Annotated in this window: 111 protein-coding genes (2 of these 111 cut by a window edge); 47 read left to right on the forward strand and 64 right to left on the reverse strand. The window is 67.7% G+C overall.

Translation table 11 applies throughout. From position 1 onward, the window contains the following. The 4 genes from ACSQ86_RS27050 to ACSQ86_RS27065 form a co-directional block, all read right to left on the reverse strand. Window positions 1-2,912, reverse strand: the 5' portion of a protein-coding gene (locus tag ACSQ86_RS27050) for a VCBS domain-containing protein (RefSeq protein WP_436309973.1). The gene continues 3,094 nt to the left of window position 1, outside the view; only the first 2,912 of its 6,006 coding nucleotides appear in the window; the start codon lies at window positions 2,910-2,912; its stop codon lies off the left edge, out of view. A 218-nt stretch (window positions 2,913-3,130) separates the two neighbouring features. After that, a complete protein-coding gene (locus ACSQ86_RS27055; RefSeq protein WP_436309974.1) occupies window positions 3,131-3,532 on the reverse strand; it encodes a PIN domain-containing protein in 402 nt (133 codons plus the stop codon). 40 nt (window positions 3,533-3,572) lie between these two features. Beyond that, window positions 3,573-4,466, reverse strand: coding sequence for a C1 family peptidase (locus ACSQ86_RS27060; RefSeq protein WP_436305836.1), 894 nt, complete (start codon window positions 4,464-4,466; stop codon window positions 3,573-3,575). A gap of 11 nt (window positions 4,467-4,477) precedes the next feature. Next, entirely contained in the window at window positions 4,478-4,885 is a 408-nt protein-coding gene (locus tag ACSQ86_RS27065) for a hypothetical protein (protein WP_436309975.1), read from the reverse strand. 186 nt (window positions 4,886-5,071) lie between these two features. Between ACSQ86_RS27065 and ACSQ86_RS27070 the strand changes: the two genes are divergently transcribed. Both ACSQ86_RS27070 and ACSQ86_RS27075 read left to right on the forward strand, forming a co-directional pair. Next, complete coding sequence (locus tag ACSQ86_RS27070; RefSeq protein WP_093110007.1) at window positions 5,072-5,500, forward strand: CBS domain-containing protein; 429 nt, start codon at window positions 5,072-5,074, stop codon at window positions 5,498-5,500. A gap of 90 nt (window positions 5,501-5,590) precedes the next feature. Next, window positions 5,591-5,917, forward strand: a complete 327-nt coding sequence (locus ACSQ86_RS27075) for a hypothetical protein (protein WP_436309976.1) — start codon at window positions 5,591-5,593, stop codon at window positions 5,915-5,917. Here ACSQ86_RS27075 and ACSQ86_RS27080 read toward each other — a convergent pair. After that, window positions 5,914-6,174 (reverse strand): hypothetical protein, encoded by a 261-nt coding sequence (locus ACSQ86_RS27080; protein ID WP_436309977.1) that lies wholly within the window; start codon window positions 6,172-6,174, stop codon window positions 5,914-5,916. The two genes, ACSQ86_RS27075 and ACSQ86_RS27080, sit on opposite strands and share 4 nt — an antisense overlap. A 292-nt stretch (window positions 6,175-6,466) precedes the next feature. On the opposite strand from ACSQ86_RS27080, the gene ACSQ86_RS27085 reads away from it, so the two are divergent. Together ACSQ86_RS27085 and ACSQ86_RS27090 are read left to right on the forward strand one after the other, a co-directional pair. Continuing rightward, window positions 6,467-6,664 (forward strand): hypothetical protein, encoded by a 198-nt coding sequence (locus ACSQ86_RS27085; RefSeq protein WP_093110004.1) that lies wholly within the window; start codon window positions 6,467-6,469, stop codon window positions 6,662-6,664. Between the two features lie 11 nt (window positions 6,665-6,675). Next, window positions 6,676-7,626, forward strand: a complete 951-nt coding sequence (locus ACSQ86_RS27090; protein WP_436309978.1) for an alpha/beta fold hydrolase — start codon at window positions 6,676-6,678, stop codon at window positions 7,624-7,626. 13 nt (window positions 7,627-7,639) lie between these two features. Here ACSQ86_RS27090 and ACSQ86_RS27095 read toward each other — a convergent pair whose 3' ends face one another. After that, window positions 7,640-8,872, reverse strand: coding sequence for a THUMP domain-containing class I SAM-dependent RNA methyltransferase (locus ACSQ86_RS27095; RefSeq protein ID WP_436305841.1), 1,233 nt, complete (start codon window positions 8,870-8,872; stop codon window positions 7,640-7,642). A 105-nt stretch (window positions 8,873-8,977) separates the two neighbouring features. Here ACSQ86_RS27095 and ACSQ86_RS27100 point away from each other — a divergent pair, with 105 nt between their 5' ends. The 8 genes from ACSQ86_RS27100 to ACSQ86_RS27135 all read left to right on the forward strand — a co-directional run bounded on the left by ACSQ86_RS27100 (window position 8,978) and on the right by ACSQ86_RS27135 (window position 14,442). Further along, a complete protein-coding gene (locus tag ACSQ86_RS27100) occupies window positions 8,978-9,637 on the forward strand; it encodes a response regulator (protein WP_436309979.1) in 660 nt (219 codons plus the stop codon). Next, on the forward strand, window positions 9,637-11,496 hold the full coding sequence (locus tag ACSQ86_RS27105; RefSeq protein ID WP_436309980.1) for an ATP-binding protein: 1,860 nt from the start codon (window positions 9,637-9,639) through the stop codon (window positions 11,494-11,496). Before ACSQ86_RS27100 ends, ACSQ86_RS27105 begins: the two co-directional genes overlap by 1 nt. A 132-nt stretch (window positions 11,497-11,628) precedes the next feature. Then, window positions 11,629-11,922, forward strand: coding sequence for a hypothetical protein (locus ACSQ86_RS27110; protein ID WP_436292178.1), 294 nt, complete (start codon window positions 11,629-11,631; stop codon window positions 11,920-11,922). A gap of 2 nt (window positions 11,923-11,924) precedes the next feature. Beyond that, window positions 11,925-12,047 (forward strand): hypothetical protein, encoded by a 123-nt coding sequence (locus ACSQ86_RS27115; protein WP_280142663.1) that lies wholly within the window; start codon window positions 11,925-11,927, stop codon window positions 12,045-12,047. A gap of 28 nt (window positions 12,048-12,075) precedes the next feature. Further along, on the forward strand, window positions 12,076-12,684 hold the full coding sequence (locus ACSQ86_RS27120; RefSeq protein WP_436292177.1) for a cytochrome b: 609 nt from the start codon (window positions 12,076-12,078) through the stop codon (window positions 12,682-12,684). Then, a complete protein-coding gene (locus ACSQ86_RS27125) occupies window positions 12,681-13,268 on the forward strand; it encodes a YceI family protein (protein WP_436309981.1) in 588 nt (195 codons plus the stop codon). The genes ACSQ86_RS27120 and ACSQ86_RS27125 overlap by 4 nt, the downstream gene beginning before the upstream one ends. Window positions 13,269-13,316: 48 nt before the next feature. Continuing rightward, window positions 13,317-13,943: a YceI family protein gene (locus tag ACSQ86_RS27130; RefSeq protein WP_436306369.1), complete on the forward strand. Its 627-nt coding sequence runs from the start codon at window positions 13,317-13,319 to the stop codon at window positions 13,941-13,943. Window positions 13,944-14,085: 142 nt separating this feature from the next. Then, a complete protein-coding gene (locus ACSQ86_RS27135) occupies window positions 14,086-14,442 on the forward strand; it encodes a hypothetical protein (RefSeq protein WP_436309982.1) in 357 nt (118 codons plus the stop codon). A gap of 3 nt (window positions 14,443-14,445) precedes the next feature. Here ACSQ86_RS27135 and ACSQ86_RS27140 read toward each other — a convergent pair whose 3' ends face one another. The 7 genes from ACSQ86_RS27140 to argS all read right to left on the reverse strand — a co-directional run bounded on the left by ACSQ86_RS27140 (window position 14,446) and on the right by argS (window position 22,368). Beyond that, the gene (locus tag ACSQ86_RS27140; RefSeq protein WP_436305848.1) at window positions 14,446-16,050 is read right to left on the reverse strand and encodes a phospholipase D family protein; all 1,605 of its coding nucleotides are present in this window, start codon (window positions 16,048-16,050) and stop codon (window positions 14,446-14,448) included. Window positions 16,051-16,052: 2 nt separating this feature from the next. Continuing rightward, window positions 16,053-17,633, reverse strand: a complete 1,581-nt coding sequence (locus ACSQ86_RS27145; protein WP_436309983.1) for an RNA polymerase factor sigma-54 — start codon at window positions 17,631-17,633, stop codon at window positions 16,053-16,055. 14 nt (window positions 17,634-17,647) lie between these two features. Then, window positions 17,648-18,424: an LPS export ABC transporter ATP-binding protein gene (gene lptB, locus ACSQ86_RS27150; protein ID WP_436305850.1), complete on the reverse strand. Its 777-nt coding sequence runs from the start codon at window positions 18,422-18,424 to the stop codon at window positions 17,648-17,650. Beyond that, window positions 18,421-19,113: a lipopolysaccharide transport periplasmic protein LptA gene (lptA, locus tag ACSQ86_RS27155; RefSeq protein WP_093109991.1), complete on the reverse strand. Its 693-nt coding sequence runs from the start codon at window positions 19,111-19,113 to the stop codon at window positions 18,421-18,423. Before lptA ends, lptB begins: the two co-directional genes overlap by 4 nt. Before the next feature lie 126 nt (window positions 19,114-19,239). Next, on the reverse strand, window positions 19,240-19,884 hold the full coding sequence (locus ACSQ86_RS27160) for a thiol:disulfide interchange protein DsbA/DsbL (protein ID WP_436305851.1): 645 nt from the start codon (window positions 19,882-19,884) through the stop codon (window positions 19,240-19,242). 84 nt (window positions 19,885-19,968) lie between these two features. Continuing rightward, window positions 19,969-20,685 (reverse strand): SPOR domain-containing protein, encoded by a 717-nt coding sequence (locus tag ACSQ86_RS27165; protein ID WP_436292170.1) that lies wholly within the window; start codon window positions 20,683-20,685, stop codon window positions 19,969-19,971. Between the two features lie 9 nt (window positions 20,686-20,694). Continuing rightward, on the reverse strand, window positions 20,695-22,368 hold the full coding sequence (gene argS / locus ACSQ86_RS27170; protein WP_436309984.1) for an arginine--tRNA ligase: 1,674 nt from the start codon (window positions 22,366-22,368) through the stop codon (window positions 20,695-20,697). 128 nt (window positions 22,369-22,496) lie between these two features. On the opposite strand from argS, the gene ACSQ86_RS27175 reads away from it, so the two are divergent. Next, window positions 22,497-22,793 carry a PsiF family protein gene (locus tag ACSQ86_RS27175; protein ID WP_093109987.1) on the forward strand — a complete coding sequence of 99 codons (297 nt, stop codon included), beginning with the start codon at window positions 22,497-22,499 and terminating at the stop codon, window positions 22,791-22,793. A gap of 67 nt (window positions 22,794-22,860) precedes the next feature. Here the strand turns inward: ACSQ86_RS27175 and ACSQ86_RS27180 are convergent, their stop codons facing one another. The 7 genes from ACSQ86_RS27180 to ACSQ86_RS27210 form a co-directional block, all read right to left on the reverse strand. After that, window positions 22,861-23,682, reverse strand: a complete 822-nt coding sequence (locus ACSQ86_RS27180) for a hypothetical protein (RefSeq protein WP_436305853.1) — start codon at window positions 23,680-23,682, stop codon at window positions 22,861-22,863. A 12-nt stretch (window positions 23,683-23,694) separates the two neighbouring features. Next, a complete protein-coding gene (locus tag ACSQ86_RS27185; RefSeq protein WP_436309985.1) occupies window positions 23,695-26,247 on the reverse strand; it encodes a two-partner secretion domain-containing protein in 2,553 nt (850 codons plus the stop codon). Window positions 26,248-26,269: 22 nt separating this feature from the next. Then, window positions 26,270-27,886: a ShlB/FhaC/HecB family hemolysin secretion/activation protein gene (locus ACSQ86_RS27190; protein WP_436305855.1), complete on the reverse strand. Its 1,617-nt coding sequence runs from the start codon at window positions 27,884-27,886 to the stop codon at window positions 26,270-26,272. A gap of 145 nt (window positions 27,887-28,031) precedes the next feature. Beyond that, complete coding sequence (locus tag ACSQ86_RS27195) at window positions 28,032-30,101, reverse strand: spermidine synthase (protein ID WP_436309986.1); 2,070 nt, start codon at window positions 30,099-30,101, stop codon at window positions 28,032-28,034. Between the two features lie 23 nt (window positions 30,102-30,124). Further along, on the reverse strand, window positions 30,125-32,164 hold the full coding sequence (locus ACSQ86_RS27200; RefSeq protein ID WP_436309987.1) for a spermidine synthase: 2,040 nt from the start codon (window positions 32,162-32,164) through the stop codon (window positions 30,125-30,127). A gap of 5 nt (window positions 32,165-32,169) precedes the next feature. Beyond that, window positions 32,170-32,628 (reverse strand): DUF2214 family protein, encoded by a 459-nt coding sequence (locus tag ACSQ86_RS27205; protein WP_436305858.1) that lies wholly within the window; start codon window positions 32,626-32,628, stop codon window positions 32,170-32,172. Beyond that, window positions 32,625-33,584, reverse strand: coding sequence for a LysR family transcriptional regulator (locus tag ACSQ86_RS27210; RefSeq protein WP_436305859.1), 960 nt, complete (start codon window positions 33,582-33,584; stop codon window positions 32,625-32,627). The genes ACSQ86_RS27205 and ACSQ86_RS27210 overlap by 4 nt, the downstream gene beginning before the upstream one ends. 95 nt (window positions 33,585-33,679) lie before the next feature. On the opposite strand from ACSQ86_RS27210, the gene ACSQ86_RS27215 reads away from it, so the two are divergent. Genes ACSQ86_RS27215 through ACSQ86_RS27230 form a run of 4 tightly spaced genes read left to right on the forward strand, consistent with a single transcriptional unit; the run spans window position 33,680 to window position 37,083 of the window. Further along, complete coding sequence (locus ACSQ86_RS27215) at window positions 33,680-34,624, forward strand: chromate resistance protein ChrB domain-containing protein (protein WP_436309988.1); 945 nt, start codon at window positions 33,680-33,682, stop codon at window positions 34,622-34,624. Then, window positions 34,621-35,994 (forward strand): chromate efflux transporter, encoded by a 1,374-nt coding sequence (chrA, locus tag ACSQ86_RS27220; protein ID WP_436309989.1) that lies wholly within the window; start codon window positions 34,621-34,623, stop codon window positions 35,992-35,994. The genes ACSQ86_RS27215 and chrA overlap by 4 nt, the downstream gene beginning before the upstream one ends. Window positions 35,995-36,004: 10 nt before the next feature. Continuing rightward, entirely contained in the window at window positions 36,005-36,628 is a 624-nt protein-coding gene (locus tag ACSQ86_RS27225) for a rhodanese-like domain-containing protein (RefSeq protein ID WP_436309990.1), read from the forward strand. Then, window positions 36,625-37,083: a chromate resistance protein ChrB domain-containing protein gene (locus ACSQ86_RS27230; protein ID WP_436305863.1), complete on the forward strand. Its 459-nt coding sequence runs from the start codon at window positions 36,625-36,627 to the stop codon at window positions 37,081-37,083. The genes ACSQ86_RS27225 and ACSQ86_RS27230 overlap by 4 nt, the downstream gene beginning before the upstream one ends. A gap of 20 nt (window positions 37,084-37,103) precedes the next feature. Here ACSQ86_RS27230 and ACSQ86_RS27235 read toward each other — a convergent pair whose 3' ends face one another. Genes ACSQ86_RS27235 through ACSQ86_RS27250 form a run of 4 tightly spaced genes read right to left on the reverse strand, consistent with a single transcriptional unit; the run spans window position 37,104 to window position 41,129 of the window. Beyond that, a complete protein-coding gene (locus ACSQ86_RS27235; protein WP_436309991.1) occupies window positions 37,104-38,027 on the reverse strand; it encodes an SMP-30/gluconolactonase/LRE family protein in 924 nt (307 codons plus the stop codon). A gap of 7 nt (window positions 38,028-38,034) precedes the next feature. Then, window positions 38,035-39,006, reverse strand: a complete 972-nt coding sequence (locus tag ACSQ86_RS27240; protein ID WP_436309992.1) for a Bug family tripartite tricarboxylate transporter substrate binding protein — start codon at window positions 39,004-39,006, stop codon at window positions 38,035-38,037. Between the two features lie 4 nt (window positions 39,007-39,010). Further along, window positions 39,011-40,204 (reverse strand): CaiB/BaiF CoA transferase family protein, encoded by a 1,194-nt coding sequence (locus ACSQ86_RS27245; protein WP_436309993.1) that lies wholly within the window; start codon window positions 40,202-40,204, stop codon window positions 39,011-39,013. Beyond that, window positions 40,197-41,129, reverse strand: coding sequence for a hydroxymethylglutaryl-CoA lyase (locus tag ACSQ86_RS27250; protein ID WP_436309994.1), 933 nt, complete (start codon window positions 41,127-41,129; stop codon window positions 40,197-40,199). Before ACSQ86_RS27250 ends, ACSQ86_RS27245 begins: the two co-directional genes overlap by 8 nt. Window positions 41,130-41,233: 104 nt before the next feature. Between ACSQ86_RS27250 and ACSQ86_RS27255 the strand changes: the two genes are divergently transcribed. Further along, complete coding sequence (locus tag ACSQ86_RS27255; RefSeq protein WP_093109972.1) at window positions 41,234-41,974, forward strand: IclR family transcriptional regulator; 741 nt, start codon at window positions 41,234-41,236, stop codon at window positions 41,972-41,974. A gap of 24 nt (window positions 41,975-41,998) precedes the next feature. Here the strand turns inward: ACSQ86_RS27255 and hisC are convergent, their stop codons facing one another. Continuing rightward, window positions 41,999-42,994, reverse strand: a complete 996-nt coding sequence (gene hisC / locus ACSQ86_RS27260; protein ID WP_436309995.1) for a histidinol-phosphate transaminase — start codon at window positions 42,992-42,994, stop codon at window positions 41,999-42,001. Window positions 42,995-43,198: 204 nt separating this feature from the next. Between hisC and ACSQ86_RS27265 the strand changes: the two genes are divergently transcribed. After that, window positions 43,199-45,376, forward strand: coding sequence for a malate synthase G (locus tag ACSQ86_RS27265; protein ID WP_436309996.1), 2,178 nt, complete (start codon window positions 43,199-43,201; stop codon window positions 45,374-45,376). 10 nt (window positions 45,377-45,386) lie between these two features. Here ACSQ86_RS27265 and ACSQ86_RS27270 read toward each other — a convergent pair whose 3' ends face one another. From ACSQ86_RS27270 to ACSQ86_RS27280, 3 genes are all read right to left on the reverse strand, one after another. Further along, window positions 45,387-46,160 carry a hypothetical protein gene (locus ACSQ86_RS27270; protein ID WP_093109969.1) on the reverse strand — a complete coding sequence of 258 codons (774 nt, stop codon included), beginning with the start codon at window positions 46,158-46,160 and terminating at the stop codon, window positions 45,387-45,389. A gap of 1 nt (window position 46,161) precedes the next feature. Beyond that, window positions 46,162-46,380, reverse strand: a complete 219-nt coding sequence (locus tag ACSQ86_RS27275) for a hypothetical protein (RefSeq protein ID WP_436305870.1) — start codon at window positions 46,378-46,380, stop codon at window positions 46,162-46,164. A gap of 286 nt (window positions 46,381-46,666) precedes the next feature. Beyond that, window positions 46,667-47,371 carry a ProQ/FINO family protein gene (locus tag ACSQ86_RS27280; RefSeq protein ID WP_436309997.1) on the reverse strand — a complete coding sequence of 235 codons (705 nt, stop codon included), beginning with the start codon at window positions 47,369-47,371 and terminating at the stop codon, window positions 46,667-46,669. 184 nt (window positions 47,372-47,555) lie between these two features. Here ACSQ86_RS27280 and ACSQ86_RS27285 point away from each other — a divergent pair, with 184 nt between their 5' ends. Then, complete coding sequence (locus tag ACSQ86_RS27285; protein ID WP_436305872.1) at window positions 47,556-47,855, forward strand: proteophosphoglycan ppg4; 300 nt, start codon at window positions 47,556-47,558, stop codon at window positions 47,853-47,855. Window positions 47,856-47,930: 75 nt separating this feature from the next. Next, a complete protein-coding gene (locus tag ACSQ86_RS27290; protein WP_436309998.1) occupies window positions 47,931-48,536 on the forward strand; it encodes a L,D-transpeptidase in 606 nt (201 codons plus the stop codon). Between the two features lie 3 nt (window positions 48,537-48,539). Here ACSQ86_RS27290 and ACSQ86_RS27295 read toward each other — a convergent pair whose 3' ends face one another. Continuing rightward, window positions 48,540-49,472 (reverse strand): LysR substrate-binding domain-containing protein, encoded by a 933-nt coding sequence (locus ACSQ86_RS27295; protein ID WP_436305874.1) that lies wholly within the window; start codon window positions 49,470-49,472, stop codon window positions 48,540-48,542. Window positions 49,473-49,554: 82 nt separating this feature from the next. On the opposite strand from ACSQ86_RS27295, the gene ACSQ86_RS27300 reads away from it, so the two are divergent. From ACSQ86_RS27300 to ACSQ86_RS27335, 8 genes are all read left to right on the forward strand, one after another. After that, complete coding sequence (locus ACSQ86_RS27300) at window positions 49,555-49,872, forward strand: DUF2917 domain-containing protein (protein WP_436309999.1); 318 nt, start codon at window positions 49,555-49,557, stop codon at window positions 49,870-49,872. A 124-nt stretch (window positions 49,873-49,996) separates the two neighbouring features. Continuing rightward, entirely contained in the window at window positions 49,997-51,175 is a 1,179-nt protein-coding gene (locus tag ACSQ86_RS27305) for an acetyl-CoA C-acetyltransferase (protein ID WP_436310000.1), read from the forward strand. Further along, on the forward strand, window positions 51,175-51,975 hold the full coding sequence (locus ACSQ86_RS27310) for an enoyl-CoA hydratase-related protein (protein ID WP_436310001.1): 801 nt from the start codon (window positions 51,175-51,177) through the stop codon (window positions 51,973-51,975). Before ACSQ86_RS27305 ends, ACSQ86_RS27310 begins: the two co-directional genes overlap by 1 nt. Continuing rightward, window positions 51,972-53,135 carry an acyl-CoA dehydrogenase family protein gene (locus tag ACSQ86_RS27315; RefSeq protein ID WP_436310002.1) on the forward strand — a complete coding sequence of 388 codons (1,164 nt, stop codon included), beginning with the start codon at window positions 51,972-51,974 and terminating at the stop codon, window positions 53,133-53,135. The genes ACSQ86_RS27310 and ACSQ86_RS27315 overlap by 4 nt, the downstream gene beginning before the upstream one ends. Before the next feature lie 47 nt (window positions 53,136-53,182). Then, window positions 53,183-53,485, forward strand: coding sequence for a type II toxin-antitoxin system HigB family toxin (locus ACSQ86_RS27320; RefSeq protein WP_436310312.1), 303 nt, complete (start codon window positions 53,183-53,185; stop codon window positions 53,483-53,485). A 3-nt stretch (window positions 53,486-53,488) separates the two neighbouring features. Further along, the gene (locus ACSQ86_RS27325) at window positions 53,489-53,878 is read left to right on the forward strand and encodes a helix-turn-helix domain-containing protein (protein ID WP_436310003.1); all 390 of its coding nucleotides are present in this window, start codon (window positions 53,489-53,491) and stop codon (window positions 53,876-53,878) included. Between the two features lie 11 nt (window positions 53,879-53,889). Then, the gene (locus ACSQ86_RS27330; RefSeq protein ID WP_436310004.1) at window positions 53,890-55,146 is read left to right on the forward strand and encodes a 6-phosphofructokinase; all 1,257 of its coding nucleotides are present in this window, start codon (window positions 53,890-53,892) and stop codon (window positions 55,144-55,146) included. Then, window positions 55,143-55,406, forward strand: a complete 264-nt coding sequence (locus ACSQ86_RS27335; protein WP_093109957.1) for a cysteine-rich CWC family protein — start codon at window positions 55,143-55,145, stop codon at window positions 55,404-55,406. The genes ACSQ86_RS27330 and ACSQ86_RS27335 overlap by 4 nt, the downstream gene beginning before the upstream one ends. Here the strand turns inward: ACSQ86_RS27335 and ACSQ86_RS27340 are convergent. After that, the gene (locus ACSQ86_RS27340) at window positions 55,342-56,637 is read right to left on the reverse strand and encodes a zinc-binding metallopeptidase family protein (protein ID WP_436310005.1); all 1,296 of its coding nucleotides are present in this window, start codon (window positions 56,635-56,637) and stop codon (window positions 55,342-55,344) included. The genes ACSQ86_RS27335 and ACSQ86_RS27340 overlap by 65 nt on opposite strands. Before the next feature lie 124 nt (window positions 56,638-56,761). Between ACSQ86_RS27340 and ACSQ86_RS27345 the strand changes: the two genes are divergently transcribed. After that, window positions 56,762-58,213 (forward strand): MFS transporter, encoded by a 1,452-nt coding sequence (locus ACSQ86_RS27345; RefSeq protein WP_436305878.1) that lies wholly within the window; start codon window positions 56,762-56,764, stop codon window positions 58,211-58,213. A gap of 3 nt (window positions 58,214-58,216) precedes the next feature. Continuing rightward, on the forward strand, window positions 58,217-58,981 hold the full coding sequence (locus tag ACSQ86_RS27350) for a class II glutamine amidotransferase (protein ID WP_436305879.1): 765 nt from the start codon (window positions 58,217-58,219) through the stop codon (window positions 58,979-58,981). A 54-nt stretch (window positions 58,982-59,035) separates the two neighbouring features. Here the strand turns inward: ACSQ86_RS27350 and gshB are convergent, their stop codons facing one another. The 12 genes from gshB to ACSQ86_RS27410 all read right to left on the reverse strand — a co-directional run bounded on the left by gshB (window position 59,036) and on the right by ACSQ86_RS27410 (window position 71,906). Further along, window positions 59,036-59,977 carry a glutathione synthase gene (gshB, locus tag ACSQ86_RS27355; protein ID WP_436305880.1) on the reverse strand — a complete coding sequence of 314 codons (942 nt, stop codon included), beginning with the start codon at window positions 59,975-59,977 and terminating at the stop codon, window positions 59,036-59,038. Continuing rightward, window positions 59,977-60,141: a hypothetical protein gene (locus tag ACSQ86_RS27360; RefSeq protein ID WP_436310006.1), complete on the reverse strand. Its 165-nt coding sequence runs from the start codon at window positions 60,139-60,141 to the stop codon at window positions 59,977-59,979. Before ACSQ86_RS27360 ends, gshB begins: the two co-directional genes overlap by 1 nt. Window positions 60,142-60,157: 16 nt before the next feature. Next, window positions 60,158-62,026, reverse strand: coding sequence for a potassium transporter Kup (locus ACSQ86_RS27365; protein ID WP_436305882.1), 1,869 nt, complete (start codon window positions 62,024-62,026; stop codon window positions 60,158-60,160). A gap of 156 nt (window positions 62,027-62,182) precedes the next feature. Beyond that, window positions 62,183-63,481, reverse strand: coding sequence for a glutamate--cysteine ligase (gene gshA / locus ACSQ86_RS27370; RefSeq protein ID WP_436310007.1), 1,299 nt, complete (start codon window positions 63,479-63,481; stop codon window positions 62,183-62,185). A gap of 104 nt (window positions 63,482-63,585) precedes the next feature. Continuing rightward, window positions 63,586-64,878, reverse strand: coding sequence for a glutamate-5-semialdehyde dehydrogenase (locus ACSQ86_RS27375; protein ID WP_093109950.1), 1,293 nt, complete (start codon window positions 64,876-64,878; stop codon window positions 63,586-63,588). Window positions 64,879-64,960: 82 nt separating this feature from the next. Continuing rightward, the gene (gene holA / locus ACSQ86_RS27380) at window positions 64,961-66,022 is read right to left on the reverse strand and encodes a DNA polymerase III subunit delta (RefSeq protein ID WP_093109949.1); all 1,062 of its coding nucleotides are present in this window, start codon (window positions 66,020-66,022) and stop codon (window positions 64,961-64,963) included. Further along, window positions 66,022-66,546: an LPS assembly lipoprotein LptE gene (locus tag ACSQ86_RS27385; protein ID WP_436305885.1), complete on the reverse strand. Its 525-nt coding sequence runs from the start codon at window positions 66,544-66,546 to the stop codon at window positions 66,022-66,024. The genes holA and ACSQ86_RS27385 overlap by 1 nt, the downstream gene beginning before the upstream one ends. A gap of 8 nt (window positions 66,547-66,554) precedes the next feature. Continuing rightward, window positions 66,555-69,218: a leucine--tRNA ligase gene (gene leuS, locus ACSQ86_RS27390; protein WP_436305886.1), complete on the reverse strand. Its 2,664-nt coding sequence runs from the start codon at window positions 69,216-69,218 to the stop codon at window positions 66,555-66,557. Window positions 69,219-69,283: 65 nt separating this feature from the next. After that, on the reverse strand, window positions 69,284-69,745 hold the full coding sequence (locus tag ACSQ86_RS27395) for an ExbD/TolR family protein (protein WP_093109946.1): 462 nt from the start codon (window positions 69,743-69,745) through the stop codon (window positions 69,284-69,286). Window positions 69,746-69,761: 16 nt separating this feature from the next. Beyond that, window positions 69,762-70,460 carry a MotA/TolQ/ExbB proton channel family protein gene (locus ACSQ86_RS27400; protein WP_093109945.1) on the reverse strand — a complete coding sequence of 233 codons (699 nt, stop codon included), beginning with the start codon at window positions 70,458-70,460 and terminating at the stop codon, window positions 69,762-69,764. Next, window positions 70,457-71,266, reverse strand: coding sequence for a 4-hydroxy-tetrahydrodipicolinate reductase (gene dapB, locus ACSQ86_RS27405; protein ID WP_093110037.1), 810 nt, complete (start codon window positions 71,264-71,266; stop codon window positions 70,457-70,459). Before dapB ends, ACSQ86_RS27400 begins: the two co-directional genes overlap by 4 nt. An 85-nt stretch (window positions 71,267-71,351) precedes the next feature. Beyond that, window positions 71,352-71,906 carry an outer membrane protein assembly factor BamE gene (locus ACSQ86_RS27410; protein ID WP_436305887.1) on the reverse strand — a complete coding sequence of 185 codons (555 nt, stop codon included), beginning with the start codon at window positions 71,904-71,906 and terminating at the stop codon, window positions 71,352-71,354. A gap of 95 nt (window positions 71,907-72,001) precedes the next feature. Between ACSQ86_RS27410 and fur the strand changes: the two genes are divergently transcribed. After that, on the forward strand, window positions 72,002-72,421 hold the full coding sequence (fur, locus tag ACSQ86_RS27415) for a ferric iron uptake transcriptional regulator (protein WP_093109943.1): 420 nt from the start codon (window positions 72,002-72,004) through the stop codon (window positions 72,419-72,421). Window positions 72,422-72,522: 101 nt separating this feature from the next. Here fur and hprK read toward each other — a convergent pair whose 3' ends face one another. From hprK to ACSQ86_RS27435, 4 genes are all read right to left on the reverse strand, one after another. After that, window positions 72,523-73,482 carry an HPr(Ser) kinase/phosphatase gene (hprK, locus tag ACSQ86_RS27420; protein WP_093109942.1) on the reverse strand — a complete coding sequence of 320 codons (960 nt, stop codon included), beginning with the start codon at window positions 73,480-73,482 and terminating at the stop codon, window positions 72,523-72,525. Between the two features lie 28 nt (window positions 73,483-73,510). Then, window positions 73,511-73,978, reverse strand: coding sequence for a PTS sugar transporter subunit IIA (locus ACSQ86_RS27425; protein WP_093109941.1), 468 nt, complete (start codon window positions 73,976-73,978; stop codon window positions 73,511-73,513). 93 nt (window positions 73,979-74,071) lie between these two features. Further along, window positions 74,072-74,401, reverse strand: a complete 330-nt coding sequence (gene hpf, locus ACSQ86_RS27430; protein ID WP_093109940.1) for a ribosome hibernation-promoting factor, HPF/YfiA family — start codon at window positions 74,399-74,401, stop codon at window positions 74,072-74,074. A 247-nt stretch (window positions 74,402-74,648) separates the two neighbouring features. Beyond that, window positions 74,649-76,760, reverse strand: a complete 2,112-nt coding sequence (locus ACSQ86_RS27435) for an ATP-dependent helicase (protein WP_436310008.1) — start codon at window positions 76,758-76,760, stop codon at window positions 74,649-74,651. Between the two features lie 209 nt (window positions 76,761-76,969). On the opposite strand from ACSQ86_RS27435, the gene corA reads away from it, so the two are divergent. Continuing rightward, entirely contained in the window at window positions 76,970-77,956 is a 987-nt protein-coding gene (gene corA / locus ACSQ86_RS27440) for a magnesium/cobalt transporter CorA (RefSeq protein WP_093109938.1), read from the forward strand. An 84-nt stretch (window positions 77,957-78,040) separates the two neighbouring features. Here the strand turns inward: corA and ACSQ86_RS27445 are convergent, their stop codons facing one another. The 5 genes from ACSQ86_RS27445 to ACSQ86_RS27465 form a co-directional block, all read right to left on the reverse strand. Next, a complete protein-coding gene (locus tag ACSQ86_RS27445) occupies window positions 78,041-78,817 on the reverse strand; it encodes a 5'-methylthioadenosine/adenosylhomocysteine nucleosidase (protein ID WP_436310009.1) in 777 nt (258 codons plus the stop codon). Between the two features lie 11 nt (window positions 78,818-78,828). Next, entirely contained in the window at window positions 78,829-80,505 is a 1,677-nt protein-coding gene (locus ACSQ86_RS27450; RefSeq protein WP_436305889.1) for a long-chain-fatty-acid--CoA ligase, read from the reverse strand. Between the two features lie 91 nt (window positions 80,506-80,596). Then, window positions 80,597-82,021: an NAD(P)(+) transhydrogenase (Re/Si-specific) subunit beta gene (locus ACSQ86_RS27455; protein WP_436310010.1), complete on the reverse strand. Its 1,425-nt coding sequence runs from the start codon at window positions 82,019-82,021 to the stop codon at window positions 80,597-80,599. Next, entirely contained in the window at window positions 82,018-82,347 is a 330-nt protein-coding gene (locus ACSQ86_RS27460) for an NAD(P) transhydrogenase subunit alpha (protein WP_093109934.1), read from the reverse strand. Before ACSQ86_RS27460 ends, ACSQ86_RS27455 begins: the two co-directional genes overlap by 4 nt. A gap of 13 nt (window positions 82,348-82,360) precedes the next feature. Continuing rightward, window positions 82,361-83,476: a Re/Si-specific NAD(P)(+) transhydrogenase subunit alpha gene (locus ACSQ86_RS27465; protein ID WP_436310011.1), complete on the reverse strand. Its 1,116-nt coding sequence runs from the start codon at window positions 83,474-83,476 to the stop codon at window positions 82,361-82,363. Between ACSQ86_RS27465 and ACSQ86_RS27470 the strand changes: the two genes are divergently transcribed. Genes ACSQ86_RS27470 through ACSQ86_RS27480 form a run of 3 tightly spaced genes read left to right on the forward strand, consistent with a single transcriptional unit; the run spans window position 83,475 to window position 85,314 of the window. Continuing rightward, on the forward strand, window positions 83,475-83,699 hold the full coding sequence (locus ACSQ86_RS27470) for a hypothetical protein (RefSeq protein ID WP_436310012.1): 225 nt from the start codon (window positions 83,475-83,477) through the stop codon (window positions 83,697-83,699). The genes ACSQ86_RS27465 and ACSQ86_RS27470 overlap by 2 nt on opposite strands. Before the next feature lie 10 nt (window positions 83,700-83,709). Next, window positions 83,710-84,828: a DUF4019 domain-containing protein gene (locus ACSQ86_RS27475; RefSeq protein WP_436310013.1), complete on the forward strand. Its 1,119-nt coding sequence runs from the start codon at window positions 83,710-83,712 to the stop codon at window positions 84,826-84,828. Next, on the forward strand, window positions 84,829-85,314 hold the full coding sequence (locus tag ACSQ86_RS27480; protein WP_436310014.1) for an NUDIX hydrolase: 486 nt from the start codon (window positions 84,829-84,831) through the stop codon (window positions 85,312-85,314). Here the strand turns inward: ACSQ86_RS27480 and mnmA are convergent. Continuing rightward, a complete protein-coding gene (gene mnmA, locus ACSQ86_RS27485) occupies window positions 85,311-86,420 on the reverse strand; it encodes a tRNA 2-thiouridine(34) synthase MnmA (RefSeq protein ID WP_436305894.1) in 1,110 nt (369 codons plus the stop codon). The two genes, ACSQ86_RS27480 and mnmA, sit on opposite strands and share 4 nt — an antisense overlap. 120 nt (window positions 86,421-86,540) lie before the next feature. On the opposite strand from mnmA, the gene ACSQ86_RS27490 reads away from it, so the two are divergent. Both ACSQ86_RS27490 and ACSQ86_RS27495 read left to right on the forward strand, forming a co-directional pair. Continuing rightward, window positions 86,541-87,554: a Bug family tripartite tricarboxylate transporter substrate binding protein gene (locus ACSQ86_RS27490; RefSeq protein WP_436310015.1), complete on the forward strand. Its 1,014-nt coding sequence runs from the start codon at window positions 86,541-86,543 to the stop codon at window positions 87,552-87,554. A 14-nt stretch (window positions 87,555-87,568) separates the two neighbouring features. After that, window positions 87,569-89,152 carry a WS/DGAT/MGAT family O-acyltransferase gene (locus ACSQ86_RS27495; RefSeq protein ID WP_436310016.1) on the forward strand — a complete coding sequence of 528 codons (1,584 nt, stop codon included), beginning with the start codon at window positions 87,569-87,571 and terminating at the stop codon, window positions 89,150-89,152. A gap of 8 nt (window positions 89,153-89,160) precedes the next feature. Here the strand turns inward: ACSQ86_RS27495 and ACSQ86_RS27500 are convergent, their stop codons facing one another. From ACSQ86_RS27500 to ssb, 4 genes are all read right to left on the reverse strand, one after another. Further along, window positions 89,161-90,141 carry an LLM class flavin-dependent oxidoreductase gene (locus tag ACSQ86_RS27500; RefSeq protein ID WP_436310017.1) on the reverse strand — a complete coding sequence of 327 codons (981 nt, stop codon included), beginning with the start codon at window positions 90,139-90,141 and terminating at the stop codon, window positions 89,161-89,163. A 120-nt stretch (window positions 90,142-90,261) separates the two neighbouring features. After that, complete coding sequence (locus ACSQ86_RS27505; RefSeq protein ID WP_436310018.1) at window positions 90,262-90,582, reverse strand: isopeptide-forming domain-containing fimbrial protein; 321 nt, start codon at window positions 90,580-90,582, stop codon at window positions 90,262-90,264. Between the two features lie 597 nt (window positions 90,583-91,179). Next, window positions 91,180-92,916 (reverse strand): IS1634 family transposase, encoded by a 1,737-nt coding sequence (locus ACSQ86_RS27510; RefSeq protein ID WP_436308562.1) that lies wholly within the window; start codon window positions 92,914-92,916, stop codon window positions 91,180-91,182. 366 nt (window positions 92,917-93,282) lie between these two features. Next, complete coding sequence (gene ssb / locus ACSQ86_RS27515) at window positions 93,283-93,795, reverse strand: single-stranded DNA-binding protein (RefSeq protein WP_436305899.1); 513 nt, start codon at window positions 93,793-93,795, stop codon at window positions 93,283-93,285. Between the two features lie 160 nt (window positions 93,796-93,955). Between ssb and uvrA the strand changes: the two genes are divergently transcribed. The 8 genes from uvrA (at window position 93,956) to atpE (ending at window position 99,928) form a co-directional block, all read left to right on the forward strand. Beyond that, window positions 93,956-96,976, forward strand: coding sequence for an excinuclease ABC subunit UvrA (gene uvrA, locus ACSQ86_RS27520; RefSeq protein ID WP_436310019.1), 3,021 nt, complete (start codon window positions 93,956-93,958; stop codon window positions 96,974-96,976). 16 nt (window positions 96,977-96,992) lie between these two features. After that, complete coding sequence (locus ACSQ86_RS27525) at window positions 96,993-97,145, forward strand: hypothetical protein (protein WP_436305900.1); 153 nt, start codon at window positions 96,993-96,995, stop codon at window positions 97,143-97,145. Between the two features lie 159 nt (window positions 97,146-97,304). Next, on the forward strand, window positions 97,305-97,448 hold the full coding sequence (locus tag ACSQ86_RS27530) for a hypothetical protein (protein WP_436292128.1): 144 nt from the start codon (window positions 97,305-97,307) through the stop codon (window positions 97,446-97,448). Between the two features lie 55 nt (window positions 97,449-97,503). Then, window positions 97,504-98,223, forward strand: a complete 720-nt coding sequence (locus tag ACSQ86_RS27535; protein WP_093109926.1) for a Crp/Fnr family transcriptional regulator — start codon at window positions 97,504-97,506, stop codon at window positions 98,221-98,223. Window positions 98,224-98,301: 78 nt separating this feature from the next. Then, on the forward strand, window positions 98,302-98,997 hold the full coding sequence (locus ACSQ86_RS27540; protein WP_436310020.1) for a Crp/Fnr family transcriptional regulator: 696 nt from the start codon (window positions 98,302-98,304) through the stop codon (window positions 98,995-98,997). Window positions 98,998-99,046: 49 nt separating this feature from the next. Continuing rightward, on the forward strand, window positions 99,047-99,313 hold the full coding sequence (locus tag ACSQ86_RS27545) for a hypothetical protein (RefSeq protein ID WP_436310021.1): 267 nt from the start codon (window positions 99,047-99,049) through the stop codon (window positions 99,311-99,313). Further along, the gene (locus ACSQ86_RS27550) at window positions 99,288-99,554 is read left to right on the forward strand and encodes a DUF1488 family protein (RefSeq protein ID WP_436305905.1); all 267 of its coding nucleotides are present in this window, start codon (window positions 99,288-99,290) and stop codon (window positions 99,552-99,554) included. The genes ACSQ86_RS27545 and ACSQ86_RS27550 overlap by 26 nt, the downstream gene beginning before the upstream one ends. Window positions 99,555-99,685: 131 nt before the next feature. Continuing rightward, on the forward strand, window positions 99,686-99,928 hold the full coding sequence (gene atpE, locus ACSQ86_RS27555) for a F0F1 ATP synthase subunit C (RefSeq protein ID WP_093109922.1): 243 nt from the start codon (window positions 99,686-99,688) through the stop codon (window positions 99,926-99,928). Window positions 99,929-99,937: 9 nt separating this feature from the next. Here the strand turns inward: atpE and ACSQ86_RS27560 are convergent, their stop codons facing one another. Beyond that, window positions 99,938-100,390 carry a hypothetical protein gene (locus ACSQ86_RS27560; RefSeq protein WP_436310325.1) on the reverse strand — a complete coding sequence of 151 codons (453 nt, stop codon included), beginning with the start codon at window positions 100,388-100,390 and terminating at the stop codon, window positions 99,938-99,940. On the opposite strand from ACSQ86_RS27560, the gene ACSQ86_RS27565 reads away from it, so the two are divergent. Beyond that, window positions 100,310-100,702 carry a helix-turn-helix domain-containing protein gene (locus tag ACSQ86_RS27565; RefSeq protein WP_436310022.1) on the forward strand — a complete coding sequence of 131 codons (393 nt, stop codon included), beginning with the start codon at window positions 100,310-100,312 and terminating at the stop codon, window positions 100,700-100,702. The genes ACSQ86_RS27560 and ACSQ86_RS27565 overlap by 81 nt on opposite strands. A gap of 3 nt (window positions 100,703-100,705) precedes the next feature. Here ACSQ86_RS27565 and ACSQ86_RS27570 read toward each other — a convergent pair whose 3' ends face one another. The 7 genes from ACSQ86_RS27570 to gtdA all read right to left on the reverse strand — a co-directional run. Then, complete coding sequence (locus ACSQ86_RS27570; RefSeq protein WP_436310023.1) at window positions 100,706-101,623, reverse strand: acyl-CoA thioesterase; 918 nt, start codon at window positions 101,621-101,623, stop codon at window positions 100,706-100,708. 157 nt (window positions 101,624-101,780) lie between these two features. Next, the gene (locus ACSQ86_RS27575) at window positions 101,781-103,130 is read right to left on the reverse strand and encodes an FAD-dependent oxidoreductase (RefSeq protein ID WP_436310024.1); all 1,350 of its coding nucleotides are present in this window, start codon (window positions 103,128-103,130) and stop codon (window positions 101,781-101,783) included. Further along, complete coding sequence (locus ACSQ86_RS27580) at window positions 103,127-104,089, reverse strand: Bug family tripartite tricarboxylate transporter substrate binding protein (protein WP_436305910.1); 963 nt, start codon at window positions 104,087-104,089, stop codon at window positions 103,127-103,129. Before ACSQ86_RS27580 ends, ACSQ86_RS27575 begins: the two co-directional genes overlap by 4 nt. A 58-nt stretch (window positions 104,090-104,147) precedes the next feature. Then, entirely contained in the window at window positions 104,148-105,122 is a 975-nt protein-coding gene (locus ACSQ86_RS27585) for a Bug family tripartite tricarboxylate transporter substrate binding protein (protein ID WP_436305911.1), read from the reverse strand. Window positions 105,123-105,166: 44 nt separating this feature from the next. Continuing rightward, window positions 105,167-106,387: a 3-hydroxybenzoate 6-monooxygenase gene (locus tag ACSQ86_RS27590; protein ID WP_436305912.1), complete on the reverse strand. Its 1,221-nt coding sequence runs from the start codon at window positions 106,385-106,387 to the stop codon at window positions 105,167-105,169. Then, window positions 106,384-107,088, reverse strand: a complete 705-nt coding sequence (locus tag ACSQ86_RS27595; RefSeq protein WP_436305913.1) for a fumarylacetoacetate hydrolase family protein — start codon at window positions 107,086-107,088, stop codon at window positions 106,384-106,386. The genes ACSQ86_RS27590 and ACSQ86_RS27595 overlap by 4 nt, the downstream gene beginning before the upstream one ends. Window positions 107,089-107,154: 66 nt before the next feature. After that, window positions 107,155-108,223, reverse strand: partial view of a gentisate 1,2-dioxygenase gene (gtdA, locus tag ACSQ86_RS27600; protein WP_436305914.1) — the 3' portion only. The gene runs 2 nt beyond the window's last position; the window shows 1,069 of its 1,071 coding nt (coding positions 3-1,071); only part of the start codon is in view: it crosses the right edge, with 1 base visible at window position 108,223; the stop codon is at window positions 107,155-107,157.

Raw genomic sequence — 108,223 nt, forward strand, 5'->3', positions numbered from 1 at the left:
CTGCCGGCGGTGCCGGCCTGGGTCGCGAAGCTCGACTGGCCTTGGTCGACATCGGCGATGCTCAGCGTACCGCTGGTGCTCAGGTTCGGCGTCGCGCCATCCTCGCTCACCGCACCACTGGCCACGCCACCGATCACCGGCACGTCGTTGGTACCGGTGACGGTCACCGTCACGAGCTGGCTGGCCGTGCCGTCGAACGACACCGCCGTGAAGCTGTCGCTGATCGACTGGCCCGCGCCCAGCTGTTGGATCGCTACTTGGCTGTTGTCAGCCGTGTAGCTCCAGCTGCCATCAGCCAGCAAGCTGAAGCTGCCGTAGCCGTTGCTGCCGGCGGTGCCGGCCTGGGCCTCGAAGCTGGACTGGCTCTGGTCGACATCGGCAATGGTCAGCACGCCGCTGGTGCTCAGGTTGGGCGTCGAGTCGTCCTCGCTCACCGCACTGCTTGCGACGCCACCGATGATCGGCACGTCGTTGGTACCGGTGATGGTCATGGTCACCACTTGGCTCGCCGTGCCATCGGACGAGACTGCGATGAAGCTGTCGCTGATCGATTGGCCGGCACCCAGCTGCTGGATCGCTGCTTGGCTGTTGTCAGCCGTGTAGCTCCAGCTGCCATCAGCCAGCAAGCTAAAGCTGCCATGGCCGTTGCTGCCGGCAGTGCTTGCTTGGGGCGCGAAGTTGGATTGGCCTGCATCGACATCGGCGATGGCGAGCGTGCCGCCGCTGCTCAGGTTCGGCGTCGAGTCATCCTCGCTCACCGCGCCGCTTGCGACGCCACCGATCACCGGCACGTCGTTGGTGCCGGTGATGGTCACCGTCACCACTTGGCTCGCCGTGCCGTCAAAGGAGACTGCGGTGAAGCTGTCACTGATCGACTGCCCCGCACCCAGCTGCTGGATCGCACTTTGGCTATTGTTGGCTGTGTAGCTCCAGCTCCCGTCGGCCAGCAGGCTGAAGCTGCCATAGCCGTTGCTGCCGACGGTGCCGGCCTGGGTCGCGAAGCTCGACTGGCCTTGATCGACATCGGCAATCGTCAGCGCACCGCTGGTGCTCAGGTTCGGCGTCGAGTCATCCTCGCTCACCGCACCACTTGCCACCCCACCGATCACCGGCACGTCGTTGGTGCCGGTGATGGTCACGGTCACGAGCTGGCTGGCCGTGCCGTCGAACGACGTCGCCGTGAAGCTGTCGCTGATCGACTGGCCGGCGCCCAGCTGTTGGATCGCGGCCTGACTGTTGTTGGCCGTATAGCTCCAGCTCCCGTCGGCCAGCAGGCTGAAGCTGCCATAGCCGTTGCTGCCGGCGGTGCCGGCCTGGGTCGCGAAGCTCGACTGGCCTTGATCGACATCGGCAATCGTCAGCGCACCGCTGGTGCTCAGGTTCGGCGTCGAGTCATCCTCGCTCACCGCACCACTTGCCACCCCACCGATCACCGGCACGTCGTTGGTGCCGCTGATAGTTACCGTCACGAGCTGGCTGGCCGTGCCGTCGGACGACGTCGCCGTGAAACTGTCGCTGATCGACTGGCCGGCGCCCAACTGTTGAATTGCGCTTTGGTTGTTGTTGGCCGTGTAGCTCCAGTTACCGTCCGCCGCCAGCGTGAAGCTGCCATAGCCGTTGCTGCCGGCGGTGCCGGCCTGGGCCGTGAAGCTGGACTGGCCCTGGTCGATATCGGCAATCGTCAGCGCACCGCTGGTGCTCAGGTTCGGCGTCGAGTCATCCTCGCTTACCGCACCGCTTGCCACCCCACCGATCACCGGCACGTCGTTGGTGCCGGTGATGGTCACGGTCACGAGCTGGCTGGCTGTGCCGTCGAACGACACGGCAGTGAAGCTGTCGCTGATCGACTGGCCCGCGCCCAACTGTTGGATCGCTGCTTGGCTGTTGTCGGCGGTGTAGCTCCAGCTGCCATCAGCCAGCAAGCTGAAGCTGCCGTAGCCGTTGCTGCCAGCCGTGCTTGCCTGAGGCGTGAAGTTGGACTGTCCTTGATCGACATCGGCAATCGCCAACACGCCGCTGGTGCTCAGATTCGGCGTCGAGTCGTCCTCGCTTACGGCGCCGCTGACTACCCCGCCAATCACCGGCACGTCGTTGGTGCCGGCGATGGTGATGGTCACCGTCGCCAGACCGCTGCTTCCGTCGGCGTCCTTCACCTCGTACGTGAAGGTGTCGGTCGCGCTCTCGCCCGCGGCCAGGTACTGGAAATCAGCCAGGTTGGGCTGGTACTGGAAATACCACGTCGATGGACTGTCCATGGCCGGCTGAACAAGGGTCGCCGTTCCGTGAGTCGGAGCCGAGGCGAGCGCCAAAGTCTTGATCAGGTCGGGAACCAGATCGTTCTGCAGGACATGGATCTGCACCCCCGGGCCATCTTCGGTCGTCGTCTTGACCTCGCTCAGCGCCGTCACCGCTTCGTTGGCCGGATTCTGTTCGATGCCGTCCACGAGGATTCTCAAGACTTCCGTCATCTGGACCGTCAGCGTGGACGACCCGAAGCTAAAGACGAAATCGCTGGCCGAGCCATTGGAAACCTCACCCGTCCTGGCGTTGGTGACAGCGGAGAGATGCGCCAGGTAGGCGGCAATTTGTGTCTGGGTGGAAGACTCCAGCCACTGCGCGCTGGTGAGTTGGAGTTCAAGCGTATCGACACCCGACCCGCCCGTGTACACGTCCTTCGTGCCCGCCGCGAGGTTTTCGCTCACGTTGTAGATCAGTGCGTCGCTCCCCGAGCCCCCGTTGAGCTGGTCGCTGCCGCTGCCGCCGTCGAGCGTGTCGCTTCCCGCTCCACCATTCAGCGAATCATTCCCGCTACCGCCATCGACGCTGTCATCGCCGTTGCCGCTGTTGATGGTGTCGTTGCCGACGGTGCCTGTGAGGTTGTCGTCTCCGTTGGAGCCGGTCATGGTCGCCATGTTTTTCCTTGAAGAGCACCGGGAATGCCGGCGATATGAAGACCATCATCAAGGTCATCGCTCTCAAGCGCATGGGACGGATGTCCTCTCTTCCTCGTCGACAAGTACCGGAACGGTTTAGACGAAAGTAGTACTTTTGCCCTGGCAACGCCGTCATGTCAGCGCTGCTTCGTCGCCGGCCGCCGCGCTGCGCGCGTCGAGCGGGTAGTGGGCCTGCCCTAGATCCCCGAGACTGCAACACCCAGCGCCGCCAGCCGCCTGTGCATCGCGAGCACCGCCCGGTCCTTGCTCAGGAGCCGCGCGCGATGCGCCACCGCGAGGTCGATGAAGATCTGGTCGTCGGGGTCGCTGCAGGTGCAGGGCGCGCGCGCCGGCGCCTCGCTCACCGGCCCCACCCGGCGGTCGAAGGCCGCCAGCACGCTTTCGGCATCGCGGCCGTTCTGCGCCAGACGCGCGGCGATCAGGCGATAGCCGAGCACGCGCGCGAACTCGTCGCGCATCGCCGCGGTGGCGAGCCAGCGCAACTCGCCGGCATCGAGGGCCGCGGCGAGCGGCAGGCAGGCGGGGTCGTCGAAGACCAGCAGGTCGAGGGCGATGTTGGTGTCGATCACGATGCTCATGTGCTCGATGCTGTTTCTTCTTCCATTCTGTCGTCAGTCACTAGAGTTCGACCGTATAGCCGTCGTCCAGTATGCGGGCCAGGTCGGTGTCCTTGATCCAGCCGAAGCCGCCCGATCCCCATCCCGTTCCCCAGTCGTTGGCGAACTTGAACTCCGCGGTCTTCGCGTCATAGCCGACGATGGTGATCGTCTTTCTCCCAAGGTCGCGCAGCGGCAGCTTGATGGTTACCCGACCTTCTTTGGACACGTGATCGAAGTCCTCCGTCACCTGCACGGTCAGCGCGACGACCTTCTTCTCGCGCAGCGCGTTCAGGATGGCCGTGATGGACTTTGCCTGCGCATAGCTCTTGAGCTTGAAGGCAGGCTTCTTGCCGACGGGCACTGTTTTCTGATCGTAAGGCCAGTCCTTCTCGAGGTAGACCCCCTCCTCCTTGGCGGCCTTCACGGCACCGAGCAAGGACGAGCCTTCATAGTTCTCGCCGGGCCACTCGTCGTATTTCTTCGACAGCACATAGATGCCGCGCGGCGAGACGACCACCTCCTTGCCGGCCTCGCTGGCCGCCGCCTGGATGGCATAGGCCACCGAGAAGCCGACGGTCGTGCCTTCGGGGCCCGTGTCGCCGATCTTGCCGATGACGGACGAAAGATCGATCTCGTCCTGCCGCGGATCGGCGGTTTGCGGCCGGTATTGCGGCGGCAGTACCGGCTTGCCGAGTTCCATCTTGAACGGCCCCAGTTCGGCCTTGCCCTCGGTGGACTGCGCGAAGCGGGTGATGAGCCCGCCCAGCGTGTCATGGAAAAGATAGGCAACGACCAGCACGACCAGCGGCCAGGAAACGAGCACTGGCAGCAGAAGCCTGGCCCATTCCAGTGCCGCACTCGAGTATGCAGGCGCGTCCTTGGCTTCCGGGGGTGTCGGCTTGGAGGTGGCCATGCGTCGAGCGCTCAGAAGCCCCGCAGATCGTCCACCGGCAGCGCGAGCTCGGCGCCCGTGATGCGCTTGAGGGTGCGCGTGACGACGTCGATGTCGTTGTCGAAGCCGCCATGTGCCGCAGCTTGCAGCACGGGCCGGCCCGCCGCATCCTTCGCGACCTGGACGCGCTCGTCCTTGACCCGCCTGGTGCTGTCGAGCTTGGCGGCCTGGAGCCAGAGCGCGAGCGCTTCGCCCGTGTCGGAGGAGCCGTCCCAGCCGGAGTAGGCCTCGTCGTGGATGCGGTCCAAGCCCAGGATCGGCGTGTTCGCCTTCTTCAGCGAAGGGAAGAGCTCCGCGTCGCCGCCCAGCGCATTCGCGAGTGCGCGGCGCAGCCGCTCCACATCGTCGCCAACGCTTCCCTTGCTCATCAGGATGTGCATCGCAGCTCCTCGGGCGGCAGTGGCAGCCGCGCGTCGCATGGTGATGCGCGCGGATGCGGGTGTCCATCTCACGAAATGGGTAGACCTTCGGCTTAGCCTTGGGACTGTTGCGCGCGCCGCCTATGATTTGGGCTGGCGCGGCCCTTGCGTGGGTTGCACGCAAACGTTTCTCCTGGAGGGCCTTCCATGAAACCTGTCTCCGAACTGCTCAAGCGTCGCGACTCGGCTGTCTGGCGCATCGAACCGGGCGCCACGATGTTCGACGCGCTGGAGGCGCTGGCCCGTCACGAGGTCGGCGCGCTCATGGTGATGTCGCACGACAAGCTGGTCGGCGTGATCTCCGAACGCGACTACACGCGCAAGGTGGCGCTGCAGGGCCGGAACTCCAAAGAGGTGCTGGTCGCGGAGCTCATGACGCCCGACGTGCTGACCGTGACGCCCGCCACCCGCACGCGCGAGTGCATGACGCTGATGAGCCAGAAGCGTATCCGCCACTTGCCGGTGGTCGATGGCGACAGGGTGGTCGGCATGATCTCGATCCGCGACCTGATGGACGACATCATCGCCGACCATGAACAGACCATCGAGCAGCTGCGCACCTACATCCAGAGCTGAGCGCCCCGTTACGCATTCGCGGGATTGAAGGACGCCCCCGTGCGCGGGACGATTCTTCTGCGCGGAAGGTCCGCGAAGAAGGGGCCCTTCATGAAGATTCTGCCGATCCAGGTGCTGGCGTTCGCGCTGGCATTCAACGCGCATGTCGTCCACGCCGATACGCCGAGCTTCATTGCAGCCGCATCGATCCAGCAGCTCAAGTACGTCTACCTCCGGTGCGCCGAGACATCGTCGAACGAAGTGCTGGACCGCGGCACCGCGGCGCATTGCTCGCTGGTGGCCGACGCGCTGCGCGACCGAGGCTTCGAAGGCAGTTTCGAGCGGATGCTGCTCTGGTGGCATGTGGCGCGCCAGGCAGGCGCCGAGCGGGCGCGGGAGGACGCTGACCCTGCAGCGACGCCGGCGCTCTTGCGCTAGGGCCTGTTAACGCTATTTGCGGGGTCGCCGGGATCGTCGAACTCGTCCTGGGGCCCGATGGCCAGATCGTCCGAGAGCCGCTTGAGCATGAGGTAGCCCGCGTCGAGCGCTTCGATATAGGTTTCGAACCCGCTCGCGGATTCCATGAGGGACTCGAACTCCATCGAGTTGTCGAAGGACTCGAGGAGCATCCAATAGAAATCGCCATCGTCGTGCTGGTCGACGGTAAGGGCGATGGAAAGAAGTTGACGCGCCATCCGCGGATTCTCAAAAAGCCGTGTGACGCTGCCATAACGCTGCCCGGCTCAGGGTCGCCGGGCGCGCGGATGTCACACAACCGTCATGTCGAACCGGAGCATGGGTCCGGCGCCGGCCAAGAAAACCGGCTTGGCCCAGGCCTGATGCGGCAAGCCCTCTTGGCACGAGGCCGCATTCGCAGTTCAATCGGCGGCGGCTCCTAGTCCGAAACGGGTCTTCTGACAAGAGCACCTTTGGAGGAGGTGCGAGAACGTCTGCCTTGCCACACTGCCGGGATGGAAGGAAGTTGCCGTGACAAAGAAAATCCAGCTCAATGACGAACAGTGGAGAACGCTTCAGGCGCTGCGCGAGGCCGCTGCCAAGCGATCCCCCACCGATTCGATCAAGGTTTCCAGCCGCCTGCGGTCCAACGGCTTCGTCGCCTCGGACCAGCGGGGCACCATTTTCCTGACCGACCAGGGCCTCAGCCGGTTGAGCCAGGGGCGCTAGGGCCTGTCCCCATGGGCCCCGCCGCGATTGACGACTTCGAGACCGCCGAGATCCAGACGGGCGAAACCCATATCTTTGCGCGCTGGTCCGGCTCCGGCCCGCCGATCCTGCTGTTGCACGGTTTTCCGCAGACACACCTGATGTGGCGCAGCGTGGCGCCGTTGCTGGCCCGCAACTTCACCGTCGTCTGCGCCGATCTTCGCGGCTATGGGCGAAGCGGCTGCCCGGCCTCCGCGCCCGACCACGCGCCGTACTCGAAGCGCGCCATGGCGCGCGACATGGCCATCGTCATGGAGCGGCTGGGGTACCCGCACTTCTCGGTCGCCGGACATGACCGCGGCGGCCGTGTCGCCTACCGCATGGCACTCGACCATCCGACCCGCATCGACCGGCTTGCCGTCCTCGACATCCTGCCGACGGAGACGGTGTGGGCCCGCGCCGATGCCCGCTTCGCGCTCGGCTACTGGCCCTGGTCGCTGTTGGCCCAGCCCGAGCCGCTGCCGGAGCGTCTGCTGGCCGCGGCACCCGAGGCCATCCTCGACGCCGCGCTCGGCGGGTGGAGCTCTCCCGCGGAGGTGTCCCCGCCGGCGGTGCGCTCGGCCTATCTGGAGACGCTGCAGGATCCCGAGCGCGTCCATGCCATCTGCGAGGAATACCGCGCGGCCGCGGGCCTCGATCGCACGCATGACCAGGCCGACGTCGCCGGCAGGCGGCGCATGGACTGCCCCGTGCTCGCGCTCTGGGGCGCGCAGGGAGCGCTCGACACCTGGTATCCCGAAGCGGGCGGGCCGCTCGCGCTCTGGCGTGCATGGGCCGGGGACGTGCAGGGCCACGCCATCGATGCCGGCCATTTCTTCCCGGAGGAAGCGCCAGGGCCCACAGCCGAAGCCTTGACCCGCTTCTTCTCGGTGCCGGTTTCGAACCATCCGGCCGGGCCGCTGCTGCACCCCGACCCTCCCTGATCGAAGGGCGCCCTCAGACCCGGTTGCGCGCCGAACCCGCCACCATGTCGAAGCGGAACAGCCGGCACTCGATCGGCCCGTTCCACATCGGCACGCGGCGCGATTCCTTCAGGCGCATGCGCTTGGGCAACTGGAGGTCGGGCGTCAGCACCCAGGCGGTCCAGCCGGCGTAGTTCTTCTTCCAGTGGCTGGCGAGCTGCACGAAGAACTCGCCGCCGTCTTCGGTCTGCGCCTCTTCGCGGCCGCCGCCCTTGCCGCCGCCTGCCGCCGCGACGCCGCCGACCTCGATGCGCTCGCCGTAGGGCGGATTCAGCACGATCACGCCCGACTCGGCCGGTGGCATGCGCTGCAGCGCGTCGCCGCCCCTGAACTGCACCGCTTCGGCCACGCCGGCGCGCTCGGCATTGCGCTCGGCGAAGTCGACCATGCGGTGCGACACGTCCGAGCCGAAGATCGCGACCCCAGGTGCCGCGGCACGCTGCGCCTCGGCCTTGAGCCCCGACCACACGTGGACCTGGAAGGGCAACAGCTTCTCGAAGCCGAAGCGCCTGAGCGACCCGGCGGCGATGCCGCGCGCGATCTGCGCCGCCTCGATCGCGATCGTGCCGCTGCCGCAGCAGGGGTCGTAGAGCGGCTCCCCGGCGACTTCGCCGGTTTCCGGGTTCCACCAGCCGCTGGCGGCCAGCATGGCGGCGGCCAGGGTTTCCTTCAGCGGCGCATCGCCCTTGTCCTGCCGCCAGCCGCGCTTGAAGAGCGGCTCACCCGAGGTGTCGATGTAGAGCGTGCACTGGTCGGTGGCCAGGTGCGCGAACACGCGCGCGTCGGGCCACTGGGTCTCGATGCTGGGGCGCACGCCGTTCGCCTTGGCGCGGAAGCGGTCGGCGATCGCGTCCTTGATACGCAGCGTGGCGAAGTTGAGGCTGGTGAGCGGGCTGTGCTGCGCCGTGGTCTCGATCTTGAAGGTCTGTTTGGGCGTGAACCAGATCTCCCAGGCCACGCCGCTCGCGATGGCGTAGAGGTCGTTCTCGTTGCGGTACGGCGCGTGGGCCAGTTCGATCAGCACGCGCTGCGCGAGGCGGCTGTGCAGGTTGAGCTTCATGGCTTCGCGCCAGTCGGCACGTACGCGCACGCCGCCGCGCAGGGTCAGCAGGTCCTGGCCGACGCGGCCGGTCAGCGCATGCACCTCTTGCGCGAGAAAGTCTTCGACGCCGGCGGCGCAGGGCAGGAAAAGGGAGAGGTCGTTCATGGCGGGATTCGAAGGCCAGTATCCCATGTGACCCTACCGCGTTTGCGCTATCGCCATGCAAGTCCCCGGTGCGAAAATCGCCGGACCGCGTCGCGAAGGGCTCACATGACCACCAGCGTGCTGATTGTCGAAGACGAACCGGAGTTCATGCGCCGTTTTTCGGACGCGGTGCTGGCGGACCCCGGCCTGCAGCTCATCGCTGCGGTGGCCACCGGGCGCGCGGCGCTGGCGATGCTGGACGCGCAAGCGCCCGACGTCATGCTGGTCGATCTCGGGCTGCCCGACATCGACGGCGTCGAGGTGATCCGCCACGCGGCCCGCCATCGTCCGCAGTGCGACGTGCTGGTAGTCACGATGTTCGGCGACGACCAGCACGTGCTTTCTTCGATCGAGGCCGGCGCCACCGGCTACCTGCTCAAGGACGCCGGGGCCGACCGCATTGCCGCCAGCATCCACGAAGTGCGCGCCGGCGGCTCGCCCATCAGCCCGAGCATCGCGCGTCGCGTGCTGGCGCGCTTCCGCGTCAGCGCCCAGCCGGCGGCCGCGACGCAGCCGCCCACGCCCGAAGCGCCCTCGCCCCTGACCGAACGCGAGACCGAGATCCTGCGCCTCACGGCCAAGGGCCTGAGCTTCGACACCATCGGGGAGCTGATCGACATCTCGCCGCACACCGTGGTCGCGCACGTGAAGAAGATCTACCGCAAGCTGGCCGTCCACTCGCGCGGCGAAGCGGTCTACGAAGCGAGCCAGATGGGATTGCTGTGATGCACCGGCTCGCGGTCGCCGTGCTGATGGCGGCCTGCATCGCGGGCATCGCCCATGCGGCATTGCAGGAGCCGCGCCAGGCCTCGGTGTTCGCGGCGCCGCTCGTCACTAGAACCCCGCCACCGGCCGACGCGGCGTGGGAAACGGTGACGCTGCCCGACGACGCCGGGTATTCGCGCCCGGACCGCGCAAAGGCGCCCGCCTGGTATCGCGTCGGCTTCGACTATCCCGACGATCCGGCCCGGCAGGCGCAGTGGGCCGCCTACGTGCCCTACTTCTACGACGGCGGCGACCTTTGGCTCAACGGCACCCTGGTCGCGAGCGTGCCCGAGAACACCGAGCAGGTCTACGCGCGCACCTACCGGCCGCAGATGACGGTGTTTCCGGCACCGCTGCTGCGCCCCGGCCGCAACGAGCTGGCGATCCGCGTCGCGGCCCCCAAAGGCTACCCGCTGCGCTTCCCGCGCGTCGCCGTCGGGCCGCAGGCCGAGCTCCAGCCGCTGCACGACCGGCGCCTGTTCTGGACCCGCACCGTGCCCGAGCTCACGGTGCTCGTCTCCGTGCTGGTCGCCGGCTTCGTGGTGTTCATCTGGTGGCGCCGCCGCAGCGAGGTGCTCTATGGGCTCTTCGGCCTGGCGGCCGCGCTGTGGGCCACCCGCACCATGACCTTCCTGATCGATGCGATGCCCATGGCCCAATGGCAGTGGTGGCGCGTGATCTACAACAGCGCCACGGGCGGCTTCGTGATCGTGATGGCGGTGTTCACGTTGCGCTATGCCGGCGTTCGCCGGCCCGGGCTGGAGCGCGGGCTGGTGGCCTACTGGCTGCTGGGTCCCCTCGCCTTCGCGATCGGCGGCTTCGCGGCGGAGCCGTTCGTGGCGCGCTACTGGCTGGGCGGCATGATGGGGGTCGGCCTGCTGATCATCGCGACGTCGATCGGTTATGCGCGCCGCCGCGGCACCCTGACCTCGGCCGCGCTCTCCGCCGTGATGGCCTTTGCGGTGCTGGTGGGCGTGCACGACTACCTGATCACCTGGGACCCGCGCCTGCTCGGGCGCTTCCTGCCGGAATGGGTCGGGCATCGCATCCACGTGCTGCACTTCGGCTCGAACATGCTGCTGCTGGCGATGGCCGCCCTTCTGACGGCGCGCTTCCTGCGCACGCTGAGCTCGCTGGAGGACCTGAACCGCACGCTGGAAACGCGCGTCGCCGACCGCGAGCGAGCGCTGGCGGCCAACTACGAGCGGCTGGCCGCACTGGAGCGCGAGCATGCCGCATCGGAGGAGCGCCAGCTGATCATGCGCGACCTGCACGACGGCCTGGGCTCGCAGCTCTTCACCTCGCTGTCGCGCGTGGAGCGCGGCGACATGGACGACGGCCAGATCGCCACCGCGCTGCGCAGCTGCATCGCCGACATGCGGCTCGCGCTCGATGCGCTGGCCTCCGACGAGCACAACCTCGGCGCCGCGCTCGGCAACTTCATGTTCCGCTGGGAGGCGCAGCTGATCGCGGCCGGCGTACGCCCGCGCTGGGACATCGACCTGCCCGACGATGCGATGCCCCTGGCGCCGCACGCCGCGCTGCAGCTGCTGCGCGTGGCGCAGGAGGCGCTGACCAATGTGCTCAAGCATGCGCGGGCCACGCGGGTCGAGGTGCGGCTGCGCCAGCTCGGCGACATGCTCGAAATGGAAGTCGAAGACGACGGCCATGGCCTGGTCGGCGAACCCCGGCGCCAGGGCCACGGCCTCGGCAACATGCGCTCGCGGGCCCAGCGGCTCGGCGGTGCGCTCGAAGTGCGCTCGGGCCCGACCGGCACCTGCGTCGTGCTGCGCCTGCCGATGACGGCGCCGGTCGCCTGAGCGCTGTCGCGCGGCCCCTCCCGCGAACGCGGGATCCCGAACGCGAAGGCGGCATTTTCCGCGCACGGCTTCCTGCCTAGATTGCATGCACACGCCTTCATCGCGTGTCATCCGAAGGAAGGAAGGCCCCGCATGCAGTTCCAATCCCACGCAGCGTCCAGATACCGGCTCTCGGCGCTCGCCGGAAAAAGCCGGAAAGAAAGCCGCATGCCCCGGCTGCTGCTCGGTTCTGTGGCACTGGCCGCCATCCTGCTCGTCGGCCTGGCCCTGCTCGGCCACTGGCAAGCCGAGGCCAGCGGCGCCGCGGCGCAGCGCCAGGCCCCGCCTGCGGCCGCCTATCGCAGCAGCGATCCCTCGGTTCCCGCCGCGAGCGAGGTGCTGACCGACCGCACGCCCGAACAGGCCGATCACGTTCCGACCTTCTGACCATGAACAACCAGCTCGCCTCCGACAAAGAAGAGCACGACGCACCCTGGCTCGTGGTGCCCTTCGTGCTGATGCTGGTGCTGGGCCTCGGCCTGCTGCTGATCGCGCGCTGGAGCATCGGATAGACGGCTTGCGGGGCGATATGCTCTGTGCATGCCCGCCGAGCCGCTCCATCCCGCGCTTGCCCACGACCGTGCCGACGCCCCACGCTACGGCGCGGTCGCCATGGGGCTGCACTGGCTGCTCGCGCTGCTGATCGTCGCCTCCTTCAGCGTCGGCCTCTACATGGCCGGCCTGCCCTTCTCGCCGATGCGGCTCAAGCTCATCAACTGGCACAAGTGGGCCGGCATCACGATCCTGACGCTTTCGGCCTTGCGCCTGCTGTGGCGCCTGTCACACCCGCCGCCGCCGCTGCCAGCCTGCATCGTGGAGGCGATGCCGGGCTGGCAGCTCGTCGCGCACCGCGGCACGCATCTGCTGCTGTATTTGCTGTTCTTCGCCGTCCCCCTGTTCGGCTGGGCCTACAGCTCGGGACTGGGCATTCCGATCGTCTGGTTCGGCCTCGTGCCGCTGCCGGACTTCGTGCCGGTGGACAAGGACTTCGCCGAGGCGGTGCTGAAGCCGATGCACAAAGGCAGCGCCTTCACGCTGGCCGCCGTGGTGCTGCTGCACGCGGCGGCGGCGCTCAAGCATCACTTCGCCGACCGCGACGGCCTGCTCGATCGCATGTGGCCTTTTTCGCACCAGGGACACCCAAGATGACAAGACTTCCCATCGCCTGGCGGGCACTCTGGGCCGCCGCTGCGGCGCTCGCGATCGCGGGGCCGGCGAGCGCCGCAGAACCGATGGCGAAGCTGGTCCCCGGCTACGGCCAGATCGTCTTCGTCACCAAGCAGATGGGCGTGCCGGTCGAAGGCGCGTTCAAGAAGTTCGACGCCCAGATCGCCTTCGACCCGCAGAAGCCCGAGGGCGGCACGGTCTCCATGCAGATCGACATGGGCAGCGCCACCCTCGGCGTGCCGCAAAGCGACGCCGAACTGCCCAAGGCGCCGTGGTTCGACACCGCGCGATTTCCGAAGGCCAGCTTCCAGTCGAGCGCCATCAAGAGCCTCGGCAGCGGGCACTTCGAGGTCGCGGGCAAGCTGACGATCAAGGGCACCACGCAGTACGTCATGGTGCCGGTGACCATCACGCAAGCCTCGGGGCAGTCGGTGGCGACTGGAAGCTTTACGATCCAGCGCCTCGCCTTCAAGATCGGCGAGGGCGAATGGGCCGACACCTCGATGGTCGGCGACGACGTGCAGGTGCGCTTCAAGCTCGTGCTCGCCGGCCTGCGTCCGATCTGATCGGCCTTTCGTTCATCCTTTCATCGCCCCATTCGAAAGCTCGTCATGATGAAGTCCATTGCCGTCGCTGCGCTCGCGGCCGCAGCGACCCTCGCCGCCGCACAGCAGGCACCGGAAATGGCCGCCTTGCCGGCAGGAGGTCCGGTCAAGGGCGCCAGCTACGTGGTCGACCCGACCCACACTTTCGTGATGTACGAGATGGGCCACTACGGCACCACCACCAACCGCGGCCGCTTCAGCACCAAGGACGGCACGGTCAAGATCGATACCACGGGCAAGAACGGCAAGATCGACATCACGATGGACATCGGCTCCATCAACACCGGCGTCGACCTGCTCAACCGCCACGTGCTGAGCAAGGACTTCTTCAACGTCGCGGAATTTCCGACCGGCCGCTTCGTGGCCGACAAGATCGATTTCAACGGCGACAAGGTCGCCGAAGTCGACGGCACGCTCACGCTGATGGGCCAGACGCGGCCCATCAAGCTCAAGGCCAGCCGCTTCGGCTGCTACCTCAGCCCGCTGATCAAGCGCCAGGTCTGCGGCGGCGACTTCGAGACCATCGTGGAGCGCAGCGAATGGGGCATCACCTGGGGCATCAACTTCGGCTTCGAGAACAAGGTGCGGCTCCTGGTGCAGGTCGAGGCGGTCAACATCACGGACCGGCCGAGCTAGGGCGCGATCGCTTCTTCGCTGCCGGTCCGAGGGCGAGCTCGAACTACATTCAGCAACAAGCTTCACGGAGCAGGCGGGTCCTGCTTTACGCGGGCCGGTTGCAATGACCCCAACGGCACTTCATGCCTTCAGGAGTTTCTTCATGAACATCGCGCACACCCGTTTCTTCAAGTGGATCGCCGCCGGCGCCTTCTCCGCCGCAGCCGCGCTGGGCGCCACGTCGGCCAGCGCGGGGGACCTGGCCTGGTCGGTCGGCATCCATGCACCGGGCGTCGCCGTCGGCGTTGCCAGCCCCGTCCACTATGCCCCTGCGCCGGTCTACTACGAACCGTCGCCCCGCCACTATCGGCCGGCGCCCGTGTATGACGGCCATCGCGGCGACAGGGGCTACTACCATCGCCCGCCGCCGCGGCACTTCTACCGCCACGAGTACCGCGACGAATACCGGCACGGCCATCGCCATCACTACCGGCATGACCGTCACGACTATCGCTATTGAGGTCTAGAGCAGGCTCTCCGGCGCCAGCGGCGCCAGCAGCTCCAGCATCAGGTGGTCCCAGAAGCCCGCATCGGGCTCGCTGGTGAGCACCTGTTCGACGCCGGCCTCCTCGCTCACCCACTCCATTTTCTCGGTGCCGGGTGCGAAGCGCACCTTGTAGGCGCCCTGCTGCTTGAGCACCTCGACCAGCTTCAGCACCTGCTGCGCCATCTCGCGGCTGAAGATGAAGAGGCCGATCTCGGTGTTGTGCACTTCCGAGCGCGGGTCGAAATTCATCGAGCCGACGAAGAGCGTGCGCCCGTCGATCACGGCCGACTTGGCGTGCAGGCGTCCGATCTGCGTGCCGAACAGGCCCAGGCGCACGCTGCGCCGCGTGCGCACCGAGCTCAGCTCGTGGATCTCGGCGCCGAGCCGCAGCATGTCGGCCCGGTAGCGGCGGTAGCCGGTGTGGACCACGGGCTCGTCGGTGGCGGCCAGCGAGTTGGTGACCACGCTGATCTTCATGCCGCGCCGGCGGATCTCGCGCAGCACCTCCAGCCCCTCCTTGCCGGGGATCAGGTAGGGCGACACCAACGTCACGTCGGAACGCCCGCGCCGCATCTGCTCGACCACGTTGTAGCGCACGCTGTCGACGTCGAGCAGCGGCACGCCGCCGTAAGTGACCTGTTTGCCGATCACGCGCTCGGGCGAATCGGCATACGCCTCGGCGGTGGTCCAGATGAGGTCGAGCTTGCCGGCGTTGAGGTTCTCGACGATCGGGCTGTAGCCCAGCAGGTCGTTGGGCGCCGGCGGACGTGGTGCCGGGGTGGTGGCCGGGGCAGTCAGCTCCTCGAAGCGCCGCTGTCGTTCCTCCCGCGCGAGCGTGGGCGCGACCACGGTTTCGATCGGCCGCACGTGCTCGCTGTTCCAGTACAGGTCGAACAGGCTGGAAAGGCGCGGGATCAGGGCGCCGGCGACGAAGGTGTCGAGGTCGATGAAGTTCGCGCCGGCCGTCTGCGTGAAGTACGGGTTGCCGATGTTGCGCCCGCCGGCTACCGCCATCGCGCCGTCGGCGATGAAGAGCTTGTTGTGCATGCGCCGGTTGACGCGGCTGAAGTCGAAGAGCGAGGCCGAGAAGCGCCTGAGCATGCTGCCGCGCCCGGCCGGAAACGGGTTGAAGAGCCGCAGCTCGAGGTTGGGCGTGGCGGCCAGCGCGAGCAGCAGCTCGTCCTCGCCCGCAGTGTAGAGATCGTCCATCAGGAGCCGCACGCGCACGCCGCGCTGGGCCGCGTCGCGCAGCGTGCGCAGCAGGTAGCGGCCGGTCTCGTCGTTGTCGATCTGGTAGTACTGGACGTCGAGCGTGCGCTCGGCGCGGCGCGCGAGCTCGAGCCGCGTGTTGAGCGCGAAGTCGCCGCTGGGCATGAGCCGGAAGCCGCTGAGGTCCGCATCCGGCTGCGAGGCCTTGGCGATGCGGCCCAGCACGGTGCCGGTGGACAAGGGCATCGCCTTGGACGGCGTGCGCTCGAATTCGGCCGGCAGCATCGCGCAGCCGCTGGCGAGAAGAAGCACCGCCATCAAGGCCAGGCCGAGGCGAATCCAGCTTGGTAGCGGACTCGGACGGCGACTCATCGCTAGAGTGCCTTGCGCAGGTTCGCAGGCGCGATGCGCAGCGCCTCGCGGTACTTGGCCACCGTGCGGCGCGCGCACTCGATGCCCTGCTCCTTGAGCATCTCGGACACCTGGCTGTCGGACAGCGGCTTCCTCACGTCCTCGGCGCTCACGAACTGCTTGATCAGCGCGCGCACCGCGGTGCTGGAGGCGTTGCCGCCGGTTTCGGTGCCGAGCGCCGAGCCGAAGAAGTACTTGAGCTCGACGGTGCCGTAGGGCGTGGCCATGTACTTGGCGGTGGTCACGCGGCTGATGGTGGATTCGTGCAGGCCCAGCTCGTCGGCGATCTCGCGCAGCACCAGCGGCCGCATCGCGAGCTCGCCGTGCACGAAGTAGCTCTTCTGCCGCTCGACGATCGCGTTGGAGACCCTGAGGATGGTGTCGAAGCGTTGCTGGATGTTCTTGATGAACCAGCGCGCTTCCTGCAGCCGCTGCGACAGCGCCTGGCTGCCCTCGCCCTTGTGCTGCTTGAGCGCGCCGGCATAGATGTCGTGCACGCGCAGCCGCGGCATGACCTCGGGATTGAGCATGACGCGGAACTTCGCGTTGGTGCCGTGGCCGATGCGCGTGACGATCACGTCGGGCACGACGATGTTGCGCTCGACGTCGACGAAGCGGCGCCCCGGCTTGGGCTCGAGCCTGGCGATCAGCTGCAGTGCGGCGCGCACCTCGTCTTCGTTGCTGCGCGTGAGCGTGGCCAGGCGCTTGAAGTCGCGCCGCGCGAGCAGCTCCATCGGCTGCTTGCAGATCGCGATGGCGGTCTTGCGCACCTGGGCCTCCTCCTCGCTCTCCTTGGCGCTCGCCAGCTGGCGCAGCTGGATGGTCAGGCATTCGCCGAGGCTGCGGGCGCCGACGCCGGCCGGCTCCAAACTCTGCAGCAGGCCCAGCGCGACCTGGAAGTGATGCACCAGTTCGTCGAACTGGTCGTTGTCGTCGCCCGCGAGGCCCGAGGCCAGCGCCGGCAGCGAATCCTCGAGGTAGCCGTCGTCGTTGAGCGATTCGATCAGGAAGCGCAGCGCGGCGCAGTCGTTCTCGTCCAGGCGCAGCGACAGCGCCTGCCGGTGCAAGAAGGACTGCAGCGATTCCTGGCTGCGCGCGAGCTCGGTCGCATCGGTGCGCTCGTCGTCGCCGAGGTTGTTGGCGCGCGCGGGCGCATCGCCGCCCCACTCGCTGTCGTCGGGCGCGAGGTCGACCGTACCGTCGCCCTCCCAGTCGGGTTCGCTGTCGGCGGGCGCAGCCGCTTCGGCATCGCCGTTGGCGGCGACCGCCACCTCGGCCGGCGCCGCGGCCGAGCCGGGGACGAAGTCAGCCTCGCCCTCGGCCTGGCGGTCTTCGTCGCGCACCGGCGCATCGGCCGCCTCGAGACCGAACTCCTCGCGCGGCGCCTCTTCGGCCGTGCGTTCGAGGAACGGGTTCTCGTCGAGCATCTGCTCCACTTCCTGGCTCAATTCGAGCGTGGAGAGCTGCAGCAGCCGGATCGACTGCTGCAGCTGCGGCGTGAGCGCCAGGTGCTGGGAAACGCGCAGCGAGAGCCCTTGCTTCATCGAAGTACGGTCCCCTACATCCGGAAATGCTCGCCCAGGTACACGCGTCGTACCTCGGCGTTGTCGACGATCTCCGAAGGCGTGCCTTGTGCCAGCACATGCCCGTCGCTGATGATGAAGGCGTGATCGCAGATGCCCAGCGTCTCGCGCACGTTGTGGTCGGTGATGAGCACGCCGATGCCGCGTTCCTTCAGGAAACTGATGATCCGCTGGATCTCGATCACCGCGATCGGGTCGATGCCGGCGAAGGGCTCGTCCAGCAGGATGAAGCGCGGCTGCGTGGCCAGCGCCCGCGCGATCTCGACGCGGCGGCGCTCGCCACCCGACAGCGCCAGCGCCGGCGAATCGCGCAGATGGTCGACGCGCAGGTCGTGCAGCAGTTCGCCGAGGCGCTCCTCGATGCGCTGCTTCGACAGCGGCACCGGCCGGCCCGCGTCGTCGGGTTCGCGCTGCAGCTCGAGCACGGCGCGCACGTTCTCCTCGACCGTGAGCTTGCGGAAGATCGACGCTTCCTGCGGCAGGTAGCTCAAGCCCATGCGGGCGCGGCGGTGGATCGGCATGTGCGCGATCGGTTCGCCGTCGATGCTGATCTCGCCCGCATCCGCCCGAACCAGCCCGACGATCATGTAGAAGGAGGTGGTCTTGCCCGCGCCGTTGGGCCCCAGCAGGCCGACCACCTCGCCCTTTTGCACGCCGAGCGAGACGTCCTTGACGACCTTGCGGCTGCCGTAGCTCTTCTGCAGGCCGCGCGCCTCGAGGCGGCTGCCCAGGACTTCGTTGCCGCCGCTCACTTGCGCTGCTCTCCGCCGAGCGTGGTGGTCGAGCGCAGGCCCGTTCCGGACGCCGGCGCGGAGGCGGCCGGCGCCGCCGGCCTGGCGGACCCGGCAGCGGGCGCCGAGGCGGCCGCCTTGGGCGTGAGGATGGCCTTGACGCGGCCGCCGGGCTGGGTCGCCACGCCCGCATTGGGCGGCAGCGGCGAGCCGTTGACGGTGAAGGTGTCGTTGCTCTGGTCGTAGACGATCAAGGGTCCGCTGCTTTCGTCGTTGGGTGTCGCGCCGACCAGGCGACGCATCACCGCACGGCGGATGAACTTCACGTTGTCGGCGCGGCTGTCGTACTCGATGACTTCCGACTCGCCCTCGATCCACTCGTCGGGGCCGGCGTCGCGCTTCTGCTTGAAATAGGCCAGCTTGCCGGGCGCGGCCGTGACGATGCCGTACTGGTAGCCCTCGGGATCCTGCCGCACGTCGATGCGGATGCCGCGGATGATGATGGTGCCCTTGGTCACCACCACGTTGCCGGTGAAGACGCTGGTCTGCTTGAGGTCGTCGTAGCGCATGGCGTCGGCCTCGATGTTCATCGGCTTGGTGCGGTCCGCCTTCTCGGCCTGCGCCGCCGACACGAGGCCGGCCACGCCCAAGGCGAATACGAAAGCGCGACAAAGGTGGCGAGAAACGGAGGAGGAATGTAACGACGTCATAAAAGGCACGAAACTTGCTGGGCGATTGTATGCGGCCTCATGGATCCGGTTTCCGCCGGCGGATGAAAAAGCCCGCCGAAGCGGGCTTCCTGCTGGTTGCCGCGACGAGCGGCGGGAGGCGCTTTTTTACGCGCTCTTGCGCGCTTCGCCGACCAGGAAGTCAGTGACCTGCAGCGCGCGGTCCATGCTGCGCGCGAGTTCGCCGTCCGTATACCACCTGCCCGCGATGCCCATCGCGGGCACGCCGGCCACTTGGTAAGCCTCCTGCAGCTGCTTGGCGCGCTGGATCTTGCTCGCCACGCTGAAGGACTTGAAGTTCTCGGTGAACTTGGCCTTGTCGAGGCCGTTGGCCGCGGCCCAGTCGATGATCTGCTGCTCGCCTGAGAGGTTCTGGCGCTGCTGGTGGATCGCGGCGAACACCTTGCGCTGGTATTCGTCGACCTTGCCCATCGCTTCCAGCGCGTAGTAGAGCCGCTGCTGCGGCTGGAAGCTGGGCTGGAAGGCGACCGGCACGCGCTTGAAAGACACGTGGGCGGGCAGCTTCTTGATCCAGGTCTCGAGCGTCGGCTCGAAGGCGTTGCAATGCGGGCAGCTGTACCAGAAGAACTCGATCACCTCGACCTTGCCGGCCGGCGCGTCGACCGGCACGCGCTTGTCGAGCACGGCGTAGTCGGTGCCCGCCTTGGGCGCGAGCGCCTGGGCGTGCGAAGGTGAGGCGAAGGGAAGAAGCCCCAGCGAAGTGGCGGCCAGCGAAAAGTCACGACGTTTCATATTAAGAAGTTCTCCTGTGCGGCTGACAGAGCCCGCGGCTGGCCCGGAGTTCCCGGACCGGCGAGCTTGAGTATGGATGAAGGCTCAGCGCTGGACGCGCACCAAGGCAGATTCGAGGCCACCGCCGTCGAGCCGCTCCTTGAGCCGGTCCGCATCTTCCTTCTTGTTGAAAGGCCCCGCGCGCACGCGGTAGACGGTGCGGCCGGCCTGCTCGCGCTCGGTGATGCGCGCTTCCACGCCCATCAGCGAAAGCTTGGCGCGCTGCGCCTCGGCGTCCTCGGGGGTGCGGAAGGCGCCGGCCTGGACGAAATACATGAAAGGATCGGTGCTGGCGCTGGGCGCCGCGGCGGCGGTGGTGGCGCCGGGGCTGGCACCCGAACGTGCCCGCGCGAGATCGCCGATCGGGTCGTTCGATGGCGGCACCGCGTTGGCTTCGGCCGGCAGGGGCGGCCGTCCGGCGCGCTGTGGCTGTTGCTGCTGCGCGCCGGGTGGCACCACCACGGGCGCCGGCGCGGTCGGCGGCGTGGGCGCCCCCGCCGTGGCAGGCTGGGGCGGTGCGGGCGTCGCGGGTGCCTGCGGGCGGGCGGCGCCTGCCTTGCCGGCGAGCGGGCCGTTGGGGTCCCAGTCGCGGTTCTTGCGCGCCTCGGCTTCGTCTTGCTCGGGGCCGCCGCGCTGGGTCTTGGTCATGAAGGGGATCGGCACCTTGGTCACATAGACCGCGATGCCCAGCGCCACGCCCAGCCCCAGCACCAGGCCGACGATCAACCCAATGACGATGTTGCCGCTCTGTCTTTTAGTCATGGTTCGAAATCACATCTTGCGCGGCGCGCTCACGCCGAGAATTGCCAGCCCATTGTGCAGCACCTGCGCGGTGGCCGCGACCAGCGACAGGCGGGCCCGCTTGACCGGCTCCTCGTCCACCAGGATGCGCTCGGCGTCGTAGTAGCTGTGGTAGCAGGCAGCCAGTTCGCGCAGGTAGAAGGTGACGTCGTGTGGCGCAAAATCCTTGGCCGCGGCCGCGAGCATGTCGGGGTACCTGGCCAGCAGCAGCAGCAGCGCCTGCGCGGCCGGGCTTTGCAGCGGCGCGAGCTCGACATCCGCCAGCGCGGCCGCATCGCCGCCCCAGGCCGCCAGCACCGAGCAGATGCGCGCATGCGCGTACTGCACGTAGTAGACCGGGTTGTCGTTGTTCTGCGCCAGCGCGAGGTCGATGTCGAAGGTGTATTCGGTGTCGGGCTTGCGGCTCAGGAGGAAGAAGCGCACGGCGTCGGTGCTGGTCCACTCGATCAGGTCGCGCAGCGTCACGTAGCTGCCGGCGCGCTTGCTGATCTTGACCTCTTCGCCGCCGCGCATCACGCGCACCATGGTGTGCAGCACGTACTCGGGATAGCCGGCCGGGATGCCGACGTTCGCGGCCTGCAGGCCGGCGCGCACGCGCGCGATCGTGCCGTGGTGGTCGGTGCCCTGGATGTTGACCACCTCGCCGAAGCCGCGCTCCCACTTGGCGATGTGATAGGCGACGTCGGGCACGAAGTAGGTGTAGCTGCCGTCGCTCTTGCGCATCACGCGGTCCTTGTCGTCGCCGTAGTCGGTCGACTTCAGCCACAGGGCGCCGTCCTGCTCGTAGGTCTTGCCGGCCTCGATGAGCCGCTTCACCGTCGCCTCGACCCGGCCGCTGGTGTAGAGGCTCGATTCGAGGTAGTAGTTGTCGAAGCGGACCTGGAAGGCCTTCAGGTCCAGGTCCTGCTCGTGGCGCAGGTAGGCCACGGCGAACTGGCGGATCGAGTCGATGTCGTCGACGTCGCCGCTCGCGGTGTATTCGCGGTCGTCCGAGCGCACGGTCTTCTTCGCCTTGAAGTCTTCGGCGATGTCGGCGATGTATTCGCCGTTGTAGGCCTGCTCGGGCCATTCGGCATCGCCGGGCTTGAAGCCCTTGGCGCGCAGCTGGGTGCTGGTGGCGAGCGTCTGGATCTGCACGCCCGCGTCGTTGTAATAGAACTCGCGCCAGACCTGCGCGCCCTGCGAGGCGAGCAGGTTGCAGATCGCGTCGCCGAGCGCGGCCTGGCGGCCGTGGCCCACATGCAGCGGGCCGGTCGGGTTGGCGGAGACGAACTCGACCAGCACGCGATCGCTGCGCGCGGCCTGGCGGCCGAAGGCCTCGCCCGCGGCCAACACCTCGCGCACCACCTGCTGCTTGGCAGCGGTCTTGAGGCGGATGTTCAAGAAGCCGGGGCCGGCGATCTCGATGGCATCGACCCACTGCGCGAAGGCCGGGGTGGCCTGGAGCGCGGCGCTGATGTCCTCGGCCAGTTCGCGCGGCTTGCGCGCCAGGGGCTTGGCGAGCTGCATCGCCGCGGTGCTTGCGAAATCGCCATGCGCCGCGACCTTGGGCGATTCGAACGCGGCTTTGGCGCCGGCGCCGGGCGAGAAGGATTCGAGCGTGTTCGCGAGCGCCGCGAGCAGCTCCTGTTTGACCAATAGCATCGCGGGATTTTACCGGGGGCAAACCCGGCCCCGGCCGGCCATGGTCATCCAGGCGTTGCCTCGGGCCGTTAGCATGGGCGGCCCCGGCCGGGGCTCCTGTCACAACCACCCTTGAGGACACCTACACCATGAAGAAGCTTCTCTCCCTGTTTGCCGTGGCCGCCTGTCTCTCCATCGGCGTCGCGCACGCGCAGGACAAGGCCCCCACGGCCCAGCAAAGCAAGATGGCGACTTGCAACAAGGACGCCGGCGACAAGAAGGGCGACGAGCGCAAGGCCTTCATGAAGACCTGCCTCTCGGCCAAGCCGGTGACGCAGCAGGACAAGATGAAGAGCTGCAATGCCGACCCCAAGGCCAAGGCCCTGAAGGGCGACGAGCGCAAGGCCTTCATGAAGGAATGCCTCTCCGCCAAGCCGGCTGCCTGAGCGAAGCCGCAACCCAGCAAAGAAAAGGCCCCGCAGGCTTCGGCCTGACGGGGCTTTTTCTTTGCGGTCAGCGCACTTCGCAATCGACGGTGTTGCTCTTCGTGCCGCTGGTGCCTCTGGTGTTGCTGGAGGCCGAGGATGAAAACACCGGCGGCGGGGTGAATTTGAGCCCGGGGTTGGTGGGCAATACCACCGGCGGCTGTACGACGGAGGGTGTGAAGCCAAACTGCCCGGCCGAGAATTGTTGCGACCCTCCCTTGTTCGACACGTTGATCAAGCCGTCGATCACCTGCACATACAGGCCTGGCGCGAGCGCGCCCGGCACGGAAGGTGCGCGCGGCACGGAGGGGATCTGGACCTGCGCGACCCTCTCCCAGACGGGCAAGGCTGTCCCCGCATCGCTTCGCACCGGGCTGGCGGCCGAGGCCAGGCTGGCTTGCGCATAAGCGCGCCGCGCCAGGGCGACGGCCGGATCCGGCCGGTAGAAGAGATTGAAACTGCCTGCGCCGGCATCGACGGTGGTTTCGCCGGCCTCGATGGCCAGGCGGCCGGCGCCGGGGGTTGCGCTTGCGACCACCTGCAGCTGACCGGCGGCCAGCTCGAGCGTGGCGGCACTGGCGATCTTCAGCCGGGTCTTGGGGCCCAGCACGGCCTGGCGGCCGTCGGCCAGGCCGATGCGAACGTAGGTGTCCTGCTCGCTCGTCAGGGTGTCGCCCACGTCGATTACGGATTGCGGCGACAGCACTTTCAGCACGCCATCGGCCTTGACGGCCATGACGAAGCCGCTCAGCTGCGTCACCTGCGCGACCGGCGTGCCGGCGTGGGCTTGCGCTGCGCAGAGCGACAGCGCGGCCAGGAAGGATGCGAGGACAGGGAATTGGAGGTTCATGGTCGGCCCCGGTTAGTTGCAGTACATCTTCTTGGTCGGCTCGTTCTTGGCGCCGACCGTGTCGCTCGCCGCTTCCTTTGTTTCTTCCTTGGTCGCTTCTTTCTTGGATTCCGACTTGACGACCGGCTGAGACACCGTGGTGCTGACGGTGTTGATGATGTCGACGGTCGTGTTCACGGCCTGGGTGAGGGGCGTTGACGAGAGGGTGGTCTGCACAGGTGGCAGCACGACCGAGCAGCCCATCAGTGCAGGGGTCGCGGTGCAAGCGGCGAGGTTCGGCAGCACGGCGGAGCAACCCGTCGTGCTGGGTGCACTGATGCATTGCGACAACGTTGGCAGCACGGCAGAACACCCCGACCGCGTGGGCACGGCCGTGCAGGTGCCGAGGCTCGGCAGGATCACGCTGCATCCGGGCATGCTGGGCGTGCTGGTACAGGCGGCCAGGCTGGGCAGCACGGCGGTACAGCCGTCCATGGCCGGGTCGGCGATACATGCGCTCAGCGTGGGGAGCGCTGGCGCAGGCGCAGGTGACAGGGGCGGCGCAGGCGGCGGCAACACGACCGAGCAGCCGGCGGTGGCCGGATTTTCCTGGCAGGCCGCGAGGGTCGGCAGCACCGCGGCGCAGCCTGTCAGCGCCGTGTCGGCCATGCAATCGGCCAGCGAGGGGCGCAGCACGATGCCCTGCGCCGTCACGCGGCCGCTGATCGAATCTACGGTGGACTGGTTGTCGAAGGTGGCCGCGGAGGTCAGCACGATGTTGCCCGCCTGCGAACTGACGGGGCTTTGCAGCGTGAGGTTGCCGGCGACGTCGATGTTGATGGGGCCGCTGCCCAGCGAAGTGATGCCGGTTTCGGGGCCGGCAATGCCGATGATCAAGGGCGTGTTGTTGCCGCGGAAATTGAATCCGCCGGCCCCGCCGGCAAAGCCGGCCATCTGCTGCACCTGGTTGCCCGCGTGGGTGAGGTTGACCGATCCGGTGTCCGCGCGGGCCGACAGCGTCACCACGGTGATGGGCGCCGTCTGGTTGATGTCGCCCGCAGCGGTGCGCAGTTCGAGCCGGCTGCCGGGCCCGCCGGTGATGGCCCCATTGATGTTGATGCCCGCGGCGGCATACAGCGCCAGGCTCGTGTCGCTGGTCCACGTCACGGCGTCGACCACCTGGATGATGCCGGCGCCCGTGCCCGCCGCGTTGTCGGTGGTGACCACCACCATGCTGCTGGCGAGCGCGGCCTGCAGCGCGCCGACGGTCAGCAGCGAGTCGCTCACGGCGCCGGTGGCGACGAAGGTGGCGGCCGAGCTATCGGTGCCCACCATGCCCGCGACGGTGGCGCTGGCCTGGTCGTTCGCGATGTAGATGTTGGTCGGGTCCAGCAGCAGGGTGCCGGTGCGGCCGTTCGGCGCGCGCGTATCGACGCGGCCCCGCATGTCCAGCGTGTGGCCCGAGGTCTCGATGAAACCGCCGTCGCCCGAGCGAGCGCCGCCGCGGGCGCTGATGCTGCCGTAGACGCGCGTGGTGCCGTCGGACCAGGCGATCACCTTGCCGCCGTTGCCGGATTCGATGGCGTCGGCGCGGATGCTGGCGTCGCCGGAAACGTAGAGCTGCTGGGCATTGGCGATGGCGGGGTTCTGGCCGCGATAGTCGCCGCCGGCCAGCACGGTGCCGCCGCCGGCCTCGCCGCTGGCATCGACGCGCGCGTTGCCCGTCAGCCCCACGCGCTCACCCAGGAGATGGATGGTGCCGCCGGTGCCGGCGCCGGTGGCGCTGGTCAGGCTGCCGCCCTCCAGCAGCAAGTCGCCGCTTGCCTTGAACACGATCTGCCCGCCGGCGCCCACCGTCGCGCTGTCGGCGCTGACCAGGCCGCGCTGGTTGACCAGGTTGCCGTAGATGCCGATGCGCCCGCTTTGCGCCACGATCTCGCCCAGGTTGACGGCCTGGTCCTGCGGCGCGCTGACCACGACGTGCAGGGCCGGGTTGGCGCTGTCGGCCAGCTTCACGCTGCGCCCCGCAGCCAGCACCACGTCCCCGCCGGGCGAATGGATGAGGCCGCTGTTCTGGACGTCCGGCGCGATCAGGATCACGTGGCCGCCTTCCGGCGTCGAGATCCGGCCCTGGTTGGCGACGCGGCCCGCCACGGGGCCGGCATTGAAGTTCATCCTGCCGGCCAGGAAATCGCTGTTGGAGATCGCCAGGCTGGAGGCCACCAGCCCGTTCACGTCCACCCGCGAACCGGCGCCGAACACAACGCCGTTGGGGTTGACCAGGAAGACGCGGCCGTTCGACTGCAGCGCGCCCAGGATCAGCGAAGGCTCCTGGCCCGTGATGCGGTTGAGCACCGTGCTGGTGGGGCTCTGCTGGATGAAGCGCGTGACCTCGCCGGCCGCGATCGAAAACCCGGGCCACTGGATGATGGTTCCCGGGGTGTTGGTGATCGCGCGGACATTGCCCAGCTGCTGGAAGCTGGCCTGGCCGTGGACGACGGTCTGGGCTACAGCCCCGCCCGTGCCGGCGAGCATGAGCGCGGCTGCCAGCAAGCCCTGTGCAGTTCGTGCGTGGGTTGTTTTCATTTTTTTCATCCCTCGGGTCAGGTCAGTAGGAAAGCGACAGGGCGACGTGCACCCGGCTGTCGCCGGACGCGCGCAAGCCGCCGCCGTCGATCACGCGGGCGTAATCCACCTGCAGGCTGGCGCGCCGGTCCATGGCGAAGCGCAGCCCCAGGCCCGCGCTGGAGATGGACGTGCGCTGCTCTTCGCCGGGCAGCGCCTTGTTGCGCGACACGCTGGCAGCGTCGACGAAGGCCAGCGCGCGGCATTGCACGACGATGGCAGCCGTGGCCGGGCACCAATTGGGCGTCTGGATTTCCACGTTGGCGAACTGGCCCTTGTCGCCGGCGACCTCGCGCTCCTGGAAGCCCCGCACCGAACCGGCGCCGCCGGCGCCGAACTGCTCGCCGGAGACGAGTGCCGAACGGGTGGCCTGGCCGTTGAACTGCAGGCGCAGCTGCCAATCGTCCGCCAGCCGCCGGCTGTAGGCCGCGCCGTAGCGCAGGATGCGGTAGCTGGCCGAGGCACCGGCGCGCTGGCGGGCGAAATCCTCGCTGCGGCCGTTCGACCCGCCGGGGATGTTCTGCAGGCCGATGAGCTGGACCCCGAGCATGGCGGCGGGCAGGGCCCATTGGCCGGAATAGCCGAGCGACAGCGGATGGACCGTGACCTCGCCGCCCAGCTGGGCGCCCTCGAGGTCGATGTCGTTCTTGTAGGTCCGCCAGTCGACGCCGTAGATCAGCGTGGAGCTCAGGTCGCCCCACTGCGGCAGGTTGTGGTTGTAGCGCGTGCCCAGGACCGTTCCCTTGCCGCTGACCTGCAGGTTCAGCACGCCGGCCGTCAGCATGCCGGAGTTCACGTCCGAATGGCTGGCGAAGAAATCCAGCGAATCGCCCAGCGCATACAGCGGCACGTGGTAGCCCGCACCGAACACGCTCAGCTTCGACGGCTTTTCGGCCGACGTGATGTACTGCAGGCTCGCCACGTGGTCCAGGTCCCAGAGGTTGGCATGCTGGTAGAGCGTGCTCAGGCGCGTGCGGCCGATCTCGGCGTTGCCGGTGTTGTCGGCGGCGATCCCGATGCGCCACGGCTTGTCTTCGACCACGCGGACCACGGCGTCGACCTCGTCGGGCTGCTCGGCAGCCTGCAGCGCCAGCGTGATCTGCTTGGCGGGATTGGTGTTGGCCACTTTCAGGCTCGCCGAAACGTCGCGGATGTTGGGCGTGGCGCCTTCCTTCAGTGCCGGCAGGCTGGCGCGGATGTTGGCGGTCGAGAAGGTCTTGTTGCCTTCCACCGCGACGCGGCCGACGCGCGGCTCGATCACCTTGACGCGCACCACGCCCTGGGCGAGCTCCTGCTCGGGCAATTGCACGAGGACCACGCTGTAGCCGCGCCGGCGGTACGCTTGCTGCAGCGCTTCCACCGCGCGCCGCACGTCGCCGAAGTTGCGCGCCGGGCCGGCAAAAGGAGCCAGCAGGCCATCGACCTCTGCGCCGGACAGCAGGCTGTTGCCCTCCACGGCGAAGCGGGAAATGGCAAATCGGGGTCCGCTGCTGCCAGCCTCGTCGTCGGCCTGAACGGCAGGCGCGGCAGCGGCGAAGGCCGCGAAGATCAGGAACATCTGGGTACGACGCAGCCGCATCCCGCTTTTGGTTGTTTTCATTGGGAGGCCAGGTCGAAGTAGCGGGAGTGGATTGCCGCCGGCGGGTTATACCGGCGGCAAGGCGCAACGCCGGCCAAAGGACCGTCGATAACTTCTCCTCGTGTGACCTAGTGCCGCCAATCGAGGGAAGACCGCAGCACTTTTCTTACTTCAGCACACTGAAGAGGTCGTTGAAGTCGTCGGTCCAGGGCTTCTGGCCCGGGATCGGCTTGAGGACGGAAGTGGCGCCGCGGATCGGGTCGCGCACCAAGGCCTGCGGGTCGCGCGACACCAGCACCCAGTCGGTCTCGTGCAGGCTCGTCGATTTGTCTGGCTGGTCCACCACCAGCGCCGCGTGCAGGCCCTTGGCGCGCGCGATCTTGTCGACCACCGGCGCCAGGGCCAGGTAGCGATTGCTCACATGGAAGGCGATCACGCCGCCGGGCTGCATGTGGCGCAGATAGACATCCATCGCCTCTGCCGTGATCAGGTGAACGGGTATCGAGTCGCCCGAGAAGGCATCGACCGCGAGCACGTCGAATCGTTGCGGGCTCTCGCGCTCCAGCGCGAGCCGAGCATCGCCCAGCACCCGCTCGATGCGCGCCGCACTGTCGGCCAGGAAGCTGAACTCGCGATCGGCCAGCTCGAAGACCAGCGGGTTGATCTCATAGAAGCGGTAGACATCGCCCGGCCGGCCGTAGACCGCCAGGGTGCCGGCGCCGAGGCCGATCAGCCCGACGCGGCGCGGGCCCGCCGGCGCGGCGGCGATCGCGCGTCCGATACCTGAGGTGGGCCCGTAGTAAGTCGTTGGCTCGCGGCGCAATGCGGGCGCGAGGTACTGCTCGCCGTGCTTGATCGAGCCGTGATAGAGCTTGCGCATCGCGCCCTTCGCACCGCTGCGCGTTTCCGTGGTGAGCAGCGCGCCGTAGAAATTGCGCTCCATGCGAAAAATGCCGACCGCATCGCTCTTCACCTGCTGCACGAAGAACCAGGCGCAGCAACCGGCCAGCGCCAGCGAGGCCGCGAGGCCGACGCGCTTGCGGCGCCACAGCGCGGCAGCAACCAGCGCGCACAGGACCAGGCCGAGCCCCAGCTCGTAGTAGGCCGGCAAGACATGCGGTGCGACGAGCCCCACGCTCACGCCGCCGATGGCGCCGCCGAGCGAGAGCATCAGGTAGAAGCGCGTGAGCCAGGCCGCCGCGGGACGCATGCGGGCCATCTCTCCATGCAGGAACATGCACAGGGCGAACAGGCCGACGACGTAGATCGGCAGCGCGGTCTTGATGTTGGTGCCGATGCGGTGCTGCAACCCGAAGGCGCACAGCAGGAGCATCGCTGCGGCCAGCGGCAGGAACACGCGGCGGCGGTACCAGCGGTCACTCTCGAAGGTGAGCACGAAGGTCAGCAGGTAGACCGACAGCGGCAGCACCCACAGGAAGGGGATGGACGCCACGTTCTGCGTGATGTGGTTGGTGATGGCGAGCAGCAGCCACGAACCGAGCGCCGGCAGCGCGAGCCAGAGCAGGTAGTCAGTGCCGCGCGGCTTCGCGGCCGGCGCAGCGGCCGGCGCGGACGCGGGCGCGGCCTGCGTGGCCGTGGTCCAGTTCCGCGCCATGTACAAGGTGGTGCTCGCACACAGCAGCACGAAGACGGCGTAAGCCACCGACCAGCCCCAGGCCTGGTGCAGCAGTGTGCTGCGCGGTTCGATCAAAAGCGGATAGCACAGGAGCGAGACCAGCGAGGCCAGGTTCGAGAGCGAGAAGTAGCGGTAGACCTGCGCGCCCCAGGGCGTGCGCGCCACCCAGGACTGCACCAGCGGCCCGGTGGTGGAGAGCAGGAAGTACGGCAGGCCGATGGTGCCGACGAGCAGGCCGAGGATCCACAGCGTCGGGTCTTCGGTACCGGTCGGCTTCCAGCGCACGCTGGTCACGATCGGCAGGAAGACGAGGCTCGCGAGCAGCAGCGCGACATGCAGCCGCGCCTGCGCGCGCACGCCGAGCCGGCGCGTGATCCAGTCCGAGTAGGCATAACCTGCCAGCAGCACGACCTGGAAGAACACCATGCAGATCGACCACACCGCGGCCGAGCCGCCGAACCAGGGCAGGATCTGCTTGGCGATCAGTGGCTGGACCAGGAACAGCAGGAAGGCACTGGCGAAGATGGTGCCGGCGAACAGTGCCTTGACGTAGGCCGGCCGCATGCCGGCCGCGCCTCGCGAGAACCCCTTGATCGTCATGCAGGCGTTCTCGGACCCGGACCCTACTTCAGCACGCTGAAGAGATTGTTGAAATCGTCGGTCCAGGGCTCGAGGCTCGCAATCGGCTCGGGCGCAGAGGTCGCGCCGCGAATCGGATGGCGCATCAGCGCCTGCGGATCGCGCGCGACCAGCACGTAGTCGGTGGCGCGAAACGGGGTGCTCTCCGCCTCGTCGTGAACCAGCGCCCCGTGCAGGCCCTTGGAGTCTGCGATCTTCTGGATCACCGGGGCCAGCGCGATGTAGCGGTTGGTGACGTTGAAGACGATCACGCCGCCCGGCTGCATGTGCCGCAGATAGACATCGATGGCCTCGGCAGTGAGCAGGTGGACGGGCACCGCGCCGCCCGAAAACGCATCGACCGCCAGCACGTCGAAGGCCTGCGGGCTGTCGCGCTCGAGCGCCAGCCGCCCGTCGCCAGTCACGCGTTCGATGCGCGCGGCGCTGTCGGCGAGGAAGCTGAACTCGGTGTCCGCTAGCTTGTACACCTGCGGATCGATCTCATAGAAGCGGTAGACGTCGCCGGCCCGGCCGTAGGCCGCGAGCGTGCCGGCACCGAGCCCGATCACACCGACGCGCCGCGGCCGCAGCGGCGCCGCGGCGATCGCCCGCCCGATGCCGGAGTCGGGGCCGTAGTAGGCCGTCGGCTCGCGCCTGCGCGCGGGCGCCAGGTATTGCTCGCCGTGCTTGACCGAGCCGTGGTACATCTGGCGCACGTCATCGGCCGGATCGGCGCGGTGCGAGTCGAACGTGATCACCGTGCCGTAGAAATTGCGGACCATGCGCCGCGCGCCGGTCACGTCGTGGCGCACCTGCAGCACAAGGAACCACGCGCAGCAGGCGGCGAGCGCCAGCGTCGAAAACACCAGGATGCGCCGGGTGCGCAGCAGCGCCACGCCGGCGAGCGCGACGAGCACCAGGCCGATGCCCAGCTCGTAGTAGGCCGGCAGCACGTGCGGCGCCACCAGCCCCACCGTCACGCCGCCTGCGGCACCGCCGAGCGACAGCATGAGATAGAAGCGCGTGAGGTAACGCGCGCCCGGGCGCAGCCGCGCCATCTCGCCGTGCAGGAACATGCACAAGACGAACAGGCCGGCGACATAGATCGGCAGCCCGGTCTTGACGTTCGAACCGATGTTGTCCTGCAGCCCGAAGGCGCAGAGCACCAGCATGACCGCCGCCGCCGGCAGCACCACGCCGCGGCGGTACCAGCGGTCGCTCTCGAAGGTCAGCACGAAGGTCAGCAGGTACACCGACAGCGGCAGCACCCACAGGAAGGGGATGGACGCCACGTTCTGCGTGATGTGGTTGGTGACCGCCAGCAGCAGCCAGGACGCGAGCGCCGGCAGCGCCAGCCACAGCAGGTAGTCGGCGGTGCGCGGCGGCGCGTCGGGCACGACGGTGGCGCGATCGACCTTCGAGGCGGGCACGACCGTGCTCGCGGCCCAGCGGCGCGAGACATAGAGCGTGGTGGCGCTGCACAGCACGGCGAAGAGACCGTATCCCCATGACCATCCATAGCTCTGCTGAAGCACCGTACTGCGCGGTTCGATCAGCACCGGGTAGCTCAAGAGCGAGACCAGCGAGGCCAGGTTCGACAGCGAGAAGTAGCGGTAGACTTGCGCACCCCAGGGCGTGCGCGCGACCCAGGACTGCACCAGTGGCCCGGTGGTGGAGAGCAGGAAGTACGGCAGGCCGATGGTGCCCATCAACAGGCCGAGGATCCACCAGGTCGGATCTTCGGCACCGGTCGGTTTCCAGCGCGCGCTGGTCACGATCGGCAGGAAAGCCAGGCTCGCGAGCAGCAGCGCGACGTGCAGCCGCGCCTGCGCGCGCACGCTCAGCCGGCGCGTGATCCAGTCCGAGTAGGCGTAGCCCGCCAGCAGCACCACCTGGAAGAACACCATGCACACCGACCACACCGCGGCCGAGCCGCCGAACCACGGCAGGATCTGCTTGGCGATCAGCGGCTGCACCAGGAACAGCAGGAAGGCGCTGGTGAAGATGGTGCCGGCGAACAGCGCCTTGACGTAGGCCGGCTTCATGCGGGCTAGCTCCGCGCGCCGAAGCCGCGTGCCAGGAACACGGCGACCAGCGGGATCAGCACGAGCAGGTGCGCCTGGATCATCACCAGCCGCCGGGTCTTCTTGATCTCGGCCTCGCTCGGCAGGGTGCCGGTGGAACGCACCGCCTTGCGCCAGCGGAAGTAGGTCAGCGTCGGGAAGATCGAGATCACGCCGATGATGATGAAGAGGGTGAGCTTCACGTGCAGCAGCGGATTGGTCCAGTACCAGGTGGTGCCCTTCATGCCCCACCAGGTGCGCGCGACGCCGGTCGCGAGCACGGCGATGGCGGAGAAGCCGTAGACCATGTCGACCTTGGCGAGGCGCTCGACCACCGCGGCGTTGAGCCACTGCACGCGGCACAGCGCGGCTTCGCTCGAGATGAAGACCACCATCGTGAGGATGGCCAGGATGTGCAGGGAGGCAAGGATCGCTTCGAGGGTCATCGTGGTTTTTCCTGTTGTTTCGACTGCGCAGCGATTGTGCCGCCCCAGAACTCCGGCCGCGCATACTGCGCCTTCAGAAAATCGAGCCACAGCCGCACGCGCAGCGGCAGATGCTTGCGTTGCGGGAATACCGCGTAGATGCCGTTGGGCGGCGCCGCGAACTCGTCGAGCAGCGGCACCAGCAGGCCGGCGTCGATCTCGGCCTCCACCTCCCAGGTGCTGCGCCAGGCGATGCCGTGGCCGGCCAGGCACCAGTCGTGCAGCACCTGGCCGTCGGAGCAATCGAGCGGGCCGGTCGGCTTGAGGTAGATCACTTCGTGCTCGCCGCCCACGGTCGGCACGCGGAAGGCCCAGCCGCGGGTCTGCGAGGCATCGCTCGACAGGCTGAGGCAGGCGAAGCGCGCCAGCTCGCCCGGATGCCGCGGCGCGCCGTGCCGACGCACGAACTCGGGCGTGGCGACGCAGCGGCGCCGGTTGTCGGCCAGGCGCAGGCTCACCAGCGAGGAGTCCGGCAGATCGCCCACGCGCACCGCGCAGTCGTAGCTCTCGCCTGCCACGTCGATCACGCGGTCGCTGAGGTTGAGCGAGATCGTGACCTCCGGATGCAGCTCGTGGAAGCGAGGCACCAGCGGCGCGACATGGCGCCGGCCGAAGCCCGCCGGTGCCGTCACGCGCAGATGGCCGGCGGCCTTGACGCCGCCGGCGCTCACGCTGGCCTCGGCGTTCGCGAGCTCGACCAGCAGGCGCTGGCAGTCCTCGAGGAAGGCGCTGCCCTCGTGCGTGAGCGTGATGCGGCGCGTGGTGCGCAGCAGGAGCTTGACGCCCAGGCGCTCCTCCAGCGCATCCAGGCGCCGGCCCATGATCGCCGGCGCCACGCCCTCGGCCTTGGCCGCGGCCGTCAGGCTGCCGCGGGTGGCGATAGCGACGAAGGATTCGAGTTGCTTGAGTCTGTCCATGGCGGGGCGTCAATGATGCATGCGCTGCCGGCGCCACCACCCAGCTCCGAATTTTGATATTGATACTACATTGTTTGTAGCGTATGCTACTCACCATGTGGGCCATCCTGATCGTCACCCTTCCGACCCAGCCGAACGCGGTGCGCCTGCGCATCTGGCGGGCGCTCAAGGCGCTGGGGTGCGCGGCGCTGCGCGACGGCGCCTACCTGCTGCCCGACGCGCACGCATCGATCCTGGAGTCCCTGGCCGCCGAGGTGCGCGAGCACGGCGGCACGGCGTCGGTGATGACGCTCGCGCCGCGCGACGAAGCCCAGCGCGTCGAGGTGCTGGCGCAGTTCGATCGCACCGATGCCTATGCGCAGTGGCGCGAAACCGCGACGGCGCTGCAGCTCGAACTCGAAGGCCTGGCCGAAACCGAGGCCAGGCGCCGGCTGCGCGGCGTGGCCGACGCGCTGCAGGCCTTGCGCGGCATCGATTACTACCCCGGCCCGGCCGCCGAACAGGCCGAGTCCGAACTGCTGGCGCTGCGGCGCACGCTCGACGCCAGGTTCTCCAAGGGCGAACCGCAGCCGCGCCCGAACGACGGCATCGAGCGACTGGATCGGGCCCGGTTCCAGGGCAAGCGCTGGGCCACCCGCGCGCGCCCGTGGGCGGACCGGCTGGCCTGCGCCTGGCTGGTGCGGCGTTTCATCGACCCGGCGGCCGAGTTCGTCTGGCTGGACGGGGCCCGCGCCCCGGTTCGCACGCCGCGCGGCGCCATCGGCTTCGACTACGACGGCGCGCGCTTCACCCACGTCGGGACGCGCGTCACCTTCGAAGTGATGGCCGCGAGCTTCGGCCTGGAATCCGATCCGAGGCTGCAGCGCGTCGCCGGTGCGGTGCACTATCTCGACGTCGGCGGCATCCCCGTGCCCGAAGCGGCCGGGCTGGAAGCGGTACTGGGCGGCCTGCGCGAAGTGCACGCCAAGGACGACAAGCTGATCGCCGCCGCGGCGGCCGTATTCGATGCGCTGTATGCGGCGCCGGGAGCATCTTCGTGAGCGCCACTTTGGAGAAAACGGGCGAGGCGATCGCCACGCCCGACCCCGTCAGCTTCGGCGAGGCCTTCCGCTTCTGGCTCAAGCTCGGCTTCATCAGCTTCGGCGGGCCGGCGGGGCAGATCGCGATCATGCACACCGAGCTGGTCGAGCGCCGGCGCTGGATCAGCGAGAAGCGATTTCTGCACGCGCTCAACTACTGCATGCTGCTGCCCGGTCCGGAGGCCCAGCAGTTGGCCACCTACATCGGCTGGCTCATGCACCGCACCTGGGGCGGCATCGTCGCCGGCGCCTTGTTCGTGCTGCCCTCGCTCTTCATCCTGATCGCGCTGTCGTGGATCTACCTGCGCTTCGGCGACGTGCCGGTGGTGGCCGGCATCTTCTACGGCATCAAGCCGGCCGTGACGGCGCTGGTGCTGCACGCGGCGCACCGCATCGGCACGCGCGCGCTCAAGAACCCCTGGATGTGGGGCATCGCGGCGGCGGCCTTCGTGGCCATCTTCGCTTTCGACACGCCTTTCCCGGCCATCGTCCTCGCGGCCGGGCTGATCGGGCACTTCGGCGCGCGCCGGGCGCCCGCGGTGTTCGCGCTCGGCGGCGGCCACGGCAGCCAACAGCAGAGCTACGGACCGGCGCTGATCGACGACGACACGCCGACGCCGGCACACGCGCGCTTCTCGCGCAGCCACCTGGCGAAGCTGCTGGCCGTCGGGCTGGGCGCGTGGGCGCTCGCGATGGGCGCGCTCGTCGCCATCCAAGGCCTGCAGGGCACGTTGACGCAGATGGGCTGGTTCTTCACCAAGGCGGCGCTGCTGACTTTCGGCGGCGCCTACGCGGTGCTGCCCTATGTCTACCAGGGCGCGGTCGAACAGCACCATTGGCTCAGCGGCGCGCAGATGATCGACGGCCTGGCCCTGGGCGAGACGACCCCGGGCCCGCTGATCATGGTGGTGGCCTTCGTGGGCTTCGTCGGCGGATGGGCGAAGCAGGTGCTGGGACCCGATGCGCTGTTCCTCGGCGGGGCACTGGCTGCCACGGTCGTCACCTTCTTCACCTTCCTGCCCTCCTTTATCTTCATCCTGGCGGGCGGGCCACTGGTCGAGTCGACCCACGGCAAGCTGGGCTTCACCGCGCCACTGTCCGCGATCACCGCGGCGGTGGTGGGCGTGATCCTGAATCTCGCACTGTTCTTCGCGTACCACGTGCTGTGGCCGCAGGGCTTCGGCGGCCGCTTCGATCTCGTCTCCGCCGTCATCGTCGTGGCCGCGGCCATCGCCCTGTTCCGCTTCAAGCTCGGCGTGATGCCGCTGCTCGGCGCCTGCGCACTGGCGGGGCTCGCCGTCACGTTGGGCAGGCCGCTGCTTTTCCCCTGAGGAGAGTTCCATGGATGCATCCGTCCTGCCCCCACCGATGACGCTGGCCCTGGCCGCCAATTTCGGCAGCGTCGAGCGTTGGCGCGAGGAGTTCATCGCGATGGCCAGAACGCCCGGTGGCGCTTCGAACTCCGTGCTGCTGATGTTCCAGTCGCGCGAGGGCACGCTCGTCAATCAGCAGGCGCCCGGCGGCGACGGCATACCGATCCTGGCCGTCGACAAGCAGGAAGACATCGAAGCGTTCATCGCCGCCATCGACTGGAATCCGGTGTACGAGCGCTACCAGGAGGCCGTGCATGCGGCGAGCGAGCCCTTCGGTGCGCGCCAGGACGAGGTCGCGGACGCCTTGCTGCTCGACGTGCGTCGCGCCGGCGTGTTCGAACAGGCGGCATCGATGATTCCCGGCGCCCGTTGGCGCGACCCGGCCGATGTCGGCCATTGGGCCGGCGAATTGCCCACCGACCGCGAGGTGGTCGTCTACTGCGTCTACGGCCACGAGGTGGGGCGCTCGACGGCGATGCGCCTGCGCGCCGCGGGCCTGCAGGCGCGCTACCTGCGCGGCGGTATCGACGGCTGGCAGAGCGCCGGGCGACCACTCGCCGCCAAGCCCGGCAAGCAAGGAGCGACATCATGAAGTGGGTGACCCGCGAACGCCCGAAGATCGACCGCATTGCCTGCCCCTGGTTGATCCTGCGCTTCATCGACCGCGAGGCCGAGTTCCTCTACGTGCCGGCGCCGGAGGTGCTGCGCATCGCGGCGGACACCGGCGCCACGCCCTACGACATCCCAGGGGTGGAGATGAGCCATGTCGGCGAGCTGTGCAGCTTCGACGCCTTCCTGACGAAGTACCGCCTGGACGAGCCGTCGCTGCTGCAGCTGGCCGCCATCGTTCGCGGCGCCGACACCTCGCGGCCGGACCTCACGCCGCAGTCGGCGGGGCTGTACGCCATCTCGCTCGGTCTGTCCCGCATGTTTGCCGACGACCACGAGATGCTGCGCCACGGTTTGGTGATGTATGACGCGCTGTATGCGTGGTGCCGCGAGGGGCGCGGCGAAACCCACAACTGGCCGCCGCTGATGACGGCCTGAGGGGGCAGGGCCCGCATAGGCTAGGACCGGTGGGAGAACAGCGGCACGCCCGCCACGGGCAGCTCGGCCGACAGCACGGTCCCGGTCGCCGATTCGGTCATCACCAGCTCCCGTGTTCCCGGCCTGAACGCCACATTGGTAACGGTCTGGCCGCCCGGACTGCGCACGAAATGCGTGATCTCGCCGCGCGCATTGAGTACGAAGGCACCGCCCAGGCTCGCATGCGCCACCACCAGGCTGCCGTCGTCCGCGAGCGCCAGGCCGTCGGGTCCGCTGGTGCCGAAGAAGCTCTGGAAGGCGCCCATCTTCGAGATGCTGCCGTCGGGCAGGAGCGGCGCGCGCCACACCTGGTTACCGCGCGTGACGGCGACGAAGAGCAGCTTGCCGTCTTCGCTCACGGCGATGCCGTTGGGGCTGGGCGCGTTGGAGAGCAGCAGATCCAGCTTGCCATCGGTGCCGAGGCGATAGACGCGGCCCGTGGGATCGTGCAGGCCGGTCTGGCCCTGGTCGGTGAAGAAGAGACGGCCATCGCTATCGAACGTCAGGTCGTTCACCCCCTTGAAGGACTCGCTGTTGCGGTGCGCAAGCACGGGCTCGATCGCTCCGCTTGCCGCATCGAGCTTCAGGATGCCGCGCCGGTAGTCGGCGATCCAGAGGCTGCCGTCGGCATGGATCGCCACGCCGTTGGGCCAGCCTTCGTACTGCACGACCAGTTGCCAGTCGAGCACCGGCGTGATGCGGAAGATGCGGCCGTAGGGAATGTCGGTGACGTACAGATTGCCGGCCCGGTCGAACACCGGCCCTTCGAGGAAGCTGTCCATCACATGGCCGGGCTTGTTGGCATCGACCCAGTCGGTGCGGCGCGGCTGTCGCAATGCATCGGGCAGCCGCGTCAGCACGCGGGCCTGGATGATTTCCGGCGGCTTGAAGCTCAGGCTCCACATGGCCCGCTCACTCCGGCTGCACGCCGGCGGCCTTGATGACCGCACCCCAGTCCTGCGTCTGGCTCTTCACGTAGTTCTGGAACTCGGCCACCGCCATGCCGCCGGGCGCCGCGCCCTGCTCGGCGAAGCGCTTGACCAGCTCGGGCGAGGCCAACGCCTTCTTCACCTCGGCCTGCAGCTTGTCGATGATTGGCTGCGGCGTGCCCTTGGGCGCGGCGATGCCGAACCAGTTGGTGGCGTTGAAGGCCCTCATGCCGGCCTCGGCACTGGTCGGCACATCGGCCAGTGCGTCGAGCCGTTTCGGCGAGGTGACCAGCAGCGCGCGCACCTTGCCGCCCTTGACCTGCGGGATGGCCGTGGGCGCGGCGGTGACCAGCACGTCGACCTGGCCCGACACCACGCCCAGCATCGCCTCGCCCGCGCCCTTGTAAGGCACGTGCGTGAGAGCCAGCTTGCCGTGCTGCTTGAAGAGCTCGCCGCCCAGATGGGTGGAGCTGCCGACGCCGCCGGAGCCGAAGGTGAGCTTGTCGGGACTCTTGCGCGCGGCATCGACCAGGTCCTGCACCGTCTTGTAGGGCGAGGCGGCGCCGACCACCAGCACCAGCGGCGCATCGACGATGGTGGTGACCGGCACCAGGCCGCTCGCGTGGTCCCACGGCAGCTTCTTGAACAGGTGCGGCAGCATCGCGTAGGTGGTGTCGTTGACCAGGAAGCTGCTGCCGTCCGCCGGCGCCTTGGCCACCATGTCGGAGCCGATGGTGCCGCTGGCACCGGCCTTGTTCTCGACATAGAAGGACTTGCCGGTCTGCTCCGTGAGCTTCTGCGCGATCTGGCGCGCGGCGTAGTCGGTGGTGCCGCCGGGTGCGTAGGGCACGACCAGACGCACCGGCTTGTCGGGCCAGGCGGACTGGGCCATCGCGGGCAGGACGGCGAGGGTCGCGGCGCAGGCGAGCAGCGCGCGGCGTGGGATGGAAGCCATGGGTTCAGTCTCCGGTGGCGATGTTCTGCGTCTTCAGTTCGGCGATCTGCGCGTCGCTGTAGCCGACCTCCTTCAGCAGCGCGTTCGTGTGCTCGCCGAGCAGCGGCGGCTGGATGCGGATGCCCGGGCGTTCACCGCCGAGCGTGAAGGGCATCAGCGGCACCTTCGAGGTGCTGCCGTCGTTCATGCGGATCGGCGCCAGGCCGCCGGTGGCGTTGAGGTGCGGATCGTCGAACAGCTCCTGCGGCTTGGTGATGGGCGCGAAGGGCAGCTCGTTCTTCTCGAACACGGCGCTCAGTTCGGCCGCGCTGTGGCCCGCCAGGTGCGAGCGCAGCATCGGCATCATCCAGTCGCGCGCGAGCACGCGGTCGTTGTTGGTCTTCAAACGCGGATCGGCCAGCATCTCCTCGAGGCCGAAGGCCTTGCAGAAGATGGTCCACTGCTTGTCGCTGACGGCGGCCAGGAATATCTGCTCGCCGTCCTTGACGGTGAAGACGTCGTACACGGCCCAGGCCGAGATGCGGCTGGGCATCGGGTCGGCCGCTTTGCCGGTAGCGGCGAACTGCATCATGTGCTGCGCGACCAGGAAGATGTTGTTCTCGAACAGCGCCGACTGCACCTCGCAGCCACGGCCGGTCTGCTCGCGCTGGCGCAGCGCCGCCATCGCGCCGATGGCGCCGAACATGCCGCCCATGATGTCGTTGACGCTGGTGCCGGCGCGCAGCGGGTCGCCGATGCGGCCGGTCATGTAGGCCAGGCCGCCCATCATCTGCACCACCTCGTCGAGCGCGGTGCGATGGTCGTAGGGGCCGGGCAGGAAGCCCTTGTGGCTCACGTAGATCAGGCGCGGGTTGAGCTGCTTCAGGCTCTCGTAGTCCAGCCCCAGCTTCTTCATCGTGCCGGGCTTGAAGTTCTCGCTCACGATGTCGGCGGTGGCGACGAGGCGCAGCGCAGCCTCGACGCCCTCGGGCTTCTTGAGGTCGAGCGCGATGCTCTTCTTGTTGCGGTTGAAGGTCGGGAAGAAGCCGGCGCCGGAGCCCAGCAGGCGCCGCGTGGCATCGCCTTCGATCGGCTCGACCTTGATGACCTCGGCGCCGAGATCGGCCAGCAGCATGCCGCAGGTAGGGCCCATCACCATGTGGGTGAATTCGACGACACGGACGCCTTCGTACGGCAGGGGAGCGGTGCTTTCAGACATGTGCTTTTCCTTGAATGAATCCCTTGGGCAGGCCGGCCTCGGGCGTCATGCCGTAGACCGGCTCGCCCGGCAGGCCGGCCATGAGCGGCGCGCGCGCCGCGATGAGTTTTTCGATGTCGATGCCGGTGGCGACGCCCATGGCCTCGAACATGAAGACCAGGTCTTCGGTGACGACGTTGCCGGATGCGCCGGGCGCATAGGGACAGCCGCCGAGGCCGCCGAGCGAGGCATCGAAAGTGCGCACGCCCTCCTCGTAGGCCGCGAGGCAGTTGGCCAGGCCCAGGCCGCGCGTGTTGTGCATGTGGGCGGCGCCGGCCTTGTCGCCGAGCTCGGCGCGCAGGCGCCTGAAGAGATGGCGCACCTGCGCCGGGTTGGCATAGCCGACCGTATCGGAGAGCCCCGATTCGTCGGCGCCGGCGGCCACGCATTGCGCGGCCAGCCAAATGACTTCGTCTTCCGGCACCTCGCCCTGCAGCGTGCAGCCGAAGGCGGTCGAGATGCCGGCCTCGAGTTTCACCTGCGGCGCGATCTCGCGGCGCAGTTCGGCGATGGCGCGCACCTCTTCGACCATCTCTTCGCGCGTCTTGCGCACGTTGGCCAGCGAATGCGCGGCGCTGGCCGACACCGGCATCGTGAGCTTGTGCACGCCCGCCGCGAGCGCGGCTTTGGCGCCCTTGCGATTGGGCACCAAGGCCATCACCGTGAGGCCGGGCAGCGTGACGGCGTGGCGCACCACCTCGGCAGCGTCGGCCATCTGCGGCAGCAGGCGGGCCGGCACGAAGGAAGCGACTTCGATCTCGCGCACGCCGGCGGCGTACAGGGCATCGATCCAGCGCAGCTTGTCCGCCGTGGGCATCGTCGCCTTGACGGACTGCAAGCCGTCGCGCGGGCCGACCTCGCTGATGAGGACATCGGGACTTGTCATCGGGCTTGTCTCCTTGAAGGGCGCTTGACAGTTCTAACTAACAGAACTAAATTCTGTTTTACAGAATTAGACCGCAGCACGCCCTCCACTGTCAACCCGAAGCCATGCCCCGCAAAGCCCACACCGAATCGGTCTCCGACCTCAACGCCGCGCCGGGCGGCGCCGCTGCGGTCGATCGGGCGCTGAGCCTACTTTCATGCTTCCAGCCCGGCGACGAGGCGCTGACGCTGGCGCAGTTCGCCGAACGCACGCAGCTCTACAAGAGCACGGTGCTGCGCCTGCTCGCCTCGCTCGAGCATGCGCGCCTGATCCGCCGGCAGGAGGACGGCCGCTATGCGCTCGGCATGGAGATCGCGCGGCTGCACGGCCTTTACGCGGCCTCGCTCTCGCTCGACCGCATCGTGCCTCCGGTGCTGCGCGAGCTGGTCGCAGCCACCGGCGAGAGCGCGTCCTACCACGTGCGTCAGGACCAGGGCGACAGCTGGGCGCGCCTGTGCCTCTACCGCGTCGATTCACCGCACGTGGTACGCGACCACGTGCGCGCCGGCGACCTGCTGCCCAACGACCGCGGCGCCGGCGCCCGCATCCTGATCGCCTTCGGCCCCGAGGCCGAACGCCCGCGCGGCAGCAAGGAGCGCAAGCTCTACGACGCCATCCGCGCCCAGGGCTACTGCGCGATGGTCGGCGACCGCTCGGCCGAACTGGGCGGCATTTCGGCGCCGGTGTTCCACGCCGACGGCCGCCTGGCCGCGGCGCTCACGCTGACGATGCCGGCGCATCGCTATGACGAGCGGCACATCGAACCCGTGCGCGCCGCCGCGAGCCGACTCAGCGGGCAGGTTTGAAGGACCGGACTTTGCCGAGCGGGATCAGCGTGCTGGCGCGTTGTCGCGGAGCGCGTCAAGCACGGCCTCGTTCTGCTCGGCCAGGCCGACCGTGATGCGCAGCCAGTGCGGCAGGCCGTAGTTGTCGAGCAGCGAGACCTCGATGCCGGCGGCCAGCAGGCGCGCATGCACGGTGCGCCCCTCCCCGACCTGCACCATCACGAAGTTGCCCGACGACGGAATGGAAGCCAGCCTGAGCTCGTGCAGCCCGTTCGCGAGTTGCGCCCGCCCGATGGTGTTGAGCTGGTAGCTGCGCGCGAGAAAGGCCGCGTCAGCCAGCGCCGCCACCGCTGCGGCCTGGGCCGGCGTGCTCACGTTGAAGCGCGGCCGCTGTGCATTCAGGCGCGCTGCCAGCGCCGGCTGCGCGACGCCGTAGCCGATGCGCAGCCCGGCCAGCCCGTAGGCCTTGGAAAAGGTGCGCGCCACGATCAGATTCGGGAAGCGCCGCACCCAGGCGATGCTGTCGTAGCGTTGTGCCGGCGCGAGGTACTCGGTGTAGGCCTCGTCGAGCAGCACCGTGACGTGCGCCGGCACCGCCTGCAGGAATTCGAGCAGCGGGCCCGCTTCGATGAAGGTGCCGGTCGGGTTGTTGGGATTGGCCACGAAGACCAGGCGCGTGTCTTCGCCGATGGCCGCCCGCATGGCGTCGAGGTCGTGGCCGAAATCGCGCGCCGGCACCACGGTGCTTCTCGCATGGGCATGGGCCGCCGCCTGCGCATAGACGATGAAGCCGTATTGCGAATAGACCACGCCTTCGCCGGGCTTGACGCTCACCTGCGCCGCCAGCTCGAGGATCTCGCTCGAGCCGCTGCCCAGCGTCAGCCAGTCCATCGGCACGTCCAGCCGCGAGGCCAGCGCATGCTTGAGCGCGGTGCCGTTGCTGTCGGGATAGTTGCCCGCGCCTTCCATCGCTGCTGCTGCGGCGCGGCGCGCCGATTCGGGCATGCCGAGCGGGTTTTCGTTGGATGCCAGCAGGATCATCGCTTCGAATCGTAATTATTTAAGAAGTTAAATTATCCGGGGCATGTACATCGCTCCTATCAGGGCCTACCCTTTGAGCCGAAGCCTGGGCGGGCCGCGATTACCTTCAATTTGGTCATTGATAAAACCCGCGCACGGCTCTTACTTATCAGCCAGGTATCGAATAAAGTCTTCGGCTGCATTCGATTTCAAGGAGTAGAGAACATGACCGCCCGCACCACCGTCCACGGCCTCCAGGTCGCCGACGAGCTCCATCGCTACATCGAAGACAAGGTGCTGCCCGCCACCGGCGTGGCCAGCGCGACCTTCTGGAAGGGCTTCGACGCGATCGTCGGCGAGCTCGCGCCGAAGAACATCGCGCTCCTGGCCGAACGCGACCGGCTGCAGTCCGAAATGGACGCCTGGCACAAGGCCCACCCCGGTCCGATCGCCGACATGCGGGCGTATCGCACCTTCCTCGAGAAGATCGGCTACCTGCTGCCGCAACCCAAGGACGTGAAGGCCAGCACCGCAAACGTCGACGCCGAACTCGCGCTGCAGGCCGGCCCGCAGTTGGTGGTGCCTATCCTCAATGCGCGCTACGCGCTCAACGCCGCCAACGCACGCTGGGGCTCGCTGTACGACGCGCTCTACGGCACCGACGCGATCCCCGAGACCGGCGGCGCCGAGAAGGGCAAGGGCTACAACCCGGCGCGCGGCGCCAAGGTGATCGCCTTCGCGCGCGGCGTGCTCGACCAGGCGGCCCCGCTCGAGAACGGCTCGCACAAGAACGCGACCGGCTACTCGGTCAAGGACGGCCAGCTCGTGGTGGCGCTGCAAAGCAGCAGCACCCACCTCGCCGACCCGGCGCAGTTCGCCGGCTACCAGGGCGACGCGGCGGCGCCGAAGTCGGTGCTCATCAAGCACAACGGCATCCATATCGACATCCAGATCGACCGCACGACCGCGATCGGCAAGACCGACCCCGCCGGCATCAGCGACGTGGTGCTCGAAGCCGCGCTCTCCACCATCCTCGACCTCGAGGACTCGGTGGCCGTGGTCGATGCCGCCGACAAGGTGCTCGCCTACTCGAACTGGCTCGGCATCCTGCAGGGCACGCTGACCGAGGAAGTCGCCAAGGGCGGCAAGACCTTCACGCGCGGCCTGAACCCCGACCGCGAATACACAGGCGCCGACGGCCGGCCGGTCAGCCTGCACGGCCGCTCGCTGATGTTCGTGCGCAACGTGGGCCACCTGATGACCAACCCGGCCATCCTCTATGGCGGCGGCAAGGAGATTCCGGAAGGGATCATGGACGCGGTGATCACCACCACCATCGCCACCGTCGACCTGAAGCGCAAGGGCAACTCGCGCACCGGCTCCGTCTATATCGTGAAGCCGAAGATGCACGGCCCGGCCGAAGTGGCCTTCGCGAGCGAGCTCTTCGGCCGCGTCGAAGAGATGCTGGGCCTGCCGGCCAACACCGTGAAGCTGGGCATCATGGACGAGGAGCGCCGCACCAGCGTCAACCTCAAGGCCTGCATCGCCGAGGCGGCCGCGCGCGTGGCCTTCATCAACACCGGCTTCCTCGACCGCACCGGCGACGAGATGCACACCGCCATGCACGCCGGCCCGATGCTGCGCAAGGGCGACATGAAGACCACGCCGTGGATCCAGGCCTACGAGAAGAACAACGTGCTGGTGGGCCTGTCGTGCGGCCTGCGCGGCAAGGCGCAGATCGGCAAGGGCATGTGGGCCATGCCCGACTTGATGGCCGCGATGCTGGAACAGAAGATCGGCCATCCCAAGGCCGGCGCCAACACCGCCTGGGTGCCCTCGCCCACTGCCGCCACGCTGCACGCGCTGCACTACCACCAGGTGAGCGTGGCGAATGTCCAGAAGGAGCTGGAGAAGATCGACGCCAACGCCGAGCGCGACAACATCCTGGGCGACCTGCTCAAGGTGCCGGTCGTGCCCGAAGCGAAGTGGTCGGCCGAGGAGCGCCAGCAGGAGCTCGACAACAACGTGCAGGGCATCCTCGGCTACGTGGTGCGCTGGATCGACCAGGGCGTGGGCTGCTCCAAGGTGCCCGACATCCACAACGTGGGCCTGATGGAAGACCGCGCCACGCTGCGCATCTCGAGCCAGCACATCGCCAACTGGCTGCTGCACGGCGTGGTGACCAAAGAGCAGGTCGACGCCACCTTCCAGCGCATGGCCGCGGTGGTCGACGGGCAGAACGCCGGCGATCCGCTCTACCAGAACATGGCCGGCAACTTCGCGACCTCGGCCGCGTACAAGGCGGCGCAGGAGCTGGTGTTCAAGGGCATCGCGCAGCCGAGCGGCTACACGGAGCCGCTGTTGCATGCTTGGCGGTTGAAGGTGAAGGCGGGCGAGGCCTGACGCCGAGTCTTCAGGCGCCGCCGGCCAGGCGCGACTGCACCTCCCGGCGGCTGAGCTGCCGCTTGGCGACCGCGTACACGCAGTCCTGTCCATACATGGCGCGCGTCGCCGGCACACCGGGCGCCGGCGGCTGGCGCGCGTGCGCGCGGGTCACCTTGCAGCGGCGCAGCACGTCATAGCGCTCTGCCGTCGCTCCCGTGCCGAGCGGCAGCGGCGCGAGCCTCACTTCGAACCAGCAGCCATCGACCCGATGCCACTGCGTGACGCTGTCGATCACGTGGTACTCGGCATAGGGTTGGTCCGTGTGCCGCTGCGCCCGTCGCGCCCGCTCCTGCTGCCGCGCCTTGTGCTGGCCTCGATTCGGCAACAACACGCCGGTGACGGGGTGAACGAACAGTTCGGTGTATGAATGCTCGCGCACCGGCACCCACGCCGGAGGTCCAGGCCAACGGCGCCAGACCATCACCATGCCATCGATCCATCGCGTCTCGCGTTCGACGAACTGGTCGACGTGCTGATGGATGTGGGCCTGCACCGTGTTGCGACGGTCGATACCCCTGCACAGCTCGGAATACACCGCGTCCCACGGCCGGTGCGCCTGCTTGTGCAACCAGCGCTTGAGCGGCGCGAGGTTCTCGTTGAAACCCTTGGGGTGCGCGTATCCGCGCTGCATGCCCAAGTGCGCGCCGCGATCCCTGCTGTTGCGCCAGATGCGCCCGTCGCCCTGCACGCCGCCGCCGCGACGGGGGCGCTCGACGATGACCTTGTCCATGTCCTCGCGCATCTCAAGGCTCCTCGACCCATCGCACGGCTTTTTGCAAGGCCACGCGTTGCGCGCGCCGTTCGGCGCGGCGGCTGCGCAAATGCCGGCCTGCACCCTGGCTCGACGCGCGATGCGCCATCGCGGCAACCACGGGGTTGCGCGGCGCCGGCGCGGCCGGCAGCGGAAAGTAAAAACGGGCGAGACGTTTGTCGTCGTCACGCGCCCTGCGTCGCGAACTCATATCCGCACTCCAAAAAACAAAGCCCCGGCAGATGGCTGCGCCGGGGCCGTTGTGTCGACGGGCCGCGGCGGGACGTATGCACGTCCGGCCGGGGCGGTCGGAGTGCGAGTCAGAAGTTCAGAAAACGGTTCATGGAAAGTAAAGCTCGTCAGGGAGGTTGATCGTCACCGGACGCACAGCAAACGCTTGCTGAAACGAAGCGCGGATTGTGGCGAGACCGGCCACCGCCTGCAAGCGCAGAGCCGGTGGTTGTGGCGCGAAGACGACGGCGGTTGCGTTCGTGTGGCTACTCGGACTGCGCGCGCGCGCGCGCGCGCTCCAGCGTCCGTCCTACCTCGGCCGGATCCATCCCATACATCTCCGCGAACTCCGCCACGCTGCGCCCGCTGGCCTCGAAGGCACGCAGCAGCGCCTCGCGCTTGGCGGTGCGCGCACCCCATTCGGCGAAGGCCTCGTCGAGCACGGCGTTCGATGCCTCGTCGTTCGTGCGAACGACGAGCATGTATTCCTCGCGCGAGAGGCTCGAGGCTTCGATGGCTTCGACCAGCCGCGCGCGCAGTTGGGGCCGCAAGTCGTCGGCCGTGCGCGCCTGACGCCGGCGGAACACTTCGAGGATCGCGTGGTGAACATGCTCGGGCGCGACGTCTTCCACTGGTACGCCATTCAGGTCATGGCGCTTCTCCCCCGCGGCCACCGCCTCGAGGTAGCGGGTGGAGCGCGCATGAAGGCCCAGCGCGATCTTCAGGTCCTCCTTCTTGAATTCGTCGGGGTGCAGCGCCAGCAGGTCCTGGAACACGCCGAGCTTGAGCGGCAGGAAACGCGCGCCGAACATCTTCGGGTAGAGCTCGAACAGGCGTTCGAGCACGGGGTTCACCTTGCGCGGACGCGGCGGGGCCTTGGGCGCCTTGGCGTCCTGGGACTTGGGCTTGCGGCGGGGGCGGCCGCCTTCCTTCTTCTTTTCGGTGGTCGGTGCGGGAGCGGTGTCGGTCATCAGAAAAAACTTTTCTCTCGATATGGTTGCCCCGGACTGTAATGCCGCGTGGTCTCCTTCCTACAGGACTGCGCGCCGGGTGCCGACCCGGCGCATGCACAGGGGTCGCCTAAGTTGAACGCAGCTGGTCATTCGGGCCGGCGCATTCCATCGAACCCTCAGTCTGTCCTCAAGGAGTAATCGCATGAACGCACGCAAGCATCTTCTCGCCGTCCTCGCGCTAGGCGCCAGCGGCTTTGCCTTTGCGCAGGCCACGCCACCGACGACTTCGTCACCCGATCCGGCCACCGCCGTCGGCCAGCAAAGTCCCGCGGGCGGCCCGATGGGCTCGACCGGCACCTCCGTGGCGCAAGCTCAGACGCCGACAAGCCCGGGCACGACCACAAGCCCGAGCCAAAGCCAGGCACCTGCAGCCATGCCCGCGCCCAGCACCGACACCACGACGCCGGCACCGATGTCTCCGCCGCGCGCAGACCGCAACTGAGGTGCTGTGAGATAGCATTTTCGCCACGAGCCGGGCTGCATGCCCGGCTTTTTCAGTCCATTCGGAGTCGACGCATTGAAGCGCTTCACCTCTTTCGTCCTTTGTCTGGCGGCTTGCTCGGCTGCCGTCGCAGCAGCGGATGCGCCCGCCGAGATCGCGCAGTTCGCGCAGCGCGCGGTGGCCACGGGCGACAGCGCCCAGCGGCCGTTCGCGATCGTGGACAAGCGCAACGCGAGAGTTTTCGTGTTCGATGCCGACGGCCGCCTGCGCGGCGACGCGCCGGTGCTGCTGGGCCTGGCCCGCGGCGATCGATCGGTGCCGGGCATCGGCGAACGCAAGATGTCGGAGATACGCCCCGAGGAGCGCACCACGCCGGCCGGCCGCTTCGTCTCCGAGCCGGGGCGCAACATGCAGGGCGAAGACATCGTCTGGGTCGACTACGGCGCGGCCGTGTCGATGCACCGTGTGCGCGCCACCGAGAAGTCCGAGCGCCGCCTCGAACGCCTGGCTTCTCCCGGCGTCGACGACAACCGCATTTCCTACGGCTGCATCAATGTGCCGGCCGATTTCTACGACGCGTATGTGAAACCTGCACTCGGTGCCTCGCGCGGCCTGGTCTATGTGCTGCCCGAGACCGCTCCCGCCGCCGACCTGTTCAGCTTCGCGGCCGATGCGCGCTGAACCTCAAGCGCGCTGCGCCGCCTCGGCCTCGGCGCGCAGCCAGCGCACGAAATCTTGCGCGTCGGCATTGCCGGCCGCGCGGCGCGAACTCTCGATGAAGTAGGCGCGACGCGATGCAGCGCCTTCGCTGAAGGGCGCCACCAACTGCCCGCTCTGCACCAGCTCGCGCAACAGCGGCAGGCGGCCGATCACCACGCCCTGCCCAGCCACGGCGGCCGCCACCGCGTCGGTGTACTGGGTGAAGCGCATGGTGTTCTTCATGCGCAGTTCGGGCAGGCCCATCACCTCGAACCAGGGTTCCCAATCGACAGTGGGCGCCTCGCTGTGCTTCGGCATCTCGATGGTCAGCAGGGTCTGGTCCGCCAGATCGTCCGGCACCCGCAGCAGGGCGGCCACCTGCGGCGCGCACAGGGGCATCACCGACTCCTCGAACAGCGCGGGACCGGTGCCGCGTTCGATCGGCACGAAGCGCACCGCGATGTCGAGACGGCTGCGCTCAAGGTCGAGCACTTCGAGCGTGGCCGAGAGCCGCACGTCGACCAGCGGATGGTTGGCCGTGAAGCGCGCCAGGCGCGGGATGAGCCAGAAGGACGCGAAGCCCGGCGTACAGGTGATCGCGACCTGGCGCGGCGCCGGCGCGGCGCGCAGCCGCGCGGTGGCGTCGCGCAGCCGCTCCAGGCTTTCGACCACGGCGCGCTGCAATACGCCGCCGGCCTCCGTCAGCGCCAGCGCTCGATGGCGGCGCTCGAACAGCAGCACGCCGAGGCTGGCTTCGAGCTGCTGGATCTGGCGGCTGACTGCCGACTGGGTGAGAAAAAGCTCGCCGGCCGCCTGGGTGAAGCTCAGCGTGCGCGCCGCCGCCTCGAAGCTGCGCAGCAGCTCCAGGGGCGGCAGGTCGGCCGCGGCGGAAAAGAGTTTCGCATTCTCAGCACGCATGCAACGAGTTCCGGATGACCGTGTGACATACAGGGACTCACTCACTATATTCATTCTCATACCGAATGCAAAGGAGTCCGCCATGACAACCGACACCAGCCGCTTCCACCTGAGCCTGGCGAAGCGCGCCATCTTCACCCTGCCCGACGCAGCCGGCGTCGGCATCGAGTGCCGCAGCGGCACCGTCTGGGTCACGCTCGACAACGATCCGCGCGACGTGGTGCTGGAGCCCGGCGATCGCTTCGAAGGCGATTCGCACCGGCGCATGCTGGTGTCGGCGCTGGAGCCGTCGTGCATCACCGTCTCCGGCTCGCGGCCGGCGGCGCTGCCGGCACATTCGGCCAAGTCGCGCGAACGGTCGCCTTGGCGACTCCGGCCCCACGGGATGTCCCCGGCTTGACCATGGGGGCCCGAGCGTAGAACCATCGACGCTCGTGGCCCTGGATGCACCGATGCACGCCGTCCCCCGGGACGGCGTTTTGCTTGGGAGGCGCCGGCCATCGACTTTCTTCTAAGGAATTCACATGGCAGAGGCATACATCGTGGCCGCCGCGCGCACCGCAGGCGGCCGCCGCGGCGGCAAGCTCGCGGGCTGGCATCCGGCGGATCTGGCGGCGCAGGTGCTCGACGCGCTGGTGGCGAAAAGCGGCATCGACCCGGCCGCGGTGGAGGACGTGATCCTCGGCTGCGTGAGCCAGGTCGGCGAGCAGGCGAGCAATGTGGCGCGCAATGCGGTGCTGGCCTCGAAGCTGCCCGAATCGGTGCCGGGCACCTCGGTCGACCGCCAATGCGGCTCCTCGCAGCAGGCGCTGCACTTCGCGGCGCAGGCCGTGATGGCGGGCAGCATGGACGCGGTGATCGCGGGCGGCGTCGATAGCATGACGCGCGTGCCGATGTTCACGCCCAATGCGCTGCCGGCCAAGGCGGGGCTCGGGACCTACGCCAGCCCCGGGATGCAGCGGCGCTACCCGGGCGTGGAGTTCAGCCAGTTCGTCGGCGCGGAGATGATCGCGAAGAAGTACGGGATCGATAAGGATGCGCTCGACCACTATGCGCTGGAGAGCCACAAGCGCGCCATTGCCGCGACGCGCGAAGGCCTGTTCAAGGACGAGATCCTGGCCGTCGAGATCCGGCTGGCCGACGGCTCGGCCTCGGGCGAGATGCACACGATCGACGAAGGCATCCGCTTCGATGCCACGCTGGAAGCGATTGCGGGCGTGAAGCTGATCGCCGAAGGCGGCCGCTGCACCGCAGCCACCGCAAGCCAGATCTGCGACGGCGCGAGCGGGCTGCTGGTGGTCAACGAGCGCGGCCTGAAATCACTGGGCGTGAAGCCCCTGGCACGCATCCACCACATGAGCGTGCTGGGCCACGACCCGGTGATCATGCTGGAGGCGCCGATCCCCGCGACCGCGCGTGCGCTCAAGAAGGCCGGCATGAAGATCGAGGACATCGATCTCTACGAAGTCAACGAGGCCTTCGCGCCGGTGCCGCTTGCCTGGCTGCAGACCCTGGGCGCCGACCCGGCGAAGCTCAACGTGAACGGGGGCGCGATCGCGCTCGGCCACCCGCTGGGCGCCTCGGGCACCAAGCTCATGACCACGCTGATCCATGCGCTCGGACAGCGCGGCAAGCGCTATGGGCTGCAGACCATGTGCGAGGGCGGTGGGATGGCCAACGTGACGATCATCGAAAGACTCTGATGTCGACCGTCCTCTGGGATCTTGAAAACAGCGTTGCGACGCTGACGCTGAACCTTCCACACAAACTCAATCCGATCGCGCTCGACCTTCAGCACGAACTGCGTGGGGCCTTCGCCCGCGTGCGCGAGGACCGCAGCGTGCGCGCCGTCGTGCTCACCGGCGCCGGCAAGGCCTTCTGCGTGGGCGCGGACCTGAGCGCGATGCGCGCGCCCGAAGCCGGCGAGACGCTCGGCGACCAGACGGCGAAATGGATGCAATCGGTCAGCAACCCGCTGATCGAGGAGATGCGCGCGCTGCCGGTGCCCGTGGTGTGCGCGGTCAACGGCGCCGCGGCGGGCGCCGGGGTCGGCCTCGCGCTCGCGGGCGATGTGACCCTCGCGGCGAAGAGCGCCTACTTCTACCTCTCCTTCCTGCCCAAGCTGGGCATCGTGCCCGACCTGGGCTGCACCTGGTTCATCCCGCGCCTCGTGGGCCCGGCGCACGCGATGGGCATGAGCCTGCTCGACGAGCGGCTGCCGGCGGAACGCGCGGCGCAGTGGGGCCTGATCTGGGCCTGCGTCGACGACGATCTGCTGCTGCTCGAAGCGCAGCAGATCGCCGAGCGCCTGGCGCGCCTGCCCGCGCATGCGGTGCTCGAAGCGCGCAAGGCCTTCGAGGCCTCGGCGCGGCATACGCTGCCGGAGCAGCTGCGCTACGAAAGCGAACGCCAGCGCGAGCTCCTGAACCGGCCCGAATTCGGCGAGGGCGTGAGCGCCTTCCTGCAGAAACGTGCACCCACCTTTCCGGGCCGCGAGTCATGATCGAACGCACCCTCTTCGGCCCCGACCACGAAGCCTTCCGCGACAGCTTCCGCCGCTTCATGGACAGGGAGATCGCGCCTTTCCACGAGGCCTGGGAAGAGCAGGGCTACGTCGCGCGCGAGGTCTGGAACAAGGCCGGCGCGAACGGCTTTCTCTGCATGGCGCTGCCCGACGAATACGGCGGTGCGGGCGCCGACCTGCTCTATTCGGTGATCCAGTTCGAGGAGCTCTGGGCGCGCGGCTTCACCGGCATCGGCTTCGGGCTGCACAGCGAGATCGTGGCGCCCTACATCCTGCGCTACGGCACCGAGGCACAGAAGAAGAACTACCTGCCGAAGCTCGCGAGCGGCGAGATGATCGGCGCCATTGCGATGAGCGAGCCGGCCGCCGGCAGCGACCTGCAGGCCGTGCGCACCACCGCCATCCAGCAGCCCGACGGCAGCTACCTCATGAACGGCAGCAAGACCTTCATCACCAACGGCTGGCATGCGGACCTCGTGATCGTGGTCGCCAAGACCGACCCCGCAGGCGGCGCCAAGGGCACCAGCCTGTTCCTGGTGGAGCGCGGCATGGCTGGCTTCGAAAAGGGCCAGCGTCTCAAGAAGCTGGGCCTGAAGGCGCAGGACACCTCGGAGCTCTTCTTCAACGACGTCCACCTGCCGGCCGAGGCGCTGCTCGGCGGCGCCGCGCAGGAGAACCGCGGCTTCGTCTGCCTGATGGAGCAGCTGCCGTGGGAGCGGCTGCAGATCGCGATCAGCGCGGTGGCCGCTGCGCAGGCCGCGATCGAGCACACCGTGGCCTATGTGAAGGAGCGCAAGGTCTTCGGCCAACCCGTGGCGGCGTATCAGAACACGCGCTACACGCTGGCCGAGCTGCAGACCGAGGTGCAGGTAGCGCAGGTCTTCGTCGACAAGTGCATCGAGCTCCTGATGCAGGAAAAACTCGACACCGCGACCGCGAGCATGGCCAAGTACTGGACCACCGACCTGCAGTGCAAGGTGATGGACGAGTGCGTGCAACTGCACGGCGGCTATGGCTACATGTGGGAGTACCCGGTAACGCGCGCCTACGCCGATGCGCGAGTGCAGCGCATCTACGGCGGCACCAACGAGATCATGAAAGAGGTGATCACGCGGGCGATGGGGTTGCCGGGGCGCTGAGGGGAAGCGCTTGTTTTAGTCCCAATTTGGGACTAAACTTGACCGCGATGCGGATCATTTCGGTGAAGTACTTGAGGGACTTTTGGGTACGCCACCCCGCCTCGGAACAGCCGTTGAAGGCTTGGCATGAAGAGGCCAAGGCGGCAGTTTGGAAGACACCGCAGGACATCAAGGACCGCTATCGCAGTGCTCGCTTTGTTGGAAGCAACCGGGTCGTTTTCAACATCAAGGGCAATGACTACCGCCTTATCGCTGCCATCGCTTACAGATACGAGGCCGTTTACGTCAAATTCATCGGCACGCATTCGGAATATGACCGAATCGATGCCCAAACTATTGAAGTGGAGTAGTCCATGGACATCCGACCCATCCGAACCGAAGCTGATTACAAGGCCACACTGAAGACGGTGTCGCCGTACTTCGATCAGGAGCCGGCGCCGGGCACGGAGGACGCCGATCGCTTCGAAGTGTTGCTGGCATTGATCCAGAGCTATGAATCGAAAAATCACCCGATCGACCCGCCGGACGCGATCGAGGCGATCAAGTTCCGAATGGAGCAGCAGGGCCTCTCGGCGAAGGATCTTGAGCCTTTCATCGGGCAGTTGAATCGCGTGTACGAAGTCCTCAATCACAAACGTCCCTTGACCTTGAGGATGATTCGTCGAATCCACAAGGGGCTCGGCATTCCAGCTGAGGTATTGATCCAAACCGAAAACGACGACAAGTTCTCGCTTGCCGCATAGGAGCCCGCGTCATGCCCACCAATGCCTTCTATGCCCAGTCCGGCGGCGTCACTTCGGTCATCAACGCCTCGGCCTGCGGCGTGATCGAAACGGCGCGCCGGCACGCCGATCGAATCGGCACCGTCTACGCCGGACGCAACGGCATTCTCGGCGCGCTCGCCGAGGAGCTGATCGATACCAGCCTGGAGTCGGCCGAGGCGATCGCGGCGCTGCGCTCCACGCCCGCGGGCGCTTTCGGTTCCTGCCGCTACAAGCTCAAGTCGCTGGAAAAGAACCGGCGCGAGTACGAGCGCTTGATCGAGGTCTTCAAGGCGCACGGCATCGGCTACTTCTTCTACAACGGCGGCGGCGATTCGGCCGACACCTGCTTCAAGGTGAGCCAGCTGTCCGCTTCGCTCGGCTACCCGCTGCAGGCGATCCATGTGCCGAAGACCATCGACAACGACCTGCCGCTCACCGACTGCTGCCCGGGCTTCGGCTCGGTCGCCAAGTACGTCGCGGTGTCCACGCTCGAAGCCTCGCTGGACGTGCGCTCGATGGCCGCCACCTCCACCAAGGTGTTCGTGCTCGAGGTGATGGGCCGCCACGCGGGCTGGATCGCGGCGGCCGGCGGCCTGGCGGCGGACCACGGCATTCCTGTCGTGATCCTGTTCCCCGAGATTCCCTTCGACCAGCCGGCCTTCCTGGCGCGCGTCGATGCGCTGGTCAAGCACCATGGCTATTGCACGGTGGTGGTGTCGGAAGGCTGCCACCATCCCGGCGGCACCTTCCTCGCCGAGCAGGGCACCAAGGATGCCTTCGGCCATGCGCAGCTCGGCGGCGCGGCGCCTGTGGTGGCGCAGATGGTCAAGGAGGCGCTGGACTACAAATTCCACTGGGCGGTGGCCGACTATCTGCAGCGCTCGGCGCGCCACATCGCCTCGGCCACCGACGCGCGGCAGGCCTATGAGCTCGGGCAGCGCGCGGTCGAGCTGGCACTCGAAGGCAAGAACTCGGTGATGCCGACCATCGATCGGACCTCCGACTCGCCCTATGCCTACCGCATCGGCAGCGCGCCGCTCGACCAGGTGGCCAACACCGAGAAGTTCATGCCGCGCGACTTCATCTCGGCCGACGGCTACGGCATCACCGACAAGTGCCGCAGCTACCTGCTGCCGCTGATCCAGGGCGAGGACTATCCGGCCTACCGCGACGGGCTGCCGGTCTACGTGACGCTGCAGAACCACGTGGTCGCGAAGAAGCTGCCGGCCTTCGAGATCGCCAAATGAACGCCGCAGCTGCACGGCCCGATCCTTCGCGTTGCCCTCTGTGCGGCGAGGCGAACCGCTGCGCGATGGAGATCGAGCGCGAGACCGGCCAAGTGCAGCCGCCTTGCTGGTGCATGCAAACCGACTTCGACCGCGCCGTGCTCGCGCGCGTCCCTGCAGAGATGCGCGGCCTCGCCTGCATCTGCGCGCGCTGCGCTACTGCAGCCGCTGTTGCTGCGACTGCTGCTGATCCTGCTCCTGCGCCGGCGGTTCAGGATTGACGGGCGCCGGCGGCCGCCGGCCGCGCTCCCGCTCTTCGGCGATCACCTCGTGGATGAACTGCAGCTTGCCCACGGCCACGTGCGGCAGCACGAAGGGGTAGTAGTCGGGCTGGCCCATGCTGCGCGACAGCTCGTTGAGCACATTGGTGAGGCGCACCCAGCCGTTGAGGAAGTCGAGGAATTTCGCCGCTCCGGGATGCTCGGGCTGCCAGAGATCCGAGAGCTCGAACAGGTCGCTGGTGACTTCGACGTTCTGCGCATCGACGCCGAAGCTCTTCGCCGTGTCCGCCGTGTCGGCCATGTGCAGGTAATGGGCCCAGGTTTCGGCCCAGTCTTCCCACGGATGCGCGCTTGCATAGCTCGTGACGTAGCGGTTCGCCCAGTCGGGCGGCGGGCCGTTGTCGTAGTGGTTGCGCAGCGCCGTCGCGTAGTCGGCCCGCTCGTCGCCGAAGAGCTCGCGAAAACTGTCGAGCCACGGCGTCGGGTAGACCAGCAGGTCCCAGTAGTAGTGGCCGATCTCGTGGCGGAAATGGCCGACCAGCGTGCGGTAGGGTTCGCGCATCTCGGCACGGATGCGCTCGCGCACTGCGTCCTCGGCCTCTTCGGCGTTGAGCGTGATCAGGCCCATCTCGTGGCCGGTCATCACATGCGGGCCGCCCGGCATGTTGCTCAGGAAGTCGAAGGCCAGGCCGTGCACCGGATCGGTCAGGCGCGTGACGACCGGCAGGCCCAGCGCCAGCAGTTGCGAGATCAGCCGGCGCTTGGACAGCTCGAGCTTGCGCCACAGTTCGCCATTGCTCTCGATCGACAGGTCGGGGATGGTGCGCGTGACGCTGCATGACAGACAAAGGCCGGGCACCAGGCCATCGGTGTGGAAGGCCGGGTCGTCACCTTCGCGCGGCGCGGGCACCATCCAGTTGCAGGCGGCCGGGGTCATCAGGTTGGCGCAGCGGCGATAGGTCTTGCCCCCGGCATCGCCGAAGACGGTGAAGGTGTCGGGCTCGGCGCCTTCAAACGTTGCGGGCGCGAGCGGCACCACGCCCAGGCTTTCGATCACGAAGCCGAGCGGCGTATGGCAGGCCAGGCACTGGCTGTTGCGCAGGAACACGGGGCGGCCGCACTGGCACTGGTAGGCACGGGTGACGGTGGGCGCCTGGAGCTCGGCCGCGAGCGAGGGCGCGGCTTCGGCTTCGACGGCGGGGCCGCTGTCGTCGGGGGTGGGGGATTCCATGGCTCTGTGTTCTTTTGGATTTCGGGCGGGACAGCCGGACCATTGTGAAGGCTGCCTCTGCGCCAGGACCGGCGCGCAAACCCCGATATCCTTGTAGGACGGCCCGAACAGGCTGCCTCCCCCGATGACCTCGACGCTCCCGCCGCAATCCCTCAGCAGCCGCTACGGGCCCCGCTACCGCTGGCTGCTGCTCTTTTCCGTGATGGTGGGCGTGATGGCATCGATCATGTCCTCGACCATCGTCAACGTGGCGATCCCGGGCATGAGCCACCACTTCGCGCTGGGCCAGGAGCGCGCGCAGTGGGTCAGCTCGGGCTTCATGGTCGCGATGACGGTGTCGATGTTGACCACGCCCTGGCTGCTCGCGCGCTACGGCTACCGCCGCACCTATGTCGGCACCATGGTGCTGCTGCTGCTCGGCGGCGTCGCGGGCGGGCTGGCCAACCACTTCCCGCTGGTGCTGATCGCGCGGGTCGCCGAGGGCCTGGCGGCCGGCGTGGTGCAGCCGATCCCGGCCATCATCATCCTGCGCGCCTTCGAGCCTCACGAGCAGGGCCGCGCAACCGGCATCTTCGGCATGGGCGTGGTGCTGGCGCCGGCCATCGGCCCCAGCATCGGCGGCGTGCTGGTCGACCTGTTCGGCTGGCGCTCGATCTTCTTCATGGTGGTGCCTTTCTGCATCGCCTCGATCTGGCTGGCCTACAAGTTCGTGCCGACCACGGCGCCCGGCGGCGTGGTGGCGGCGCGCAGCGGCGGGCTCGACTGGGGCGGCCTCGCGCTGGGCACCGCCGGCACCTTGTGCCTGCTGAACGGGCTGGTCGAGCTGCGCGGCGACGCGCCGCTGCAGGCCGCGGCGCTGCTCGTCGGCGCGGTCGTGGCCTTCGGCGCCTTCGTGGGCTGGCAGCGGCGGCTCGCGGCCGCGGGCGGCACGCCGCTGATGAACCTGGCGCTGTTCCAGTACCGGCAGTTCGCGATGGGCAGCGTGGTCGCCTTCATCTACGGCACGGCGCTGTTCGGCTCGACCTACCTGCTGCCGGTCTACATGCAGGTCGGGTTGCAGCTTTCGGCCTCGCACGTCGGCACCATCCTGCTGCCGGCCGGCATCGTGCTCGCCTTCACCATTGCCGGTGTCGGCCGGCTCGCGGACCGGCACCCGACCTGGCTGCTGGTGTGCACCGGGCTCGCGCTCCTGGCCGTCTCCTTCGCGCTGATGCTGTTGCTGCGGCTCGACAGCGCGCTCTGGCTGCTGGTGGCCTTCGCGATCATCGGCCGCGTCGGGCTGGGCTTCATCCTGCCCTCGCTCAACCTGGGCTCGATGCGCCCGCTGGCCAAGCCGCTGATTCCTCAGGGCGCGAGCGCAATCAACTTCCTGCGCATGCTGGGCGGCGCGGCCGGCGTGAGCCTGTGCGCGATCGTGCTCGAATGGCGGCTGGCCGTGCATGGCGATTCGCTGGTCAACACGGCCACCAGCCCGGCGCGGTTGGCGGCCTTCGACGAGGTGTTCGCGATGCTGGCCGGCCTCTGCGCGCTGGCGATCTGCGCGGCCTGGCAGTTGCGCGAAAAGCGCTCTAATTGACCCATGTGCCAATTGCTCGGAATGAACTGCAACACGCCGACCGACGTGACATTCAGCTTCACGGGCTTCGCGCAGCGCGGCGGGCGTACCGACCACCATGCCGACGGCTGGGGCATCGCCTTCTTCGAGGACCGCGGCCTCAGGCATTTCGTCGACCACCAGCCGGCCTGCGAGTCGCCGGTGGCCGAGCTGATCCGGCGCTACCCGATCCAGAGCCGCAACGTCATCGCGCACATCCGCAAGGCCACGCAGGGCGCGGTGAACCTGCAGAACTGCCACCCCTTCGTGCGCGAGCTGTGGGGCCGCTACTGGGTGTTCGCGCACAACGGCGACTTGAAGGACTTCAGGCCGCGGCTGCACGGCAACTTTCATCCCGTGGGCAATACCGACAGCGAGCACGCCTTCTGCTGGATCATGCAGGAGATGGCCAAGTCGCATGCCGACGTGCCGAGCGTCGAGGAACTGACGCTCACGCTGCGCGAGCTGGCGCCGCGCGTCGCGCGCCACGGCACCTTCAACTTCATGCTCTCGAACGGGCAGGCGCTGTGGTCGCACGCCTCGACGAACCTTTGGTACATCGAGCGACGCCATCCTTTCGTGACGGCCGAGCTGTCGGACGAAGACCTCAGCATCGACTTCGCGCAGCACACCACACCGAACGACCGGGTGGCGGTGGTGGTGACGGCGCCCCTGACCACCAACGAGACCTGGACCGCCTTCGCGCCCAACGAGCTCGCGGTGTTCGTCGACGGCCAGCGCGCCGGCTGAATTCGGGCGCCGCGCACGGGCTTCGCCGAGGCGGTGCGCGCGCCGGGCCAGGCGCTAGCGGAGGTACGCCTCCAACGCATCGATGAACATCGCCGGCACGTCGAAGCCGGTCTGCTCGGTGATTTCCTGGAAGCAGGTCGGACTGGTCACGTTGATCTCAGTCAGCGAGCCGCCGATCACGTCGAGCCCGATCAGGAGCAGCCCGCGTTCGTTGAGCACCGGTCCGATCGCTTCGGCGATGCGCCGGTCCTGGTCGGTCAGCGGCTGCGCCACGCCCTTGCCGCCGGCCGCGAGGTTACCGCGCACCTCGGTGCCCTGCGGAATGCGCGCCAGGCTGTGCGGCACGGCCTGGCCGCCGATCACAAGGATGCGCTTGTCGCCCTGCGCGATCTCGGGCACGAAGCGCTGCACCATGATGGTTTCGGCGCCGTTCTTGTTGAGCGTCTCGACGATCGAGCCGAGGTTCAGCCCGTCGGCCTTGACGCGGAAGATGCCCATGCCGCCCATGCCGTCGAGCGGCTTCAGGATGATGTCCTGGTGCTCGGCATGGAAGGCGCGCACCGCGGCCGGATCGCGCGTGACCAGCGTGGGCGTCGTGTACTCGGCGAACTCCATGATCGCGAGCTTCTCGGGATGGTCGCGCAGCGCGCGCGGCCGGTTGACGACGCGCGCGCCTTCGCGCTCACCCTGTTCGAGCAGGTGAGTGGCGTAGATGTACTCGGCGTCGAAGGGCGGGTCCTTGCGCATCAGCACCACATCGAAGGCGTGCAGCGGGCGTTCGATCACGGCCTCTTCGCGGAACCATGCCTGCTCGCCGGTCAGCATGATCTCGCGCACCCTGGCGGTGACCGGCCGGCCGCGCTGCCAGTTCAGGTGCCGCGGCTCGCAGGCCGAGAGCGTGTAGCCGCGGCGCTGCGCCTCTCGCATCATCGAGAAGGTGGTGTCCTTGTAGATCTTGAACTGCTCGAGCGGGTCAGCGATGAAAAGGATGTGCATCAGGATGTCTTTCCGGCGATCGATGAGGAAGGGGCGGCTTCGGCAGAAGCGGCCCGTGCGTCTTGCTTGATCTTGCAGGCAGCTGCGATATCCTTGCCGGCGAAGGGTTTGCCGCGGCCGAGCTGCTGGATGGCCGAGAGGCTCAGGTCCTCGAAGAATCGCATCGACGGCCTCGACGCCCTAGATCTCGATCTTCGAGCCGAGCTCGACCACCGCGTTGTTCGGCAGCCCGAGGAAGCCCGCCGCCCCGCTCGCGTTGTGGTGCATCTGCGCGAAGAGCTTCTCGCGCCAGGGCGCCATGCCGCTGCCGAGCGTGGGGATCACCACGTCGCGCGAGAGAAAGTAGCTGGTCGTCATGGGCTCGAGCTGGCAGCCGCGCAGCCGCGCATGCTCCAGCGCGCGCGGCAGGTCGACGTCGTTCTTGAAGCCGTAGTGCACCACCACCTGCCAGCAGTGATGCCCGAGCGGCTCCATCTCGATGCGCTTGTCCATCGGAATCCACGGCACTTCGTGGCTGCGCACGGTGACGAACAGGTTCTGCTCGTGCATCACCTTGTTGTGCTTGAGGTTGTGCAGCAGCGCATTGGGCACCACGCCCGGCTCCGCGGTCATGAACACCGCGGTGCCGTCGACGCGCGCCGGCGGATTGACGAACACCGAATCGAGGAAACCGCGCAGGTCGATGGCTTCGGCCAGCTGCATCTGGCCCATGAGGCGCCGGCCTTCCTTCCAGGTCAGCATCAGCATGAAGATGGACCCGCCGATCAGGAGCGGGAACCAGCCGCCTTCGAACAGCTTCAACAGGTTGGAGGCGAAGAACAGGAAGTCGACCACGAAGAACCAGCCGGTCGCGGCGATGCACAGCCACAACGGGTACTTCCAGGCATAGCGGATCACGAAGAAAGTCAGCACCGTGGTGATCAGCATGTCGGTGGTCACGGCGATGCCGTAGGCCGCGGCCAGGTTGCTCGACGAGCGGAACATGACCACCGCCAGCACGATCGCGACGAACAGCCCCCAGTTGACGAAGGGAATGTAGATCTGCCCCGCGGTGCGCACGCTGGTGTGCTCGATGTTCAGACGCGGCAGGTAGCCGAGCTGGATCACCTGCCGCGTGACGCTGAAGGCGCCGGTGATGAGCGCCTGCGACGCGATCACCGTGGCGGCGGTGGCGAGCAGCACCAGCGGTATCAGGGCCCATTCGGGCGCCATCATGTAGAAGGGATTCTTCACCGCCGACGGGTTCTCCAGCAGCAGCGCGCCCTGGCCGAAGTAGTTGAGCGTGAGCGCCGGCATCACGACCGAGAACCAGGCGACGCGGATCGGCCGCTTGCCGAAGTGGCCGAGGTCGGCGTAGAGCGCCTCGGCACCGGTCACGCACAGCACGGTCGCACCCAGGATGATGAAGCTGGTGCCGGGGTTGTCCCACATGAAGCGCAGCGCATAGTGCGGGCTCATGGCCTTGAGGATTTCAGGATGGGCGAGGATCTGCCACACGCCCAGCAGCGCGATCGCGAAGAACCAGACCAGCGTGATCGGGCCGAAGTAGCGGCCGATGCCCGTGGTGCCGTGCTTCTGGAGCGCGAACAGGCAGAACAGCACCACCAGCGTGATCGGGATCACGTAGTGCTTGAAGTGCGGCGACACCACCTCCAGGCCCTCGACCGCCGACAGCACCGAGATGGCCGGCGTGATGACGCCGTCGCCGTAGAAGAGCGAGGTGCCGAAGATGCCGACCATCAGCAGCACGTGGCGCAGGCGGGGCTTGTCGACCACCGCCTGCGAGGCCAGTGCCAGCATCGCGACCAGGCCGCCCTCGCCCTCGTTGTCGGCCCGCAGGACCAGCACCACGTACTTGAGCGAGACGATCACCGTCAAGGTCCAGAAGAACATCGACAGGATGCCGTAGACGTTCTCGACCGTGAAGGGAACGTGGCCGTGGCCGAACACCTCCTTGACCGCATACAGAACGCTGGTGCCGATGTCGCCATAGACGACACCGATGGCCGCAAGGATCAGCGCGGTAGAGGAAGATTTGGTGGGGGACACGGAGTCGATGAAAAAGGGTGTCCGGCGTGACGCTGCACGCCCGGGCGCCTGGGCAGCTGGGTGCAGCCGCCGCGTCGCCTTCCGCCCTCTTGTTTGCGTTGCTGTGGGGTCGCTATTTTGCCGCCGCCGGAAGGCCCCGCAACCCGTACTACGAAATCATTCGTAGATTTCGGCGTCCGGATCGGTCGCCTCGAGCTCGTAGCTGGCCGCCACCATGGCCAGCCGTCCGATCACGCCGTACATGTAGAAGCGATTCGGGGCGCTCGCGCCGGGCTTGGCGCCCGGTTGCGGTAAGTGCGCACTCTCCGAAAATGCCAAGGGCACGAAGCTCGCACCCGGCAGGTTGAGGTTCTCGTCGGGGCTGCGCTCGGCATGCACCCGGTAGAAGCCGCCGACCACGTAGCGGTCCATCATGTAGACCACCGGCTCGGCGACGCCGTTGTGCACGCGCTCGTTGGTCAGCACGCCTTCCTGCACGATCACATCGCCCGGCTCCTGGGCTTCGCTGGCGGTGCCGGTCTTGTTGTTGCGCGGCCTGCGGCCGAGGGCCTCGAGATCCTTGACGTCGCGCACCGTCATGACACCCATGCCATGGGCGCCGTTGTCGGCCTTGACGACCACGAAGGGCTTCTCGTTGATGCCGTATTCCTTGTACTTGCGCCGGATCTTGGTGAGCAGCGCGTCCACGTGGCTGGTCAGCACGTCCATCCCCTGGCCCTCGGCGACATCGACGCCGCCGGCGCGCGCGTACATCGGGTTGATCAGCCAGGGGTCGATGCCCAACAGCTTGCCGAAGCGCTTGGAAACTTCCTCGTAGCTGTGGAAGTGGTTGCTCTTGCGGCGTACCGACCAGCCGGCATGCAGCGGCGGCAGCAGGTACTGCTCGTGCAGGTCTTCCAGGATGCCGGGCGTGCCGGCCGCGAGGTCGTTGTTGAGCAGGATGGTGCAGGGGTCGAAATGCTTGAGCCCCAGGCGCCGCTTGCCGCGCACCACGGGCTCCAGGCACACGGTCTCGCCGTTCGGCAACTCGATCTTCTTGGGCGACTTGATCGCCGGATCGATCGAGCCCACGCGCACATTGAGCCCCGCCATATGAAAAATCCGCACCAGCCGGGCCACGTTGGCCAGGTAGAAGGTGCTGCGCGCATTGTTTTCCGGGATCACCAGCAGGTTGCGCGCTTCGGGGCAGATCTTCTCGATCGCGGCCTGCGCGGCCTGCACCGCCAGCGGCAGCATGTCATCGGTCAGGTTGTTCCAGCCGCCAGGGTAGAGGGTGGTGTCCACTGGCGCCAGCTTGAAGCCGGCATTGCGGATATCGACCGAGCTGTAGAAGGGCGGCGTGTGCTCCATCCATTCGAGCCGGAACCAGCGCTCGATGGCCGGCGTGGAGTCGAGAACGCGTTGTTCGAGTTCGTTGATGGGGCCGGTCAGGGCGGTGACGAGATGGGGAACCATGCGACGGCCTTGTTATGCGTGTTCTGCGACGAAAGGTGGAGTGGAATTGTAGGATTTGGGGGCGCTGGGGCGGATGACAAGCGCTGCCCCGATCCGCGCCACCTTCAGCTCCGCACTTCGCCCTGGCCCAGCACCACGTACTTGAGCGAGGTGAGCCCCTCGATGCCGACCGGCCCGCGCGCATGGAACTTGTCGGTGCTGATGCCGATCTCGGCCCCGAGCCCGAACTCGAAGCCGTCGGCAAAGCGCGTGCTCGCGTTCACCATCACGCTGGCCGAGTCGACCTCGCGCAGGAAGCGCTGGGCGTGCATGTGGTCGCGCGTGACGATGGCGTCGGTGTGGTGGCTCGAATAGCGGTTGATGTGCGCGATGGCTTCGTCCACGCCCGCGACCACCTTGATGCTGATGACGGCGGCCAGGTACTCCTCAGACCAGTCGGACTCGACCGCGTCCACCACCCGGGCGCCCGGCGGGAGCGCACCGTCGGCGCGCAGGATGCGCGCCGCTGCGGGGTCGCAGCGCATCTCCACCCCCTTGGCCGCGAAGATCGCGCCGATCTCCGGCAGGAAGCTCTCGGCCATCGAGGCCGCCACCAGCAGGCCCTCGGCCGCATTGCAGGGGCTGTACTTCTGCGTCTTGGCGTTGTCGACGATCTTGACCGCCATGTCGAGCTCGGCCGTGTCGTCCACGAAGACGTGGCAGTTGCCGTCCAGGTGCTTGATGACCGGCACCTTGGCCTCGCGGCTGATGCGCTCGATCAGGCCCTTGCCGCCTCGCGGGATGACCACGTCGACGAACTCGGGCATCGCGATCAGCTGCCCCACCGCCTCGCGGTCGGTGGTCTGCACCAGCTGCACCGCCTCGACCGGCAGGCCCGCCTCGGCCAGCGCCTCCGACACCAGCAGCGCGAGCGCCTTGTTCGACTCGATCGCCTCCGAGCCGCCGCGCAGGATCGCCGCGTTGCCGCTCTTGATCGCGAGGCTCGCGGCCTCGATGGTCACGTTGGGCCGGCTCTCGTAGATCATGCCGAAGACGCCGATCGGCACCCGCATCTGGCCGACGCGGATGCCGCTGGGCTGCTGCTTCATGCCGATGACTTCGCCGATCACGTCGGGCATCGCGGCGAGCTGTTCGCAGCCCAGCGCCACGGTCTCGATGACCTTCGGCGTGAGCTTGAGCCGGTCGACCATCGGGGCCGAGAGGCCGGCCGCGACAGCGCGCTCGATGTCGCGCGCATTGGCCGGGGCCAGGCCCTCCGCCCTCTCGCGCAGGCGCCGTGCCAGCGCCTTGAGCGCCTTGTTCTTGGTGGCCGCGGAGGCCTTGGCCATCAGGGCGGCGGCCGCCTTGGCCTGCAGCCCCAGGGTCTGCATGTGTTCGTTGACGTTGAACGCGTTCATCCGCCCATTTTCCCACGCGGGCTGCGGGCAGGGCGGCAATGCGTGGAAACGCGGGGTTCGCGAAAGAGGAACGATCGCGCGCTCAGCCCCGGGCCGGCGCCGCGCAGGCACGGCACAGCATCAGCGCCAGCCGCTGCAGCGCCTGCCAGCCGCCGGCCGGCCAGTCGGGCTGCTTCAGGCCCTTGACGATGCCGTCCACGATGTGCGCGGCGCGCAGCATGCGGGCCAGCGCACGATCGTCCAGCCGCGGCAGCACGCGCTCGAAGGCGCGCTCGCGCGGGCCCCAGATGCGGTTCTCGCGCAGCGCCATGGGCAGCGGCCGGCCGGCGGCCATCGCGTCCTTGACGCGCTTCAGCGCCCGGATGTCCTCGGCCAGCGTGTAGTGCACCAGCACCTCGGCCTCGCCTTCGGCCTGCAGGCCGTCGAGCATGCGCGCGACGCGCTGCGGATTGCCGCCGAGCACGGCTTCGGAGAGCTTGAACACGTCGTAGCGCGCGACGTTGTTGACCGCGCCTTCGACCTGCTCCCACGACAGCTCGCCCTCGGGATGCAGCAGCGCGAGCTTCTGGATTTCCTGGTGCGCGGCGAGCAGGTTGCCTTCCACGCGGTCGGCGAAGAACTGCAGCGTGCGCTGGCCTTCCTCGCCGCCTCTCACGCGCTGGCCCTGCTGCGCGAGCCGCTGCGCGATCCACTGCGGCAGCGCGGCGCGCTCAATGCTCTCGATCTGCAGGCTGATGCCGTTGTTCTCCAGCGCCGAGAACCAGGCGCCGGTGCGCGTGGCCTTGTCCAGGCGCGGCAGCATCACCAGCGTGAGGGTGCTGTCGTTGCCCTGCGCGGCCTCGGCGATCTGCTGCAGCGCAACGCTGCCGTCCTTGCCCGGCTTGCCCGAGGGGATGCGGATTTCGACGATCTGCCGGTCGGCGAACAGGCTCAGCGACCCGCCCGCGGCGAGCACCGCGCTCCAGTCGAAATGCGCGCCGGCCACGGTGTACGAGCTGCGCTCGGTGTAGCCCTGCGTTCGTGCCGCTGCGCGGATCGCGTCAGCCGCCTCCTGCGCGAGCAGCGGCTCGTCGCCGTGGATGGTGTAGAGCGGCTTGATGCCCTTCTGCAGATGGGCTTCCAGCTGCGCGGGGCCGAGCTGCATCAGAGGCTCTTCACCGCGCCCAGCCGCCGCATCGTCTGCTGGGCGATGTCGCTCTGCATGTCGCGGAACAGCAGCTCCGCTTCGCTTTCCTTCGCCAGCGCCGCGGTTTCGTTGTAGGTGATGTCGCGCTGCTGCTGGATCTCGGTCGGTGGCAGCAGTTCCTTGCCGCCCGGCGTGCGCAGCCTGAAGCGCATCGTCAGGCGCAGCTGGAGCTCGCGCACCTGGCCGGCCGAATTGGTGGAGAGCACGATGCGCTCGCGGTTTTCGGCAAGGATGTCGAGCACCGCTTCGGCCGTGTCGAGCTTGTCGGCCGGAATCAGCTCGACGGTGCCGGCGGCGCGGATCTGGCGCCGAAGATCGTTCACGAAAGCCGAGCTGCCCGGCACCGCCAGCGTCTTGAACGCGAAGATCGGCGCACGGCGCAGCTCGAAGCCGCAGCCCCCGACCCCAAGCGAGGCCGCCGCGGCAAGGGCGAGAAAGCCGCGACGCGGCAGGAGGCGCTGAGACCGGGTGCGTGTATTCATGCTTTCCTTCATACCACCACGTTGACCAGCCGCCCGGGCACCACGACCACGCGCTTGGGCACGGCGCCCTCGGCATGCTTGGCCAGCACCTCGCTCGCGAGCGCGATCTTCTCGATCTCCTGCTTCGAGGCATTGGCCGGCACGCGCAGCGAGCCGCGCAGCTTGCCGTTGACTTGCAGCATGAGCTCGATCTCGTCCTGCTCCAGCGCGACCACGTCGACCACCGGCCAGGGCGCGTCGAGCAGCGGGCCGTGCAGTTTGTCGTAGCCCAGCTGATGCCACAGTGCGTGCGTGATGTGCGGCGTGGCCGGGTAGAGGCAGCGCATCAGGATGCCGAAGCCTTCGCGCACGGCCGCGCGATCGCCCGTGCTGCCGTCGGACTTGAAGCCCTCCAGCGCATTCAGGAGCTTCATCGCGCCCGACACCACGGTGTTGTATTGCATGCGCTGGTAGTCGTAGTCGATCTGGCGCAGCACGGTATGGACCTCGCGGCGCAGCGCCTTGGCCTCCTTGCCGAAGGCCGAGCGCGGGTCGATCGCGTCGATCTCGATCTCCGCGCTCTCCGCGGCGCTGACGGTCGCCGCTTCGAGCGCTACCCCGAAGTTCCAGACCCGGCGCAGGAAACGGTAGCTGCCTTCCACAGCCGCATCGTTCCACTCCAGCGTGGCCTCGGGCGGCGCGGTGAACATGGTGTAGAGGCGCGCGGTGTCGGCGCCGTACTTCTCGATCAGGTCCTGCGGGTCGACGCCGTTGCGCTCGCTCTTGCCCATCTTGCCGACGCCGCCGTATTCGAGCTTCATACCGTCGGCCAGGGTGCCGCCGGTGATGCGCCCCTGCGCATCGAGCACGGGCGTCACCTCGGAAGGCGGGAAGTACTCCTTGGCCCCCTTCTCGGTGCGCCGGTAGAAGATGTGGTTGAGCACCATGCCCTGCGTGAGCAGCTTGCTGAAGGGCTCGTCGATCTTCACCAGACCGAGGTCGCGCATCACCTTGGTCCAGAAGCGCGCGTAGAGCAGGTGCAGGATCGCGTGCTCGATGCCGCCGATGTACTGGTCCATCGGCATCCAGTAGTCGGCGCCTTCGGCCACCATGGCCTGGTCGTTCTTCGGGTCGCAGTAGCGCATGAAGTACCAGGCGCTGTCGACGAAGGTGTCCATCGTGTCGGTCTCGCGCCGCGCCGGCTTGCCGCAGACCGGGCAGGCCACGCCGGCATGGAAGCCTTCATGCTTGGCCAGCGGGTTGCCGGAGCCGTCGGGCACGCAGTCGGTGGGCAGCACGACCGGCAGGTCCTTCTCGGGCACCGGCACCGCGCCGTGTTCCTCGCAATGGATGATCGGGATCGGCGTGCCCCAGTAGCGCTGGCGGCTCACGCCCCAGTCGCGCAGGCGCCAGGTGGTCTGCATCTCGCCCAGGCCCTTCTGGACCAGCGCGTGCGCCACCGCCTTGACCGCCTCGGCGTAGGACATGCCGCTGAAGTTGTCGGAGTTGATGGTCACGCCGCGCTGCTTGTCGGCATACCAGTCCTGCCAGCGGTGGTAGTCGAAGTGCGGTTCGTCGTCGACCAATACGACCTGGATGATCTCGATGCCGTACTTGTTGGCGAAGGCGAAGTCGCGCTCGTCGTGCGCGGGCACGCCCATCACGGCGCCGTCGCCGTAGCCGATCAGCACATAGTTGCCGACCCAGACCGGAATCGGCTCGTCGGTGATCGGGTGCCGCACGTGGAGGCCGGTGGGCACGCCCTTCTTTTCCTGCGTCGCGAGCTCGGCCTCGGTGGTGCCCCCGCTCTTGCATTCCTCGATGAAGGCGGCGACTTTCGGGTCTTTCTTCGCGGCATGCACGGCCAGCGGATGTTCGGGCGCCACGGCGCAGAAGGTCACGCCCATGATGGTGTCGGCACGCGTCGTGAAGACGTACATGAGGCCGCCCTGGATCAGCTTGCCGTGATCGTCCTTGATGTCGTGCAGGAAGGCGAAGCGCACGCCCTCGCTCTTGCCGATCCAGTTCTCCTGCATCAGCTTCACGCGCTCGGGCCAGCCCGGCAGCTTGTGCTGGGTGTGCTCGAGCAACTCTTCGGCGTAGTCGCTGATCTTGAGGTAGTAGCCCGGGATCTCGCGCCGCTCCACCGTGGCGCCGGTGCGCCAGCCCTTGCCGTCGATCACCTGCTCGTTGGCCAGCACGGTCTGGTCGACCGGATCCCAGTTGACCAGCTGGGTCTTGCGGTAAGCGATGCCTTTTTCGAGCATCTTCAGGAACAGCCACTGGTTCCACTTGTAATAGCTGGGGTCGCAGGTGGCGATCTCGCGGCTCCAGTCGATCGCCAGCCCCATGGCCTGGAGCTGGCTCTTCATGTAGCCGATGTTCTCGTAGGTCCATTGGGCCGGCGGCACGCCGTTCTTGAGCGCCGCGTTCTCGGCCGGCAGGCCGAAGGCGTCCCAGCCCATCGGCATCAGCACGTTGTAGCCGCTCATGCGCAGGTAGCGCGTGAGCATGTCGTTGATCGTGTAGTTGCGCACGTGGCCCATGTGCAGCTTGCCGCTGGGATACGGCAGCATCGAGCAGGCGTAGTACTTCTTCTTGCGCGCGTCCTCGGTCACGCGGTAGGCATCGGCCGCCGTCCAGGCGGCCTGGGCAGCGGACTCGACGTCGCTGGGTTTGTAGCTGGGGTTCATTGGGCTTGGGGCAACAGCCCGGCATCAGGCGGCCGGGGAATGCGGATTATCGCGGGTGAGGAAGCTCAAGGCTTCCTGGTGGCCGGCGCTTCGGTCACGAAGCCGATGCGGCTCAGCCCCGCCTTGTTCGCGATGCCCATCAACTCGACCACCTTGCCGTAGGGCACGGTCTGGTCGGCGCGCAGCTGGACCTCGGTGTCGCGGTTGGCGGCGGCGGCCTTCTCGAGGCCGGCCGCGAGCTCCTCGACACTCACGGCCTGGTCGTTGAGGAAGACCTTGCCCTCCGCATCCACCGCGAGACTCACGAACTTGGGCGTGTCGGCGGGCTGGCCGGCGTCGGTGCGCGGCAGGTCGAGCTTGATCGAGCTGGCCATCAACGGGGCGGTGATGATGAAGATCACCAGCAGCACCAGCATCACGTCCACCAGCGGCGTGACGTTGATGTCCGACAGCGGCCGCTGCCCGCCGGCGCCGATCGCCCGCCCGCCGGTGGCGGTGCTGCCGAGCGAGGTGCGACCGAAGGCCATGGGTTCTGTGCCCTTCTCAGACCGGCATCGGCCGCGCGGGCGGCAGCGGCGCTTCGCGCTGCGGCTCGTCGCCGAGCGCGCCGAGCAGGTCGTGGGCGAAGCCTTCCAGCTCGGCCTCGATTCGGCTGACCACGCGGCCGAACACGTTATAGGCGAGCACGGCCGGAATCGCGACCGCGAGGCCGAAGGCGGTCATGATCAGCGCCTCGCCAACCGGGCCGGCCACCTTGTCGATGGTGAATCCGCCGGTTTCCCCGGCAATGCCCACGAGCGCGCCGTAGATGCCCCAGACCGTGCCGAGCAGCCCGACGAAGGGTGCCGTGGCGCCGACCGTGGCGAGCAGGATCTGCCCGGCCTGCAGGCGCCGCAGCGCGGCATGCAAGGCGTCGCGCAGGGCGCGCGTGAGGCGCTGGGCGCGGTCGACCGCGCCGCCGAGCGTGGCGGCATCGGACTTGGCGGCCAGGCTCCTGACCGCGCTCACGGCCGGCCAGACCAGGGCCGCGCGGTCGAAGGCCCTGAGCTTCTGCTCGGCGTCGCCGAGCGACGGCGACTGCCAGAAGGCCGCGATGCTGCGCACCACGTCGCGCGTGCCGCCGCGCAGCAGCCAGGCCTTCCAGAGGATCACGACCCAGCTGGAGACCGACATCAGGAGCAGCAGCACGGCCACGGAACGGCTGACGCCGTCGCCGTGGGTGAGCAGCTCCAGAACACTCATGCGCTTTGGCGCAGGCCGAGCACGTCGAACATGTCGAACAGGCCGCTCTGCTGCCCGGCCAGGAAGCGCACCGCACGCAGGCTGCCCTGCGCATAGGTCGCGCGGCTGGCCGATTTGTGCGTGATCTCGATGCGCTCGCCGGTGCCGGCGAACAGCACCGTGTGGTCGCCCACGATGTCGCCGCCGCGGATGGTCGCGAAGCCGATGGTGGACGGGTCGCGCTCGCCGGTGACGCCCTCGCGCGCATAGACAGCGCATTCCTTGAGGTCGCGGCCCAGCGCATCGGCGATCACCTCACCCATCTTGAGCGCGGTGCCCGAAGGTGCGTCGACCTTGTGGCGATGGTGCGCCTCGATGATCTCGATGTCGTAGCCGGTAGCGAGCGCCTTGGCCGCCATTTCGAGCAGTTTGAACGTGACGTTGACGCCGACGCTCATGTTGGGCGCCATCACGATCGCGATTTCTTTCGCCGCCGCGGCGATCTCGGCCTTCTGCGCGTCGCTGAAGCCGGTGGTGCCGATCACGGCCTGCACGCCGAGCTCGCGGCACACGGCCAGATGCGCCAGCGTGCCTTCGGGCCGCGTGAAGTCGATCAGCACCTGGGCGTCCTGGAGGCCGGTGCGCAGGTCGGCCACGATCGGGACGCCGCTCGTGAAGCCGAGAAAGGCAGCCGCATCGCTGCCGATCGCGGGACTGCCGGCGACATCGAGCGCGCCGGCGAGGCGGCAGTCCTGCGCCTCGCGCACGGCCTCGATCAGCATGTGCCCCATGCGCCCGGAAGCGCCGGCGATCGCGATGCGCCGCAGCGGGGGAATGGAGGGAGAGGAAGAATCAGTCACGCGTTTCAGCCTTGAAGCCTGGAAGAAAGCCGGCCGGCGCGGCCGGCGCGCGCTAGCGCGTCGCTTCGAGCGGGGGATAGCTCGGCGGCAGCGGAGGCAGGGAGGCGGAGGACTCGCCGTCCGCTTTCTTGTCCTTGGCCGGATCGAATTTCTTGAGCTGGTCTTCCGAGGCTTCCAGGGCCGGCACCTTGCCGCTGCGCTTGCGGGTGTCGAGCGCGGCGACGAATTCTTCCTCGCTCGGCATCGGGTCGCCTTCGAAGCGTTCGAGCACTTCGCCATTGAAGAACACCGTCAGACGGCGCTGCTGGGGCTCGACGCCCTGGCGCCGGATCGTGAACACGTAATCCCAGCGATTGGAATGGAAGACGTCGTTCAGCAGGGAGGTGCCGAGGACTTCGCGCACCTGCTGGCGCGACATGCCGGGCTTGAGCAGCTCGACCTGCTCCTTCGACACGAAATTGCCCTGGACCACGTCGACCTTGTAGGGCGTGATGGCATGCAGCGCATCGCGCGAGCGTTCGGTGACGCTGCTGCAGGCGCCGAGGCAGAGGCTCCCAGCGACTGCGCCGACGAGCAGCCAGAGGCGGCGTTGTGGAATGTCAGGCATGGGCAAAAGGGCAAAGAGGGGTAGCGATATGATCGGGCCATTGTAGCGGCTGCCCCTCGGCGTGCCCCTCTCGCACAGCCGGCGCAGGAACCATCATGGGCAACATCGACGAACTGAAGAACACCGGCCTCAAGGCCACCCTGCCGCGTCTCAAGATTCTCGAAATCTTCCAGAACGGCGGCCAGCGCCACATGACGGCGGAAGACGTGTTCCGGGTGCTGCTCAACGAGCACTCCGACATCGGCCTGGCCACGGTCTACCGCGTGCTGACGCAGTTCGAGCAGGCCGGCATTCTCGAGCGCAGCCATTTCGAGAGCGGCAAGGCGGTCTACGAACTCAACGAAGGCAAGCACCACGACCACCTGGTGTGCACCTCCTGCGGCAAGGTCGAGGAGTTCTACGACCCCGAGATCGAGCGCCGCCAGCAGATGATCGCGACCGACAAGAAGTGGATTCTGCAGGACCACGCGATGTCGCTCTACGGCCTGTGCGGCGACTGCGCCAGCAAGCGCTGAACTGAAAGACGGCGGCCGCCGCCGGGCCGCCCCAAGGCGGGCCGCGCCTCCCCCTCGGGGGGTGGAGTTACACGCAGCGAAGCGAAGTGAAAAGCCGGGGGCTAATCGTCCTCGCGCGCGCCTTCCATGGCCTTGTGGTGGCGGGCGACGAAATCGGCGTAGGTATCGATGCCGCGCAGCTGCAGGATCGAGTTGCGCACCGCCGCTTCCACCAACACGGCGATGTTGCGGCCGGCCACCACCTGGATGATCACCTTGCGCACCGGAATGCCCAGCACGTCCTGGGTCAGCGGCGCCGAGGGCATGCGTTCGTAGTCGCGCTCGAAGCTGTCGCGCCGTACCAGGTGCACGATCAGCTTGAGGCGCATCTTCCGGCGCACCGCCGTCTCGCCGAAGATCGCGCGGATGTCCAGCAGGCCGATGCCGCGCACCTCGAGCAGGTTCTGCAGCAGCTCGGGGCAGCGCCCTTCCAGCGTGGTCTGGTTGATGCGGTAGAGGTCGACCGCGTCGTCGGCCACCAGGCCGTTGCCGCGCGAGATCAGCTCCAGGCCGAGCTCGCTCTTTCCGAGTCCCGACTCGCCGGTGATCATCACCCCTAGGCCCAGGATGTCCATGAACACGCCGTGCATCGAGGTGCGCTCGGCGAAGTGCTTGGAGAGGTAGGCGCGCAGCAGGTCGATCACGAAGGCCGAGGATTCCCGCGTGGCGAACAGGGGCAGTTGCGCCCGCTCGCAGATCGACAGGAGTTCGTCGGGCGCCGGCTGGCCGTCGGCCAGCACCAGCATGGGCGGCTCCAGCGTGACGATGCGGGCGATCCGCCGCACGCAATCGTCGGGCGTGCCGCGCGTCAGGTAGGCGACTTCGCGCGCACCGAGAATCTGCACGCGGTAAGGATGGATGTAGTTGAGGTAGCCCACCAGGTCGGCGGCCGACTGGGCGCGGCTGATGACGCCGGGATCGAACTGGCGCTCCGAGGCGCCCAGCCCCGCCAGCCACTCCCACCGGAGCGAGCCGCGGAACTCCTCGAACATCGCGTCGGCACTGATGACGGTCGGCTTCATGCGCCAGACTGTCTCATGCGGGTGCGCTTCAGGCCACCTGGGCGGACTGCCATCCTGCGATCAGGGCGTGGAGCGCGGCGGCGTCGGAGCTCGACTTGATCTGCTCGCGCAGGCCGGCATCGCTGAGCAGCTCCGCGATCTCCGAAAGTATTTCAAGGTGTTTCTGGGTGGCCGCTTCGGGCACCAACAGGAAGATCAGCAGCACCACCGGCTGCTCGTCCGGCGCGTCGAAACCGATCGGATTCGCGAGCTGGAACACCGCGGCCATCGGCGACTTGAGGCCCTTGATGCGCCCGTGAGGGATGGCCACGCCGTGGCCGAGGCCGGTGGAACCCAGGCGCTCGCGGGCGAACAGGCTGTCGGTGATGAGGGCACGGCCCAGGCCGTGCAGGTTTTCAAACAGCAAGCCCGCTTCTTCAAAAGCACGCTTCTTGCTGGTGGCGTCAACGCTCACGAGGACTTGAGCGGGCGGCAGGATGGACGCGAGTCGGTTCATGTTGGGGCGGGGCGGGGGCGATTATGCACCTGCTCCGCAAAAAGCAAAGGGCCGCCCTGAGGCGGCCCGCAAGAGTATTTGCCCGGAGAGGTACTACATCACGCGCTTCGGCGCCTCGTGATGGTGGTCCTGCAGGCGGTCTTTGTGACGGACCACCTGCCGATCGAGCTTGTCCACCAGCTCGTCGACCGCGGCGTAGAGATCAGCGTGGCTCGATTCCGCGAACATGTCATTGCCCTTGACGTGAATATTGCATTCGGCGCGTTGCCGACGTTCCTTTTCCTTTTGCTTTTCCACCGTGAGGATCACCTTCACATCGACCACCTGGTCGAAATGGCGGGTGATTCGGTCCAGCTTGCTCGTAACGTAGCTGCGCAAGGCGGGGGTGACGTCGAGGTGATGACCGCTGATCGTCAAATTCATGAATGACCTCCTGGATTGACGGTTGGGGAAAAAGACCCCGCTTCAGGGTGAAGCGTGGCCGGCGAAATGGGGAAAGGTGGGGGAAGGAGAGAAGAAGGAAGGGGGAGGGAGAGGAACGGGGGAAGGTCGGTTCACTATGCCCATGCTGTCATCGAATTGCAATCCCTTCCATGGCAAACCCCGGCATCGCCCGCCCACGCTCACGGTGCGCTATCGATTTGATAGTGCTAAAGACCTCGCGCGGCGCTCAGCGCCACGCGGCGCGCATGCGGCTCAGCAGATCGATCGTGGCCGCCGGCGGCGGTACATGGGGTGCGCGTTCGGGCGGCGGCGGCCAGGTCTGCTGTTCAAAGCGCTCGGAATCGGCGGCCGAAATGAAGCGCGTGCGGCCGGCGTACAGATGCCGGTCGCCGCGCGCAGCCTGCTGCGTGACGTAGAAGCGCTGAGGCACCAGCAGGTGCAGGTGGTCGCGCGCGCGGGTCATCGCCACGTAGAGCAGGCGCCGCTCCTCCTCCAGTTCCTGCGCGCCCTGCGCCACGTCGGCCGGGATGCAGCCGTCGACCACGTTGAGCACGTGCACCGAGCGCCACTCCTGCCCCTTGGCGGAGTGGATGGTCGAGAGGATCAGGTAGTCCTCGTCGAGCAGCGGCGGACCCGGGCGGTCGCTCGTCGCTTCGGGCGGATCGAGCGTGAGTTCGGTCAGGAAGCGCTCCCGCGAGACATAGCCCGAGGCCAGGCGCGCGAGCTGCTCGACGTCGCCGCGCCTGAGGCCGGCATCGTCGTGAAGCCGCTCGAGGTGGGGCAGATACCACTGCAACGCGAGCTCCATGTCGGCCGGCCAGGCGAGCGTGGGCGCGCGCAATTCGGCATAGATGGCCGCGAAGCGCGCCCACTCCTCCTTCGCGGCGGCAGGCGGCACGAAGGCCTGCACGACGGCACCGGGGTCTGAAGCCTCGGCCATCGCGTCGAGCAGCCGCGTGGAGCTGACCGGCCCGATGCCCGGAATCAGCTGCGTGACGCGAAAGCCCGCCATGCGCCCGCGCGGATTCTGGGCAAAGCGCAGCACCGCCAGCAGGTCCTTCACATGCGCGGCTTCGAGAAACTTGAGGCCGCCGTACTTGACGAAGGGGATGTTGCGCCGCGCCAGCTCGAGCTCGAGCGCGGCGCTGTGGCTCGAGCTGCGGAACAGCACGGCCTGCGATTTCAGCGCCAGACCGCCTTCGCGGTGCGCGAGCACGCGCTCGGCCACGAAGCGGGCCTGTTGCGCTTCATCGGGCACCAGCACCAGCTGCGGCCGTCCGGCCGAGGGCTTGTCGGTCCAGAGGGTCTTGGTGTGGCGCTCCGAAGCGGCGGCGATCACCGCATTGGAGACATCGAGGATGGGCTGGGTCGAGCGATAGTTGCGCTCCAGCGTGACCACCCGCGCGGGCTGCGTGAACTGCTGCGGAAAGTCGAGGATGTTGCGCACCGTCGCGCCGCGGAACGAGTAGATCGACTGCGCGTCGTCGCCGACCACGGTGAGGCCGCGGCCGTCGGGCTTGAGCGCGCGCAGGATGGCGGCCTGCAGCAGATTGGTGTCCTGGTACTCGTCGACCAGCACGTGGTCGAAGCGCGCGCCGATCTGCGCCGCCAGCGCGGGCTCCGCCACCATCTCGGCCCAGTACAGCAGCAGGTCGTCGTAGTCGAGCACCTGCTGCGCCTGCTTGGCTTCGACGTAAGCGCCGAAGAGGCGCTTGAGCTCGGCCTCCCATTCGGCGCACCACGGAAACGCATGCGCGAGCACCTCGGCCAGCGGCGCGTAGCTGTTGACGGCGCGCGAGTAGATCGAGAGGCAGGTTCCCTTGCGCGGAAAGCGCCGCTCCATGGACGCGAGGCCGATGTCGTTGCGCACCAGGCCCATCAGGTCTTCGGCATCGCCGCGGTCGTGAATGGTGAAGTTCTCGTGCAGGCCGATCTGCGCCGCGTGTTCGCGCAACAGGCGCGCGCCGATGCCATGGAAGGTGCCGGCCCAGGGCAAGGCCGGCGGCGCATCGGATTTCAGGCCGAGCACGCGCGCCAGCACCTGCCCGGCACGGCGCTCCATCTCCTGCGCCGCGCGGCGCGAAAAGGTCAGCAAGAGGATGCGCTGCGGATCGGCGCCGCGCGCGATCAGATGGGCCACGCGATGCGCGAGCGTGCTGGTCTTGCCCGAGCCCGCGCCGGCAATCACGAGCAGCGGCCGCTGGTCTTCCGGAGCCTCGCCGAGGGCCGTGCCGACACCGTGCTCCACCGCCGCACGCTGCTCGTCGTTGAGCTTGGAGAGCGCGGCCGCGAGGCGCTCGGCCTGGCTCGTGGGTGCGGGTGTCGCGAGGCTTTGCATCGCCGCGACTTTACTGGATGTCCATCCAGATGCCGACAGAAAAGCGCCGGGGCCGATGACATAATCGCGCCTCGCTGCAACCGGAGACTTTGCATGGAAACCGTTCCGCCTCGGCAGCTTTCAACTCCCCTGTGATGCGTTGTTGGCCAGGGACTTGAAAGCGCCCCGAACCCTCGCCAACCGCCACAAAAATTCACCGGGAGTGAGCCATGCTCAATATCTTCACGCTCGCCAACGGCCGCCTTGTCCAGGAAGAAATCGAGGCCCTCGAAGAGCTCTCTCAGTTCCAGCCGATCTGGGTCGATCTCGAATCGCCCACACTCGAAGAAAAGCGCTGGATCAAGCAGTACTACGGCCTGTCCATCCCCGAGGATGCGATGGACGAGGACATCGAGGAGTCGGCGCGCTTCTACGAAGAAGACAACGGCGAGCTGCACGTGCGCAGCGACTTCCTGATCGATGACGCCGAGAACCCGCGCTCCGTGCGCGTCGCCTTCATCCTCAACCAGCACAACACCGAACTGCGCAGCCGCGGCGTGCTGTTCTCGATTCACGATGAAGACGTGCCGGTGTTCCGCCTGCTGCGCATGCGCGCGCGCCGCGCACCCGGCCTGATCGAGGATGCCAAGGAAGTGCTCTTGAAGCTCTTCGATGCCGACGCCGAGTACTCGGCCGACTCGCTCGAGAACATCTACGACGAGCTGGAAGTCGCGGGCAAGAAAGTGCTGGAAGGCAACGTCAGCGACGAACTGGCCGGCGAGGTGCTGGCCGCGATCGCGCGGCAGGAAGACCTGAACGGCCGCATCCGCCGCAACGTGATGGACACGCGCCGCGCGGTGAGCTTCATGATGCGCAGCCGCATGCTGAACGCCGAGCAGTTCGAGGAGGCGCGCCAGATCCTGCGCGACATCGAGTCGCTCGACAACCACACCGCCTTCCTGTTCGACAAGATCAACTTCCTGATGGATGCGACCGTCGGTTTCATCAACATCAACCAGAACAAGACCATCAAGATCTTCTCGGTGGCGAGCGTCGCGCTGCTGCCGCCGACCTTGATCGCGAGCGTGTACGGCATGAACTTCAAGCTCATGCCGGAGCTGGAATGGGGCTACGGCTACGCGTACGCGATCGTGCTGATGGTCGCCAGCGCCCTGGTGCCGATGTGGTACTTCCGCCGCCGCGGCTGGCTCAAGTAGCAGTCGCCCAACCCCGTTCGCCCTGAGCTTGGCCTGTCCTGAGCCTGCCGAAGGGTCGAAGGGCTGCTCCCGGCTTCGACAAGCTCAGCCCGAACGGGCGGGGGAAGACAGGCCGGCGAGCCAGGCGTCGATCACCGCGAGGCTGTAGCGGCTCGCGACGGCGGCGACGAAGCGCAGGAAGTCGGCATGCGCCGCGTCGTCGGCGCGGTCCGAGATCGTGCGCACCGCGGCGAATGGCACGCGGTAATCGTGGCACACCTGCGCCACCGCGGCGCCTTCCATTTCGACCGCCAGCGCGTCGGGCAACTCGCGCCGGAGCGCATCGCTTTCGGCGGCGGTCGAGACGAAGCGGTCGCCGCTCACCAGCAGGCCGCGATGCAGCCGGGGCGCCTGCAGGCCGAAGTCGTCGACCACCGTCTGCCCGAGCAGCGCGACCGGATCGCGCAGCAGGCCGGCGGCCACGGCGGCCAGCGCATCGCTGATCGCGGTGTCGGCCGCGAAGCGCGCATGCCCGGTCAACGGCACCTCGTATTTGGGAAAGATCGGCGAGGCGTCCAGATCGTGCTGCAGCAGCTTGGTCGCCACCACCACGTCGCCCACCCGCACGCCGGGCCCGAGCCCACCTGCAACGCCGGTGAAGACGATGGCGCGCACGCCGAAACGCTCGAGCAGCACAGTGGCCGTGGTGGCCGCCGCGACCTTGCCGATGCGCGACAGCACCGCCACGACGGCTTGCCCATGCAGATGGCCGACCCAGAAATCCCGCCCGGCGACGCGCACGCGCTGCTCGTCGGGCATCGCGGCGAGCAGCGCGCCCAGCTCCTCCTGCATGGCGGCAACGATCGCGACCGGCCCCGCCATGGAAGTGCCCGCTACTTCTTGTCGCGCAGCTCGCGCCGCAGGATCTTGCCGACCGGCGTCTTCGGCAGCTCGGTGCGGAACTCCACCACCCTGGGCTGCTTGTAGCCGGTGAGATTGGCGCGGCAGAAGTCTCGCACCTGGGCCTCGGTGAGATCCGGGTTCTTCTTGACGATCACGAGCTTGACGGCCTCGCCGGTCTTCTCGTCGCCGATGCCCACGGCCGCGCATTCGAGCACACCCGGAATCTGCGCGACCACTTCTTCGACCTCGTTCGGATACACGTTGAAGCCCGAGACCAGGATCATGTCCTTCTTGCGGTCGACGATCTTGAAGAAGCCGCGCTCGTCGACCACGCCGATGTCGCCGGACTTGAAGTAGCCGTCGGCCGTCATGACCTTGGCCGTCTCGTCGGGACGCTGCCAGTAGCCGGCCATCACCTGCGGGCCCTTGATGGCGATCTCGCCCGGCTGGCCCATCGGCACCTCATGGCCGTCGTCGTCGAGCAGCTTCAGGTAGGTGCTGGGCAGCGGCACGCCGATGGTGCCGGTGTAGGCAGTGCTGGTGGTCGGGTTGCAAGTGGCCGACGGCGAGGTCTCGGAGAGGCCGTAGCCTTCGCAGATCGGGCAGCCGGTCTTCTCGAGCCAGAGCTTGGCCACCGCGCCCTGCACCGCCATGCCGCCGCCAACCGAGACCTTGAGGTTCTTCCAATCGACGGTGCCGAAGTCCGGATGGTTGGCCAGCCCGTTGAACAGGGTATTGACGGCCGGGAAGCTGTGGAAGGTGTGCTTCGACAGTTCCTTCAGCACGGCCGGGATGTCGCGCGGATTCGGAATCAGGATCAGCTTGCCGCCGGTGCGCATGCTGAGCATCATGTTCACGGTGAACGCGAAGATGTGATAGAGCGGCAGGGCGCAGACGCTGGTGGGCTGCTCGCCGGCCGGCACCTTCTGCATGACCGGCTCGTTCCAGGCCTCGGACTGCAGCACGTTGGAGATCACGTTGCGATGCAGCAGCACGGCGCCCTTGGACACGCCGGTGGTGCCGCCCGTGTACTGCAGCACCGCAACGTCGTCAGGCCCGATCGGCGCCGGCGTCGGCCCGCGCCCTGCCCCCTTGTCGAGCGCGTCGTTGAAGCGCACGGCGCCGGGCAGGCTGAAGTCGGGCACCATCTTCTTGACGTTGCGCACCACGTAATTGACCAGCGCGCCCTTGAGCAGACCGAGCCGATCGCCCATGCCGCTCAGCACGACGTGCTTGACCGGCGTGGACGCGATGCATTGCTGCAGCGTGGCGCCGAAGTTCTCCATGATCACGATCGCCTTGGAGCCGGAATCCTTCAACTGGTGCTCGAGCTCGCGCGGCGTGTAGAGCGGGTTGACGTTCACGAGGATCAGCCCGGCGCGCAGGATGCCGCACACCGCGATCGGGTACTGCAGGCAGTTCGGCATCATGACCGCGACGCGATCGCCCTTCGCGAGCCCAAGTCCCTGCAGGTAGGCCGCGAAGGCCCGGCTCAGCTTGTCGACCTCGCCGTAGCTCAGATCCTTGCCCATGAAGCTGTAGGCGGTGCGCTCCGCGTACTTCGAGAAGCTCTCCTCCATGAGCGCCACCAGGGAGGGATAGCGCGAGCCGTCGATATCGGCGGGCACGCCTTGCGGGTAACTGGTGAGCCAGGGGCGGTCTGTCATGGATGGGTCTCCTCAACGAAATTCTGAGTTCTGGTCAACGGGGCCGCCGCCGGCGATGCCGGCAAGGCGGAGGCGCGGGCGCAAGGCGCCCTTATTCGATCGCCTTGCCCATGTCCTCGACCACCTTCTTGGCGTCGCCGAAAACCATCATGGTCTTATCCATGTAGAACAGCTCGTTGTCCAGACCGGCATAACCCGCAGCCATCGAACGCTTGTTCACGATCACCGTCTTGGCCTTGTAGGCCTCCAGGATCGGCATGCCGTAGATCGGGGTGCCCTTGGTGAGCGCCGCCGGGTTCACCACGTCGTTGGCGCCCAAGATGATCGCGACGTCGGCCTGCGCGAACTCGCCGTTGATGTCCTCCATCTCGAACACCTGGTCGTAGGGCACCTCGGCCTCGGCCAGCAGTACGTTCATGTGGCCCGGCATGCGTCCGGCCACCGGATGGATCGCGTACTTCACCGTCACGCCCTTGTGGGTGAGCTTCTCGGCCAGCTCGTTGACCGCATGCTGGGCCCGGGCCACCGCCAGGCCGTAGCCCGGCACAATGATCACGGTCTCGGCATTGGAGAGCATGTAGGCCGCGTCGTCGGCGCTGCCGCTCTTGACCGGGCGCTGCTCCTTGGCGCCGCCGGAAGCCGCCGCCGCCTCGCCGCCGAAGCCGCCCAGGATCACGTTGAAGAACGAGCGGTTCATCGCCTTGCACATGATGTAGCTCAGGATCGCACCCGAGGAACCCACCAGCGAGCCGGCGACGATCAGCATCGCGTTGTTGAGGCTGAAGCCGATGCCTGCCGCGGCCCAACCCGAGTAGCTGTTGAGCATCGAGACCACCACCGGCATGTCGGCGCCGCCGATCGGGATGATGATCAGCACGCCCATCACGAAGGACAGCAGCACCATCAGGAAGAAGGCGGTCCAGCTCTCGGTGAAGACGAACACCAGGCCGAGCGCGATGGTCAAGAGGCCCAGCGCCAGGTTCAGCATGTGCTGGCCCTTGAACTGGACCGGCGCGCCCTGGAACAGCCTGAACTTGTACTTGCCCGAGAGCTTGCCGAAGGCGATGACCGAGCCGCTGAAGGTGATGGCGCCGATGGCCGCGCCGAGGAAGAGCTCGAGCCGGTTGCCCGCGGGGATGAGCTGGCCCTTGGGAACGATGCCGAAGGCCCAGGGCTCGACCACCGCCGCCACGGCGATGAAGACCGCAGCCATACCGATCATGCTGTGGAAGAAGGCCACCAGCTCGGGCATCTGCGTCATCTCGACGGTCTTGGCGCGGTAGGCGCCGTAGCCGCCGCCGGCCACCAGGCCCAGCAGCACCCAGGCCATGCCCATGGCCTTGCCGTCCGAGATCTGCACGATCAAGGCCGCGGTGGTCAGGATGGCGATCGCCATGCCAACCATGCCGAACAGGTTGCCGCGAATGGAGGTGGTGGGGTGGCTCAGGCCCTTGAGCGATTGAATGAAGCAGACCGATGCGATCAGGTACAGCAGCGTGGCGACATTCATGCTCATGCTGCATTCCCCTTGTCGGCCGCGGGCGCTGCCTTTTTGTCCTTCTTCTTGAACATCTCCAGCATTCGCCGCGTGACGAGGAAGCCGCCGAAGACGTTGACCGCGGCCAGCGCCACGGCCAGCACGCCCATGGTCTTGCCGAGGCCGCTCTCGGTGAGCGCCGCCGCCAGCATGGCGCCGACGATCACGATCGCCGAGATCGCATTGGTCACGGCCATCAGCGGCGTGTGCAACGCCGGCGTGACGGTCCAGACCACGTGGTAGCCGACGTAGATGGCCAGCACGAAGATGATCAGGTTGATGACGGTATGGGAAACGGGATCCATGGTCTTTTCCTTGTCACTTCCGGGTCACTTGACCGTCTTTGCTCATCAGGCAGGCGGCCACGATGTCGTCTTCGAGGTCGATGTTGAGCGCGCCTTCCTTGTTCACGATGAGCTTGAGGAAGTCGAGCACGTTGCGCGCGTAGAGCGAAGACGCGTCGGCCGCGACCAGCGCGGGCAGATTGGTTTCGCCCACCAGCGTGACGCCGTGCTTGATGACGGTGCGGTCTGCTTCGGTGAGCGGGCAGTTGCCGCCTTGCGGCGCGGCCAGGTCGACGATGACCGAACCGGGCTTCATGGCCTTGACCATCTCTTCGGTCACCAGCACCGGCGCGGGCCGGCCGGGGATCAGCGCGGTGGTGATGACGATGTCGGCCGCGGCCACGCGCTTGGCCACTTCGACCTTCTGCCGATCGAGCCAGCTTTGGGGCATCGGCTTGGCGTAGCCGCCGACACCCTGCGCCGCTTCCTTCTCTTCGTCGGTGTCGTACGAGACGTCGATGAACTTGGCGCCCAGCGACTCGACCTGCTCCTTGACGCTCGGGCGCACGTCGCTCGCTTCGATGACGGCCCCGAGCCGCTTGGCGGTGGCGATGGCCTGCAGGCCGGCGACGCCGACGCCGAGGATCACGATGCGCGCCGCCTTCACGGTGCCGGCGGCCGTCATCAGCATCGGAAAGAAGCGCTGGTACTTGTCGGCCGCGATCATGACGGCCTTGTAGCCAGCGATGTTGGCCTGGCTCGACAGCACGTCCATGCTCTGCGCGCGGGTGGTGCGCGGCGCGGCTTCGAGCGCGAAGCCGGTGAGGCCGGCCGTCGCGAGCCTTTGCAGGCCCGCGGCATCGAAGGGGTTGAGCATGCCGATGACGACGGTGCCGGGTTTCATGAGCGCCGCCTCGGCATCGCTCGGTGCGCGCACCTTGAGCACGATGTCGGCGCCGAAGGCGCCGTTGTCGTCGGTGATCTCGGCGCCGGCGGCCTGGTAGGCCGCATCGGTGACGCTGGCCACCACGCCGGCGCCGGACTGGATGCGCACGGTGTGACCCTGTGCAACGAGCTTCTTGGCCGTCTCCGCAGTGACGGCCACACGGGTTTCGCCTGGCGCAGTTTCGGCCGGCACGCCTATCAGCATGGGGGATCTCCTCGGGGCAGCGTTGGAATTCGGGCCGAGCTTACATGAAGATGACAAAGAACTGGCCGAGGACCTCATCCCTCTGTACAGTAGCGCCTCGCGAATGACCGGCGCACAGATCGCCGGCTTTACGGAAAGAAATCAGGGGGATGAAAGATTCGAATTGCAGCGCTCGACGACGAGCCGCGCCAGCTCTAACTGGTTCGGCATGCCATGGCAGTGATCGGGCATGAATGTCATGGTTCGAAGACGGGCGCTCCCTGCAGCGTGCCCTCTACCAGCAAAGCTTCGACATGCTGATCCTCGACTGGCGGCTTCCCGACGTCGACGGGTCGAACGTCGTCAGATGGATACGCGAAAAGCTCGGCAGCAGCCTCCCCATCCTCTTCGTGGCCAAACGGCGCAAGGAAGAGGACATGGTCGAGGCGCTGACGCTCGGCGCCGACGACTTCATGGCCAAGCCGATCCGCGTGGCCGAACTCCAGGCGCGGGTGCAGGCGCTTTTGCGCCGCACCTATCCGGCGCTGTTCCAAACGGAACTGGTCTGCGGCCCCTATCGCTTCATCCCTCTCAAGCAGGCCCTGCTGATCCACGGCCAGGCGACCAAGCTCAAGCACCGCGAATACACGCTGGCGATCTACCTGTTCCGCAACATCGGCCGCCTGCTGTCGCGCGAGCACCTGCTCGAGGCCGTGTGGGGCGCAGATGCAACGGTCACTTCGCGCTCGCTCGACACGCACATGTCACGGTTGCGCTCGAAGCTGGACCTGCGCCCCGCCAACGGCCTCGTGCTGTCGGCCGTCTATGGCCTCGGTTACCGGCTCGAGTTCATCGACCAGAATGAGATCGAGTCGCCGTACCCATGGCGGGCGCGTCCGAATGAGCCGGTCCCCGATCGAAGGAGCATCACCACGATGATGAGTCGAATGACCCGACTTTTGTCCGCGGCCCTGCTGCTCGGCGGCTGGCTGCACCTCGCGGCCGCGCAGGAGGTGGACCCGAGCGAGCTGGTGCGCGGCGGCCTGCAGGCGGTCCAGATGATCGACCAGAACAAGATCGGCGAGCTCTGGGACGGCGCCTCGCCGGCCGCCCGCAAGCGCGTCAGCCGCAGCGACTTCATGAGCCAGGTCGCCAAGGCCCGCACGCCGCTCGGCGCCGCGCAGCAACGCACCTGGGTCGCGATCAACCGGCAGGTCGTCGGCGATGGCGATCCCGAGCTGGCCGGCCAGTATGTGAGCATCGAGTACGAGACCCGCTTCGCCAACAGCAGCACGACCACCGTGCGCGAGCTGGTGACCTTTCAACTGGGCAGCGACCGCGTCTGGCGCTTCTCGGGCTACGTGCTGCGCTGAATGGCCTCGGTCGCTCGCTGGAAACCCAACGTCACCGTCGCCGCGGTGATCGAGCAGGACGGACGCTTCCTGCTGGTCGAAGAGTGTACGAAGGCCGGCCTCAAGCTCAACACGCCGGCCGGCCATCTCGACCCGGGCGAGTCGCCGGCCGAGGGCTGCACGCGCGAGACCCTGGAAGAAACGGCCCACCACTTCACGCCGACCGCCCTCGTCGGCATCTACATGGCGCGCTTCCTCGGCGACGAAGACGTGACCTACATGCGCTTCGCCTTCGCCGGCACGCTCGGCGCCTTCGAGCCGGGCCGGCCGCTGGACGAAGGCATCGTGCGCACCCTGTGGATGACGGCCGACGAGATCCGTTCGAGCGTGGCGCGTCATCGCAGCCCGCTGCTGCTGCAATGCGTGGAGGACTACCTGGCAGGACAACGCTATTCGCTGGACCTGATCCACATCCACGTGTCGGTCGCCGCACCGTCGCAAATCTAGCCGGCCCGCGCGATCACCCCGCCACCCAGGCACACATCCCCGTCGTAGAGCACCGCCGACTGCCCCGGTGTCACCGCCCACTGCGGCTCGGCGAAGGCGAGCCGGAAAGCGCCGTTGGCACCTTCACCCAGCTCGCAACCCGCATCGGCCTGGCGATAGCGCGACTTCGCGGCATAGGCGCCCGAGGGCGGCGCGCTGCCCGCGACCCAGCTCGCATCGTCGGCTTCGAGCGCCGGCGACAGCAGCCAGGGATGGTCGTGGCCCTGCACCACCCACAGCGTGTTGTTCGCTACGTCCTTGCGCGCCACGAACCAGGGCGAGTGATCCCCCGCCCCGCGCTGCGCTCCCTTGGGCTTGATACCGCCGATGCCGAGTCCCTGCCGCTGGCCCAGCGTGTAGAAGCTCAGGCCCTGGTGCTCGCCGATCTGGCGGCCGCGCTCGTCGCGGATCGGGCCCGGCTCCTTGGAGATGTAGCGGTTGAGGAACTCACGGAAAGGCCGCTCGCCGATGAAGCAGATGCCGGTCGAGTCCTTCTTCTTTGCGTTCGGCAGGCCGATCTCGTCGGCGATGCGGCGCACCTCGGTCTTGCGCAGTTCGCCGATGGGGAACAGCGTCTTAGCGAGCTGCGGCTGGTCCAGGCGATGCAGGAAATAGCTCTGGTCCTTGGCCGGATCGAGCCCCTTGAGCAGCTCGTAGCGCCCGCTGGCCGCGTTGCGGCGCACCCGCGCGTAGTGCCCGGTGGCGATCATTGAAGCGCCGAGCCGCATCGCATGATCGAGAAAGGCCTTGAACTTGATCTCGGCATTGCACAGCACGTCCGGGTTGGGCGTGCGGCCGGCCTGGTATTCGCGCAGGAACTCGGCGAACACGCGGTCCTTGTAGTCGGCCGCGAAGTTGACGTGCTCGATCTCGATGCCCAGCACGTCGGCCACGCTCGCGGCGTCGACGAAGTCGATGTTCGACGAGCAGTACTCGCTGTCGTCATCGTCTTCCCAGTTCTTCATGAAGATGCCGACCACCTCGTGGCCCTGCTGCTTGAGCAGGTGCGCCGTGACCGCGGAGTCCACTCCGCCGCTCAGGCCCACCACGATGCGCTGTTTTTCCATGAGGAGGCGATTGTCCCAGCCTCGGCAAGCCGGTGCCCGCATCCGGGAAATCACCGAGCGGCCCATGCCCGCAGGGAGGCGGCAGGCTCCCACAATGGGCTGCCTCAACTGGAGACACGCATGAACCGCCTTCCCCTCGGCCCCGCGTGGCCGCCCCCGGTCTCGCGCCGGCTGGTTTGCCAGTCGCTCGCGCTGTTCGCCGCGGGCGGCGCCCACACCGTGCAAGCCCAGGGCGCCTGGCCGCAGAAGAGCATCCGGCTCGTGGTGCCCTTCGCGCCCGGCGGCTCCAGCGAGGTGGTGGCGCGCTCGGTCGCGGCCGAACTCACCAAGCAGTTGGGCCAGAGCGTCTACGTCGAGAACAAGCCCGGCGGCGCGGGCACCATCGCCATGCAGGAGATCGCCAAGGCCCCAGGCGACGGCTACAGCCTGATCCTCGGCCATGTGGGCACGCTGGCCGTCAACCCCTACATGCTGCCCAACCAGCCCTACGACGTGAACCGGGACTTCGTGCCCGTGACCTTGCTGGCCAAGGTGCCGAACGTGTTGGTGGTGCATCCGGACGTGCCGGTGAAGACTTTCAAGGAGTTCATCGCCTACGCCAAGGCCAACCCGGCCAAGCTCAACTACTCGTCGGCCGGCAACGGCAGCGCCGGCCACCTGAGCATGGAGTACCTGAAGCTCACGGCCGGCTTCTTCATGACGCACATCCCTTACCGCGGCAGTGGCCCGCAGATGACCGACCTGCTGGCCGGCCGCACGCAGGTGGCGATGAACGGCATGCCCAGCGTCTCGGCCTTCATCAAGTCGGGCAAGCTGCGCGCGCTGGCCGTGGGCTCGGCGCAGCGCATCGCCGCTCTGCCCGACGTGCCCACCATCGCGGAGAGCGGCTACAAGGGCTTCGAGACCTCGCAGTGGTATGGCCTGCTTGCACCGGCCTCGACGCCTGCGCCGATCGTGAAGCGCCTGCAGGAAGAAAGCCTGAAGGCCCTGAAGACCGGCCCCGTGACCGAGCGCTTCGCGCACGATTCGGCCCTGGGCGTGGGCGATACGCCGGAGCAGTTCGGCGCCTTCATCGCGGCCCAGCAAAAGACCTGGAAAGAGATCGTCGCCAAGGCCGGCATCAAGCCCGATTGATCAAGGAGCCCGTCATGATTCACCTCAGCGGCATGGACGCATCGTTCCTGCACCTCGAAACACCCGAATCGCCGATGCACGTGGGCAGCCTGCAGCTCATCGACCTGCCGGCAGGCTACGAAGGCGACTTCGCCGAGGACGCCAAGAAGTACCTGAGCGGCCGGCTGCACCTGGCTTCGGTGTTCGTGCGCAAGCTCGCGATGATGCCCTTCGACCTGGCCAACCCAGTGTGGGTGGACGACGACGACCTGGATCTCGACCACCACATCCGTCACGTGATCATGCCGAGGCCCGGCACCATGGCACAGCTCGAACGCCTGGTCGGCCGGCTCCACTCCACGTTGCTGGACCGCAGCCGGCCGCTTTGGGAGATCTACATCATCGAAGGGTTGCAGACCGGCCAGGTCGCGCTCTACAGCAAGATGCACCATGCGGCCATCGACGGGCAGGCCGGTGTCGCGGTGGCCAAGGCGCTGTTCGACATCTCCGCCACGCCAGCACCGGTGAAGGCGCCGCGCGCCAACCGTCGCCCCGATTCATCGCAGCTGGGCATGGCCGAGCTCGCGAGCGCGGCGCTCAGCAACACCGTGCAGCAGTACGTGAAGCTGATCCAGTCGATCCCCGCCACCGCCAAGGCGATCACGAGCGTGCTGCTGCCGGTCTCGGAAACCACCGGCAAGCGCAGCTTCGAGCTGCCCAAGGGATTGAAGACCGCGCCCAGGACGCCGCTCAACGTCTCGATCACCAACCAGCGTTCCTTCGCCGGGCGCTCGGTGCCGCTGGCCGAGGTCAAGCAGATGGCCAAGGCCACCAACACCAGCCTCAACGACATCGTGCTGGCCATCTGCGCCGGCGCGCTCAAGCGCTACCTGGCCGACTACGGCTGCAAGCCCGCCAAGCCGCTCATGGCCGGCGTGCCGGTATCGCTGCGCAGCGAGGGCAACACCGATCTCAACAACCAGGTGTCGGTGATGCTGGTCAGCCTGGCCACCGACATTTCAGATCCACTGGAACGGCTCGCGGCCATCCACGAATCGTCGAGCGAGGGCAAGAAGCTCACCGGCAACGTGAAGGCCGCGATCCCGACCGACTTCCCGTCGCTCGGCGTGCCATCGCTGATGTCGGGCCTGGCCTCGCTCTACGGCCGCTCCGGCCTCGCGGACAAGCTGCCGCCGATGGCCAACGTGGCGATCTCCAATGTGCCCGGCCCGTCGTTCCCGCTCTACTTCGCGGGTGCCAAACTGGCAACCTATTTCCCGGTGTCGATTCCGGGGCACGGGCTGGCGCTCAACATGACGGTGCAGAGCTACAACGGCTCGCTCGAGTTCGGGCTCACGGCCTGCCGGCGCGCGGTGCCGGACATCGCCGACCTGGGCGACTATGTGGTCGCGGAGCACAAGAAGCTGTTCGGGCTGATCGTGGGGCAGGCGGCGGCGGCGCCTGTTGCTGCTGCTGTCGCTGCGCCAGTGGCGGCACCGGCAGCGAAGAAACGGGCAGCGCCGAAGAAGAAGAAGGTCGTTGCGAAGGCGGTGCGCGCTGCCGGGACGCGGGCGCCGCGCAAGGCAGCTGCAGCGAAGCGCGCTGCCGCGTTGAACTGAGGACTTGCCTATTCGCGCAGCTCGGCCAGGATCTCGTAGGACCGCAACCGGGCCTCGTGATCGAACACCTGCGAGGTGATCATCAGCTCGTCCGCGCCGGTGCGATCGATGAACGCCTGCATCCCCGCCCGCACCGTCTCCCGCGATCCCACTGCTGAACACGAGAGCACCGAATCGAGCAAGGCGTTCTCGGCCGGCCCGACACGCTGGCGGTAGTTCTCGACCGGCGGCGGCAGGCGCCCCGGCCGCCCGCTGCGCAGGTTCACGAAGGCCTGCTGCCACGAACTCGAACGGAACACCGCCTCTTCATCCGTCTCGGCCGCGAACACGTTGAAGCCGAGCATCACGTAGGGCTTGTCCAACTGCTTCGAGGGCTTAAAGGTCTCGCGGTAGATCCGGATCGCCTGCATCAGCTGCTGCGGCGCGAAATGCGAAGCAAAGGCGTAGGGCAGCCCGAGGTGAGCCGCAAGCTGCGCGCCGAAGGTGCTAGAGCCCAGAATCCAGATCGGCACTTCGAGTCCCATGCCCGGCACCGCACGCACCGGCTGCTTCGGCTCCTTCGACATGAAATCCATCAGCTCGACCACATCCTGCGGAAACTGGTCGGCATCGGACTGCAGGTCGCGCCGCAGCGCCTGCGCGGTGCGCTGGTCCGAGCCCGGTGCGCGGCCGAGACCGAGATCGATGCGGCCGGGATAGAGTGACTCGAGCGTGCCGAACTGCTCGGCGACCACCAGCGGCGAATGGTTGGGCAGCATCACGCCGCCGGCGCCGATGCGGATGGTGGAAGTGCCGGCGCCGATATACGCCAGCAGCACGGCCGTCGCGGCGCTCGCGATGCCCGGCATGCCGTGGTGCTCGGCCAGCCAGTAGCGCCGGTAGCCAAGCTTCTCGCCATGCTGCGCCAGGCTGAGCGAATTGCGGAAGGACTGCGCGGCGGTGCTGCCCTCGGTGATGGGCGACAGGTCGAGGATGGAAAGTGGGGTCATGGATCGGCCGGAGCGAACGAAGCAGGGCCGGCATCTTGGACCGAAGTGCGGGGCCCGCGAACGCGAAGGGCCATTGCAGCCTTGCAGCCGCTCTGCTAGGCGAGCTCGATCAAGCCAAGTTCATGGGAGACCGCTTGCCGTGACGGTGCACTGCATCGTCACGACCACGCCGCCGCCGGCAGGCAGCACGGCCACGAACGCGCCCGGCGCGCTCACCGTTCCAAACGTCAGGCCCGTGCTCAGCGTGTCCGTCAGCACCACCGGCTGCGTCGTCGCCCCTCCCGTCACCGTCGCCGTCACCGTGTACGTGATCGTCTGGCCCGCCAGCACAGCGCTGCCGCTCGCAGGGCTGGCGCTCTTGTCACCGTCACCGCCCACACACCGATCGTGGCAGTCGACGTGTTGTTTCCCGTGCAGTTCGGCGGCGTTGCCGAGTCGCAACCGCCTACCGTATCCGTCACCCCCGCCGGCGGCGCAATGGTTGCGGTATTAACTGCCGTGGTCGCCGCAAACGCTTGGGCACCGGCATAGGCAAGCCATATCCACAGAAACCAAAGGGTGCGGCGGCGGAAAATCTCAATTGCGTTGCGCTTCATCATGACGGACGGACTTTTCTCAAGATCCGAACTCCCTCACGCATGAATAGAGAAACCCGGACCGCAGGACTGCAAAAAGGACAGCAATTCCAAAAGGAATAATTGACAGGCGACGCAACGCTTTGCGCTCTTGTCAGCGGGTGCGGATGGTGCGGGGGGAGGGTTGGCGCGACAGAATTGCCGCGACAATTCATCAGAATTGGCTCAGGCCAAGAAGTAGTTCTTGCGACTTACTCCACACTTCTTGTGCGATCACCTGCTGACTGCCCTGTGAGAGGGTGAGCGAGGCGCGACAGGTGAGAACGAGGTCGTTCTACGGAAAGTGCCGGCTGGATGGACTAGCCGAGCGATGTGGCCTGCTTAGGCCGAAGTTCCCCGAAGCGGCGGACGAGATTCCCTTGTGACTCAAGCACTTGCTTGAGTTGGCGAGGAAGTTTTCTGTCTACGGTTTGATGTTTTGCACGAGCGCGAGGGCGCGCAGGTGCAGCGGCTGCGCGTTGGTGAGGAGCTCGAAGGTGGGCGCCTCGGGGCCGGCCTGAGGGGTTCGGCAGGTATTGCGCGCGATGGTGGCGAGCTCGGCCATCAGGGTGGAGAAGCTGTGCACGGGGGTGCCGTCGTCCAAGGCGTGGCGCGCCGCCTTGGCCAGCGCCGCCTTGGAGCGCGTAGCCGGTGCCACGGGGTCACGCGTGGCCTTGGCGAGCTGCTCGGTGTCGGCGAACATCAACTCGCGCCAGGCCTCGCGCATGTGCCACTCGACGTAGTAGGCCAGCATGCACAGGAAGATGTGCGCGCGCACCCGATCGGCGGTGCGATGGTGGATCGGACGCACCTTCAGGTCGATGGTCTTGAGCGAGCGGAACGCGCGCTCGACGTTGGCCAGCGACTTGTAGTGGCGCACGCAGTCGGGCGCATCCATCTGTGCGGCGCTCACCGAGGTGCGGATGATGTAGAGGCCGTCCAGCGCCGCCTCGGCGGCGATGGCGTCTGTCTTGCGCGCGAAGGTGAAGGCGTTCTCGCCGATGGCCAGCTCGAAGTGCTTGGCCATCTTGTACTGGTTGATGACCTTGCCCACGCGCAAGCCGATCTCATCCTTGCCGGCGAGCTTGAGCGCGTCCACGCGGGCCTTGATCTTCTGGAGGTTGGCCTCGGTGGCCGCGAGCAGTTCCTGGCGCTTGTGCGCGCGCAGCTTGGCGAGTTCCGGATTGCGGCACGCCACCAGGCGCTCGCCCGGATAGTCCGGCGAGCTCAGTTCGAGCAGGTTGCGCTCGTCGAACAAGCCCAGTTGCAGATGGCCCTGCTCGACCAGCGCGCGGATCGAGACGCTCTTCAGCGCGCTGATCCAGCCCACGCCTTCGGTCTCGCGCAGCTCCTGGATCGCCTTGTTGGAGATCATGCCGCGGTCGCCCACCATCACGAGTTGTTCGACGCCGAAGTCTTCGCGCAGCCGCTGGACCTCGGGCAGCAAGGTCTGGCTGTCGGCGACGTTGCCCTCGTGCACCGACACCGCCAGCGGGCAGCCGCGCGCATCGGTGAGCAAGCCGTAGTTGACCTGCAGCAGGCCCTTCTTGCCGTCGCGGCTGTAGCCGAGCTTGGCCAGCGGACAGCAGCTGCCCTCGAAGTAGCTGGAGGACTGGTCGTACAGCACCAGGCCACCGGGGCTCAGATGGCGCGAGGCGAGCTTCTTCTGGATGCGATCCTGGCGCTCGAGCAGCCAGTCCATCGCCGCATACAGGTCGTCCTCGTCGGCGTCGGCGACGCCGAAGTCCTCGGCCAGTGTCGTGGTGTGCCACCAGCGCGTGGTGGCGAGCTTCGTGTGCGGGGCGACGATGCGCGCGGCCACCATCGCCAGCACCAGGTCGCGCTCGCGGCAGGGCCTGGAGGCGAGCAGCGAGGCCATCTCCAGGCTGGCCATCGTGGCGCCTGCCGCCTGCACATGGCCGTGGGGACGCGAGCGCGTGATCTGGAACGCGGAAGCCACGGGCACGAAGGTCTCGCCCTGCAGCGAGCGCCGGATGATCTCGATGAGCTCATCGGGCAGGTGCGAGAGATTGCCCAGGGTCTCGTTCTTGACCTTGCCGTCCTCGCGGTAGCTGCGGCGCAGCAGATGGGTGCGATAGACCTGGTCCTTGTAGGTGCGCGTCGTAGTGACGACGTGAGCGGTACCTGTGCGGGCTGCCATGGGCAGAAATCTAGCCCAAGCACCATCAGTTGTCAAGTATATTTAGTGACTACATGTAGCATCCAAAAAAATCCTCCCAGAAGGAGGATTTATCAGCAGCGACAAGCACTTGTCGCCGTTGGAGTGACTACAGAGGTGGGGAACTTCGGCTTAGGCAGTTCGTCAGGAAAAAACAGATTTGCACGCGTGTTCTGGGCACCGCAGGATTCGTCCCAAAGACTTGCTGGTCGCAATAAATGCGCAGTCAATTGATATACCGCTGACCTTCGCCTCTCGTGCTTGGCGTCATGGCATATCGAGGTGCAACAAAAAAGGCGCGGGGCCGTCAAGCCCTGCGCCTCTTTTCGAGACCTCTGAAAGATTTCGTCAGAACGGAATATCGTCGTCCATATCGTCGAAGCCCGACGAGGATTTGGCCGGCGCCTGCCGTGGTGCCGGTGCCGCAGCGCGAGGTGCCGCCGCGGGAGGACGCGAATAGCCGCCGCCTTGCGCCCCCTGCGAGTAGCCGCCGTCGTCGTCGCCGCCCGAAGGCCCGCCCTGGCCCTGGCGGCTGCCGAGCATCTGCATCTGGTCGACGCGGATGTCGGTGGCGTATTTTTCGACGCCGTCCTTGTCGTTGTACTTGCGGGTGCGGATCTGGCCCTCGACGTAGATTTGCGAGCCCTTGCGCAGGTACTGGGCGGCGATCTCGGCCAGGCGGCCGTTGAACACGAGACGGTGCCACTCGGTGGCTTCGCGCATCTCGCCGCTTTGCTTGTCTTTCCACTTGTCGGTGGTGGCGAGGGTCACGTTGCAGATCTGGTCCCCGCTGGGAAAGGTGCGCGTTTCCGGATCGCGCCCGAGATTGCCGACGAGGATGACTTTGTTGACCGATGCCATATGCACTGCCCCTGATGAATGGATGGAAGAGGAGGAAAACGGAGATTGTGCCGCAGCCGGTCGCGCCGGCCGAAGAGCCGAAAAAGTCCGCCGAATCCCGCCGCGTGCCCTGAAATCGCCGGGGACTTATCATGCTCGGTTGCCCAAGACCGACCGCCCCGTGAATTCCCCCAACGACGATGCCTACCTCGGCGCCGTGCTCGCGCAGCAGCGCATCAGCATCCGCGGCGCACGCACGCACAACCTCAAGAACGTCGACCTCGACATCCCGCGCAACAAGCTGGTGGTGATCACCGGCCTGTCGGGCTCGGGCAAGTCGAGCCTGGCCTTCGACACGCTCTATGCCGAGGGCCAGCGCCGCTACGTCGAGAGCCTGTCGGCCTATGCGCGCCAGTTCCTGCAGCTGATGGACAAGCCCGACGTCGACGTGATCGAGGGCTTGTCGCCCGCGATCAGCATCGAGCAGAAGGCGACCAGCCACAACCCGCGTTCCACCGTGGGCACGGTGACCGAGATCCACGACTACCTGCGGCTGCTCTATGCGCGCGCCGGCACGCCCTATTGCCCCGACCACGACCTGCCGCTGCAGGCGCAGACCGTGTCGCAGATGGTCGATGCCGTGCTGGCCATCGCCGATGAGCCGCGTCTCATGATCCTCGCGCCGGTCGCGCGCGAGAAGAAGGGCGAGTTCCTCGAGCTCTTCGCCGAGATGCAGGCGCAGGGCTACGTGCGTTTCCGCGTCAACGGCGAGACCTTCGAATACAACGACCTGCCCAAGCTCAAGAAGACCGAGAAGCACGACATCGACGTCGTCATCGACCGGCTGCGCGCGCGGCCCGACATGCAGCAGCGCCTGGCCGAGAGCTTCGAGAACGCGCTGCGCCTGGCCGAGGGCCGCGCGATCGCACTGGAGATGCACGAGGACGGCAGCACCAAAGAGCACCTCTTCAACGCCAAGTTCGCCTGCCCGATCTGCCACTACTCGCTGGCCGAACTCGAGCCGCGCCTGTTCTCCTTCAACTCGCCCGTGGGCGCCTGCCCGAGCTGCGACGGCCTCGGTCACAGCGAAGTCTTCGATCCGGCGCGGGTGGTCGCCTTTCCGTCGCTGAGCCTGGCGAGCGGCGCCATCAAGGGCTGGGACCGGCGCAACGGCTACTACTTCAGCATGCTGGAGAGCGTGGCCAAGCACTACAAAGTCAACGTCGACACGCCCTTCGAAGAGCTGCCCGCCTCGGTGCAGCAGGCCGTGCTGCACGGCTCGGCCCAGGAAGAGATCAAGTTCTCTTACGTGATGGACAGCGGCCAGCAGGCCGGCAAGAAGTTGGTGCGCAAGCACCCCTTCGAAGGCGTGATCCCGAACATGGCGCGGCGCTACCGCGAGACCGATTCGGCAATGGTGCGCGAAGACCTCGCGCGCTTTCGCAACATGCAGCCCTGCCCCGATTGCGGCGGCACGCGGCTTCGGCGCGAGGCGCGCAGCGTGTTCCTGCTCGACGAGTCGGGCCCCGAGCCGCGGCGCATGGCGATCTTCGAGATCAGCCGCGCGACGCTGCGCGAAAGCCTCGCCTACTTCCAGGGCCTGCACCTGCGCGGCGCCAAGGCCGAGATCGCCGACAAGGTGGTGCGCGAGATCGGGCTGCGCCTCAAGTTCCTCAACGACGTGGGCCTCAACTACCTGAGCCTGGACCGCAGCGCCGAGACGCTCTCGGGCGGCGAGGCGCAGCGCATCCGCCTGGCCTCGCAGATCGGCTCCGGCCTCACCGGCGTGATGTACGTGCTCGACGAGCCCAGCATCGGCCTGCACCAGCGCGACAACGACCGGCTGATCGGCACGCTCAGGCATCTGCGCGACATCGGCAACAGCGTGATCGTGGTCGAGCACGACGAGGACATGATCCACGCCGCCGACCACGTGATCGACATGGGCCCGGGCGCCGGCGTGCACGGCGGCCGCGTGATGGCGCAGGGCAGCTATGCCCAGGTCGCGGCCCATCCGGATTCGCTGACCGGCCAGTACCTGTCGGGCGCGAAGAAGATCGCGGTGCCCAAGCGCCGCACGCCCTGGCTGCCGGCGGTCGCCAAGCCGGCCTTCAACGAGGGCAAGAAGGCCTCGCGCTTTCCGCAGAGCCCGGCGGCCGAACGGCGCGCGGCACGCGAGGCGGCGCACCTCGCATCGCAGACCGATCTCCAGGAGATCCGCGTGATCGGCGCCACCGGCAACAACCTCCAGAACGTGGGCGTGGCCTTTCCGGTCGGCCTCCTGACCTGCGTGACCGGCGTCTCCGGCTCGGGCAAGTCGACGCTGGTCAACGACACGCTCTACAGCGCCGTGGCGCGCACCCTCTACCGAGCCCACGAAGAGCCGGCCGCGCACGAGGCGGTCGAGGGCATCGAGTACTTCGACAAGGTCATCAACGTCGACCAGTCGCCGATCGGCCGCACGCCACGCAGCAATCCCGCCACCTACACCGGCCTCTTCACGCCGATCCGCGAGCTGATGGCCGAGACCAACACCGCACGCGAGCGCGGCTACGGGCCCGGGCGCTTCAGCTTCAACGTCGCCGGCGGCCGCTGCGAGGCCTGCCAGGGCGACGGCGTGGTCAAGGTCGAGATGCACTTCCTGCCCGACGTCTACGTGCCCTGCGAGGTCTGCCACGGCCAGCGCTACAACCGCGAGACGCTGGAGGTGCAGTACAAGGGCCGCAACATCGCGCAGATCCTCGACATGACGGTCGAGGCCGCACACGAGTTCCTGAAGGCCGTGCCGACCATCGAACGCAAGCTGCGCACGCTGCTCGACGTCGGCTTGAGCTACATCAAGCTGGGCCAGGCCGCGACCACGCTGTCGGGCGGCGAGGCGCAGCGCGTGAAGCTCGCGCTCGAACTCAGCAAGCGCGACACCGGCCGCACGCTCTACATCCTCGACGAGCCGACCACCGGGCTGCACTTCGCCGACATCGAGCTGCTGCTGAAAGTGCTGCACCAGCTGCGCGACGCCGGCAACACCATCGTCGTGATCGAGCACAACCTCGACGTCATCAAGACCGCCGACTGGCTGATCGACATGGGTCCCGAAGGCGGCGCGGGCGGCGGCACGGTGGTGGGCGTGGGCACGCCTGAAGAGATCGCGGCGAACGAGGCGAGCCATACCGGTCGATATCTGAAGCGGCTGCTGCCCTGACAGGCTACAGTCGGCGATGACCCAAACCACTCCTCCTGACTCAGGCCCCGAGGCACCGGACGAGCTGCAGACGGAGGCATCGGCATTTGCAGCCGCCTGGATCGTCTTCGGCGTGCTCATGCTGCTGGTGCTTCTGTTTCTGGCAGGCGTCGCTCACTTCTTTCCCTGACGATCGCGCGCCGGCGGACGGCCCATCCGTGCGCTATCGCACTGAAAAAACGGCAGGTTCGGAATACGCTGGCATGCCCTCGATGCACGGAGCCATCTCATCGCCCTTTTCCTGTTTGCCGCCGAATGCCTCGTTCGTGACTACCTGAACGGCCGCACGATGCCGACGCTCGTGCACCGCAGGGTGGTGAGCATCGTCGAAGCACGGCTCGTCGACGGCACGCTGCCGGTGCTCGATCAGGACCTCTGCAGAGACGTCGACAGCGAGGCCAGCGCCCCTGCGCGCTTCATCAAAGCCTCCTGAGAATCCGCGCTTCGGGCGCCCTCGCAGCTTTGTGCGATATCGAACATACTGCGCAATGGCCACGCCCCCCGACCCCCGCAAGAACCACCTGCTCGCCATGCTGCCGGACGCCGAGTGGCAGCGCTGGCTGCCGCAACTGGAGTGGGTGGACATGCCGCTCGGGGAGGTGCTCTACGAGTCGGGCAGCACGCTCAGCCACGTGTACTTTCCGACCACCGCCATCGTTTCGCTGCTCTATGTGATGGAGAACGGCGCCTCGGCCGAGATCGCCGTCGTCGGCAACGAGGGCATCGTCGGCATCTCCCTCTTCATGGGCGGCGAATCCACGCCCAGCCGCGCCGTGGTGCAAAGCGCAGGCCAGGGTTGGCGCCTGAAGGCGCAGATGATGAAGGACGAATTCAACCGTGCCGGTGCGGTGCTGCATCTGCTGTTGCGCTACACCCAGGCGCTGATCACGCAGATGGCGCAGACGGCGGTGTGCAACCGCCACCATTCGCTGGACCAGCAGCTGTGCCGCTGGCTGCTGCTGAGCCTGGATCGCCTGCAAGGCAACGAGCTCGTGATGACGCAGGAGCTGATCGCCAACATGCTCGGCGTGCGCCGCGAAGGCGTGACCGAGGGCGCCCTCAAGCTGCAGAAGGCAGGGCTGATCCGGTATGCACGCGGCCGCATCACGGTGCTGGACCGCGAGGGACTGGAGAAGCGCACTTGCGAATGCTACGCCGTGGTCAAGAAGGAGTATGACCGGCTGCTTCCGGAGCGGTTGGCGGCCTGATCCCGCGGCTGCTCTGTGCGCTGGCAGACAGTCGCGCCGCGGCGCGGCGCGCAGACTGGAAGCCCTTCCATCACCGGAGTGCCTTTGCCTGCCGCCGAAAACCACCTCATCGAGCTGCTTTCCCGCAGCGATCGCCAGAGTCTGCTCGCCATCTGCGAGCCGGTCCAGCTGGTGCTGGCCGAGGTGATGTGCGAGCCCGGCGAGCCGACCCGGCATGTCTACTTCCCTGTCGACGGCTTCATTTCGCTGATCGCACGGATCGACGGCCATCCAGGCCTGGAAGTCGGCATGGTGGGCCGCGAAGGCATGCTGGGGACGCAAGTGGCCCTGGGCGTGGCGACGACGCCCCTGCATGCGGTGGTTCAGGGCCCGGGTGCTGCATGGCGCATCGCCGCCCCCGACTTCCAGCGCGAACTGGCGCGCAACGCGGGCCTGCAGCGCGGCCTGCACCGCTACATCCACGTCCTGATGTCCCAGCTGGCCGATTCGGCCGCGTGCCTTCGCTTTCACCTGATCGGCCCACGCCTGGCGCGCTGGCTGTTGATGAGCCAGGACCGCGCCCATTCGGACAGCTTCCGCGTGACGCAGGAGTTCCTGGCCTACATGCTGGGCGTGCGCCGCGTCGGCATCACGGAGGCTGCCGGCGCCTTGCAGCGTGACGGATTGATCCAATACAGCCGTGGCGATCTGAAGGTGCTGGACCGCCCCGGGCTCGAAGCGATGGCATGCGCCTGCTATGCCGCAGACAAGAGAGCCTACGCCGAGTTGCTCTGAATGTGCGGTCGCGAACAGACAGGGCGCACCCGATCGCCTACAAGGGGGCATGGACTATGACTTCGCCTCCAAACGCCTTCCGTACCAAGGATGGGAGGTGCGCAGCCGCCTCACCCATGTTTCCCTGGAGGGCACCGTGGCGGCCGGTGCGGAACTCTTGGTCGACGACGTTTGCATGTGCCACCTCGTGTCGTGCAAGCAGTTCGCCCACGGGCGCGACGCCATCCGCGCGATCGAGCGCAAGGCCACCCTTTGGATCGATGACCGCGGAACGCATTCCAGGAGCAGCGATGTCGCAGCCGCCCTTCTTTCATGAGGCTTCCGGCACCGTCCGTTTCTGGGTCGAGGTCGAGGGGCAGCTCGTCGGCGCCAGCGTCGGCAAGGAAACCTTGCACTACCGCTATCGGTCGACCGCCACCGACGACGACGCACTGGACACCTATGCGCTGCACGCGCAGGACATCGATGACGCCGTGCGGCGCCGTGTCGCACAAGGTTCCACCGAACCCGTGATGCTGCGCGAGTTCGATCTGCGCCATGACGCTCCGCGCCCCTGAGGCCCGGCCAGCGGCCATGACCTGCGAGGTCATCGACGCCGCGCACCCGCTCTGAGACATTGGATGCAAGCCGGAACCGGGGTGGTTCCGGCAGCCACCAGGCCGAACTTCAAAGGCCGCGAAAGAGCACCATGACCTCAGGTTTCGACATCCTCCCCCTCGCCGTCGCGTTTCTCATCGGTATCGCCGCCGTGGGTTCCTGCATCGGCATCGGCATCGTCGGGTCGAAGCTGCTGGAAGGCACGGCGCGGCAGCCCGAGCTCAAGGACACGCTGCAGACCCTGTTCTTCCTGATCGCGGGCGTGACCGACGGTGCCTTCATCATCGCGACCGGCATCGGCCTCTGGTTCGCGACTGCCAACCCCTTCCGTTGAGGTGCGGGCTCAAGCGGCCTTGAGTTCGATTCCGCGGTACGGCCGCTCCGGAACCGCCGCTGCCGTGCGCGCCGCCGCTTCGCTCTGCAGCGCCTCCCACAGCGCGGCATCGCCGGCCCGACGCGCGGCCTCCATCGCCGTCAGGTAAATCAGGCTGCGCTGTGCCTGGCTGCCGCCGAAGCCGTGGGCGACGGGCAGCAAGGGAAGCAGCTGCTGCGCGCAGTGGCCGTGGCGGCCTTCGCCGAAAGCCATGACCGCCTCGCAGACGGTGCCCGCCTCGCGCCACCACGGCGCGGGCGCCGTGGCCGGCACGGCGGCGATCGCGCGCTGCCCGGCCTCGATCTGTATGGGCTCGCCGGCGCCGACCAGGGCCAGCATCGCATGCACGTCGTTGAAGACCGACCAGCCCCAGGCGGCCTGGTCGCGCCAGCGCGGCGCCAGGGCCTGCCAGCGCCTGGCCACATCGACGCCGCGCAGCCCGAGCCGCCACAAAAGCGCGCGCTGAGCGGGCTGGCGGAGCGCTCGTTCCAGCGCCGCTTCAAGCTCGCGACCGGCATGACGCCGATGGAATACGTGCAGACCCTGCGCATCGAGGAAGCCAAGCACCTGCTCGAGACCACGGAAGCGCCGGTCGAGGCGATCGCGGGAGAGGTGGGCTACGACGACGCGGCCTTCTTCAGTCGCATGTTCCGCCGCGCGGTGAGCCTGAGTCCGGCGCAGTACCGGCGGCGCTTCGGCGGCCTGCGCGCGGCGCTGGCCGGCACGCGGCACTGAGTGCTATATCGGCGCCGCGCCGCCAGCGCTCGACAAGGGACTTCCTTCGGGCAGCACGCGCAGCATGCCTTCCTGCGCGGTCGAGGCCACCAGCCGCCCGTCGCGCGTGAACAGGCTGCCGCGGCACAGGCCGCGGGCGCCGCCCGCGCTCGGCGAATCGAGCACATAGAGCAGCCAGTCGTCCATGCGGAAATCGCGGTGGAACCACATCGCATGGTCGAGGCTGGCGGGGCGCACCCGGCCACTCATGAAGCTCAGGCCGTGGGGCAGCATCGCGGCCCGCAGCAGCCCGTGGTCGGAGGCATAGGCCAGCAGCGCGCGGTGCACGATCGGATCGTCGGGCAGCGGCGCGATGGCGCGCAGCCAGAGCGCACTGTGCGGTGGACGCGGCGCGGGCGTGAGCAGGTCGTCGGGATCGACGCGGCGGTACTCGATGCCGTGCGGCGCCAGCGCGTTGTTGCGCCAGCGTTCGGGCAGCCGCTCGCCGAGCGCGCGGCGCTGTTCCAGTTCGCTTTGCAAGCCTTCCGGCCCGGCCGCCTCGGGCATCGCGAGCTGGTGCTCGATGCCCTCGTCCACCGTCTGGAAGGAGGCCGACATCTCGAAGATGATGCGCTCCCGCTGGCGCGCCACCACGTGCCGGGTGGTGAAGCTGCGGCCGTCGCGCACGCGGTCAACCGCGTACTCGATCGGTGCATGTTCGCCCGGCAGCAGGAAGTAGGCATGCATCGAGTGCACCGGCCGGTCGGCGGCGACCGTGCAGCTCGCCGCCACCAGCGCCTGGCCCAGCACCTGGCCGCCGAACACGGCCGGGGTGCCGATGTCCTCGCTCTGAGCCCTGAAGCGGTCATCGCCCAGGGGTTCGAGGTGCATCAGGTCGACGAGCTGGTTGACGAGGCGGGCGGCGGTGGCGGGATCGGTCATCCGACGACGATAGCAAACACCCCGCCACTGCGCTGTCGCGCACGGCGCGCCCCATTCGGGAGACGCCGCGGAACCGGCTTTGCCGGGCCGCTGGCGTCGCCCCCTGCAAGGGGGTTGGCGGCTACGCTACGCGACGCGAGCAAGCCTGGGGGTGGGCTTAGCTTCGGTCGAGGTCGACGCCGTCGGCGATCAGTTTGCGCTGCAAGGCCGGCACGTCGACGCCGGCAAAGCTTTCGGCACCCAACGTGGCCGCAGCCGTCCCCGCGGCCTGCCCCATCACGAAGCAGCCGCCGCTCGCCCGCGCGGCCGACTGGCCCTCGTGCGTCATCGAGGCGCAGCGCCCGGCCACCAGCAGGTTGTCGACGCCGCGCGGCACCAGCATGCGCCAGGGCAGCTGGTTGTAGGTGCGCGTTTGGTCGCGCGGAAAGGCCCATTCGATCTTGCCGGCGGCATGCATCTCCATCGGCCAGGCGTTGATGCCGATGCTGTCGTCGAAACGCGCCGACGAGAGGATGTCTTCGCCGGTGAGCGCATAGAGGCCCTCGATGCGCCGCGTCTCGCGGATGCCGACCTGCGGCGCGATCTCGACGATGGCCGATTGCTCGAAGCCCGGCACCTCGGCCTTCAAGAAGCGGAAGTACTCGCCGATCTGGCGGCGGCCCTCGACCTCGCCGTCGCTGAGTTCGCGCGCGTCCACGCCGTTCATCGCGTCGCCCTTGGCGTTGCGGATCTGCGTGACGTTGGCGCGCCATTCGCGCGGATCGATCTGCGGCCGCAGGATCGCGCCTTCGCGCGGGAAGCGGTAGGCCTCGGGGTCGCGCTCGCGCGCCTTCGCCATCAGGTCGTTGATGGCCTTGAACTCGCCCACCGCGGCCAGCGCGCGCTGCGCATCGACGTGGCCGACGCGGAACATGGTGGACGGAAAAAGCCCGCTGCCATGGCCGTCGCCGACCGCGAAAGGCACGCCCGCGAAGACCGCGACATCGGCATCGCCGCTGCCGTCGATGAAGGCATTGGCGCGGATCGCCTGCCGGCCCGACTTGGTCTCGACCACCAGCGCGGCGATGCGCGGGCCTTCCATCACCACGGCCGCGGCCCAGGCGTGGAACAGCAGCTCGACACCCGCATCGAGCAGCAGCTGATCGGCCGCGCACTTGTAGATCGAGGTGTCGTAGGAGCGCACGCGGATGCGGCCCTGCATGCCGTCCTGCGGCTTGTTGAGGCCGCCCATCGCATCCATGCGTGCGAGCAGCTCGTCGACCACGCCGTGCACCAGCTGCGTCATCTCCCCGTTGCGCTTGCCGTAGAGGCCCGCGAAGTTGGTCACGCCGCCGGCCGTGCCCATGCCGCCGAGGAAGCCATAGCGTTCGACCAGCAGCGTGCGCGCGCCATGGCGCGCGGCGCTCACGCTCGCCGCGATGCCGGCCGGGCCGCCGCCGACCACGACGACGTCGTATTCGCCGAAGACCGGCAGACTGCGCTCAGGCTCGACGATGGAAGCGCTCATTGCAGCTTGATGTTGTTGGTCGAAATGATCTTGGTCATGATCGCCGCCTCCTCCTTCACGCGCGTGCGCATGCCGTCCGGCGAGGTCCCGACCGCCTGCCAGCCCTGCTCGAACAGCTTCTGCCGCACTTCGGGCGCCTTCATGATGACGGCGAGCTCGCGCGAGATGCGCTCCTGCGCGGCCTTGGAAAGACTGGCCGGGCCGAGCAGCGCGGTCCACACCTCGAGGTTGAAGTCCTTCACGCCGGCATCCGCCAACGGCGCCAGTTCGGGCACCAGGGTGCTGCGCCCGCTTGTGATGCCGATGGCCTTGACCTTGCCGGCCTTGACCTGGGGCATGGCCACGCCGGGCGGGATCAGGGCCATCTGGATCTGGTTGCCGATCAGGTCGGTCATGACCTGCGGATTGCCCTGGTAGGGCACGTGCACGGCCTTCAGGCCCGGCACGCGGCCCTTGAGCAGCTCCATGCCCAGGTGGCCCACCGAGCCGACGCCCACCGAGCCGTAGCTCCACTTGTCGTCGCTCTTGCGCGCCGCGTCGACGAAGGCTGCGCCGCTGGGCAGGCTGTTCTGCGCCACCAGCACCAGCGGCGCGGTGGTGAGCAGCGAGAGGTAGGTGAAGTCCTTGGCCGGGTCGTAGGGCAGCCTGGAATAGAGCATCTTCGACGAGGTCAGGTTGCCGTTGATGACCACGCCGAGCGTGTGATCGTCGGTCGCCTTGGCCACCTGGTCGGCCGCGATGTTGCCCGAGGCCCCCGGCTTGTTGTCGACCACCACGGGCTGGCCCAGCGCCTTGGCCAGCGGCTCGGCGATGGTGCGCGCCGCGATGTCCGGCGTCGAGCCGCCGGGGAAGCCGACGATCAGGCGGATCGGCTTGGTGGGCCAGGCGCCGTTCTGCGCCGCGGCGGCCAGCGGCAGCGCGCAGGCGGCGATCAAAAGAGCTCTCTTGGAAAACTGCATGGGAGTGAAGCGGGAATGGAAAGAGAAACGAAGGATAAGGCTGAGTTGTGACCAGGCGTTACTCGAGGCTGATATTGCCCCGGCGAACCAGTTCCCCATAGACCTTGGACTTGGCCTCGGCCTGCCGCTGGATCTCCTCCGGCGACCAGGCCAGCGGCTCGAAGGCGAAGGTGTCGAAGCGCGCGCGGATCTCGGGGTCGGCGATGACCTTGGCGACGTCGGCATGGATCCTGGCCCTGATCGCCGGCGGCACGCCCTTGGGCGTGAGCAGCGAGACGAAGGAGCTCACGTACAGGCTCGCCGGGCCGCCGGCCTCGGCCATGGTGGGCACATCGGGCATTTGCGGAATGCGCTGGGGCGCCGCAATCGCGATGTAGCGCAGCTTGCCGGCCTTGTAGACGCCCTGGCTGGAGGGGATGGTCGCGAAGCTCCACGGCACATCGCCCGAGCCCACGTTGGCGTAGAGCTGGGAGACTTCGCGGTAGGGCACATGCTGCATGTGCACGCCGGTCAGGGACTCGAGCTGCTGCGCGCCCAGGTGGCCGGCGCTGCCGACGCCCCAGGAGCCGTAGCTCACCGGGTTGGACTTGGCGGCAGCGACCAGGTCGCTCATGTTCTTCCACTTCGAGTCGCTGGCCACGGCGACGAAGAAGGGCGTGCGGAACAGCGAGGCCACCGGGTCGAAGTGCTGCAGCGTCACGAAATTGCGCGACTTGTATAGATGCGGCAGCGCGGCGACATGCTCGCTGTCGAGCTGCAGCAGGGTGTAGCCGTCGGGCGCCGCGCGCCGGGCCTGGTCGATCGCGATGAAGCCGCCGCCGCCGGGCCTGTTGTCCACCACCACGCGCTGGTTCCAGAGCCGCCCCAGCTTGTCGGAGACCAGCCGCAGCACCGCGTCGGGCCCGCTGCCGGCGGCGAAGGGTGTGATCAGGGTGACGGGCTTGTTCGGGTAGTCGGCGGCCGATTGCGCCGCGGCGCCGACGGTGAAGAAGGCGGCGGCGAGGCCGGCGATCAGCGGGAGGATGGGTTTCATGCAGTTTGTCTCCGTGGTGTGTCGTTGAAATAAGGTGGGCCGTCTCAGGCCGCGGTGCGCGGCGCGTCGGCCAAGCATTGCGCCGGATCCCACGCATAGAGCCATTCGACTGCGTCGTAGAAGCGCTCGGGCGTGCGGCCGGTCCACAGGCTGTTGCGCACCAGGCGCTCAATGCCCTTGGCGTGGTAGAGCCGGCCCATCTCGCGCACCGACAGCACGACGCGGGCCGTGCGTGCCACGCGGGCCGACGCATAGAGCTGGAAGGCGGCAGGCAGGTCGAACTCGCAGGCCTCGACCGCCGCACCGAGCGTCACCGCGTCTTCGAGCGCCATGCAGGCGCCCTGCGCGAGGTACTGCATCATCGGATGGGCCGCATCGCCCAAGAGCGTGGCCGGGCCTTCGCTCCAGTTCGCGACCGGATCGCGGTCGGCGGTGCTCCAGCGGCGCCACGAGGTGGGCCGGTCCAGCAGCTGGCGCGGGCGCGCATGCACGCCGTCGAAGTAGGACAGCACTTCCTTCTTGCTGCCTTCGGTCACGCCCCACTCTTCCTGCTCGCGGCTGTGGAAGGTCACGACCAGGTTGTATTGCTCGCCATGGCGCAGCGGGTAGTGCACCAGGTGGCAGTTGGGGCCGGCCCAGACCACCGGCGCGTTCCAGCGCAGGTCTTCGGGCATGTCGGCGGCCGGCACCACGGCGCGGTAGACCACGTGGCCCGAGACGCGCGGCGCATCGCCGATGAGCTTGGCACGCACCACCGATTTGACGCCGTCGCAGCCGACGATCGCATCGGCATGGAAGCGCCGGCCGTCGCGCGTGACCGCCGTCACGCCGCTGCCGCCGATGTCCAGGTGCTCGACCTGCGCCGAGGTGTGGAAGCGGATCAGCGGATGCTCTTTGACCGCCTCGTGGATCGCGCCATGCAGGTCGGCGCGGTGGCTCACCGCATACGGATTGCGAAAGCGCGCGCGGAAGGCCTCGCCCACCGGCACCGAGGCCACCTCGCTGCAGTCGACGGCATCCATCATCACCAGCCGGTCGGTGAAGACCGAGCCGCGCCGCACCGCTTCGCCGACGCCCAGGGCATCGAGGGCGGCAAAGGCATTCGGGCCCAGCTGCAGGCCGGCGCCGATCTCGCCGATGGCCGCGCTCTGCTCCAGCAGGTCGATCGAAATGCCGAGCCGAGCCAGCGCCAGCGCCGCCGCCATGCCGCCGATGCCGCCGCCGACCAGCAGCACCGAAGGCTTGGAGTTCTGCGTCTTGCTCATTCCACTCGCACTGCGATCGGCTCGAGGCCGTCGATGCGCACCTGCATGGTCTGCCCGCGCTGCACCGCACCCACGCCTTCGGGCGTGCCGGTGAAGATCAGGTCGCCGGGCTGCAGCGTGAACAGCGTCGACAGGTTCGCGATGACCTCGTTCACCGACCAGATCAGGTTGCGGATGTCGCTCTTCTGGCGCGTTTCGCCGTTCACTTCGAGCGTGATCGCGCCGGCCGCGATCTCGCCCGACTCGGCGAACCGACGCACCACGCCGACCGGCGCCGAGAAGTCGAAGGCCTTGCCGATCTCCCAGGGCCGGCCCTGCTCGCGCATCTTCATCTGCAGGTCGCGGCGCGTCATGTCGAGGCCGACCGCATAGCCGTAGATGTGCTTCGCCGCGTCCTCGACCGCGATGTCGCGGCCGCCCTCGCCGATCAGCACCACGAGCTCGGCTTCATAGTGGTAGTTGACGGTCTGGCCTGGGTACGGAATGCCCACCGTTTCACCCGCGGGCACCGGCACGATCGACGCATCGTCGTTCGGCTTGCAGAAGAAGAAGGGCGGCTCGCGGTCGGGGTCGAAGCCCATCTCGCGCGCATGCGCCGCGTAGTTGCGGCCGACGCAGTAGACGCGGCGCACCGGGAACAGATCGGACGAGCCGGCGACGGGAAGGCCGACGACGGCCGGGGGAGTGAGGACGAAAGACATGAGGGCTCCTGCCGCGATGCGGCGCATGGGGATCGAGAAAAGAGAAGGCTGCCGGGGCAGCGCGGGTCAGGCGTTGTCGAGGAAGGCTTCGCGCAGCACGCCCATCGCCTGTTGAACGGGCCGGTCGGAGAAACTGAACAGCACCACCTCGTCGGCAGCGGACAAGCGCAGCGGCGCCCACGAAGGCACGACGAAGGTGTCGCGCGGACCGAAGTCGAAGCGCTGGCCGCCGATCTCGGCCGTGCCGCGGCCTTCGACCACGCTGTAGACCGCGCCATCGGTCGCGCGGTGCGTCTTGCCCGCGAAGCCCTTCGGCAGCAGTTGCAGGTTCGTCGCGATGGTCGGCATTGGCGAGCCGCCGGTCAGCGGGTTGATGTAGCGCAGCTTGTGGCCCAGCCAGGCGTCGGGCGCCTCCTGCTTCTGCAGCTGCGCCAGCGCCTCGCGGCTGCGTGCATAGGGGTAGTTGAAGATCGGCGAGGTGGGCGCGCTGTGGTCATGGCGCACCGGCACCATGTTGTGGCCGAAGCGCGCCAGGCTGTGACCCTCGGACCGCGCGACGTGCTGCACCTTGGCGTCGTCGTTCTCGGCGAAGCCGGCGTCGAAGAAGCGCAGCATCGGGATGTCGAGCCCGTCGAGCCACACCACCGGCTCGGCCACGCCTTCGATGCCCTCGTTGCCGTGGTCGTGCCAGGCCCACGAGGGCGTGATGATGAAGTCGCCCGGGTACATGGTGGTGCGCTCGCCGCCCACCGTGGTGTAGGCGCCCTTGCCGTCGACGATGAAGCGCAGCGCCGACTGCACATGCCGGTGCGAGGGCGCGACCTCGCCCGGCATGATGAGCTGCAGCCCGGCATAGAGCGATTGCGTGATCGACGAACGGCCCGGGATCGCCGGGTTCTCCAGCACCAGCACGCGGCGCACCGCCTCCTCGGCCGTGATCAGCGCGGCCGACTCCATCAGGAGCGGGCGGATCTCGTCGTAGCGCCAGAGCGCGGGCACGCAGGGCGTCTGCGGCTCGCGCGGCACCAGCGCATGCAGCGATTCCCACAGCGGCGTGAGGTGCAGCGGGCGGATGCGCTCGTAGTAGTCGCGGCGCTCGGCGGCGTCGGCGCGCGCGGCCTGGGGGGCGGTGTTC

This window comes from Variovorax sp. LjRoot130, from assembly GCF_964253755.1.
In the GTDB taxonomy this organism is placed as follows: domain Bacteria; phylum Pseudomonadota; class Gammaproteobacteria; order Burkholderiales; family Burkholderiaceae_C; genus Variovorax.

What these genes read in the sequence shown, in the direction of transcription:
- ACSQ86_RS27175 (WP_093109987.1), top strand. Translation starts at nt 22,497, where the DNA reads ATGAAGAAGCTTCTCTCCCTGTTTGCCGTGGCCGCCTGTCTCTCCATC.
- lptA (WP_093109991.1), bottom strand. Translation starts at nt 19,113, where the DNA reads ATGACGTCGTTACATTCCTCCTCCGTTTCTCGCCACCTTTGTCGCGCT.
- ACSQ86_RS27275 (WP_436305870.1), bottom strand. Translation starts at nt 46,380, where the DNA reads ATGAGTTCGCGACGCAGGGCGCGTGACGACGACAAACGTCTCGCCCGT.
- ACSQ86_RS27165 (WP_436292170.1), bottom strand. Translation starts at nt 20,685, where the DNA reads ATGACTAAAAGACAGAGCGGCAACATCGTCATTGGGTTGATCGTCGGC.
- ACSQ86_RS27550 (WP_436305905.1), top strand. Translation starts at nt 99,288, where the DNA reads ATGTCGCAGCCGCCCTTCTTTCATGAGGCTTCCGGCACCGTCCGTTTC.
- ACSQ86_RS27510 (WP_436308562.1), bottom strand. Translation starts at nt 92,916, where the DNA reads ATGGCAGCCCGCACAGGTACCGCTCACGTCGTCACTACGACGCGCACC.
- atpE (WP_093109922.1), top strand. Translation starts at nt 99,686, where the DNA reads ATGACCTCAGGTTTCGACATCCTCCCCCTCGCCGTCGCGTTTCTCATC.
- corA (WP_093109938.1), top strand. Translation starts at nt 76,970, where the DNA reads ATGCTCAATATCTTCACGCTCGCCAACGGCCGCCTTGTCCAGGAAGAA.
- ACSQ86_RS27080 (WP_436309977.1), bottom strand. Translation starts at nt 6,174, where the DNA reads ATGGCGCGTCAACTTCTTTCCATCGCCCTTACCGTCGACCAGCACGAC.
- ACSQ86_RS27120 (WP_436292177.1), top strand. Translation starts at nt 12,076, where the DNA reads ATGCCCGCCGAGCCGCTCCATCCCGCGCTTGCCCACGACCGTGCCGAC.
- ACSQ86_RS27230 (WP_436305863.1), top strand. Translation starts at nt 36,625, where the DNA reads ATGAAGTGGGTGACCCGCGAACGCCCGAAGATCGACCGCATTGCCTGC.
- ACSQ86_RS27215 (WP_436309988.1), top strand. Translation starts at nt 33,680, where the DNA reads ATGTGGGCCATCCTGATCGTCACCCTTCCGACCCAGCCGAACGCGGTG.
- hpf (WP_093109940.1), bottom strand. Translation starts at nt 74,401, where the DNA reads ATGAATTTGACGATCAGCGGTCATCACCTCGACGTCACCCCCGCCTTG.
- ACSQ86_RS27295 (WP_436305874.1), bottom strand. Translation starts at nt 49,472, where the DNA reads ATGCGTGCTGAGAATGCGAAACTCTTTTCCGCCGCGGCCGACCTGCCG.
- ACSQ86_RS27255 (WP_093109972.1), top strand. Translation starts at nt 41,234, where the DNA reads ATGCCCCGCAAAGCCCACACCGAATCGGTCTCCGACCTCAACGCCGCG.
- ACSQ86_RS27225 (WP_436309990.1), top strand. Translation starts at nt 36,005, where the DNA reads ATGGATGCATCCGTCCTGCCCCCACCGATGACGCTGGCCCTGGCCGCC.
- mnmA (WP_436305894.1), bottom strand. Translation starts at nt 86,420, where the DNA reads ATGGAAAAACAGCGCATCGTGGTGGGCCTGAGCGGCGGAGTGGACTCC.
- ACSQ86_RS27235 (WP_436309991.1), bottom strand. Translation starts at nt 38,027, where the DNA reads ATGTGGAGCCTGAGCTTCAAGCCGCCGGAAATCATCCAGGCCCGCGTG.
- ACSQ86_RS27525 (WP_436305900.1), top strand. Translation starts at nt 96,993, where the DNA reads ATGACCCAAACCACTCCTCCTGACTCAGGCCCCGAGGCACCGGACGAG.
- gshB (WP_436305880.1), bottom strand. Translation starts at nt 59,977, where the DNA reads ATGCACATCCTTTTCATCGCTGACCCGCTCGAGCAGTTCAAGATCTAC.
- ACSQ86_RS27595 (WP_436305913.1), bottom strand. Translation starts at nt 107,088, where the DNA reads ATGTCTTTCGTCCTCACTCCCCCGGCCGTCGTCGGCCTTCCCGTCGCC.
- ACSQ86_RS27185 (WP_436309985.1), bottom strand. Translation starts at nt 26,247, where the DNA reads ATGAAAACAACCCACGCACGAACTGCACAGGGCTTGCTGGCAGCCGCG.
- ACSQ86_RS27360 (WP_436310006.1), bottom strand. Translation starts at nt 60,141, where the DNA reads ATGCGATTCTTCGAGGACCTGAGCCTCTCGGCCATCCAGCAGCTCGGC.
- ACSQ86_RS27210 (WP_436305859.1), bottom strand. Translation starts at nt 33,584, where the DNA reads ATGGACAGACTCAAGCAACTCGAATCCTTCGTCGCTATCGCCACCCGC.
- ACSQ86_RS27445 (WP_436310009.1), bottom strand. Translation starts at nt 78,817, where the DNA reads ATGGCGGGGCCGGTCGCGATCGTTGCCGCCATGCAGGAGGAGCTGGGC.
- ssb (WP_436305899.1), bottom strand. Translation starts at nt 93,795, where the DNA reads ATGGCATCGGTCAACAAAGTCATCCTCGTCGGCAATCTCGGGCGCGAT.
- ACSQ86_RS27330 (WP_436310004.1), top strand. Translation starts at nt 53,890, where the DNA reads ATGCCCACCAATGCCTTCTATGCCCAGTCCGGCGGCGTCACTTCGGTC.
- ACSQ86_RS27495 (WP_436310016.1), top strand. Translation starts at nt 87,569, where the DNA reads ATGATTCACCTCAGCGGCATGGACGCATCGTTCCTGCACCTCGAAACA.
- ACSQ86_RS27480 (WP_436310014.1), top strand. Translation starts at nt 84,829, where the DNA reads ATGGCCTCGGTCGCTCGCTGGAAACCCAACGTCACCGTCGCCGCGGTG.
- ACSQ86_RS27205 (WP_436305858.1), bottom strand. Translation starts at nt 32,628, where the DNA reads ATGACCCTCGAAGCGATCCTTGCCTCCCTGCACATCCTGGCCATCCTC.
- ACSQ86_RS27160 (WP_436305851.1), bottom strand. Translation starts at nt 19,884, where the DNA reads ATGAAACGTCGTGACTTTTCGCTGGCCGCCACTTCGCTGGGGCTTCTT.
- holA (WP_093109949.1), bottom strand. Translation starts at nt 66,022, where the DNA reads ATGCAGCTCGGCCCCGCGCAGCTGGAAGCCCATCTGCAGAAGGGCATC.
- ACSQ86_RS27145 (WP_436309983.1), bottom strand. Translation starts at nt 17,633, where the DNA reads ATGAAGCAAGGGCTCTCGCTGCGCGTTTCCCAGCACCTGGCGCTCACG.
- ACSQ86_RS27140 (WP_436305848.1), bottom strand. Translation starts at nt 16,050, where the DNA reads ATGAGTCGCCGTCCGAGTCCGCTACCAAGCTGGATTCGCCTCGGCCTG.
- ACSQ86_RS27455 (WP_436310010.1), bottom strand. Translation starts at nt 82,021, where the DNA reads ATGAGCATGAATGTCGCCACGCTGCTGTACCTGATCGCATCGGTCTGC.
- ACSQ86_RS27055 (WP_436309974.1), bottom strand. Translation starts at nt 3,532, where the DNA reads ATGAGCATCGTGATCGACACCAACATCGCCCTCGACCTGCTGGTCTTC.
- ACSQ86_RS27320 (WP_436310312.1), top strand. Translation starts at nt 53,183, where the DNA reads ATGCGGATCATTTCGGTGAAGTACTTGAGGGACTTTTGGGTACGCCAC.
- ACSQ86_RS27095 (WP_436305841.1), bottom strand. Translation starts at nt 8,872, where the DNA reads ATGAACGACCTCTCCCTTTTCCTGCCCTGCGCCGCCGGCGTCGAAGAC.
- ACSQ86_RS27075 (WP_436309976.1), top strand. Translation starts at nt 5,591, where the DNA reads ATGAAGATTCTGCCGATCCAGGTGCTGGCGTTCGCGCTGGCATTCAAC.
- ACSQ86_RS27385 (WP_436305885.1), bottom strand. Translation starts at nt 66,546, where the DNA reads ATGAATACACGCACCCGGTCTCAGCGCCTCCTGCCGCGTCGCGGCTTT.
- ACSQ86_RS27070 (WP_093110007.1), top strand. Translation starts at nt 5,072, where the DNA reads ATGAAACCTGTCTCCGAACTGCTCAAGCGTCGCGACTCGGCTGTCTGG.
- ACSQ86_RS27350 (WP_436305879.1), top strand. Translation starts at nt 58,217, where the DNA reads ATGTGCCAATTGCTCGGAATGAACTGCAACACGCCGACCGACGTGACA.
- ACSQ86_RS27400 (WP_093109945.1), bottom strand. Translation starts at nt 70,460, where the DNA reads ATGAGTGTTCTGGAGCTGCTCACCCACGGCGACGGCGTCAGCCGTTCC.
- ACSQ86_RS27435 (WP_436310008.1), bottom strand. Translation starts at nt 76,760, where the DNA reads ATGCAAAGCCTCGCGACACCCGCACCCACGAGCCAGGCCGAGCGCCTC.
- ACSQ86_RS27395 (WP_093109946.1), bottom strand. Translation starts at nt 69,745, where the DNA reads ATGGCCTTCGGTCGCACCTCGCTCGGCAGCACCGCCACCGGCGGGCGG.
- hprK (WP_093109942.1), bottom strand. Translation starts at nt 73,482, where the DNA reads ATGAAGCCGACCGTCATCAGTGCCGACGCGATGTTCGAGGAGTTCCGC.
- ACSQ86_RS27545 (WP_436310021.1), top strand. Translation starts at nt 99,047, where the DNA reads ATGGACTATGACTTCGCCTCCAAACGCCTTCCGTACCAAGGATGGGAG.
- ACSQ86_RS27410 (WP_436305887.1), bottom strand. Translation starts at nt 71,906, where the DNA reads ATGCCTGACATTCCACAACGCCGCCTCTGGCTGCTCGTCGGCGCAGTC.
- ACSQ86_RS27280 (WP_436309997.1), bottom strand. Translation starts at nt 47,371, where the DNA reads ATGACCGACACCGCTCCCGCACCGACCACCGAAAAGAAGAAGGAAGGC.
- ACSQ86_RS27060 (WP_436305836.1), bottom strand. Translation starts at nt 4,466, where the DNA reads ATGGCCACCTCCAAGCCGACACCCCCGGAAGCCAAGGACGCGCCTGCA.
- leuS (WP_436305886.1), bottom strand. Translation starts at nt 69,218, where the DNA reads ATGAACCCCAGCTACAAACCCAGCGACGTCGAGTCCGCTGCCCAGGCC.
- ACSQ86_RS27375 (WP_093109950.1), bottom strand. Translation starts at nt 64,878, where the DNA reads ATGAACGCGTTCAACGTCAACGAACACATGCAGACCCTGGGGCTGCAG.
- ACSQ86_RS27270 (WP_093109969.1), bottom strand. Translation starts at nt 46,160, where the DNA reads ATGCGCGAGGACATGGACAAGGTCATCGTCGAGCGCCCCCGTCGCGGC.
- ACSQ86_RS27325 (WP_436310003.1), top strand. Translation starts at nt 53,489, where the DNA reads ATGGACATCCGACCCATCCGAACCGAAGCTGATTACAAGGCCACACTG.
- ACSQ86_RS27240 (WP_436309992.1), bottom strand. Translation starts at nt 39,006, where the DNA reads ATGGCTTCCATCCCACGCCGCGCGCTGCTCGCCTGCGCCGCGACCCTC.
- ACSQ86_RS27265 (WP_436309996.1), top strand. Translation starts at nt 43,199, where the DNA reads ATGACCGCCCGCACCACCGTCCACGGCCTCCAGGTCGCCGACGAGCTC.
- ACSQ86_RS27125 (WP_436309981.1), top strand. Translation starts at nt 12,681, where the DNA reads ATGACAAGACTTCCCATCGCCTGGCGGGCACTCTGGGCCGCCGCTGCG.
- ACSQ86_RS27490 (WP_436310015.1), top strand. Translation starts at nt 86,541, where the DNA reads ATGAACCGCCTTCCCCTCGGCCCCGCGTGGCCGCCCCCGGTCTCGCGC.
- ACSQ86_RS27315 (WP_436310002.1), top strand. Translation starts at nt 51,972, where the DNA reads ATGATCGAACGCACCCTCTTCGGCCCCGACCACGAAGCCTTCCGCGAC.
- argS (WP_436309984.1), bottom strand. Translation starts at nt 22,368, where the DNA reads ATGCTATTGGTCAAACAGGAGCTGCTCGCGGCGCTCGCGAACACGCTC.
- ACSQ86_RS27345 (WP_436305878.1), top strand. Translation starts at nt 56,762, where the DNA reads ATGACCTCGACGCTCCCGCCGCAATCCCTCAGCAGCCGCTACGGGCCC.
- ACSQ86_RS27590 (WP_436305912.1), bottom strand. Translation starts at nt 106,387, where the DNA reads ATGAGCAAGACGCAGAACTCCAAGCCTTCGGTGCTGCTGGTCGGCGGC.
- ACSQ86_RS27100 (WP_436309979.1), top strand. Translation starts at nt 8,978, where the DNA reads ATGACCACCAGCGTGCTGATTGTCGAAGACGAACCGGAGTTCATGCGC.
- ACSQ86_RS27285 (WP_436305872.1), top strand. Translation starts at nt 47,556, where the DNA reads ATGAACGCACGCAAGCATCTTCTCGCCGTCCTCGCGCTAGGCGCCAGC.
- ACSQ86_RS27465 (WP_436310011.1), bottom strand. Translation starts at nt 83,476, where the DNA reads ATGCTGATAGGCGTGCCGGCCGAAACTGCGCCAGGCGAAACCCGTGTG.
- ACSQ86_RS27565 (WP_436310022.1), top strand. Translation starts at nt 100,310, where the DNA reads ATGCACGTCGTTGAAGACCGACCAGCCCCAGGCGGCCTGGTCGCGCCA.
- ACSQ86_RS27470 (WP_436310012.1), top strand. Translation starts at nt 83,475, where the DNA reads ATGGGGGATCTCCTCGGGGCAGCGTTGGAATTCGGGCCGAGCTTACAT.
- ACSQ86_RS27305 (WP_436310000.1), top strand. Translation starts at nt 49,997, where the DNA reads ATGGCAGAGGCATACATCGTGGCCGCCGCGCGCACCGCAGGCGGCCGC.
- ACSQ86_RS27130 (WP_436306369.1), top strand. Translation starts at nt 13,317, where the DNA reads ATGAAGTCCATTGCCGTCGCTGCGCTCGCGGCCGCAGCGACCCTCGCC.
- ACSQ86_RS27300 (WP_436309999.1), top strand. Translation starts at nt 49,555, where the DNA reads ATGACAACCGACACCAGCCGCTTCCACCTGAGCCTGGCGAAGCGCGCC.
- ACSQ86_RS27535 (WP_093109926.1), top strand. Translation starts at nt 97,504, where the DNA reads ATGGCCACGCCCCCCGACCCCCGCAAGAACCACCTGCTCGCCATGCTG.
- ACSQ86_RS27500 (WP_436310017.1), bottom strand. Translation starts at nt 90,141, where the DNA reads ATGACCCCACTTTCCATCCTCGACCTGTCGCCCATCACCGAGGGCAGC.
- ACSQ86_RS27245 (WP_436309993.1), bottom strand. Translation starts at nt 40,204, where the DNA reads ATGTCTGAAAGCACCGCTCCCCTGCCGTACGAAGGCGTCCGTGTCGTC.
- ACSQ86_RS27425 (WP_093109941.1), bottom strand. Translation starts at nt 73,978, where the DNA reads ATGAACCGACTCGCGTCCATCCTGCCGCCCGCTCAAGTCCTCGTGAGC.
- ACSQ86_RS27340 (WP_436310005.1), bottom strand. Translation starts at nt 56,637, where the DNA reads ATGGAATCCCCCACCCCCGACGACAGCGGCCCCGCCGTCGAAGCCGAA.
- ACSQ86_RS27110 (WP_436292178.1), top strand. Translation starts at nt 11,629, where the DNA reads ATGCAGTTCCAATCCCACGCAGCGTCCAGATACCGGCTCTCGGCGCTC.
- ACSQ86_RS27475 (WP_436310013.1), top strand. Translation starts at nt 83,710, where the DNA reads ATGTCATGGTTCGAAGACGGGCGCTCCCTGCAGCGTGCCCTCTACCAG.
- ACSQ86_RS27180 (WP_436305853.1), bottom strand. Translation starts at nt 23,682, where the DNA reads ATGAACCTCCAATTCCCTGTCCTCGCATCCTTCCTGGCCGCGCTGTCG.
- ACSQ86_RS27460 (WP_093109934.1), bottom strand. Translation starts at nt 82,347, where the DNA reads ATGGATCCCGTTTCCCATACCGTCATCAACCTGATCATCTTCGTGCTG.
- ACSQ86_RS27335 (WP_093109957.1), top strand. Translation starts at nt 55,143, where the DNA reads ATGAACGCCGCAGCTGCACGGCCCGATCCTTCGCGTTGCCCTCTGTGC.
- hisC (WP_436309995.1), bottom strand. Translation starts at nt 42,994, where the DNA reads ATGATCCTGCTGGCATCCAACGAAAACCCGCTCGGCATGCCCGAATCG.
- ACSQ86_RS27585 (WP_436305911.1), bottom strand. Translation starts at nt 105,122, where the DNA reads ATGAAACCCATCCTCCCGCTGATCGCCGGCCTCGCCGCCGCCTTCTTC.
- ACSQ86_RS27450 (WP_436305889.1), bottom strand. Translation starts at nt 80,505, where the DNA reads ATGACAGACCGCCCCTGGCTCACCAGTTACCCGCAAGGCGTGCCCGCC.
- ACSQ86_RS27570 (WP_436310023.1), bottom strand. Translation starts at nt 101,623, where the DNA reads ATGACCGATCCCGCCACCGCCGCCCGCCTCGTCAACCAGCTCGTCGAC.
- ACSQ86_RS27135 (WP_436309982.1), top strand. Translation starts at nt 14,086, where the DNA reads ATGAACATCGCGCACACCCGTTTCTTCAAGTGGATCGCCGCCGGCGCC.
- ACSQ86_RS27310 (WP_436310001.1), top strand. Translation starts at nt 51,175, where the DNA reads ATGTCGACCGTCCTCTGGGATCTTGAAAACAGCGTTGCGACGCTGACG.
- ACSQ86_RS27250 (WP_436309994.1), bottom strand. Translation starts at nt 41,129, where the DNA reads ATGACAAGTCCCGATGTCCTCATCAGCGAGGTCGGCCCGCGCGACGGC.
- ACSQ86_RS27580 (WP_436305910.1), bottom strand. Translation starts at nt 104,089, where the DNA reads ATGCAGTTTTCCAAGAGAGCTCTTTTGATCGCCGCCTGCGCGCTGCCG.
- ACSQ86_RS27530 (WP_436292128.1), top strand. Translation starts at nt 97,305, where the DNA reads ATGCCGACGCTCGTGCACCGCAGGGTGGTGAGCATCGTCGAAGCACGG.
- ACSQ86_RS27090 (WP_436309978.1), top strand. Translation starts at nt 6,676, where the DNA reads ATGGGCCCCGCCGCGATTGACGACTTCGAGACCGCCGAGATCCAGACG.
- gshA (WP_436310007.1), bottom strand. Translation starts at nt 63,481, where the DNA reads ATGGTTCCCCATCTCGTCACCGCCCTGACCGGCCCCATCAACGAACTC.
- ACSQ86_RS27115 (WP_280142663.1), top strand. Translation starts at nt 11,925, where the DNA reads ATGAACAACCAGCTCGCCTCCGACAAAGAAGAGCACGACGCACCCTGG.
- fur (WP_093109943.1), top strand. Translation starts at nt 72,002, where the DNA reads ATGGGCAACATCGACGAACTGAAGAACACCGGCCTCAAGGCCACCCTG.
- ACSQ86_RS27575 (WP_436310024.1), bottom strand. Translation starts at nt 103,130, where the DNA reads ATGAGCGCTTCCATCGTCGAGCCTGAGCGCAGTCTGCCGGTCTTCGGC.
- ACSQ86_RS27195 (WP_436309986.1), bottom strand. Translation starts at nt 30,101, where the DNA reads ATGACGATCAAGGGGTTCTCGCGAGGCGCGGCCGGCATGCGGCCGGCC.
- ACSQ86_RS27105 (WP_436309980.1), top strand. Translation starts at nt 9,637, where the DNA reads ATGCACCGGCTCGCGGTCGCCGTGCTGATGGCGGCCTGCATCGCGGGC.
- ACSQ86_RS27065 (WP_436309975.1), bottom strand. Translation starts at nt 4,885, where the DNA reads ATGCACATCCTGATGAGCAAGGGAAGCGTTGGCGACGATGTGGAGCGG.
- ACSQ86_RS27190 (WP_436305855.1), bottom strand. Translation starts at nt 27,886, where the DNA reads ATGAAAACAACCAAAAGCGGGATGCGGCTGCGTCGTACCCAGATGTTC.
- ACSQ86_RS27200 (WP_436309987.1), bottom strand. Translation starts at nt 32,164, where the DNA reads ATGAAGCCGGCCTACGTCAAGGCGCTGTTCGCCGGCACCATCTTCACC.